This is a genomic window from Diplocloster agilis (assembly GCF_019042275.1).
GTDB classification, from domain to species: domain Bacteria; phylum Bacillota; class Clostridia; order Lachnospirales; family Lachnospiraceae; genus Diplocloster; species Diplocloster agilis.
On the sequence record NZ_JAHQCW010000014.1, the window covers coordinates 1 to 111,624 of the forward strand.

A 111,624-nucleotide genomic window follows, 5' to 3' on the forward strand; every position below is an offset into this window, starting at 1 on the left:
CGTCCGACGGGCAAGAGCCTCTGAACCGGGAACACATCACGTGTTCCTGGTGAATAGGCTCGGTTCCTGAACCCGGCTTTTCGATTTCACTTAGCGGATTCCAGCGCTAGCCCTCCGCACTCCCAGGGAGATACAAAAGAACCCGGCCGCCCGGAGCGTCCCCGGATACCGCCCGCGGTTCCAAGCCCTGAGCAGCTGGCATCCCCAACCCCCAGGAAGAACCACCCGGGTCCTGCGAGGTTTCGTCCTCTTCGGAGTTATCCGTTCTAAGATCCGGCCGATGCGGTTTGGCCCCACGAGATTTGCAGCCGATTCTCCCAAGGCCCTGCCGCTTTCCTCTCCTCCCGGCCCCTCACTACAACTTAAGCCTCAGCCTTTTTCTTGGCCTTGGTATATAGGATAATCATTACGGCGAACAGAGCTACCATTGCGCTCAGCAATCCGAGCCAGCCGTTCTGGGTAAAGCCGGCGATCAGGAAGCCAAGAAGGCAGCAGGCCGCTACTGTGAGCGCGTACGGAATCTGCGTGGATACGTGGTCGATGTGCTTACACTGGGCGCCTGCGGACGCCAGGATTGTCGTATCGGAGATCGGGGAGATATGGTCTCCGCATACTGCTCCGGATAGTACCGCCGCTACGCTGACAACCAGCATGGAACTTTCACTGCCGAAGATCGCCACCGCGATGGGGATCAGGATACCGAAGGTTCCCCAGGAAGTTCCGGTTGCGAAGGCAAGTCCCAATGCGATCAGGAAGAACGCTGCCGGAAGAATCATTCCGATCATTGCGCTGCCGCCTACCACACTGCTGACATAACCGCCGATGTTCAGATAGTCTTCGCTGCACACACCGGATAAGGACCATGCCAGACACAGGATCATAACCGCCGGCGTCATGGCTTTGAAGCCCTGTACAAAACTGTCGCAGAATTCCCGGAAGGTGATGATTTTCCGGGGCAGATATAAAATAAAGGTAAAGATCAATGCAAAGAAGGAACCGATGACAAGGCTCTGGGCGGAGGAACAGTTGGCAAATGCATCGATGATGCCGGCGCCTTCAAAGAAACCGCCCGTATAGATCATCGCTGTGATGCAGGCCACGATCAGGACCGCGATGGGCAGGATCAGGTCAAGGACCTTTCCTTTGCCTACGATCTCCAGATCTTCCTGTGCTCCTTCTTCGGCATCCAGCCTGCCATTTAACGCTTTTTCATAGGAAGCCATCTTGCCGAAATCCATTTTGGTAAAGATAATAAAAAGCATGAATGCGATCGTTAAAAGCGCATACAGGTTAAACGGAATTGTCTTGATAAACAAAGAAAAACCGTCGATGTTGCTGCCCTCGGGGAGGGAAGAGCCCACGGCCGCCGCCCAGCTGGAGATCGGCGCGATGATACAGATCGGCGCCGCCGTCGCATCGATGATATAGGCAAGCTTGGCCCGGGTGATTTTATATTTGTCGGTCACCGGACGCATAACCGTTCCCACGGTCAGGCAGTTAAAATAATCGTCTACGAAGATCAGCGCTCCAAGAACTGTGGTGGCAAGAAGCGCGCCTTTCTTGGTTTTGATTGATTTGATCGCCCAGTTTCCGTAGGATCTGGACGCCCCTGATTTGGTAATCAGAGCTACCAGGATTCCCAGCAGAACCAGGAAGATCAGTATGTAGGCATTTCCTCCGATCTTATCGGACATGATGACAAACGTGGTTTCCACCGCTTTCACCGGATTGCCTCCGGCGAAGAGCAGAGCGCCGGATAAAATACCCAGCATCAAAGACATGTAAACCTCTTTTGTGATTAAAGCCAGAACGATGGCAATAATTGGCGGGAGCAAAGCCCAGAATGTAGCTGACATAACACTATCCCCTATCTCATGTATTTTTTCTCCTTGATTACAGATAAACCCGAAGGCATAGCCGCCTGCGGGCTTATCCGCAATATTCGAGTTTGTTCTTTTATCAGTTTACATGGAAATAGCAGTTTACGCAACTGTATTGTCGTCTTTACTGGAAAATTGTACATTCTGCACAAAATATTTGATTAATTCGTTGGGGCCGTCCAGGACTTCTCTCCCCACATATAGGGTCCGGTCCTGTCTGGTGTTTAAGGACCACTTTACCAGAGAAATTTTGCCTCCGGAAAGCTCCAGCGCCGTGATGCATCGGGGATGCACGCAGCTGCCGTCGTTAAAGTACAGGGGTTCTCCGAATTTTGGCAGCACCGGGCGGTGGGTGTGGCCGGCCACCAGCATGTTCCCGCTTTTCTCCACCCAGTGTTGGAGCCTGCGCTCGGTCTTATTCTTTTTCCTGTAGTTTTTGGCCGCGCTGGTGGGATCGTTGACTCCCGCCGTTTCCACCGGTTTCCAGACGTAGCGGACTAAAAATCTGGCTGTCTTCCACAGGGTGTCATTCAGCCAGTCTCCCTGATGGCCGTGGGCCAGCAGAATTTTATCCTTAGTGGGCTCATATTGAAGTACCAGCCCCTCCAGTACCTGGATACCGGGAAATAACGGCGCCAGACACTGCCGGTCTGTGCAACGGTATTGGGAACAGGTCCGGCCCACATACCGCGGAGACTGTTTGACCCGGTCATGGTTCCCGTACAGCATAAAGAAGCGGTGCTCATAGTAAAATTTGGACAAGAGCCAGAACACGTTGCTGTGAATATCGATGATCTGTGTCAAATCACGGCATTCCCACAACTCATCGCCGTCTCCCAGCTCAATATAAAGATATCCCTGCTCATAATAGTAGCGCAGGGCCGCAAAATAAAGATTCTGATTTTTCAGGAAATTATCTCCCCAGTTCCCCATCCCCCGGTGACAGTCACTCATCAGCACGATTTTTGAATGGTCATCGAAAGGCAGCACCGGGGAATCTTTCCACAGTTTTGTCAGTTTCGCCGCCGTTGACATTTTATTCGCCTCCCGCCTATTCCCCGTTCTGGTAAAACCGGATGTTCGCGTATTCCCGGTACCGCTCTCTGCCCTGTCCCAGACGGATCACCGTTCGGAATACATTCGGCAGGAACGCTTTGAGATAGCACAATTTGTCAGGCGTCCAGCTATAGTTTCTGGTTAGATACCGGTACGCCCTGACATACAGCCGGTTATGGCGCTGGGTGACGCGTGCTCCCTCCACCGTCCTGGTCACAGGCTGGCGGGTATGGGGCTGGCGGAATTTGACGAACATGGTCCGGTATCCGGCCACGATCTCCGACTGGGTATATCCGGCTTCAAAAAGAGCTTCCTGAAACGCCTCGCACATCCCGGCATCGGGAAATGTGATCTTGATATCCATAGTCAGCTCCGAGGGTTCCGAGAACATGCCCAGCTTAAATGCGGACAGCCGCCAGTGAAGCCCTTTTTGGTAGCAGAGCACCTCTCCCCTTCGTTTCAGATAATAAGCGATATACAGCCGGTCCTCATCGGATACGCTTTTATAAAAAGTTCCCTGGAATTCTCCCGGCACAAAGATGTCTTCCTCCTGTGTGCAGAAGATTCCCACCTCCGCTCCGGTGCACATGCCGTACTGCCCCTTCCAGAACTCGATCAGCCACCGTTTCTCCCCATATGTAAACGTTATGGGCTCACAGTCATATTCCATCCCCGCCATGTATGCGGCTTCGTCGTAAATCTTACAGTATCCCGCTTCCCGCTGCCACGCATCCATCCGCCCGTAGAAAATATCCTGATTATAATCGTAGGCGAATCCAGCGCCCAAAAGCTCCCTGTCTATCTCTCTTAGTTTCTCGTCGGATCCCCTCTCTTTGATCCTTTTGAGAAGTTTCCGCCTGCGGATCACACAGATCATACACAGAGCCGCCAGAACCGCAAGCCCTCCCAATACGTACCAAAATTCTCCCGGCATATATGCACCCTTTTCCTACACTCACTTCTTATTATCATATGATAAAAATTGTGTTTTGCTACCGGCTCCTTTCTTCTGCTTCTAATTTCCCCAATCATAAAGATGTCCCAAAAACACAGTCTGATCTTATGGCCTGATCCGGTTTCACAGCAGGGACGGAAGCTGGATAACCGAAATTATAAGAACAGTCTGTGTTTTTGGGACACCTTCACCCTTAACACATATATATCATTATTCCATTGTTTTATTTCCCTCGATCACTTTTTTACGATACTCCTTCGGGCTCATACCGGTTGATGCTTTGAATACTCTGCTGAAATAATGCTGGTCCGTATATCCGACCATATTACAGACGTGATTGACGCTGAGGCCCGGCTTTTCCTCCATGATCTTCTGCGCGGCGCCGATCCGTTTCTCCGTTAAATATTTTATCATCGAAACGCCTTTCATTTCCCGGAAAAGCCTGGAGACATAGGTATAGTTATAGCTGAATTTCTCCGCCACCTCCTCCACACTGTTAATGACCATAAAATTCTTATCCACATATTCAAGGACCTCTTCCCTGGCGTTCTGGGATGTGTTCCTATCCAGTCTGTCCTGAATGTAAAACCGGATGCTCTCTGAAAACGCGTCCTGTATCTCCCGTGTCTCTTTGGCGACGCTTAATATCGTATAAAACTTTTCCTTCGCTTTTGCCGCGGCGGCCTGGTCCTCGACCATCAGACTGCTCTCCAGCATTTTATAAATATCATGTACAATCTTTAGCAGCTGCTTTTGCGTACAGCCGCATTCCAATACATAGGTCATAATATTCATCAGTTCTTCCAGCAGGATGTTATAACGGTCCATCTTAAACAGAACTTTGATATTATTCTGAAGCCGGAGGCTCGCAGCGTCATATAATTCCATCTCCGCCGGCACGGACTCCATATTTTCCAGAACAAAGACCTGTTCCGTTGCAGGCACTACCCAGGTTTCCAGAAGATTTCTGATCCGATGGGTATAATTCCAGATATCTTCCCGTTTTACCTGTTTTTTTCGATAGCAAAGATTAAATTTCATTCCGGGATACCGGCTATGGATTCTCGAGCGCAGAACGGAAGCCGTCTCCTCCAGATCCAATGTCCGGCCATAGGGAACCGTCAGGACAATGTTTTTAAAATTGCAGGGATTCCCGTCTGCCACCATCCACTCCGGCGATTCTGACGGAAGGTTCTCAAGGATCTCTTCCCACTTGATTCCCCCGTCGCAGTCCAGAGACGCCGCGTAAAACTCGCCCAGCGATTCGCTGGCTCCGGAACAATACAGATTATAAAAGCAGATTCCCAGAACATAATACCCGTTTTGGCCGTCCGCCGGTTCCTGCGCTTTCGTCTGCATGGAATTATGTCCCGACATCCGAAGCTGTGGTAAGGATCTTCTTCTGGATTCCTCTAATTTTGTCCTGATCTCCTCCACTACCTCCAAAAGGTCTTCCTCGTCCAGAGGCTTTACCAGGTAATAGGAAACGCCATAGCGCATGGCCTGCTTCGCAAAAGAAAAATCACTGTATCCGCTCAGCAGCACCACATGAATGTCGGGGGCCCTTTTCCGCAGTTCCCGCGCCAACGCGATCCCGTCCATTTTCGGCATCTTAATGTCACTGAATATCACATGGGGGCGGTACTTTTCCACCAGTTCCAGCGCTTGTTCTCCGTCGTTGGCTGTCGCGATGACTTCACAGTCTTCTACCGTTCTCTCAATTTTAGATACGATACTGGATAGGATTCTCTGCTCGTCCTCGGCAACGATAATCCTTAGTTTTGCCATGCCCACATCTCCCTTTGTCTTCCCGTCTTGCTATCTAGCCTTTCCTGTTTATTGCCGTGCTTATCTTCCCCTATCTATTGCCGGACACGCCGCTTATCCGGCCGCCGATCTCAATCCGGCCGCCTTCCTTCCCGTCGGCCCGGTTCCCGATCCAAAACAGCATATCCTCCCCATAAAACATATGGAGCCTGGCATATATATTCGCAAGGCCCATGCCGTCAATCTGCATCGTGGAAAATTCATGATGCTCCACCAGCTCCCGGCAATGCTCCATTATTTCCCGGATCCTTTCCTCCGAAAACCCGATTCCGTTATCCTCAATGGTAATCCGGAACCGGCTGTTCTCGATCTCACCTGAGATCTGTATCGTGCAGTCCAGCCGGTCGCTGTATTTCAGGCTGTTTTCCACCAGAGGCTGCACCACCAGTTTGGGAACGATGATCTGCATCATGGATAATGGGATATCATAATGCACGACCGTCTCGGGGAACCGTTCTTTCATAATGTCCACGTAATCCCGGACATGCCTGAGCTCTTTTGAAAGCGTCACACCATGCGCGTCTTCGCTGGAAATATAGCGCAGCATATGCATCAAATGAGCGCATACCGTCGCCACCTCATCGTCCTGCTTTTCCTCCGCCATAGCCGATATGGTCATCAGGGTATTATACAGAAAATGAGGCTGCATCTGCGCCTGCAGCGCCAGCATGGTAGACTGCAGCTCATAGGACCGCAGACTGATCGTCTCGTCCATCGAGGTTCTCAATTTCTTCTGCATCAGGACAATCGTATCGGACAATATGTTCAGCTCTTTTATATCTGTCTTCACCGGCTCATAGGTAATCCATTGATCCCCGTCGAAATCCACTTTTTCGATTTTCTCGCTCATAATTTTCACCGGATCGGTAATGCGCACGGAAATCCGGTATGTAATCATCAAAGAACCGAACAGCAGCAGCAAAAATCCGATAAATAGGATGATCAGATAGCTTATGACGGGCCGGTAAGCTTTCGCTATGCTGATGCTTCCCACAATATATACACTGGAATTCAATACAGGCTGGATCTGTACCACAATTCCGTTCTTCTGATATTTTTCTTTTACCACCAGCCCGTTTTCCCGCCTGACTTTGATATCGCTTTGATCTTCCCCGTATAAAACGCTTCCGTCTGCTGTGTAAACCGTGATGTTCAGATCCTCGCTGAGCACTATGCCATCCATCATATCCTTAAAACGGCTGTAGGGCACCTCGATGTCCAGGATCGCGTCCGGAGCGTAACTGAGCACGTTACTGTTCATATCCCTTTGCAGGGAGATCACGGGTACCAGGTCGTTTTTATAGTAGGGATTCTGTGTATTGCTCTCTTTTAAGACATCATTTTCATCCATTTTACAGATAATAAGGTTTCCCAGACCGACCGGTGTGAATTCGTAGCCGCCGCGGTCCTGCTCGCTGATAAAATAATCGCTGCCCATCCAGATATATTTATCTTCTTTTAACTGAATCGCCACCCGGTAATCATACACGATCATTTTATAGCCCAGAAAATAGAGCCTGGTAAAATAATCATTCACCTGTTCCCCCGCATCATAAGCGCGGGGCAGCTCTTCTGTTACTATCTTTTTAAATTCTTCCGAATTGCACAGATTGTTGGAGAAACTGCGCATCTGCTCAAAAAAGCTGCCGACTTCCTTTACAACCGTGTCGTAAGCGGTCCTTTGCGACAGTTCCACTTTATCATTGATGTCTTTTCCTATATAAATCATCATGCTGATGATGACCAGCGAGAAAAAAAGGCTGATCATAACCGCAAAGGATCGGAATAATCTTGAAGAAATAGAAGAGCTATTCATAACAATATCTCCTGGTAAACCTGACAGTTTTACTACATATTACATTATTTTGCGATCTTTTACCAGCGGTTGTCTTATCGTTTCTTTGCCGGTTTCCGGACGCACTTAGCCCTTAACGGCTCCCGCGACCATCCCGGATATAATATATTTCTGACCGCATATGTAGACCAACAGTACCGGAACAATGGCATACAGAATCGTCACACTGACCAGATTCCAGCTGGCCGTAAACGTTCCGTAGAAATTATAGACCTGCTGCACCACCACCGCCTTGTCCGGATCCGGCAGCATATATAACGGGATCGTAAATTCATTCCAACAGTTCAGAAAATTGATCATGATTACCGTAACCGTCACCGGCTTTAACATCGGGAAGATCACTTGAAAAAAGATCCTCAGCGCGCCTGCGCCGTCCACGATAGCGGCCTCATCCAACTCTTTCGGGATAGAATTTAAAAATCCGTAAAACAGAAAAACGCTTAGCGGCAATATGAGGGCCGTATATACGAGAACCACGCCCAGCTGTGTGTTATAGATGCTTAACAGCTTTGTTACCTTTACCACCGTCACCATGCTGATCGGAAACATCAGCCCCAGCGCGAAATAGGTATAGATCGCCAGGTTTCCCTTTGTTTTCCTGCGGGCCAGCACATAGGCGCACATGGACGCGCAAAGAACACTGATCAGCACCGGGAAGACACTCACAATCAGGCTGTTGATATAGGAGCGCAGGATATTTCCCACCCGCCACACCTCGCCGAAATTCTCCCAGTGGAGTTTCGACGGCGGCGCTATACTCATATTGATCGCCTCACCGCTTGTTTTCAGGGCGTTAAACAGGATTACTACCATCGGGACCAGTATCAGGAGGGATAAAACCCAAGCGAATATTTCCTTGCAGATATTCCAGACCGTGCGTTTATTTGTCACCATTCGTTTTCCCTCCTTCAGGAATCAAAATCTTTGTTGGTCAGTTTCAGCGCGATCAGGCCGAATACCGCCGTAATGATAAACATCACCACCCCGTAGGCCGATGACATCCCGTACATTCTCTTGCCGAACTCTTTGAACACCATCGTGTTGATCAATTCCGTGGAGCCGTTAGGGCCGCCTCCGGTCAGTACATAGACGATGTCGAAGGCTTTGAGTCCCTGGGAGAGATTCAGCAGCAGATTAATGGAAATGGACGGGAGCATACGCGGAAGGGTAATATAGCGAAGTTTCTGAAAAGCAGTGGCACCGTCGATGGAAGCCGCCTCGTAGAAAGACTGGTCGATCAACTGAAGTCCCGCCAGATAGATGACCATGTTAAAACCGGTCTGCCGCCACACTTCCACGAACATGACGGAACCGAACGCGGAACCGGAGGTCGTCAGCCATGGCTTGACCAGGTTCTCAAGCCCTACCGCACCCAGAAGCTGGTTGAAAAACCCGCTGGTCATTAACAGGGAACCGAAGATCAGTCCGATGATCAGCGGCGATAACATGCTGGGCATAAAATATACCGCTCTCAACGCATGCCGGCTCTTCAGCCCTTCGTTAAACAACAGGGCCAATGTAAAACCGATCACGTTTTTCAGCACCGTGGTGACCAGTCCGAACTCTACGGTCCGGGTGATCACGGAGGTCAGCTCAGGATTGGAAAATATTTTTTTGAAATTATCAAACCCAATAAAATGCGCCACTTCCCCTGTGATCTTAATCGCGTTCCAGTCTGTCAGGGAATAATAAAAGTTCAGCGTAACCGGAAGAATGAACAGCAGGGAATACAGGACGATTGCCGGAAGGCTGAAGCCCCAGTGATATATTTTTTTGTTTATCAAAGTAATCACTCCATAATCAGCAGGGGCGGCAGGTTTTTACGCTTGCCGCCCCAACACTGTCCTTTTTTAGTTTGTTGTGGCCGCGTCAAACATCGTAGCGCGGTATGTATCCATATTCTCCAGGAATTGGTCCGGTGTCATTGTGCCGGCCGCGAAGCCCTGGAAATATTTGTACAGATCGGGATCCCAGTACAGCATATCGTTCATCAATCTGACCGCGGGTTCTTCCTTGCTTCTCTCCAACGCTTCGGTTGTCGCATTGGTGGGTTTTACTGTGTTTACGCCCTTGAAGGCAGCGGTTACGAGATCGGTACGGGCAGCGTAGTAGGTATCCAGATTCTCAGGCTTTGCCAGGAATTCCAGATAAGCTTTGCACGCATCTATGTTCTGGCTGTATTTGTTGACGTATTTGGAAATACCGCCGCCGTTGGCGTTCACCGAATCGGTTCCTGCAACCGGCAGAGGGAACATGCCCCAATCGTCTTTACAGCCATTGGCAGCCAGTTCCGCGGGATACGCGGTATAGGTCACCATCATAACCGTGTCACGGTTCTGCAGCGAGGTGTAGCTTCCGAACCAGTCTTCCGACTGTCCGTCGTTGGTATAATATTTCGGCTTTCCGTTCGCATCCTTGGCGTTTAAAAGCTCCGCGATCTGTGTTAAGCCTTCCTTCGCTGTTTTCAGGGAAGCGATCTTATTGTCCTTGGACTCGTTCAGCCATTCGGCCGCACCTGGCGTAGCTTCGTGGTTAAGCACATTGGTCATGGAATAGAACCAGGACTGGGTATGCCATACGCCGTTGATGGGTTCGTAAAGAGGGGTCTTGCCCAATTCTTTGATCGAATCACACAGCGCTACGAATTCCTCCCAGGTTTCCGCCGGTTTCAGATTATTTTCATCAAAAAACGTCTTATTGTAGAGTACGCCTTCGTAATCCACGCCCCAGGTGCTGAACCCGTACAGTTTGTCTTCATAAGTATTCGCTGTCACAGCCCAGTCTTCCATGTTGGCCGCCCAGGGCTCATTGGAAAGATCCAGCGCCATGTCGGGAACGCCCAAAGATACCATGGGTTTCCCCGCGTCGTACATAAAGATATCCACCACATCGCTGCCATCCGCCAGGGATGTGCCTAACAGGGTACTGTATCCGTTATCGGGAGTTACCAGAAGTTTTACTTGGATGCCGGTTTCCTCCTTGAACTTTTCAATCAGCTCACGGTCAATGTCCTTGATCCAGTTTTGAGACGCCATCATGGTAATGGTACTGCCCGCGGCGGCTCCTTTTGCTTCCTCCTGTCCGTCGGCAGGTTTTGCAGTGGCTTCGGGCGCGGATGTCTCTGCCGGAGCCGCTGCCGGTGTCTCAGCCTCTTGGCCTCCATTGCCGCCGCAGCCGGCGGTCCCCATAATCATGGCGGCGGACAGTGCAGCCGATATTATTTTTACAAATCTTTTTTTCATTCAATTACCTCCTGTATTTTTAGACATTTCTTATAGAAAACTAGCTTTCTTTATCTATAATTATACCGAAATAGCACAAAAACACCATGGATAGATTCTACATACTTTGTGTACTTTTTTTACATTTTCCCAAGCAGATGCAGCGGAACGTCAGAGACGCGGAAGCGGCGCAGCCGAAGCTGCGCCGTCCACTCATACAACCTATACAGTATTTAGGAGCCGCCGTCAAATACGCTTTCCATTTTCCGGCAACGGTTGAGCATTTCAAATGCCGTCATTTTCCCAGATATTTAAAGTGAGCGCTTTCCGAAGTTTTTTCTCCTGCGGTACAGAATCTGGGCCGCAACCGTCCCACCGGCCAGCAGCGCAAACAGAAGCCATACAAAGATATTCGAACTGTCTCCCGTAGAGGCCCCCTTTGCAGTGTTGGCAGAGTCATCGGAACTATGACCGCCGCCCGAGCCGTTGGAATCATCGGAGGGTTTGGACGTCTTATCTTTGAGTCCCCGAACGGCTGTTTCAAGCGCTGTCTTCGCAGCGTCCACCTCCTGCTGCGCAGCCGCCGTCTTATTCAGGACAGCCAGCGCCGCATCGCGGGCGGTTACAAACGCTTTCCAGCTCTCATCCGTATAATTTCCCTGTTTTTTATCCTTATGCTGGTCATAAAGGGCTTTTAACTGTGTTTTGTCCACTACGGTCTGTGCGTTCTCAAGCCTGTCGATGGCTTCCGACAGCTCTTTGTACGCATCGTTCACTTTGTTCTGGGTCGCATTCTTATCATTCAACACCAAGAGTGCCTTATCTAACTTATCCCGGAACAGATTCCAGCTCTCACCGGTATAAGAACCCTGTGTTTTGTCTTTATTTTCATCATAAAGCTTCCGGAGCTTGGATTTGTCTACAACCGCAGGCTCCGCCTTGTCCGTCAGCGCGTCGATCGCAGCCTGCAGCCTGCCCATTTCCGCATTCAGCTCATCGGCTGTGGCAATGCCCTCCACCGCGTCTTGCGCATGCTTGATGGCCTCCTGCAGCGCGTTGTATGTTTCATCCGTATAATTCCCTTTTTGGATGGCTTGCGCCTGAGCGATCAGATCGGTCAGCGGAGATTTGTCGAATCCGGCCGGTTTATTTTTCTCATAGAGTTCCTTCACCTGCTGACCGGACACGGCTGTGCTGTAGAACAGGATCTCATCCATCATACCCTTATAATTGTTCATGGACTCTCCGCCGGCGTTATTTCTGCAGCCGCCGATCCACATCATATAAGGGCTCTGACTCTGGTCGATACCCGCTTTGGTATCGAATGCGGCCACTTCGCCGTTTAAGTACAGAATAAATTTGTCACCCTCTCTGACGACTGCAAAGTGATTCCACTGATTCGCCGTCACTTTTTTGTTTCCGCTTGTTAGTTCAACGGCGATCTCTGTCTCGGAGTCATGTCCCGGATAAGAACCGTCCCCATTGTTGGCGACAAACCTGAGCTCACCTTTTTCAACGGTAAGGTTATAGCGCCAGCCGTCATAGGTATCCCGCATCTGAGAAACCAGTGACTGGATCCGGTTCGTATCCTCCGGTTTAAACCATCCGCTGATGGAATATTCGTTCAGGTTTTTCACGATCTCGCCCACATCCACATAGTTATTCTTACCATCGAAGTAAAGGCCTTTTCCGGATACGCCGGGCTTGCGTTCAACCGTATCCCCGGCAATGGCTCCATCGAATCCATAGGTGGAATCCACAGCAGTCTTCCCGCTCTCTTCCTCGAACTTAAATTCTCTTAAAGGTCCATAGGTTACCTTTGTCTGTACCGGCAACATCGTATTGCCTGTCAGGTCTTTTATATTTTTGACCGTAATGATTGTCTCTACAAACGGTTCCAACGGATTTGCAAGTGTAAGCGTTACCGTTCTGTTATCATTTGCCAGCTCCGCTTTGGTCACCGTATTCACAGAGGCTTTTGCCCGGCCGGAACCACTGGTAACTTCATAGTTGCTGACGTCATTCGCTGTTTCCCTGGTTACGGATTCGTTAAATACCACCCGCACCTGCGTGCCGGATATCGGTACGGAGCTTTCAATGTCCGGTCCTTGAGTGTCGGGAACGGTACTAACCTTCACGGAAGCTTTCTCCCCGCCTACCGTATTGTGAACCGCCGCCACTTCAAAATTATAGTCTTTTTCAGATTCCAGTGTTTTGTCCGTATACTGATTTGTAAAAGTCTTACCAATATATTCGCCGTCCCGGTAGATATGATATTCTTTTACATTCATGCCATCCATCCGTACGGGATCCCAGGTCAGCGTTACCTCACCGGAGGAGATGGCGCTGATCGCCAGATTCTCCGGCGCTAAGATGGAGCCATCCGTCACGTCTGCCGGTATATTCTCAGGATCATAGACCGTAAGCCATGTGTAGGTGCCGGGTTCCATAGTCAGCTCTATCTCGATGTCGCCGTTAGAGTCGATCGTATACTCTTTCCCGTTCATATCTCCTATACACACATAGGCTTTTTTATCGGTCGGAACCGCAACCACCTCAGGAATCTCCGGTACCGGAGGGGTCTTATCCTGATAATTGGCTCCCATATGTCCGATTGGTCCGGATGTCCGCGTAGGAGGTGTCAGCCGGTAGTGGGACCCTTCCATCGGGGCCGGAGCGGTTTTACGGTCGGTAAGACCGGTAAAGTACAGCGGAATCTTGACCTTCTGTGTAACGGTCTCGCCGGTCTGGTTAAAGAAGGCTGCCAGTCCCTTCTGCTCATACTCCGGCGACGCATGGATGAAGCCGTCGATCGCCGTGGTGTTCATGCTCTCGATATCAACCGGTTCAGGCGGCGCAATATGGATAATATCGGCCCCCAGAATATCGCGGTACTTGTTGTAGAATCTCCCCCAGGTTTCAATCACATTCTCAGACGGGCTGAATTTCCCTTGTTCTTCCTGATACAGGCCGTTTCCTCCGCGGTAAGAACCGATAACGCCGCTCATCATGTTCATGCCGACCATAAAATCATAGGATTCGATCCGTTCGTTATAAGGCCAGAAGGAGGAGTCCCCTCCGCCGCCATATGGAGACAGCGGCACTAAGGTCCAGCCCATGGCCGGTGTCTTTTCAAAGGTTCCATAATAGGACATCTGTCTGCCGTAAATCAGCTGCGCCGCATGAGGCACGTTAAATCCGGGCTCCGCATATCCCATAACCGCCATATTGGCGCCCGCCAGGAAGTTCCAGTCGGGGGAATTGATGTATACGTTGCGTGCCCGCAGCTCCCGATAGAAGTCGCGGATCGCATATTCCCACTGTTTGACTACGGAATCTTCCGCGCCCTCATGGCCGGAATGATCCGAATGGGTACAGATCGCGCCGGGGAACGGTCCGTCTACCTCCAGGCAGTCAAAATCCGTAGCATCAATAAATTTCAGTGTGTTTTCCAGTGTAGTATGTGCTTCCGGCCCATTCATACACCGCATAACACCCCAGGTACCGTCCTCGTTGGATTCGCTTTGATCCCCTCTGGCCGCCTGCATGACATAGGCTCCCAGCAGAATGTCCTTTGAGTGGGCGTATTCTGTCAGGGATTTGAATTTATCAATATTTCCCTGTGATATATCTTCCACATTGGCTCCTGATCCAAAGGACATCAGAACCATATTAAATCCTGCCTTAGCCGCCTGGTCAATGCCCCATTTCACCGTATCCGGATTGGAACTGATCAGATGATAGATTAACGGTGCATCCAGTGTCTGCGGAAACAGGACGCGATACATCTTTTTGACCTCCAGGGTCTGCCATTCGAAATAGCTGCTGCTGCGGAACAGTTCATATAACTGATGGGATTCGAATGTCTCCCCGCTTTTCAAACGGTAGTTTGGTCCGAAATTTTCAAAGTCGTATTTGCCCATCTTGGCACCATTGTTCTCGGCATCCACCGCGTAGCTGCTGATAATCAATCCATTGGCTTCGTCTACATCTTCCCACTGCTTAAATATGTATTGTCCGTTGTTTCTGTCATGGTTATCATTGCCCATATTCATGTTAGAATCCATATAGAGAGCGTCCTGCAGGCTTCTGGGCGCGGGCAGTACCTCTGTGGACATGCGGTGAACCACCACGTCGTTTTCTCCGGTGTTGGTCACATTGACTACCTTGCTCATGGCCGGAAGTCCGTCATAGATCTCGTAGCGAACCTGTACCTTGACGCCTGCAAACTTCGCATCCGCACTTTCCGGAGCCTTGAAATTCACAATGAGAGCCTTACCCTTGGCCGGCCACGGTGTATTTTTCATAGACGGCGGCGAAATTCTTTCGTCATATTCCCAATGGAACGGTTCCTTGGTGCTGTCTTCGATCTGATAGCTCTCGTACCGGAAGGTAGGGATGGTTTCATCCGTGCCGCCCACATCGAACAGCGTATCGGAGTCAGTATCCTTATCCACGTACTGATCATTCAGAGCCATTCGGATATCTGCCTGCAGATTCCCTTTGTCCAGCAAACTGATACCGGTATAAAGATTCTGATAATCGATGGTCAGGAAGTTCTGGTTAATGTCAAATACACGTTTTACAAGTCCGTTGGATATTGTGACTTTTCCGTCCTGTTCCTGTATATCGGACGGGGTATTGACTTTGTTTGCCGCCCAGTAATCCATGCCGCTTTCCGGAGCTGTGCCTTCTAGATCCTGCGCTACCGAAAAGGTATATTCCGCTGCCAGGTTGCCAATTCCCTTTTCATTGACTACAGCGCCGGCCGGGATCTTATAGGTGTAGGAGCCGCCGGGAACCAGTTTTTCTGTGGATTTTATCACCAGTGTTTCCGTTCCAGCAACGGTGTCATCCTGTTCCTCCAACGCCACTTCTGTCCCTACGGGATTTCCCTCTCCATCTACAATTTGTATCGGTTCACTTCCCATAGTCAGACCCATATTATAAGAGATCTGTACCCTTCCTTCGGGGCTTAACAGTGAACCTTCCTTCGGGTTGACGATATTTACTTCCGGCGGAAGTTTATCTTTAATACCTACGGTGGACTCTTCCACCTGCTTCGCGGTCAATGCCTTGTCATAAATCCTGACATCGTCCATTCTTCCCTTAAAAGCATGCCCGTTGAATATTCCGGTACCGTCGGCATTATAACCGCATCCGATCAGCAGATTCACCGGATTCGTACTCAGGTCGGTTGTGGTTCCGCCCCCGGTGCTGATTAACTGACCGTTTATGTAGAGACAGGTCTTCTGGCTATTTCCGGTAACGGTGATGTTTGTCCAGTCACCAAAAGTAAATGTGCCTGCCGGAGCGCCTACGCCGGCCCCATCCAGCGAGCAGTCTATGGTTCCCTCTCTGCCGCTGTCTCCTCTTACCGCGATGTAGAACGAATGCTCTCCAACCGTTGTCCGGTCCCGGCCGAATATCTTATTCAGATTATTCGCCGCCCCCTTTTCCAGAAAAGCCCAGGCGGAAAATGTGTACTCTGTGGTGACCGGCGGATTGCCCACATCCGCATAGGCGGTCTGTCCGTCGAAACGGATGGATTTATTAAAAATACCGAAATCATCTACCTGGCAGGCCCCATAGATGGGATATTCCGCTTTATCCATGTCATTAATAATGACTTTTTTCCCGCTGTTACTGCCGGTTCCGTCTTTGATTTCATCCATGGTAAACTTGTACAGAGGATCCGGCAATGGGTCGTCTCCGCCGTCGCCTTCCCCTCCCCCGGCCACACCGGCCAGATCTTTGATCTCATCGCCGGTAAGGGCGCGATTGTAAAGCTTCAGGTCATCCATCAGCCCTTTAAACATATGTTGCTGAAACGGTCCATTTCCTTCACTATTCCAGCAGGTGCCGATAAGCAGGCCCAAATCCCAATTATCCGTGGGTCCGGGAGTCTGCGTGACTGCCGCAGCTTCTCCGTTGATATACAGTGTCTGTGCCGTGCCATCGTTGGTCACCGCCACGTGCTGCCAGGAACCAAGCCGGACTGTCCCCACGCCTGTTTCGGTGTAGCCGGGACATTCTGCTTCCAGCTTCCCATTGTTTCTGATGCGCAGTCCCAGCTCCTTTTCATCCGGTACTGCGGTACGCGCCCGCCCTGTGATACGGCTGAGTCCATTCGGGTTTTCATCCACATTCACCCATGCGGAGATCGTCAGCTGGCCGGTGGTAAACTGATAGTCCTGGCCCAGATTGATATAGTTTGTAGTTCCGTCAAATTTTAGCGCCTGTCCATGTCCTTCTATAGAAGCCTCCAGCGCAGGCGTATTTCCCAATACCTCATATGTCTTACCGTCTGCATTGTTGGTCACTGCGTTTTCGTCCAAAGACTCCATATCCATGTCAATCAAGAGGTCTACGCTTGTGCCGGCCGGAACATCGGCCAGTCCTTTGATCTCATCTTCGGAAAGGGACCGGTTATATAATTTCACATCATCCAACAGTCCCTTGAACATATGTGGCTGAAATCCCGAGACTCCTGTCTCATCCCAACAGGTTCCGACCAGCAGATCCAAGTTCCATTCTTCTGTAGGGCCAGGCACTTCTGATGTGCCGGCAATTTCGCCGTTTATGAACAGAGTCTGTGTCGTACCGTCGTTGGTCACGGCCAGATGCTGCCAGGTATCAAAGGAAACGGCTCCCTCTGCGGTTTCCGTATAGTCGGGACACAAGGCTTCCATCTTGCCGTTGCCCCTGACATAAAGTCCCAGCTCCTTCTCTCCGGAGACAGCGGTTCTGCCACGCCCTGTAATACGGTTCAGGCCGTTAGGAGAAGCGTCCAATTTTACCCATGCCGCGATAGTAAGCTCTCCGGTGGTAAACTGGTAATCCTGTCCCAGGTTAATATAATTCGTACTTCCGTCAAATCGCAGGGCCTGTCCGTGCCCCTCTTTCCCTTCCTCCAGTGCGGTCGGATTACCCAATACCGGATACGCCTGATTATCCGCCTTGTTGATAATAGCCCCGTCATTCATGGAATCCATATCCAGATCAACTAACGGTCCGTCACTCAGACTGGCCGGGACCACTCCTCCCGGATCATCCGGTGTCTCTTCTGCTGCCGCCGATATAGACATGCCACTGCAGGATATACAAACGGCCAGTAGAATTGATAGCAATTTTTTACATTTTTTCAACATAAAATGCCCTCCTCCTTATATTTCCTCCATTATAGCAATTACATTGACCGAAATATTTAGATTATTTTTTCACTTTTTGTGGATTATTTTTACAGCCGGATCATAAAGTTTGGATTTGTTTCGTATTATATTAGAAAAGAGTTTCGCTTGCGAAACTCTCCGCCTGCGTCGGGCCGCGTAATCGGCATCTACCTTTCCGCCGCAGGGCGGTCCCCCGGAGGGCTTTTTTATTCCATAGGCGCACTTTCCTCGTATGGAATAAAAAACAGCAGCGCCGGATATTTTTCCAGCGCCGCTGCCTATTTACTTATATTATTATTTACAGCAATTCATATTGTCAAATGCCGGGTTAATCGCATAGAAATTCTTGGAATCTAAATGCTCCTGCACGATTCTCAGGGATTCGCCGAATCTCTGGAAGTGTACAATTTCCCGTTCCCTAAGGAAACGGATGGGTTCTACGATTTCCGGGTCTTTGATCAGACGAAGAATATTATCATAGGTGGTGCGGGCTTTCTGCTCCGCCGCCATGTCTTCGAACAAATCGGTAACCGGGTCCCCTTTGGACTGGAACACTTCCGCACTGAAGGGTACGCCGCCCGCCGCCTGGGGCCACAGGCCTAACGTGTGATCCACATAATATTTATCAAAACCGGAAGCCTTGATTTCTTCTATGGAAAGATTTCTGGTCAATTGGTAGACGATCGCGCTGATCATCTCCATATGGGCCAGCTCTTCCGTTCCGATATCCGTCAGCACGCCGGCAACCTCTTTATAGGGCATCGTGTACCGCTGGGACAGATAACGCATGGAAGCGGCCAGCTCTCCGTCCGGGCCGCCGAACTGGCTGATAATCACCTGCGCCATCTGAGGATTCGTCTGGGTGATTTTTACAGGGTGCTGTAATCTCTTCTCATATCTCCACATTTAGTAGCATCCTCCTTCCTGCCAGGGCCACGGCTGGTTGATCCATTCCCAGGACCTGCTGCATCCGGTTGCGGTATCCACCGTCAACGGACCGTATAGGCGGGCGTATTCTTCCAGCGCATCATTTCTCATCCTGCTGTAATCATTAAAATAAGCCAGCGCATCCTGATCGCAGGGGTGGGTGTCCAGATAGAGTAGGACATCGTCCACAGCAAAGCTTACCATATCTATATAGTGTAAGAGTTTCTCACGGCTTTGTTCGTTTGGATTCATCCTCTGCCACCTCTCATTCCACACCAAGGTTTGTCTAGCGACGGGAATATGGTCCCGGTCATCAACGCTTTGTGTACATCATAGGTTTCTTCCCATCTGGTCCAGGGCACGTAGGCCATTCCCACAGGATATTTGTCATTTTTGTCCATGCCGCAGTCAGGGCGGTACACCGGCTGCATCGGCATCTGATATCTCGAACGTTCCCGATTATTTGAAGCAGGAACGGCAGCTCGCGCGGTAACGCAATCCGGCTGTCTGCAATCTGCCATTTTATAGCTCCTCTCTGAATATTATTTCCATTATTATGGTATGACAATATTCAGGAATTGACACTTATAAATCGCCGCTTACGATTCGTTTTTTATTTTCAAGCACCCGTACTCCGGCCGAATCCGCCACAATGATCCGGGAGCAGACGGCCGGAAAATATCCCGTCTCCACCACTCCCGGATAGCTGCGCAGCAAACCGGACAGCTTCCGGTAACCGGCCGGGGACGGACTGTGGATATCCAAAATATAATTCCCGTTATCCGTACGATATGCCTGCCCGTTTTCGATACGGAGAATCGGTGTGTAACCAAGGCTTTGGATTTTCTCGGACAATAAGCGCCACCCAAACGGCAGGACTTCCACCGGCAGCGGAAAAGCGCCCAGCTTTAAAACCTGTTTTCTGTGATCCATGATCCAGATCACCTGCTTGGAATGGTAAGCCGTGATCTTTTCGCGGGTCAAAGCCCCGCCGCCTCCTTTGACCGCTTCAAAATCCGGATCGATCTCATCCACTCCGTCAATGGTCAGGTCTATGCGGGGAACCTCATTGATATCCGTCACGGGTATGCCGAATTCTTCCGCCAGCTTCTCAGAAGACCGGGAGGTGGCTACCGCCTTTAAACGCATCCCCTCTTTGACCAGTTCCCCTGCGCGCCTGATCAGATAATACGCGGTTGATCCGGTTCCCAGGCCCAGAATCATATTATCCCTAATGTACTCTGCCGCTTTTAAGGCGGCAGCCTGCTTTTGTTCCTGTTGCATGCGCATCACGGCTCCTCCACGATCCATTGGTGCCCCTCTGCTTCCAGAAGTTCATCCGCGGCTTCCGGGCCATTGGACCCGGACGGATAGACGTATATTGGATTCCCCGCCTGCCGGTACGCGCTGCGCAGCTGGTCGATATAATTCCAGCTGGTCTCGATCTGGTCCCACTGGGAGAACCAGGAACGCTCGCCTCGCAAGCAGGCCCCCAGCAGTCGTTCATAGGCCTCCGGCGTATTGATCCTGTTTTCCAGCGAACAGCTTTGGCAAAAATCCATCTTGGCCTGCGAGATCTCGTCGGTGTCTCCGGGTTTCTTTATATTGAACTGCAGATGCACCCCTTCCTCCGGCTGTATTTTCACCACCAGAATATCCGGTTCAATACCCGGCTCCGGCCGTTTAAATACAATCGTCACTTCCATCTCCCTGCGCCCCAGCTTCTTACCGGTGCGGATGTAGAACGGCGTCCCTTTCCAACGTTCATTGTCAATGAACACTTTTAATGCCGCATAGGTCTCCGTAACCGAATGGGGAGACACCCCGGGCTCCTGCCGATACCCCTCGTATTGAGCCAGCACCAGCTGACTGCCGATCTGTTCCGGGCTGACCGGACGCAGAGCTTTTAATACCCGGATCTGTTCTTCATGCATCCCCTCGGGCGACAAATCCTGCGGCCGCTCCATGGCTACGATGGACAGGATCTGAAACAGATGGTTCTGCACCATATCCTTCATAGCCCCGCTGGTATCATAGTAGCCGGCCCTGGTCTCCACTCCCACATTTTCCATCGCCGAGATCTGGATATAGTCGATGTAGTCCGCATTCCATATATTCTTAAAGATGGGGTTCGTGAACCGGATCGTCTGGATATTCCGGATCATTTCCTTGCCCAGATAATGGTCGATCCGATAGATTGATTCCGGATCAAAGAATGCTTCCAGCTTGTCATTTAACTCTTCCGCCGCTTTCAGGCTTTCCCCGAACGGTTTTTCCAGAATCACCTTTCCTTGTTCCGCACCCGTCACACGTCCTAAGCCCTGGGCGATCACAGGGAAAAACCTGGGCGCCACGGCAAAATAGAAAATATGGGCATCGATCCGGCTTTCCTGATAGAAATCGTCCAACGCGTCATAGGCAGCCTCCTGTGTGAAATCCATCTGATAGTAGCGGATCCCCTGGATAAACTGCCGGTACGCCTCTTCCCGGAATACGATCCTGGAAAAACGGCGGACCCATTCTCTGGCCGCTTCACAGTACGTCTGGGTGGTATAATCCCGGCGGCCGATTATAATTATCCGCTCCGCCGGCAGTTTGCCGGAGGCGCTCATGTTATACAGGGCCGGCAGCAGCTTCCGAAATGTCAGGTCGCCGGTGCCCCCGAAGATAGTCAGCGCTTGTTTCATATTATCCTCCAATCGTACATACATTCTCAATCCTCTTTCTTTTTTCCCCAGTCGTGGTGGAAACTGCCCTCCTGGTCGGTACGCAGATAGGTGTGCGCGCCGAAGCAGTCCCTCTGGGCCTGAATCAGGTTGGCCCCTACGTGCGCCCCGCGAAACGCGTCCAGATACGCCAAAGCATTGGTCATGGCCGGCAGAGGAAGACCGCTTTTGATTCCCTGTGTTACGATTTCTCGCAGGCTGCCTTGATTTTTCTCTATTCCCTGCCGGAAAAATTCATGGAACAAAAGGTTTTCCAGGTTTGGATTCTCCTGAAATGCAGCGGTGATATCATTCAGGAACACAGCCTGGATGATGCAGCCGGCCCGGAAGATGGACGCGATCTTCCCAAGTTCAAGGTTCCACTCATACTGTTTTGAGGCATCCTTAAGCAGAGAAAAGCCCTGGGCATAGGCAAGGATTTTAGCGGCGTAGAGTCCCTCCCGCACCATGCGGATAAAGGAAAGCGGCTCGCCCGCAGCCGTCACATCCGGCCCCTTCAGAAGCCGAAACGCTTTTTCCCGTTCCTGAAGACGGTTGGACATCACTCTGGCGTTGCAGGCAGCCGTAATCATAGATACGTCGATTCCCTGCTTCAGGGATTCGATACTGGTCCAACGGCCGGTTCCTTTCTGGGCGGCGCTGTCCAGGATATAATCCACCAGTTCGCCGGTGGTACAGTCGTCCGGTTCCTTTAATATATCCGCCGTAATGCCGATCAGATAGCTCTTGAGTTCTCCTGACTGCCATTCCCCGAAAATCTCGGAAAGCCTCTGGTTATCAAATCCGCCAATATATTTTAAGAGCAGGTAAGCTTCGGCGATCAGCTGCATATCGGCATATTCAATTCCGTTGTGGACCATTTTCACATAATGTCCGGCCCCGTCCGGTCCGATATAGGTACAGCAGGGTTCTCCCTCTGCCTTTGCCGATATATCCCGCAGAATCGGCCCAATCTCCCCGTACGCATCCGCGTCGCCGCCCGGCATAATGGACGGGCCGAATCTGGCCCCTTCCTCCCCGCCGGAGATGCCGACCCCGTAATAACGGATCCCCTGCTGCTCAAGCAGTTTTGAGCGTCTTCTGGTATCCTCGAAAAAGGAATTCCCGCCGTCCATCAGGATATCCCCCTCCTCCAAAAGAGGGGCCAGGTTCCCGATCACCGCGTCCACCGGAGCTCCCGCTTTGATCATCATGATAATTTTCCGGGGTCTGCGAAGCGCCCCTGTCAATTCTTCCAGGCTGTAATATGGCTGTATCCCCTCGTGAGGATATTCCTTAACCATCGCTTCGGTTACCTCTTTTGACCGGTTATACACGGCCACCCGGTATCCGTGATCCGCCATGTTAAGCGCCAGGCTCCTACCCATTACAGAAAGTCCGATTACCGCAATATCATATTTATCCATCTGATTTCCTCCATGTTATCGTCTATTTTTCTCTTCGAGTGTTCTTTTTTATGGTTTCTATTCGGTCCCGCTTATATGATCCGGATCAAATACCAGGCTGACGGCCTCATTTAGGGTAACCGCATCACAGATTTCCTTAATTCTTCCGGTCTGGACGCCCAGCCTAAAACAGATCAGATTATTGGAAAACCGGTTCGCCACCAGCAGGTATTTTCCGCCCGGTACTATGACAAAATCCCTGGGATGCCTGCCGCCGCAGGACACAAACTGCACCGCTTCCGGAAGTTCTTCCTCCAGGGAAAACACGCTTAAAAGATCCGAACCCCGGGTAGACACATACAGGAACCGTTCATCCGGCGACATACGGACGGCTGCCGTGTCATCCTCATTCGTCCCTCTTTCCGGCAGAACCGAACGGGAATCCAGCTGATGAAATCCCGCATTTTCCTCCACCCGGAAGGTATACAGCTCGTTACTTCGTTCCGTCACCAGATAAAACCTGGTGTGGTCCCGGTTAAAGATCCCGTGCCGCGGACCGCTTCCGGCCGGAAAATTCAGTTCTCCCGCCGGCTCATAATTCCGGGAGCTGTCAAAAATCCGCACCGTATCAAGTTCCAGGCAGGGCACCAGCAGATAGCGCTCATGCAGGATAACCTGGTGGCAGCCGGCAGCCGGGGCAATGCTGATTCTTTTGACCAGACGCAGTCCCTCATCGGGCGCCTCCTGTTCTTCATAGACCATAACCGTTCCCTCATGGTAATTGGCTGTGTATATCCGCGGGCCGTCCTGGGTCACATAACACGAGGTCTGATCCTCACAAAATATCTCCGACGCCTGTTCCTTGGCTGATAAATCTACCAGACAAATCCCGGCCCGCTTATTGCGTTCCACCGGCGCTGCGATTTTCCCATTCTGCAAAGATACATATTTGGCATTCGGCGCAGGATAAAACAGTTTTGGCTCGGTCAATGCTCCCGTATCCGCATCAACCGTGAAGCGGTAAATCCCAAAACTCTGCGCAGATTCATAAGTTCCGGCGTATCCTGTTATTATACTCATATTACTCTTTCCTCCATCGTGCGGTTCCCGCACCTATCTCTATGGTGAACCCCTTAAATGTAATTATATCAATTACAGTTTACTTTTGCAACAAGTATTTCTAATATTTTATTGCATTCCCCTTAAAATATTCACGGATCGCATTTCCGCAGAAAAAAGACAGGACCGCCGGATGATACATCTGCCCCTCACCGGTATACTACCGTCGAAGAAGCCTGTCATCTGACAATCCTGTCTGTTTGGCTGAAAAAGCCCGTTAATTATTCACATTTAAATTTGTAAACCGTGGTGGTATCGTAGCATTCCCCTGCCTTTACCACCGGCGAAGGAAACTCCGGTTTATTCACGGCATCCGGATAATACTGGGTTTCAAAGCAGACACCGGCACGTTTTGCATAAGAGCAGCCGCCTTTTCCGGTCTCTCCCATCAGGTAATTCCCGCTGTAGAACTGGACGCCGGGCAGATCGGTATACATTTCCATCACGATACCGCTGTCCTCCGATTTTAGTACTGCGAACGGCTGTCCGTTTCCGGGATGGGCCAATATCCAGTTATGATCATAACCGCCGGCCATAGTCAGCTGTTCAAAATCGCTGTCGATCTCATCCCCAATCCGCTTAGCCACACGGAAATCCATGGGAGTCTGGTCTACCGGCGCGATCTCCCCGGTGGGTATCGATTCTGCGTCCGTTGGTGTATACGCGTCTGCATCCATCCAAAGAATCTGATCCACGGCATTCCCGGAATCATGACCGTTCAGATTAAAATAGCAGTGATTCGTCATATTAAAAACCGTATCTTTATCCGAAACCGCGTGATAAGAGATCTTCACTTCGTTATCCGCGGTCAGCGTATAGATCACTGTGACATCTGCCGTTCCGGGAAATCCCTGATCCCCGTCCGGGCTGTGCAGACTGAAGATAACAGCCGGTTCCGCCCCGGTTCCGCTCATCTTCGCATCCCACATCCGCTCATAGTAACGGTTGAATCCGCTGTGCAGATTATTTCCATGATCGTTTTGATCTAATTTCCAGACAACCCCGTTCAGCTCAAAGGCCGCTTTTCCGATCCGGTTGGCATTCCTTCCAACGATAGCTCCCAGACCCGTATCATTGTGCCGATACCCTTGTGGGCCTTCAAATCCAAGTGCTACATCCAGCATCTTTCCGTCCCGATCCGGCACCAAAAGTGAATATAAAACCGCGCCATAATCGCATACGGTCAATTTACATCCGTTGCTGTTCTCCATCGTATAAAGCGTCGCTTCCGAATCCTGAAATTTACTAGTCGTTATCCCCATAACTGCATGCTCTCCTTTTGTAAAATTATCTCGTCTTTCATCGTACTATGAAATCTTCTAAAAATCAATGGGCACAACAAAAGGCACACAAAATGGGGTTCCTAATGCAGCTATTTCGCCTGAATATACCCCTGAGCCTTCAGAAGCTCCGCGCATAATACCGCGCCGCCGGCCGCACCGCGGACCGTGTTATGGGAAAGGCCCACGAATTTGTAATCATAGACGGTGTCTTCCCGGAGGCGTCCGACGGAAATTCCCATACCGTTCTCAAAGTTTACATCCATCTTCACCTGAGGGCGGTTATCTTCTTCCAGGTACTGGATGAACTGTTTCGGCGCGCTTGGCAGGTTCAGTTCCTGAGGAAGGCCCTTGAAGTTGACTAAGCGGTCGATCAGTTCTTCTTTGGACGGTTTCTTATCAAAGGATACAAACACGGCCGCGGTGTGTCCGTCCAGCACCGGCACGCGGATACACTGGCAGGTAATTAACGGGCTTTGGGCTTTGACGATAACGCCGTCCTCGATCTTGCCCCACAAACGCAAAGGCTCCTGCTCGCTCTTTTCCTCTTCTCCGCCGATGTAGGGGATGATATTTTCCATCATTTCGGGCCAGTCTTTGAAGGTCTTGCCTGCGCCGGAGATCGCCTGATAGGTCGTGGCTACCACAGTGGTTGGTACGAATTCTTTCCAGGCGGTCAATACGGGAGCGTAGCTTTGGATGGAACAGTTGGGCTTCACCGCCACGAACCCGCTCTTGGTCCCCAGGCGCTGTCTCTGGAATTTGATTACCTCGAAGTGCTCCGGATTGATCTCCGGCACTACCATGGGTACGTCCGGTGTCCAACGGTGCGCGCTGTTATTGGACACGACCGGCGTCTCTGTTTTTGCATAGGCTTCCTCGATGGCTTTTATTTCCTCTTTCGTCATATCGACGGCGCTGAATACAAAATCAACTCCGGCCGCTACTTTTTCAACCTCATTGACATTCATAACCACCAGTTTTTTAACAGCTTCCGGCATCGGCGTCTGCATTTTCCAACGGTCACCCACCGCATCCTCATAGGTCTTTCCCGCGGACCGGGGACTCGCAGCGATCGTAACCACTTCAAACCACGGATGATTTTCCAATAAGGAAATAAAACGCTGTCCTACCATACCGGTACCGCCCAGGATACCCACTCTCAATTTCTGACTCATTTTTTCATTCTCCTCGTTATGACTTTTTATTCATTCTAGCTTTTTATATGTAAGAGTTTCGCGTTTCACTTATAAAACTCTCCACTTGTGTACTGTGCTGTATCTTATTTTGTACTTGTTTTTGTGGGACGTACATTTGTCTTTGTTTTGAATATACTACTCCAATTCCGCTGAAAATGCAACTAAATTCCCTAATTTCAGCATTTTTCCGGGAAAGGATTCCATTCATTCCCAAGGTATTGTTTATTTTGTTCAATCACCTGTTCCATCACGCTTTTTCCCGGCGCTCCCAAAGTGATCCGCTTATCCACGCAGGTCTTAAGGCTGATGGCATCATAAATATCTTCCTCAAACACCGGGCTGATGGACTTGAATTCCTCCAGCGTCATGTCATCCAGAGCTTTGTTCTGTTCGATACAATACAGCACCAGGCGTCCCACGATCCCATGGGCGTCACGGAAGGGCACGCCGTGATTGACCAGATAATCCGCGGCGTCTGTGGCATTGGTGAATCCATTTTTCGCGCTGGTTTCCATCACGTCCCTTCGGAACTTCATGGTGGAGAGCATGCCGGTAAACAGCTGAATACATTTCTTTACCGTATCCAGGGCGTCAAAGGTCCATTCCTTGTCCTCCTGCATATCCTTGTTGTACGCCAACGGAAGGCCTTTCATAGTTGTAAGCAGCGCCATCAGCGAGCCATAGACCCGGCCGGTCTTACCGCGGACCAGTTCCGCGATATCCGGGTTCTTCTTTTGGGGCATGATGCTGCTTCCTGTGCTGAACGCGTCATCTATCTCCACAAACTGGTACTCGTTGGAATTCCAGATTATGATTTCTTCAGAGAACCGGCTCAGATGCATCATGATAATAGAGCAGGCGGACAACAGTTCCAGTACATAATCCCGGTCAGATACGGAGTCCATGCTGTTCAGCGTCGGTCCATAGAATCCCATCAGCTCCGCGGTCCGGTTCCGGTCCAGCGGATAGGTGGTCCCGGCCAGCGCGCCGGCTCCCAGCGGGCAGTAATTCATGCGCTTGAACACATCCTGCAGACGCTCCCGGTCCCTTTTAAACATCTCGAAATACGCTCCCAGATGATGTGCCAGCGTTACCGGCTGTGCCTTTTGCAGATGCGTGAATCCCGGCATATAGGTCTGCGTATTTTCCTCCATTATATGGAGCAGGACCTCCAGCAGCTCCCTGACCAGGGCCTCGATTTCCAACACGCCCACGCGGACATACAGTTTCATGTCCAATGCCACCTGATCGTTACGGCTTCGGCCTGTATGGAGCTTCTTTCCCACCTGTCCGATCCGGTCGATGAGATTCGCTTCCACAAAGCTATGGATGTCCTCATATTCTTTGGTGATTTGGAGCTTTCCGGATTCGACGTCCTCCTGTATGCCTTTCAGTCCCTCCACGATCTGCTTCATTTCTTCCTGCGTCAGCATTCCCTGCTGCGCCATCATGACCACATGGGCGACGCTGCCCTCGATATCCTGTTTATAAAAACGTTGGTCAAAGGTGATGGATGCATTAAAATCATAAACTAACTGGTCCGTCTGCTTCGTGAAACGGCCTCCCCATAACTGTGCCATAATTTTCTCTTTCCTTTCGTATCCTGCTTATTTATTTTATCTATTCTTTCAGAGGATCTCGTTTAAGAACGAAGAACCATCTATTTTCTGAGGTACTCCGAAATACTCCACTACCGTAGCACCGATGTCCGCAAACGTAGCCCTCGTTCCCAGATCCGCCCCGTTTCTGACCTGCCTTCCGGCAATCACAAGCGGCGTATATTCCCTGGAATGATCCGTAGAAGGAGTGGAGGGGTCGCAGCCATGATCCGCCGTAATCATTAAAATATCTTCCTCTTTTAATTTGGCCAGCAGCTCCGGGAGTCTCCGGTCAAAATAGGTAAGCGCCTTCGCATAGCCGTCCACGTCATTTCTGTGACCGTACAGCATATCGTAATCCACCAGATTCGTAAAGCACAACCCCTCAAAGTCCCGATCCATATAGGCCAATGTCTTATCGATTCCATCCTCGTTGCTGACCGTTCTCACGAAATCCGTCACCCCATCCGAGGCGAAAATATCCACGATTTTCCCCACGCTCAGCACAGCAAATCCGGCCTCGGACAACTGGGTAAGCATCGTAGCCTTCGGAGGGGTCAGCGAGAAGTCATGGCGGTTGCTGGTACGTTTAAAATCAGGATATGTCCCAACGAATGGTCTGGCGATCACCCGGCCGACTCCATGCTCCCCAACCAGCAGCTTCCTGGCGATCTCACAATCCCGGTATAACTCTTCTATGGGCACTACTTCCTCATGCGCCGCCACCTGAAACACGCTGTCCGCCGAGGTATAGACAATCAAATCCCCTGTTTTCACATGCTGCTCCCCATAATCCCGGATGACATCCGTGCCGGAATAAGGTTTGTTACAGAGCCATCCCCGCCCTGTCTGACGTGAGAAATCATCCAACAGGTCTTTCGGGAAGCCATCCGGGTAGGTAGGCATCTGTTTGTCCGATATCAGTCCCGCGATCTCCCAATGGCCGATGGTGGTGTCCTTCCCCTTGGAGGCCTCCGCCAGTCTGCCCCAGGCGCCTTGCGGATGCTCTTCCTTCGGGCCGCAGTCCACCTGATCAATATGAAACAAACCCAATTTTGCCATGTTCGGCATATCAAAATACGGGCTTGCGGAGCATGCCCGAAGCGTGTTACTGCCCTCATCACCGTATTCCGCGGCGTCCGGCAGCTCACCGATTCCTACACTATCCAGTACAATCAGAAATACTCTTTTCATATTCATTCTCCATTCTTTTTTCATGATTTGCGCGGTATCTTCTGTATTTATGGGAATTGGGGACATGTCCATTCTGGTTTGGGACATGTCCATTTCAGTTTGGGACATGTCTATTTCAGTTTGGGACATGTCTATTTCAGTTTGGGACATGTCTATCTTGTTATGACCATCGCGTTTCAGTACAGGCTTGGTTTAATTTATACAATAGCTTTCTTGAGCATATACATCCTTTTACGATTACATCCAGCTTGTTAGAACGATCTATCCATAACCCTCACCAAATACCACATAAACAGCCCGGCAGTTATTCCCCTATAAGAAAATCTGCTAAAATAAGAAGTCTATATCTCGCTATATTATTACAATCAGCATCTCCAAAATTGCTGTTATTCATTATAGCACAGATGATTCTCTTGAAAAAGTATAAAAATATTTATACAGCTTTATATAACAAATGATTACGGTTCTTACCATACCTTTCACCTATTACAATCTGTATCTACTTTCCAATTTCTTGTAATCATACTTGATTTAATCGATTCGGACATGTCCCAAACCAGAATGGACATGTCCCTCTTTACCTGAGTAAATCGTAAAAGTCAAACGGGCCCAGGGGCTTTTAGCCCCTCAGGCCCGTAATACCAAGCGATATAATCCTGCTATTCCGTAGCATTCATGGTGGTGATGACAATGTTTTCAGCGGGAACATCCGTCTTTCTCTTCACGATGTCTTCGATCTGCGCTCTCTGGGCATCGGATACCTCAGCGGCATTTACGATGACATCCGCTCCGTTCTCCGTAACGCTGACTACCACATCCGTGAAGCCCTTGGCTTCCAAAAGCATCTCTGCCGAGGTTTCCTTCTCTGCGATGGCGGTCATAGCGATCATGTTATCGATAGCCGTCTGCTTTTGCTCTTCCGTGATATTTGTGTTGTTGATGACTTCCATCAGGGTCTCTTTATTCTTTGCCCGAAGCTGCTCTTTATCCAGCTTGGCCTGAGCTGCGAAGCCTACGTTAGAGGAGTTGGCAAGAACCGCTTCGCCGGGTGTTTCGCCGCCGGTGCTGGCGACCTCGTCGGAGGATACCGCAGCGCCGTTGTTCAGATCCACGTCCAGGCTCTCGATGTCACCGGAAGAGGCCTGCTCTGCGGGCTGAGTCCCGTCTGTGCTGGCCTGGGAGAGAATATCCTCGTCGGAAATGTCCGACAGTTCATTTTTGGCCACATTGGTGCTGTTGGTGGCCTCCGCATCTTCCTTGCCCAGCTTGTTTCCCGAATAATTCAGATAGCCTGCGATCGCGATCATGATCGCCAATGCCGTTATAATCACCGAATTCTTTTTAAATATATTTTTCACTTTTCTGCCTCCATTCTTGTTATTTTTTAAGCTTTCATTTTTATTCATGGCCATCCCGTCATTTCATTTTCATTACTTTAATTTTATGTGCCTCTACATGAAATAATGCCTCAACTGCATCGGTTATGTTCTGAACAACTCTCGCATCTCCCCCGCCTTCCGCTATAATTATGACCCCCTCGATCTCCGGACCCAGTTCTTTTATGACATAAGGTGTCTGGGTACCGCTTCCCTCCTGCGCGTATATTGTCGTCTCCTGCGTGTTCGTCTCCTTGGTTTCCCGGGTTCCCCCTTCGCTGTCGGTCTCCGTCACCACATTGCCGGTGGTGTTCTGGTCTTTCTCGACGATCTTCTCCCCTTTGGACTTGAGGGTGATCATCACATCCACCTTGCCTACGCCTTCTACCTGGCTTAACGCCTTTTTTAGTTTCTGCTCCAGCTCCGTCTCATAGGAATTCGTGGAAACCGCCGCGGCCTGCTGCGCCGCCGGCTGTTCTTTTTCTTCCTGCGTTTTGCTCTTCTTATCCGTGGGAAGTGCGATGATCACCAGAAGCACTCCTACCAGTAAAATGATCAGCAGCTGATCCTTTTTTAAATTTTTGATATTCAGCTTTCCCATTTTCATAGGCTACCTCTGTATACTAATATTTATATTACTAGCGGAAATATTATAGAATCGTTCCAAATCATTTTTTATGTTAATTTCTTCCATACTTTCAGGCTGATACTCTTCCTTTTCTTCTGTTCCGATGCGGACAGGTTCGATATAGATCCCCTCCGCCTGTTTTTGGGAATACGCAGCCGTAATATGGATCTGACGGATACTGCCGTAATCCTCACTGCTCTCATCCTCCTCCATCACGACCTGAATGTCTACCGGATACAAACCGTCCTGCTCCACCACTTCCCCGATTTCTTTTGCCACCTCCTCCTCATATCCGGTAAACAGCCTGCTTTTCTGCGCATTTTCAAAAGATTCCGCCTGATCGTCCAGCTCATTTAGTTCCTGCTCAAAGCTGCTGGTCATAAAGGTAAAATCCATGGTGCGGTTTAATTTCAGCAGGCTGGTGATTGGAGAGAGAACCAGCAGCACCAGTACCATACCGGTAAATAGCTTTACATATTTTTTATAATTATTGTTTGGAAGTACATTCATTACCGCTGTGATCAGGATCAGATAGAACGCGATATTTTTTACCCACTGATAAATCTGTTCGATCAAAATATTCTCCTTTCTCAACCGGTCAGGCTGGAGGCACTCACCACAGCGATCGTAACCATGAACAGAACCGCCGCGGTAAAGATTGCCTTCATGGACAGTTTGGCCCCCTCTCCCACACAGCTGATGCAGCCCAGCATCCGTTTGTCGGATACCGGCTGGACTACCGCCGCCACCATTTTATAGAGAAATGTGTAAATCGCCAGCTTTAACACCGGAATCAGGCAGATCAGCAGGAGAATAATCATGGCCGCCACTCCTATGCTGTTCTTGATCAGTACGGAGGACCCGATGATCACTTCGGTTACCGCGTTGATCGTCCCGCCCACCCCCGGGATAATACCGGCCGTTTTGTTCAGCACCGACACCCGGAAAGCATCCACGGCGGGGGCAATAAGGCTTTGAATGACGGAAAACCCGATCACCAGCGCCAACAGCGATTTTAAGACCCATTCCACGGCGCTGCGGATCAAGGAAGCCAGTCTGGAGAGAAAATCTTCTTTTGAAAGGTTATTGACCAGTACCAGGATGACATAGATGTGGATCATGGGAAGGATGATATTTAACAGGATCCAGTTCACCAGATACACCAGACCCAGAGTGAAGCCATAGAAGGCGGCAGCCGTGGTTCCCCCGCTGGCAACAGCCACGGTCAGAAAATACGCGGGGATCAGCGCCCTCATAAAATCCAGAATTCCTCCGATCGCGCCTGTAGTCAGCTTGGTTATGGTCTCAAAGGATGTGATCAGAATCGCCAGGAGCAGCAGATAGATAATGTAGAAACTGACCTCTGCGATCTGTTGGTTTTCAAATACATTGGCAAAATTCATGAATATGGCGGACGCGGTCACCAGGATCAGGATCTGAACCAGCATCCTGCGGTTATTGCCAAATTCCTGCTCGATTCTGCCAAAGACCAGATCCTTTACCAGATCCAGACTGAATTTTGCGTCTCCGTCCAATACCTTCCGGACGGTTCCCTCAAAATCCACATCGGAGTTCCCCAGCACCTCATCCAGCGTCTGCTGGATATCCCCAAACTCCACCTCGTCCAACAGGGAGGTATCCATCTGGGCGGTACTCGTCTGGGAGGTACTCGTCTGGGAGGTATTCGTCTGGGCAGAAACCATCTGAGACGTAACCGACTGCGCAGAAGCCGTCTGAAAGGTATCCGCCCGCGCAGAAATCGTCTGGGAGGCACAGGCGCAGATTCCTCCAAAGAAAAAGGCCACAATAAAGGCTGTCCAAAAAATAACTCTTCTTTTTTTCACTCTTCCCATCCTTTCAGGCCGCCAGGAAGCCGTTGATGGTTTCCAGAAGCGCCAGAAGGATCGGCATGCTGACTGCCAGGATCGCCAGCTTGCTGAACACCTCGATCTGGCTGGCTATGGTCGCATGACCGGCATCTTTGCAGATGGCGGAAGAAAATTCGGAGATATAGGTAATTCCGATAATTTTCACCAACGTTCCGATATAAGCGCTGTGAACGGAAATAAAACTCTGTATGGTCTGGATTGCCTGGATGATGATTTCCAGGCGTCTGGCCGCGTAGAAAAAAATGACCAGGCTGGTAGCTATACTTATGTAAACGGAATACTCCGGCTTTGTCCCCTTTAACTGAACCGCCAATAAAATCCCCACGATTCCCAGAATGCCGATTCTCAGCATATCCATCCGCTCTCACCGCCTTTACAACATGAATAAGTCCTTAATGGTCTGAAACAAATCAAAAATGTACGGCAGAATCCAGAATAATACCAGGATCAGCCCCGCCAGGCTGGTCAGGAACGCATGCTCCTCCCGCCCGCTGTGTTTTAACACCTGGCTTAATACGGAAACCAGGATTCCCACCGCTGCTATTTTAAATATGAGATTAACGCTCATGTTTACCTCCTGTGGCGCATGTTCGTGCGCCTTTTATTCAGGGATAGCGATACTATCTTTTCGAACTCGCTTACCTTCTCACGCTTTTACAGGATCAGGATCGCAATAAAAATGCCGCCCATCACACCCAGGCAATGATATATTCTGGATTTTGATCCGAAGACTTTCTCCGCCGCATGGATTTCATTTTCCAGCTGTTCGGTATACAAGCCCAGCGTGCCCAGCTGCATCTCATGGTCCAGATACCCGATATTTTCCCCCATATGCCGCAGGCTCTCCAGATCCGTCTTGGTCAGGCGGGTCTCCCGTAAGTCTTCCCGGATGCGTCTGTCCCATATTTCCTGAAATGTCTCTCCCTCGCAGTGATCCATATCCTGCGCCACTCCGGCAAAAAAAGCCTGAAAGGGTTCCCGGATCCGCCTGCCGATGCTGGCAAATGCCTCCGGCAGCGGTGCCTTTACATATTTGATCTCCCCCTGCAGCATCAGCATCAGCTTTCTCAAATAATGCAGCTGGTCGATCCGAAGCTTCAAATCCCGGCTCACGGAAAATCCCAGGCCTGTGGAAGCTGTCACCACCAGCAGAACACCGATCATCTTTAACATCCCTCACACCTCCTTCTTAGAAGGCTCTCGCCCTTTGCGTCGAAGATGTCCTGTACCGTCCCCACCTTTTTCCCATTGCACAGTATGATATAGCGGTCAAAGGTGTGTTCCGCCACCAGTTTTTCTAACAGCGGCTTCTGCAGGATATCCTGAAGGGAACTGCCGTGGACCGTGGCGATCAGCTTGCATCCGCAGTGGATCACGGACTCGATGGCGTGGGCGTCCTGATAATCCCCGATCTCGTCCACCGCGATCACCTGGGGCGCCATGGAACGGATCAGCATCATCATGCCCTCCGCTTTCGGGCAGCAGTCCATTACATCGGTGCGAATCCCCAGATCATTGCCGGGAACGCCCAGATAGGAACCCCCGATCTCCGACCGCTCGTCCACCACACCGACGGTTTGTCCTGCAAAGGAGCCTTGTCCGTCGGAAATCTGCCGGATCATATCCCGCAGCAGGGTAGTCTTGCCGCACCTGGGCGGTGAGATAATCAGGGTGTGGCAGATCTGATCGCCGTTCCTTATATAAGGAAGAACCGGATCGGCGCATCCTTTTATCTGATGGGAGACCCGGATATTGAGAAATGATATGTATTTCAGGCTTTTCACCCTGTCCCCCTCCACAATGGTCTTTCCTGCGATTCCCACCCGGTGGCCGCCCTGGATCGTGATAAACCCCTGCTTTACCTCATCCTCGAAGGCATACAGGGAATAATTTCCCACATATTCCAGGGTCTCCTGCACATCCTGTTTGTCCACGATTACGGCCCGGGCCTTGTCACCGTCAAGCGAGGGGGCCTCGCTCACGAAATATTCGCAGCCCCTGTAGATGATCAAGAGGGGACCGTTGACGCGCAGCCTGATCTCCTGCAGATCCTCGAAATCCAGAGGGAGCTGTTCCAGAAGAATCCGTATTCTCTTTGCCAATACTTTCATCAGTTCGCTTTTCTTGTCCATCTCTTCACCTCTTAGAACAATATATGTGGGATGTCCAAAAAAATGCACGGTATTTTACTTTTTTGTTCCGGGGCTTGTCTGAAAATTGCTGATCCCCCGGCTGCAGACGGATAAAAAAGGAAGGGGCTTATTCCCGGCAGCCAACTCGTACAGAGTCAGTGCCGGGACAAGTCCCTTCCTAATTACAGCGTTTATTGCCCGTCTAACAGAATGGTTCTTAAGCAATCTTTAAAATAGCCGCCTGCTATCTATTATTCCTACTATATTTCCGAGGCAAAATCAACATACCAGCGTTTGCGGTGAAAATGTTCGCCTTCGTATCTGCGCAGTCCGAAACTGAATTTCAGGCTTTCGGTCCTTCGAAGAAGTTTTAACACAATTTCGTTTGTCCCTTTGTTCAGATGTATGATTTCGTAATTATTGTATGGGGTCCAAAGGCGGATTTCATCCCGCTCCATGACGATTTCACCGTTGATCCACAGGCGGTAACCATCGTTATTTCCGATTACTACCCAGATGTCCCGGTCTTCGGGGGATATCAGGGTCTGTTGTAGATAAATTGCCCCCTGCCCCCGAAACGTAAATACTTCGTCTAAGGGGAGCAGATCTTCATAAGCGTTGATCCATATGGTGTCCTCCTGCGTGAAGGCTTCCCGGAAATTCTGCTCATCCAGGTACGCCTTATCCAGATAGGCCGCATTATTTACCATACATTCCAGGGTCGGAAGGTTGCATCCTTCTCCATGGGGAGAGGGAAGGCCGGGACGGTCCTGTTTTTCCAGCGCCTCGAAATATGGACCCGCCGCCTGCCATACAAATGCGCCCGCGATTCCGAAATCCGCGCCGGCATGGGCATAGTTCACGTGCAGCAGGTTTTTGTTATTGAGGTTTTGGACCTGCTCTGTGGTTGTGATGACGATCGGCATGGACTTGCTTTCACCAGGGTTTAAGGTAACCAGCTGCCCGCTGCCAAAGACATCCCAGCCTTCGGGCAGGCCGCTGATGGTTACCAGATCCTCCGTTTTACTCTCCGTCCGGTTATGTACGGTGATCTCGCAGGGACATTGATCCATTCGTCCGATAGCCGGGAAAGCTTTGTATTTGATATCAAATTCTATATCCTCTTTTCTCGGCGCGGGATGGGGAATGTCGATCCCACTTGGAATATCCGTTATGGCGGCTGCGCCGGCCAGTATGCCGATGGCGCAGGTTTCTTTGGATAGCTCGGCTATGGAATTGTTTTGCCGCTCTACGTCAATACCGATCACGAAGCTGTCGTCCACCAGAGCCTTCAGGGATGGATCGATGCCGGAAGCGCCTATGGTGATGCCCAGTAAGGCGGCCGCGGTGGCGCAGGTACAGTCGGTATCGTAGCCGCAGCGAAACGCGATGTTTACGGTCCGGTCCATATCCCCTTCTCCATACAGCAGCGCGATGATCACGATGCCCAGGTTGGTCACCGCATTGGTAAAATCAAAGTGGGCGTATTTGCGCATCATACGGGTCCGGGCGGTTTCCCAGTCTCTGCAGCCCGACTCGTAGTCCTTACAGACGTCCTGCACACAATTTCTGGGCCGTGAGCCCTCCGGCAGATAGCACAGACTGCCGGTTATCAATCGACTGATATCCGTCTCCTCAAATGCCGCGGCCTCCATAGCTGCATAGTACTCTTCGATCCATACGGAGGCTTCCGCGTGATCCAGACAGGCGTCCATCCGGGCGTATTCCGCCGCTTTCTTCGGATTCCCCGGGAAAATCATGCCCCAGATCTCCGAGCGGATCGGACAGCCTTCTCCTTCTTTGAATACGGGATTATTGAAAGACCCGCTATACGGCGGCATGATTCCCCTCTCATAGTTCTTCAGGAAAATACCATACTCACTGAATGGGTACCAACACTGCTCATTCCAGGCATCCGCCAGATCCCTGGATGTGATGGCCGGCCCTTTCTTTTGCAGCACCTCCAGCCATAAGAGCTGAAGATCCAGATCATCGTTGGGCAGATCCGGCCGTATCACTTCCCGGTAGTGTTCGTAGGGGATCACTTTCTTAATCCCCTCCACCGGGGCGCCTGCGGCGCCGCCCAGGCATTTGCCGATCCAGCCGCCGTGAACTTTGTCGAGATATTCCTGATATGTTATCTGCATGGCAGTTCTCCTTTTTCGCTATTTTAATATCGCGCCGGCAGAGAAGGTTTTCTCCACCTGATTGCTGAAAAATACAAACAGCAGCACCGGCAGAATACTGGTGATTACCATAGCCGCGAACATGCCGCCGTAATCCGTCCCGTATTTTCCGGAAGAATAGTTCATCAGCGCGATCGGCAGCGTCCGGTATTTTTCCCCGTTAATCAGCACCAGAGCATAGATGAATTCATTCCAGCTGTTAATAAATGTATTGATACACATAGTGGCCACCGCCGGTTTGATGATGGGCGTGATAATCTTAAACAGAATCGTAAAGATACCGGCTCCGTCCATTACCGCCGCCTCTTCCATCTCCATGGGAATCCCCTTCATAAAACTGCAGGCCATAAGGGTCGCCATGGCAATATTAAAAGCGGATATCGTCAGGATCAAAGACATGGGATTATTGACCAGATGCATTTCCCGCAGCATGACGAAGATCGGCACGATAACGATCTGGGACGGAAGCAGGATGCCAAGGGTTACCACTTTATTTAATTTCCCCGCCCCTTTCCATCTCATTCTGGTCAGCGCGTAAGCCAGCATGGTGGCGGAGACCACCGTCAGCACCAGGGTAGCCCCGGTCACAATCACACTGTTCAAAAAGAATTTCAAGATATCCCGGTTAAACAGCGCATCCGTATAATTCTCAAATTTCCAGAACGAGGGCAGTCCAAAAGAGCTCCCCGTCATAATCTCCGAAGTATCCTTAAAAGAGTTCAGCAGCATCCAGAACAGAGGATATACGGAACAAAACGCACAGATACCGAAGATTACCGTCAGTACCACCCGGATCCATTTATGTTGTATTCTCATTTCTTTCCCTCCTACTCCGCACTTCTGCCTTTTTTAAACAGCCAGTTAATCACAGCCAGCACCACACAGGTTTCCAGGATCACCACCAGGCCCACCGCAGCGGCCAGACCATACCGCTGATTCGAAAAGGCCTGCTTATACATATACATCATCACCGTAGTGGTCAGATCTCCCGGCCCTCCGCCTGTCATAATATAAACCTGCGGAAACGTAAACAGACCGCCGATGGCCGATATGGTCACACACATCTTCGCCACATCCTTAAGCAGCGGCAGCGTGATATGCCTTACTGTCTGCCAAAAGCCCGCCCCATCCAGCTGCGCCGCTTCAAAGTAACTCTCCGGGATCGCCTTGATCCCCGAGTACGACATCAAAAGATCCATACCGAACATCCACCACATACCTACAATCGCGATACAGACCATAGCCGTCTTCGGATTAATGAGCCATTCATTCTGCAAAAATCCCAATCCGATCTTATCCAGCATTGTATTCAAAAGTCCCCAGTCCGCATGGTAAATGGTCAGCCACAACTGGGAGATAACCGATATCGACAGCACCAGCGGGATAATAAATGCCGTACGCAATATTTTCTGAGTCTTAGGTCCCAGCGTACACAGAAGAATCGACACCGCGATCGCCAGGATCGCGTTACAAATCACCGCCAGCAGGCACAGGCCCAGAGACGCCAGATTAGCTCTCATGAATCCATCATCCGTAAACAGCTGTACAAAATTCTTAAATCCGATAAACTTAGCCGGTGTCAGGCCGTCCGTCTTCTGGAGGGACATGACCACTATATTCAAGATGGGATACAACACAAAGGCAATCAGCAGCAGCATGGCCGGAGCACACAGCAAAAAGATATACCATTTGTTCCCTAACACTTTCTTCATATTTTCTTCGTTCCTTTCCTTTATTAATTTTAGTTTTTAAAGGGCCGGGGCGGGATGGGGCCGGGGCGGGATGGCGCAAGGGCAGCCTGGGGGCGGAGGAGCATACGGAACGGGCGCCAAATCGCTTCGGCCGTGCCTAAGAACGGGTAACTCCGAAGAGGACGAAACCTCCGATTAGCAGGGCCCGGGGCAAACTCGCCAAAGAACGCTCAGACAGTGCCCCGGGCCCTGCGAGGTTTCGTCCTCTTCTGCGTAACCCGTTCTAAGGCGCGGCCTCAAGCGATTTGGCGCCCGTTCCGTATGCTCCTCCGCCCCCAGGCTGCCCTTGCGCCATCCCGCCCCTACTTTGGTGATACCTTAGATTCATATTCTGACTACACTATTTGTGAAGTGTTACCGTATGAACATTATGTAAGCTCAAATAATGTGTTTTTACTTCATATGTTTTTACTATGATACGCTTTTACTATGTTGCTCTTTTACTATGTTACGCTTTTACTATGTCGCTCTTTTACTATGTTGCTCTTATATGTTTGTTATATGTTTGTTACAGTTCTGTTTATCTTATAGTTGTGTTTAGTTGTGTTCATTATAGAAACATTTTACGTTCACAAGAATAATATTTTGCACACTTATGTTTTCTATAGTAACATTCATCATGTTTATGTTTACTATAAAAACATCTTGCATAGTTAAATTAGCTATAATAACGTTTTCTATAATTACATTTGCGATTTACATATTTTCACTTAATCTACTCACTTAATCTGGAATTAGAACGGTTGCATTGCGATTTACAACTAAGGACTACATTTTTAATAACTGAATTTATTTAAATTTATTATCCATAACTATATTTCCTATTATCATACTTAACAGCATCCCATTAATACATACCCTTCGGGCGGATTCGCAGCATCCGCTGCTCAATAATGTATACTTTTTCTATAGTTATATTTTCCTTTAGTTACGTTATATCTAATATTTGGGGGTTGTACTTTTTAAACTTTAGTTGAATATTGAAGAAAACTTTACAATATTACTTATCAAAACGGAATTCACTTTTCAGTACAAAAGCTCCCAAATAAAAGCTATCCTCTAACCTTTATACCTCAAAAAGAAAATTTCCATTTCATACTCTTCTATTTCTATTCCGTATTATCTCTGATACAAAGTCAAACAAACCTTAACACCAATCCCTTTAACTAACCAGATCTCAGCACCGCAGAACCCGCCGCTCATCTGAACTATCCCATATCCAGAAGAATTGAACATAGAACTTGGCCTGTTATAGTGTAGGGATGAGCGGGAAGCGGCGGGGCCTTGCGGGGTGGGATGACAAATCCCGCGGGACCAAATCGCTTGAGGCTGGTCTTAGAACGGGTTACGCAGATGATGGGAGAACCTCGCAGGGCCTGGAACACTGTCCGAGCCGCATTTTGGCGAGTTTGTTCCAGGCCCTGCCAATAAGAGGTTCTCCCATCATCGGAGTTACCCGTTCTTAGGCCGGCCGAAGCGATTTGGCCCCGCGGGATTTGTCATCCCACCCCGCAAGGCCCCGCCGCTTCTCACTCATCCCGGCCCTCAAAAAACCATCTCTATTCTTCCAAAGCCGCCTTATCCATGTCAGCCAGATAATCCGCCACTCCGTAATCCGCAGTATTGGTCATAAACTTACTGGTTGACTGCATTACTCCTGAGGATGCGGCCGCCGTCGGCATCACGTCCTGTACCAGACCATATACAAAACCAAAGTTCTGCATGTCGGCTGCCAGCTGTGCTACCGGCTCAGCAAATTCTTTGTCGTATTTCCAGCCCATTACGTCCGCTTTGTATACGGTGAAGGGATTTCCTTTCTCTTCGTATACATATTTGCAGCGGAGCTCGGCAACTGCCTGGCAAAGCGCTACTGCTTCTTCAGGGTGTTCGGTTCCTGCGTATACCATCATACCGGAATTCTGTTTTACACCGCCTGCGCAGTTTTTGCCGTATTTGTCTGCATCTGCATCGTTGACTACCGGATAGTAGAAATATCCGAAATCTTCGCCCATTTTATCGGCACAGGAAGCCACTGCCCAGGAACCGTTGGCCATCATAGCCGCTTTGCCGGTCTCGAATAACGGCAGAGCTTCGTCGATACCGGTCAGCGCCACGTTCTTGGAGAACGCGCCCATGTCCATCAGCTCTTTCATGACTTCCGCACCCTTGGTGTAGGGTTCATCGGAGAATTTTGCCTGTCCGTCCACGATCTTTTTGGTAATTTCCGGATCGATCGAGTATGCGAATCCTTCTACCATCATGGCTGCGCACCAGCCATCTTTGGCTCCTACAGAGATCGGAACGATTTCAGTTTTTGCCAGAGTCTCGACAACTTTCTTTAACTCGGTTACTGTCTTGGGTACTTCCAGATTATTGTCTGCGAAGATTTTCTTGTTGTACAGCATGATTTCGTAGGAAATATCCTCAAAGGGGATTCCGTATGTATGTCCGTCGGCTGCCGGCAGTTTGGCGGAAGGGATTACTTTGTCCCAGTAACCGCTGGCTTCCAGATACTCATCCAGGGGCAGCGCGCTCTTGGATTCCAGGATCGGAGTCGCCCAGCTTCCGCCTCTCTCCCACCATACGTCCAGGCCTTCTCCGCCTGCCGCGATCATGGTTCTGACTTTGGTCTCATAGGTCTGGGCATCCCCAGGGCTCATTTCCAGCTCTACTTCCACATTGGGCAGAACTTCCGGCAGATGTTCCATCACATATTTCATTTCTTCCTGAACATTTTCATCGGTATCGTTAAATAACATATTGAGTTTTACTTTTTCTCCGGAAGCCGCCGTATCCTTGGGCGCTTCCCCCGCATCTGTATCCGCAGGCTTTTCCGTCTGGGTCTGAGCCGGCTCCTGAGCCGCTGTTTCCTTATCCCCACCGGAGCTGCCACAGGCGGTCAGCGTGCCGATCATGGCTGTTGCCAGTACCAGGGACATCCATTTCTTCCATTTACACATTTTATTTCCTCCCTTTTTTCACTGCCTTTGATACTCCTCGCATTTCCCGGCTTGTTTTCAATTCCGTTTCCAGGTTCTTTATGCGGGCTTATCAGGCGCCTTTGATGTCTTTATCCTAAATCATTTTCTTTTCTGAGAGAATGGAATTTTACGACCTCACATGGAAAAAACGAATCGCTTCGCGGAAACCGCTGTCCATTTTCATGTCTCTATTATATAATAAGAACGTTCTATTGAATACTCACTATACATGATTGGGCATTGGACCGGGAATACTATGGATCCGCCCGAAGGGCATGTATGAATGGGTTACTGTTCAGTATAGCTGACGGCTGCATTCAATTAGTATTGCCACTATCCTGCGAGGTAAGGAGATATGGGATGAAAATTTCAACCATCTGGAAACAGTTAAATTTAAAGAAAAAGGTGCTGCTGCTCTTTTTGCCGCTCAATGTGATATCGATCCTGATGATTCTGGTTCTCTCCATTTCCCTGATGGTCCACAATGGCAAGAAGGAAATGATGCAGAATTCCATGGACAAACTGATTCTTGTCTGTGATCAGGCGGACCGGATTGTCTCTAATGTGAAATATAATATTAAGGCGTTTTCCACCAGTTCCGCCCTTCAGACGGCTATCTGTACCTCTTATCCGGATAATACATACGGAAGCTATATGTTTTCTACTGCCATGCATTCTTCTGTCTATAATATTATGGATATCGGCAGCCTGGTGTACGACGGCTATGTGCAGACTTTTGACGGCAGGGTGTTTGATATTAAAACCGATGAGATCAGCGAGCCTACGCCGGAAATGCAGAAGCTTTATGAGGAGATTACCGCGAAAGGCGGACAGATGATTTTTGGGCCTCCCAGGGAAAAAAGCGGGCAGAGCGCTTTTAATATTTCCAAATCCCTGATCGATATTGATACCGGTGTTTGTCTGGGGATTCTGTCGTTTGACGTGAAAGAGGATTTGTTTTATGAGTCTTACCGGAATATTTCTGATGAAAATGATGAGATGTTTTTTATCACAGATGCGGACGGGACGATCGTGTCTTCCCAGAACCGGGCGCTCCTGCAGACTCCCGTGCCGGATGAGGCGTACAGTCTGACCGTGGATCAGACGAAGAATTCCAAGGTTCTTTCCTGGGATCAGCGCCGCAGCCTGATGCTGACCTCACCGACCCAGTCCGGGAATTTTCATGTCTTTTATACAATGAGTTATTACCGGGTGTACCGGGAAGCTCTGAGCCTGACGTTACTGTTGTCTGTGATTGGTTTACTGGTGCTGGCCATAACGATCCTGCTTTCCCAGATATTGGCCAAAAGCCTGGTACGGCCCATCCGCCAGCTAGCGGATTACGCCGACGAAGCCGGCAAAGGTAACTTCGGCGCGCCGGTGCCGGTCAAATCAAGCGATGAGATCGGATTTCTGGCCGACCGATTCCAGCACATGAGCAATAATATCCGGGAATTGACCACCCGTATTTATAATGAGCAGAATCAGCGGCGGGAGTATGAGTTGAAGCTGATGCAGGCGCAGATCAATCCCCATTTTCTCTATAACTGCCTGGATAATATCAGCAGTCTGGTTACCGATGATAAAAAGGAAACCGCCACATCCATGATCTTTCATCTGGGGCGTTATTACCGGGGAATTCTAAGCAAGGGCCGCAACCTGATCACCATTCGGGAGGAACTTCATATGATCCGGGATTATCTGGAAATCCAGTTAATACGGACACCCGGTCTATTTACCTATGAGATCGAAGCGGACGAGGATCTGAAAGAACTGAAAATTCTGAAGATGCTGCTGCAGCCTCTGGTGGAAAATACGGTTCTCCACGGTTTCGCGGGATATCGGGAAGATGGCCACATCCGCATCCGGGTAACCTCCGACAGCGAACAGATCATCTGTATCACAGTCTCAGATGACGGCCGCGGCATTTCCGAAGAAACACTGAACTCCCTGTTCGTCCCCACGGCCATCTCCATGCCGAAGCATTTCGGGATTCAGAATGTCCAGGAACGGATCCGGTTGAAATATGGCAATTCTTACGGACTCACGATCCATTCCGTTCCCGGAGTTGAAACGAACATCACCATGCGTTTTCCTAAAACCTATTAACTGCCTGGAGGAGATGTCATGTATAAAATATTATTTGTAGATGATGACCCGCTGATCCTGCGAAGACTCCATCAGATTCTGGACTGGTCCTCCATGGGCTTTCAGATCCTGCCGGATGCCGCCGACGGCCTGGCCGCTCTTGAAATTATGAAAAATGAAGTTCCGGATGTGATGATCTGTGATATTAACATGCCCAACATGGACGGCCTGCAGCTGGCGGAACAGGTACGGGACACACATCCGAACGTCCAGTGTGTGATGCTGACCGTAAATGACAGCTTCGGCTGCGCCCAGCAGGCTTTGAATATCGGCGTGTACCATTATTTATTGAAACCCATAGAACCAAAAAAGCTGGAAAGTCTGATGCAGAAGGTGCTGGAACAGCTCAATTCCTCCAGACAGCAGGACCAGTATGTCTCTCATCTGTACAACAAGGCCATGGTCAGTGAAAAAATGATCCGGGATAAATTCCTGAACTGGGTCGTATCCGGCCGGCAGCCCTTAAGCGAGCAGCAATTGATCGATAAATTCCGCTTTTACCGGCTTCCCATCGACGCCAGGGAATTCGAAATTATCTCGCTCCACATCAACGCGTTTGAAAAGCACCTGCTGGATGAGACGGATATCGACGATCTGCTGGGTACGGTTACCAAATGTGTGGAGGACACTCTCTGCGATTACCAGAACTGCGTGGTGTTCAGCGACTCCTTCTATCACCTGAACATCCTCCTGGGTTCCAATCCCCGGGACTTAAGCTTTTCTCAAAATGTACGCCTGATCTGCCAGAGTCTCCGGGAAGGACTGCTGTTTAATCTGAACCTGCCGGTTACGATATTCTACAGCAGGCGCTATCAGGGCTATCAGAATATCTACCGTTGTTACTATGACACCAAATTTTTATCCAAATATACCCAGGCGGTCATGGATATGGGGATCATTTCCTTTGATGATTATATGCGTGCGTCTATGAGGAATCCCATTGATTTTGACAGCATCCGCTCCTGTGTGCTCAAACAGCTGCGCACCGGCAATGCCGGGGATCTGGCCGTTTACGTGGAACAGACGTTTATGGGACAGGCGGTTCATGGGAAATCCCCGTCTTCCGGTCCGCTCCAGGCTATTGCCATGGATTTTGAAAGTTTTAACATGCTGCGGATCGATCTTATTATGACCGGCATGATGTTTTTACAGGAAAATAAAACTGCGCTGGCGGATGTCTTTGACAAATACTATGATCCCCTGACCGAGGTCATGGACCGGGACCAGCCGGCGGATTGTATCGAATTTATCTGCGGTTTCTATCGCCAGATCCTTGTATTCGTCCGCTCGGGCAAGGTATCTTCCGGCAGAAGGCTGGCTGAGAAGTGCGTGGAATTGATCGGGCAGAATATTTCCAACCCGGATCTGAATGTCAAATGGCTGGCTTCGCAGCTGTACGTCAATGAAAACTACCTGAGCCGTCAGTTCCACAAGGAGTTCTCGGTCCCTCTGATTAAGTACATGGGTCAGCAAAGGCTGGAGACCGCAAAGAATTATCTGGACAAGGGATATACGAATCTGCAGCAGGTGGCCCAGATGGTCGGATTTACGGATCCTCTGTATTTCAGTAAGTGTTTTAAGAAACAGTTTGGGGTGGCGCCTTCTAAGTATCGGTAGTTTTGTTTGATGAACGCTTCTGTTGTTTCTTGGGGGGACTGGTATTGTTGTGTGGGATGGGGATTGGTTGGTTATTGTGTTTTTTATAATATGAAGCCCCGGGGGTTTTATAGTTACCCGGGGCTGGTTTGGTTGGTTTGATTGGTATTTCTCTTATTGCTTTTGTAATCTGGGGCTTTGGGTTCTTAGCATGGTATTTATAATAATTGAGTTATGTGAAGCTCGAGCGATATTATGCAGATGCGATCGTTGGCTGTGACAAGTACTCCCGGTTCTTAATGGCAAATCATCTACTTAGCCAACGCAGGCTGTGACGCATGAGTATATGACTTTATTAATGAGAGATCAGATTTCTATCCACACAGACACCGCAGGCTGTGACACGATGTTCTGGCTCTTGCAAAAGTGTATATGACATTTCTATCCACACAGCCAACGCAGGCTGTGACAAAATACGAGGCAGTATTGGGAGGACTTTCCATCATTTCTATCCACACAGCCAACGCAGGCTGTGACTAACCACCCGGGGGTCTGCCAGCGGCCGACCAGGTATTTCTATCCACACAGCCAACGCAGGCTGTGACTCAGCCTTATCATAGAGGATCAATACAGTAGAAAATTTCTATCCACACAGCCAACGTAGGCTGTGACGCAATAACAAATGGCAGGTTGGCCGAATCAGTTGATTTCTATCCACACAGCCAACGTAGGCTGTGACGGATAACGGACAGATTTTTGACATCACAGGCGCAATTTCTATCCACACAGCCAACGTAGGCTGTGACCGTCATCCCTTCACGATTAAAACCTAATTCAGTATTTCTATCCACACAGCCAACGTAGGCTGTGACTGGCAGATATTGAGGATATGGAAGGACCGCAAGATTTCTATCCACACAGCCAACGTAGGCTGTGACAGCAAATACACACAAATTCATCGCCATTTCTTAACCGCATTTCATATCAAATGCACAATTTTCTTCCTATACCATACTAATTATCCATTTTATTTCTAATACAACACATCTTATTCTGGTGCGAATCCCCCAGGCATTTTATGTGTACTTATGGCTCGCACCAAACCATCTTCTATAAACTAGTATACCTCATTAAAGATATTTTGAAAATACGGTAGATGATTCATTATCATCTACCGTATTCTTCGATCAAACTATTTTGCCACAACTATTCAACTGATCTGCCGCCGTTACACCGATCATTATTCAGCTGCTTTATTTTTATATCTCTCTACATCTTTCAGGCTGAAGCTGATTCTGCCCATTTTATCTTTTCCAAGGCATGCCACTTCGATTACATCGCCTAAGGTCAGAACATCTTCTACCGTCTTTACTCTTTCTTTTGCAAGCTTGGAGATGTGGACCATGCCTTCTTTTCCGGGCGCAAACTCAAGGAACGCGCCGAAATCTTTGATGCTGACCACTTTACCGGTGTAGATCTTGCCTTCCTCAAAGTCGGTAACAATAGTATGGATCAGAGCCGAAGCTTTGTCCATGCCTTCTTTTTCAACACCGCAGATGGATACCAGGCCATCGTCGTTGATGTCGATGGAGACGCCACACTGGTCGATGATCGCATTGATCGTCTTACCGCGCTGTCCTACCACATCGCCGATCTGGGAAGGATCGATCTGTACGGTGATAATCTTCGGTGCATATTTTCCAACTTCTTTTCTGGGCTCTGCAATAACAGGTGTCATTACCTCATCCAGGATATAGGTTCTCGCTTCTTTCGTCTTCACAAATGCTTCTTCGATAATGGAACGAGTCAAGCCATGGATCTTAATATCCATCTGGATAGCTGTAATTCCTTTGTGGGTGCCGGCCACTTTGAAGTCCATATCACCGAAGAAATCTTCCAGTCCCTGAATATCTGTCAGCACCAGATAATCGTCATCGGTGTCACCTGTCACCAGACCTACGGAAATACCGGCGACGGCTCTCTTGATGGGCACTCCGGCTGCCATCAGGGACAGGGAGGAAGCGCACACGCTGGCCTGTGAGGTGGAACCGTTGGATTCCATAGTCTCAGATACCGTACGGATGGCATAAGGGAACTCTTCTTCGCTGGGAAGTACCGGAACCAAAGCACGTTCCGCCAGAGCGCCGTGTCCGATCTCACGTCTGCCGGGGCCTCTGGAAGGCTTTGTCTCCCCTACCGAGTAGGACGGGAAGTTGTAGTGGTGCATATATCTCTTACCAGTCTCCGCCTCATCCAGTCCGTCTAATCTCTGGGCTTCGGATAAGGGAGCTAAAGTAGTTACATTCAAGATCTGGGTCTGGCCACGGGTGAACATACCGGAGCCATGCACTCTGGGCAGAAGATCGATTTCTGCGGCCAGCGGACGAATCTGGGTGATCGCACGGCCGTCAGGACGCTTGTGGTCTTTTAAGATCATCTTTCTGACGGTCTTTTTCTGATACTGGTATATTGCTTCACCGATCAGAGGCAGCCAGTCCGGATGTTCCTCTTCGAAGGCTTCCGCCAGCTTATTTTCGATCTCTCTGATATTGCCTTCTCTGACCTGTTTTTCATCGCTGAAGACAGCTACTTCCATCTGTTCCGGAGTCACGATCGCTCTGATCGCCTCATTCAGTTCTTCAGGTATTGCGCAGCTCTCATAGCTGTGTTTTTCCTTACCGAACTCTTCTACTATTTTCTCAATAAACGTAATTACCTGAACGTTTACTTCATGGGCTTTGTAGATTGCTTTGATCATGATATCTTCCGACACTTCATTGGCGCCGGCTTCGATCATAATCACTTTTTCCTTTGTGGACGCCACAGTCAGGGCCATGTCAGAAGCGGCCTTTTGCTCCGCGGTGGGATTCACAACCAGTTCTCCATTTACAAGGCCGATCTGCGTACCGGAGATCGGACCGTCGAAGGGAATATCGGAAATCGAGGTCGCTATAGAAGCTCCGATCATTGCGATGATTTCAGGGCTGCAATCCTGATCGACGGACATAACCAGATTGTTCAAGGTCACATCATTTCGGTAATCTTTCGGGAACAGCGGGCGCATGGGACGGTCAATGACACGGGACGTCAGAATCGCATGCTCGCTGGCCTTACCCTCTCTTTTGTTGAAACCTCCCGGGATTTTTCCTACCGCGTATAATTTCTCCTCATACTCTACGCTCAGCGGGAAGAAATCAATACCCTCTCTGGGCTTGTCGGAAGCGGTGGCCGTACACAGCACGGTCGTATCTCCATAGTGCATGAAAGCCGCACCATTTGCCTGAGCCGCTACTCTTCCGATATCCACGGACAGAGGTCTGCCGGCCAGTTCCATTGTAAAAGTCTTGTACATATTTCTTTATCTCCTTTAAACTTGATCTATTCAGAAAGCGGGAGATTCCGAAACTACTGAAAAACCCATCCGCCATAGCACGGATACCCTTTTCAGTGGTCTCGGCTCTTTCTGCCCGCTAACTTTCACTGGTTAACTGCTGCTTCGTACAGGTCAAAGCCAAACAACATAGATCTCAGGCTGTTTTCACAGCCGGCCGCATTCGCATCCGGATATTTTAGGTCTAATCTGTCTGCCGTATAATTCTGTACGATAAAATGGGGCGGTTACGAGAACCGCCCTCAAAGTTTCTTACTTTCTAAGTCCTAAACGCTCAATCAGAGTACGGTATCTCTCAATATCCATGTCTTTCAGATAAGAAAGCAAGCCTCTTCTCTGACCAACCATTTTGAGAAGACCTCTTCTGGAATGATGATCCTTCGGATGCTCCTGTAAATGCTCGGTTAATTCCTGAATCCTTGCGGTCAGGATGGCTACCTGTACTTCCGGTGAACCGGTGTCGCCTGGTGTTCTTGCATAGTCGGCAATAATTGCCTGTTTCTTTTCTTTCGAAATCATTGTTGTTCTTCCTCCTGTTTTTTTAACCGCCTGGTACTAAGAAAAAGGTCGGAGTGTCCAATTTCCGAATACCGGCTGATTTCTCATACTTGGATAGTATATCATATCTTTCGCATATCCGCAAGATAAAATTACAGCTGATTCCCAGCTAAATTCTAGCCCTAAATTCTAGCTGAATCCGAGGCTAATTACGGCCGATTCCGTTGATTGCAGCCAAGCGAGCCGCGTTTGCTACTTTCATATAGTAAATCAGCAAAGGGGGACATGTCCAAATCAGTTTGGGACATGTCCATTTCGTCCTGTCCATTTTGTCCATTTCAAATCTAATTTTCTTGTCTTCATTGCCCAGTAGTTATAAAAAAGCATTTTCATCGAAATGGACATGTCCCCAATCACCTCATCAGCTAAACTTGACAAAGTTGTAAACATTAATCCCAACAATCACAATCATCAACATCACAAACAGGATCTTCTCCGCCCGTTCCGACACGATCCGGTGTGCCTTGCTTCCCAGCAGGCCCCCCAGCACTCCGCCAATCACCATCACGCCCAGGTATACGCCTGACACTTCCGGGATATTTCTCCCGGCCAGTGTGTGCAGAAGGCTTGCGGCCTGCGAAAACATAATCATATACAGGGAATTCACCGCTGCCGTCTTCACGGACATGGAAAAGAAATAGTAGAGCACGACCAGATTAATCGGTCCGCCGCCGATCCCCAGGAATGAGGACAGTACCCCCAATACCAGCCCGATTCCCAGGCAGGCAGCCGCATTCCTGACCTGCAAGGTATGGATCCGGTCACTGCACAATGTATAGACCAACGTACCCACCGTCAGAACGATCAGCACCAGCGCTTGAATCGCCCCGACCCGGTTCTGATCCCCGAAAAAGCCCATTACATATTGAAACCCGCTTTTCCCGACGACTCCTCCGACCGCCGCCCCAACTGCCAGCGGCGTGGAGGTTTTCCAGTCGATCTTCCCGCTTCCCTGCCGCATCTGCCGGAACACGGATACTACGCTCATGGACAGGACGGTGCAGCCTGACAGGAAACTGATGCCGGCGACTCCCATAATGTTTGCCGCGTCCAGCACCGGCTTTATGATTACTCCGCCGCCGATCCCACAGACTGCTCCAACAACCGACGACAGAAAACTGATGAAAAATATAAGTACTTCCATAGAATCTTCCTTCTTTTATCCGGCCGTTATGTGTGATGCGATTTCCATCCGTCCCGGCAGCGCAAGTGCGGTCCATACAGGCCGCTACAGATAATTTCTCATACCTTTTTGTATCAGATCCCGATAGAATCTTTCCCCGATCCTGCCATCCCTGTCATAGACCCCGTAATAGGGCGCCAGATCCCAGGACATCCCGCCGGATACATCCTTTTCCAGACCGGTACAGGGGATCGTCGGGTTGGCCGTCTTGATCCTGGTCGTCCGAACCAGCCAGCAGTAAAGTTTATATCTAAGCTCCTGCACCACATCCTGGTATGCAGGATCAAAATACAGATTTTTCAGTTCATATGGATCTTGCTCCATATCGAAGAGTTCCCCAAAATCTTCCCCCTGGAATTCCGGAAGATACTGGGTCAGTTTATAGCGTTTTGTATGGATCGTTTTTGTATTCGGATTCTCCGTTACCGCTATATCCCGGATACCGGTGTCATCCCGCAATACCGGCACCGCGCTTCTGCCGTCGGCCCAGTCCGGGCGGGCAAGCCCTGCCAGCTCGCACACTGTGGGCAGAATATCGATGGATTCCACCAGAGAATCCCGCGCCTCGCCCGCCTTTAATTTTCCTTTCCAGGAAAAGATCATGGGTATCCTGGTGACACAGCCAAAACCGATCCCGGGCGCTTTCTCGATCATCCCGTGTTCTCCTGCGAACTCCCCGTGATCCGTCGTATAGACTATGATCGTATTTTCCCTGATGCCCAGCTCATCCAGTTTATCTAACACCCGCCCCATAGCGTCATCCATCTGGGACACGCAGGCATAGTATCCACGCAGCACACGTTTTCTGGCCTCCTCGAAATTCCGGGGTTCGAACAGCATCCAGTCTCCGTTCTTCTGGAAATTCTCTTGGGTGGCCTTCGCCGCTGCCGACCGGTCGTGCATGTCATTTTCCGCGTTTGGCGGCAATTCCAGATCCACGCCCTCATACAGATCCCAAAATTCTTTGCACGGCGCATAGGTCTGATGGGGCCTGGGAACGGTCATCCAGTAACAGAAGGGTTTTTCCTCCTTTACGCACTGCTCGATAAAGCGGTTGGTGCATTTGGCCGTCCATGCCTCCATGGAATGCTCCTTGGGAATTCTGGAAAACCGGGAATCCACACACTGGCCTTTCCTGTGTTCGTTTTGCTCGAACCATTCCTGCAGGATCTTGTCATCCCGATCCTCATACAGCCCATGCTCGGCTAAATAGACCGAATAGTCATCCCCCTTTAATCCCTGGCAGCCCTCTTCCATCCGGCGGTTCCAGGGCCTGACCGGATGCTCAAAGCCGTATCCGTCTCCCACATAGTCACAGTGATCCGATACCCATCCGGCCGGCGTATGTAATTTTCCCGCCGCTCCCGTCTGGTAGCCCTGCTCTTTGAAATATTCAAAGATATTCGGCAGGCGCTCCGGTTTTTCTCCCATCAGGCCATAGTAACCGATGTTATGGGCGTACTGTCCGCTGAGCATACACATCCTGGACGGGGTACAGATGGGATTCTGCGTAAATGCATGATCTATTTTGATTCCGTCTCTGGCCAAACGGTCCAGATTCGGCGTGATTACCTGTTTATTGCCGTAACAACCCAAGGCCCTGGCGCTGTGCTGGTCGCTGTGCAGTATCAGGACATTTGGCATACGTTGTTTTTCGTTCTTCACATTTACCTCCTACTGTATTCTCCCGAATACAGATTCTATAGACTTCCCTACCACCATTTGATCAGATCGGTTACCTGATTTCTCAATTTTACAAATTCTTCGCTGGCAATATCCCGGGGCCTGGGCAGCGGGTTATCCAGGAAGGTTTTAACCGTCGTCGGCTTATTGGTCAGAATCAGAATCTTACGGCCCAGGTAGACGGCCTCCTCGATATTATGGGTGATAAACATTACGGTAGTTCCGGTTGCTTCCCAGAGCTTGATCAGCTCATCTTCCAGCTTGTATCTCAATTCGATGTCCAGCTGGGCATAAGGTTCATCCATCAGCAGAAGATTCGGCTTCGTGGCAAACGCCCTGGCGATGGATACCCTCTGCAGCATACTGGCCGACAGCTGTCTGGGGAAAAATTTCCGATACGGGGTCAGGCCTACGATCTCCATAAATTCCTCGACCCGCTCCTTTTTTTCCTTCTCCGCGACCTTTTTGATGTCCAGGCCGAACCGGATGTTTTCTTCCACCGTCAGCCACGGCATAGTGGAGTTTTCCTGAAAAATATAGGATACGTTATGTTTTTTAAGATCTACCGGTTCGTCATCGATCAGAATCTGGCCGGAGGTGATCTGATACAGGTTCGTCAGGCTGTTCAGGAAGGTGGTCTTCCCGCATCCGGTGGGGCCTACCACGCACAACAGCTCGCCTGCCTCCACCTCAAAATTCATATTATCCAATACAAGGAGATCACCGAATTTCTTCGTTAAATTTACCGCCTTTATATTCGCTCCACGACTCATTTGCTCTCCTCCTATTTCGTAATATCCACGATGCTGGTGATTTCCTTGCGCAGCCGCAGGAACTCGGGATCCACATAGCTTCGGGGCCTGGGCAGATCGATCTTATATTCCGCCTTGATGGTCGCCGGGCAGTTGCTGAGCACCACGATCCGGTCCGCCAGATACAGGGCTTCTTCTATATTATTAGTGACAAAGATAACCGTCCGTTTTTCCTTCTGCCAGATCTTCTCGATCTCTTCCTGCATCATATAGCGGGTCTGCGCGTCCAGCGCGCCGAAGGGTTCATCCATCAGCAGCACGTCGGGCTCGTTGCAGTAGGCCCTGGCGATTCCCACACGCTGCTTCATGCCCCCGGATAATTTTACCGGATAGGCTTTTTCAAATCCCTGCAGTCCCACCAGATCGATGTAATACTGTGCCTTCTTCTGCCGTTCTTCTTTTCCGACGCCCCGGATCTTCGGGCCGTATTCCACATTTCCCATGGTGGTCAGCCACGGAAACAGATTGATGGTCTGGTAGACGACCCCTCTGTCGGCGCCGGGCCCCGTGACCGGCTTGCCGTTGACCGTTATCTCGCCGGAAGTGGCCGGCAAAAGTCCGGAGATCAGATTGATCATTGTGGTTTTTCCGCACTGGCCGGGCCCGAACAGAACCAGGAACTCATTCTTTTTCACCTGGAGATCGATATCGCCGATCACCACGTGCTCTTCTCCCGCCAGGTTTAAGAACTTCTTATGGACAGCCTTGCACTCGATGACCGGAGCTTCTATTTTCCTCTCACGTTCCACTGACATAATTTGCCTTCCACTCCTCTCATAATGGTTGCTAACAGGAAGCCGACGATACCGATTGCCAGGATTCCCACAAAGATCTGAGAAATATTATTGATGTCCATTCCGCTGACAATCAGGAACCCCAGGCCCTTAGAAGAACGGACCATTTCCGCCGCCACCACGGCCGCCCAGCTGGAGGAGATACCGATCTGCATCCCCGCGAAGATATAGGGGATCGTAGCCGGAATAACCACGGTGCGGAACACCTGGGCTTCATTGGCTCCCAGCATCTTCGCGCAGCCGACCAGCTCCTGATTGATGGATTTGGTTCCCATGAATACATTAATCGTAATGTTATTAAAGGCGGACAGAAAAATGATAAAATATGCCATTGTCTCGCCCAGGCCAAACCACAGAATCGCCAGGGAAATCCAGGCAATGGGAGGGATCGGACGGATCATTTCATAGAACGGACGGAAAATGGCTTCCGCCAATCTGTATCTCCCCATCAAAAGCCCCAGGCTGATACCCAGGACACAGGCCACGGAATATCCCACCAGCACCCGGCTCAGGCTCCAGAACGTATGTCCGAATATGGTATATCCGGCCGTCTTCTGGGTGAATGCCTCGAAGAAGCTTTTCAAAATGACGATAGGTCCTGGCATGATCTCTCCCAGCCTGGTTCCGTTGGTCCCGAAATGCCAGATCAGGAGGAATCCCAGAATCGCTATGATTCCGCAGATCAGCCGCCAAAAATCATCTCTGTCCTTAAACAGTTTTTTCGTCATTACCATCTGCCTCCCCTCAATACCAGTTTTTCCAGCAGGTTCAGCAGGACGCCCAAGAGCGCTCCCACAATACCGATCATCGCCATACCGGCTATGATGATGTCAACCCGCATAAGCCCCCGGCTCTGCTGGATCATAAAGCCCAAACCTTTCGTGGATGCCAGAAGCTCCGCCGCGATCAATGCGCCCCAGGAGGTTCCAAGCGCCGCTTTCATGCCGGTCATAATCATGGGAAGGGCGGTGGGAATCGCGATCTTGAACAGCTGGGTCGTATTGCTGGCCCCGTAGATCTGTCCGACCCACAGATGGACGCTCTCCGTCTGCTTGATTCCGGAATAGGAGTTGATGACACAGGCGGTAAAGGATGAGATAAAGATAACCATAGATTTTGACAACAATCCAATGCCAAACAGAATGATCATCAGCGGAATCCAGGCGATCCCCGGAACCGGACGGATCAGATCAAACAGAGGTCTTGCGAACCAGTCGAATTTCTTATACCAGGCCATACAGATTCCAAGCGGGATGCCGATCAGCAGGCCGATCAGATAACCCGACAGCGCCACCTTAAGGGAAGCCCCCAGATGCACCAGCATCGTGGCTCCATCCGGGTTTTTATCCGTAAATTTCAGGAAGAAAGCCTTCACTACCGCCACCGGTGTGGGAAGCATCCCGCCCGGATTCATCGCCGCGCAGATCTGCCAGATAATCAGGAAAATGGCCACGGCTGCAATAGAGATCAGCGTATATTTTTTCTCTTTCATGGAGTTCCTCCTTCTTTTGAGGGAGCTGCCGCCTCAGTCTTTCACCGACCGAAGCGCAGCCCCGCAAAAGTATGTCATTATTTTGTTTCCGGTTTAATGTCGATGCCCAGCGCTTTGTTCAAATAACTGGGGTCCAGTGAGGAGTACAGGTTCGGAATCTGATCTTCCGTAATTTTTCCATTTTCCACATAGAATTCACCCTGGTCGGTGAAACATTTTCCGAAGGAGTAAGTGCCGTCTGTAAAGTCATCTTTACCCATGTATTTTCTTACGGCGATCTCATCCGCCATATCCTGCTCCGAGTATTCTCTTCCGTTATCTTTGAAGAACTTCATGGAATATTCGCTGCGAAGAGCGTCGTCCTTTAATTCCTCGTCGGCTCTGATTACGCATTTTACAAACTTCTCAATATCTTCCGGGCGCTCCTTGATTACTTCCGATCTGCCGAACAGGGCGTCGATGATGCTGAATCCGGTAGCTTCTTCAAAAGTCGTGATCTGTACCATGCCTTCGTTCTGAGCATTGAAGGAATAAGGCGGATAAGCGGCCAGCGCGTCTCCCTCACCGGCCACAAAAGCCTGGAAAGCGGGACCTGCATCCATATGTACCATGGTGTAATCGTCACTGGTCAATCCGAATTTGTCCATATATTTGGATACGTTTAACTGTGCCGAGGTCCCGAGCTGACCCAGAACCGTTTTGCCCTTCAGCACTTCCGCGGAACCATATACATCGGGAGTATCCGAAAGTTCTCCCTGGACACTTAAGATATCGGAATCGGGTCTTACATAGATTCCCATTCCGCCGGAGGTACATAACTCAGCCAGCAGCGTACAGTTACCGGATGCAAGCGAGAAGATCGTGGCGGCGCCGGAAGCGGCCAGGTCGATCTGTTTTGCGGCGATGGCTTCATTGATCGGAGCGCCGGTCTGGAAAATCGAAAGTTCCACTTTCAGGCCTTCCTCCTCAAAATAGCCTTTGTCATACGCGTACTGCACCGGAACGCCTACGGATGCCGGCATAATTCCCACTTTCAAAGGTTCTCCCTCTTTTTTACCTCCGCATCCCGCCAAAGAGGCAGCTGCCAATACGGTTATAAGTCCCGCGCAAATAATTTTTTTCATTCTTCCTTTCATTTGTCTCTCTCCTTTTTTGTGTACGTTAACAGTTCTATTTCATTATAAGCAAGCGTGCGAAATATGTCAATTTTTATTTGATTTCACCGACATTTTTGTGATTATTAAACTATTTATTAGTTATAATTTTGTGCATTTATCACATATTTTGTATATTTTTATTTCTTTGACTTTGTTTTTGCAATCCCATTTCCGTTACCGTACACAGTATTTTGTAATTCTCTCCTCTTATTCAGCTATCAGATAATACGAATCGCATACAGCTGTGGTATTTATTCCATAAGAGCGCCTCCTATCGTGCTCAGAGTTGTGAGAAACAGCAGCGCCCGGCAAAGCCCCGCCGACTATTTTTCGTGCATCGCCCATAAACGTTATAAATCCGGGCGCTATGTGTTCTCCGCCATAAAAAAACTGTTATAACGGAACAGCCTGTTTCCTTAGGCCATTCTATTATAACAGCAAACCCAGATCCGTTATCCTGGCATATTTTCCCTGATCACAATCTCCGACTCGATCGTATGGGTAAATTCCGTCAGTTCGCCGGTCAGAAGATAACTAAAGATCATCTTTATCGTCTCATACCCCTGCTCATACGGTTTCTGATTGATCGTCGCGTAGATGTACCCCTCTTCCAGGCCTTCCCTTGTAAAATTCTGAAGATCAATACAGATAATTTTAATTTTATACAGCAGATCCAGTTCCTTTAAAGCCACGATTCCTCCGTTGCTCAGAGAAGTGGCATACCAAAGAGAAGTGATCTCCTGATGTTCCTGAAAAAATTGTTTTACTGTTTTATAGATCTCTATATCATTCGACGGTATTTCACAGACTCCCGCCATCGTAATCTGCGGATACCATTTTTCAAGGGTATCCTGTAGGCCTTCAATCCTTTGCACATGCCCCAGCATTTTCATTCCCGGAGTAACAATCGCCAGTTTCTCCTCGCCTCTGGCTATCATATTGAAAAGCCCGGCCGTAATCCCTCCGGTCCGATAAGCATCGATGCCGATAAAGTAGTGCGGATTCCTGGTCTTAATATCGTTGATAAAACAAAATACAGGGAATTTCTGATCGATCAGCTCATCGATCCGGTCGATCACCGGCTGCTCGTTAATCGGGGTGATCGCCAGGGCCGAAACCCCTTCCTCCAGCAGCCGGTCAATCAGAGCCAGCTGATCATCCACGTCAAAATTCCTGCTGTAATAGCTGATTACCGTAATCCCATAATCCACCAGCTCTTCGGTAGCCGCCTGGACCCCCAGTTTCACCTGCTCTATAAAGAAATTATTCTTTACATGAAATACAACCCCTATTTTAGGAGCTTTCTTTCTAAGAGCCAGCGACTTCGCCATCAGGTTTGGTTTATAATTCAGTTCCTTCGCAATCTGCCGGACTCTGGCCTCAATATCCTTCGACACGTTTCCGCGGTTATTCAACACACGGTCCACCGTCCCCTTAGACACCCCGGCCAGCTCCGCAATCTGATTGATGGTTACCGGCACATCAACACCTCATCCCTTAAACTTTCGATTTTAACACCCTTCCGCTCATATTTTTCAATTATATTGAGTTTCCCAAACTCTGTCAAGTGAAAATAAAGCTCCATCGAAAGCAGGCCCCGGTTACCATTCCAACTCCACCTGCATCACGCCGCTCCCCGACAGCTCGCAGCTTCTTTTATCCGGCTGGTGGAAGCCGGCATAGAACCGGAAGCGTTTCCCGTCCCGGAATCTTCTTCCCTCATCGTCCACCACGGTGAACTCCCTTTCCTCCACACAGAAGTCCAGTTCCGCTTCCTGCCCCGGCTCTGTACATATCCGTTTAAAACCGCACAGATGATAATTTTCGTCTGCATATGCGGAATCCAGATTCCGGATATATATCTGGAGCACTTCATCCGTCTTGACTTTCCCGGTATTTTTTATTTTTACCTTCAAACGGGCCTCTGCATCCTGTTTTTCAGGCGTTATACCCAACACTTCCACCTTTCCATAGGTCAGTCCATACCCGAACGGATACAACGCTTGTGTCTTCATATACCGGTAAGTCCGGTTTTTCATGGAATAGTCCTCATAAGGCGGCAATTCATCCAGATCCTTATAAAATGTAACCGGAAGCTTTCCGGATGGGGAACAGCGGCCGAACAATATATCCGCAGCGCTCTTTCCTCCCCTGGCCCCGGGATACCACAATTGCAGAACCGCGGCGCAATGTTCCTGGGCAAAGCTTAGATCCAGCGCGCTCCCGGATGACACACACAGGATTACCGGCTTTCCGGCGCCCACCACTTCTTCCAAAAGTTCCCTTTGCACCAGTGGGAGCTGAAGATCCTGCTTGTCGCCGGACCCGTATTCATTCCCCGTGTCTCCCTCTTCCCCTTCCAGGAATTCGTTCAGGCCCAGATTCATGATTACCACGTCGCTTTGTTTTGCCACTATCCTGGCTTCCGATAACCGGTCCTGCCTCCAGGCCAGATGTTCACACCGGTCCTTCACGATATGGCATCCAACCGAATACAAGGCCCTGGTCTCCTCCCCCGCCTCGTTTAAAATACCTCGCAGCAATGTTATATACTCCGTAGCGGTTCCGTGATAATTTCCAATCAAAGCGGTTCTGCTGTCCGCGTTTGGCCCGATAACTCCGATTGTTTTAAGCCTCGATTTATCCAGCGGGAGAATCCCGTTATTTTTTAGAAGCACGATTCCCTTCCTTGCCATTTCCTCGGATGTATGTAAATGCTCCCGGCATTCTACTTTATCATACGGGATATTATCATATTCGTTATCCGTGCTGTGCATGCCCAGCAGAATCCTGGTTGTCATCAGCCGTTCCGCGGAACGGCTGATCTCCTCTTCCGTCACAAGCCCTTTTTGATAAGCCTGCAGAATCCGAAGATAAGTGTTTCCGCAGTTTAAATCACAGCCCGTTTTTAAGGCCATAGCTGCCGACTCCTCCGGCGTGCTCGTCACCTTGTGGTGCTGGTGAAAATCACGGATTGCCCAGCAGTCGGAGACAAAGTGTCCCAGAAACCCCCATTTTTTCTTAGGGTCTCCTGGATTAAAGTTTTGCTCGCGCAGCAGGGTTCGCCGTTTGTCCGGTTATAAGCTCCCATCACGGCCTCCACGTGCGCTTCCTTTACCAACGCTTCGAAGGCCGGCAGATAGGTTTCCTCCATATCTTTCGCCGTCGCCCTTGCGTCAAACTCATGCCTCTGGGCCTCCGGCCCGGAATGCACGGCAAAATGTTTGGCGCAGGCTGCGGTTTTCAGATATTTGCCGTTCCCCTGCAGCCCCTTGACAAAGGCAACGCCCAGCTTCTTCGTCAGGTACGGATCCTCACCATAAGTCTCCTGTCCCCGTCCCCACCTTGGATCCCGGAACATGTTAATATTAGGGCTCCATAGGGTCAGTCCTTTGTAGATGTCCCGGTCCCCTTCTTGTGAATAGGCATTGAATTTGGCTCTGCACTCCGTAGCGATCTGATCCGCCACCTGCCGCAGCAGTTCTTCATCAAACACGGCCGCCATCCCGATCGCCTGCGGATAGATGGTGGCGCATCCCGCCCTGGCCACCCCATGAAGCCCTTCATTCCACCAGTTATACGCCGGTATGTTCAGCCGCTTTAACGGCGGCGCGTCATACTTTAACTGGGCGGCTTTTTCTTCCACCGTCATCAATTCTGTCAATTCTTTTGCACGTCTTCTGGCTTCTTCTCTTTCCATCTGCATACTCCTTTTCTTTTCATAACGCATATTATTTTTCCGCATCTTGACTTTGCCTTTTCTGTACAGCGGTAACGCATCCACGCCGATGATGGCAGCCAGCGTAATAATGGTTTTGGCCTTTGCGGTTTTGATTTATGAAGTTTTGATTTATGAGGTTTTTATCTATAAGGTTTGGGTTTGTATAGATTGGGGTTACAAGGTTAAATTATTAGAATTTAATATCAATATAAGACAACAGACTGACTATTTCATCTTAGAAATTGCTATTTACTTATCAAATATTGCTAAGTATTATCCTTAACAGTATCCCATTAATACATGCCCTTTGGGCGGAATTTGACTTTAATGAGGCTTGGCTTTAGAATGTAAATATTGATACCTGTGGCGGAAAAGATGTGCCTGATAAATTCTAATTTGAAGGAGGAGTAGACAATGGAGAACTGGTTTACAATAGATAAAACAGACGGAAATACTTACATTATTAGCGAATATCGGCATTGGGAAGAAACGCACTGTTATTTGCTAAACGGAAGTGAGCGGAGCCTGCTTATAGACACAGGACTTGGTATTTCAAATATATATGATGAAGTGATAAAGCTTACGGATAAACCCATCACGGCGGTTGCAACACACATTCATTGGGACCATATTGGAGGACACAAATATTTTCCGGATTTTTATGCACATGAAAAGGAATTAAATTGGCTGAATGGAGAGTTTCCTTTATCCTTGAAAACAATTAGAGAAATGGTTGTTGACCGCTGCGATTTACCTAATGGTTTTGATGTAGACGATTATGAGTTTTTTCAGGGCATGCCGACAAAAGTATTAGCTGACCAGGATGTAATCGACATTGGCGGACGCCAAATAGAGGCGCTGCATACACCTGGACATGCACCTGGACACTTATGCTTTTGGGAAAAAGATAAAGGATATTTATTCACTGGCGATTTGGTTTATAAAGATATCCTATTTGCCTATTATCCATCTACTGACCCGGAAGCATACCTTATTTCACTGAAAAAGATTTCAGCTTTGCCTGTCAAAAAAGTATTTCCGGCACATCATTCATTGGATATACAGCCGGAAATTTTAATTCGTATGCGAGATGCGTTAGAACGGCTGAAAGCTGACGGAAAACTGCATCATGGCAGTGGTACTTTTAACTATGGAGACTGGGGAATATGGCTATAAAAATCCCCGGTCTGTCGGGTTTATTATAGTACGCCTCATTGGCATAAGGGGGAGCCAGTTCGTGTCCGGATGGGGGGACCCCTGCGGCTTTTACGGGAACTGATTCGCAGCATCCGCTGCTCAATAAGGTATACTTAACAGCATCCCATTAATACATGCCCTTCAGGCGGATTCGCAGCATCCGCTGCTCAATAAAGTATACTTTTTACGGCAGAAATACTATAATACCTTTAAAACCCTTTGTTTATGATAAATACCGCCGTGGAGGTATATATGATTGAAAATATTAATGGAAAACATGAGACGGTTCACTTCAAAGAACACAATGCAATTAAAATGTATCTGAACGACGAATTCGAAGATTATCCGGAGCATTGGCATACACCGGTTGAAATAATATTTCCAATCGAAAATCATTATATGGTCAGCTGCGGCAACGTGGATTACCATTTAAAAGAAGAGGATATACTGCTCATCACACCCGGCACGCTCCACCGAATCTCTGCTCCGAAAAGCGGAATGAGAATTATTTTTCAGGTTGATTTGTCTTTTCTAAATAGGTTTCAGGATATTGATTCGGCTATATCTATGTTAGCACCGGCAAAAATCATTACCCCCGGGACAATGCCCTCCATCTATGAAGACGCGAAAAAGCTTATTCTGGAAATTCAAAGAGAGTGTCTGGAAGCCGCCCCCTTATGTGATGCGCTTGCCTTTGCAAAAATCGCTGAATTCTTCGTATTGCTTGGGCGGGAATGTCTGTGTAACAACCTGCTGTTTGATGTCGCACCAACCAAGCACCAGGAGTATACAGAAAAATTTTTGAACATATGTGATTATATCAGCGCCCACTGTGCGGAGGATCTGACTCTGGACGATATAGCCGGCAGGGCGGGCTTCAGTAAATATCATTTTTCCCGGCTCTTTAAGCAGTTTACCGGTGAAACCTTTTATAAATTTTTGAATACGAAACGAATCGCTTATGCACAGAATCTTTTGATCGATCCCGGTCTTTCGATCACAGAGATCGCGTACCTGTCAGGCTTTAACAGCATTTCCTCTTTTGTCCGGATGTTTAAAGCTCTGACCGCTTATACTCCCACCGCTTACCGCCAGCTTTATCATTCCTGATTGTTCAAAAAGGGGACATGTCCAAATGGACATGTCCCCGATTAACCGATTGCTTATTTCATTACCCGGGTTGCGCATACAGGGGTTCTGTAATACATTCCGGAAATCTTGATGCCGGACTTCGGAGAGCTGGCGTGAACGACCTGTCCTCCCCCGATGTACAGGGCTACGTGATTGATACCGCCGCCGTTGCTGTAGAAAACAAGGTCTCCGGGCTGTACTTCATTTAATCCGACACGGGTTCCGCAGTTAGCCTGTGCTCTGGAGGAATGGGGAAGCCCGATGCCAAACTTGGCATATACGCCCATGGTAAATCCGGAACAGTCCGTACCGTTGGTCAGGCTGGTTCCGCCGTATACGTATCGGTTACCGACAAACTGCTTCGCATAGGATACGACAGAAACGCTCTTTTCGGATACGCCTTCACCTACCTGCAGCTCCTGGATCGTGGAAGCCTTGGGCAGCTTTGCGGATACATCCACATATTCCGCGGATACGTAACCCTCGTCGCCGTCGATATTAACTTTTACCCAGCCATCCAGTTCTTCCAGCACCTCCAGTTCCTCCTCTATCGGAACCAGGGTGACAATGGTGGATTCGGTATTCGGCTCGGCCCGCACATACAATGTGGTGGTGTTGACCTTCGCCATCTTTGACATCGCCTGCTGCGCCGCTTCCGTAGCCGCGTCGCCGGTCAGCAGATATTCGCTCTTTACATATCCGGTCACTTTTCCGGATTCGATTTTTGTCCAGTCTCCCTGAACTTCTAAAACTTCACAGCCGGCATTTTTAGGCATCTTACCGACCAATTTTGCACCTTCATCGGGTTCTTCACGGACATTCAAATGATTGTCCACCTGGGCAATTCCCAGATTCGTATAGCCTTCGACTTGTACAGCCGGAGCCGCCTGCTCCTCTGCCGGAGCCTGTGTTTCCGGAGCCGCCGCCTGATCTGCCGCGGGCTGGTCCGTGTTCGCTGCCGGAGCTGCCGCTGGCGTCGCGTTTGCCGTGGCTACCGCTTTTGCATCCGCCATAATTCCGGCCATGGCCGGCGCATCGGTCTGGGCCGCAGGCTGTGTATTTTGAGCAGTTGTGTTCACGCTGGTGGAAACATTGGCTGTCTTCGTCTCTATCTCAGCAGAAATGCCCGCTCCTGCGAAGCTGTTGGCGGTGGATGCCATTGCTACGGCGTCCCCTCCGAATATCATAGCTCCGGTAAGACTCAGGCACAAAACTGCAAGTACAATCTGTTTTTTCATTCGAACCTCCTGTTGGTCTTATGTAAATTATTGTAAATTATTACGTAATTGTTAAATTTATTACCAATTTATTATAACACAGCACACTTTTTTGTCAACAACGAAGGCTCATAAATCGCACTTTTTACAAATTGTTCATATTTTTGGCAAAATATGTTATTCCGTATTGAATGTCTTTCTCCATCTGTTCTTTGAGCGCGTCCATAGACTCAAATCTGCGCTCTTCCCGTTCGAAGTTCAGAAGTCCCACTTCGATATAGTTACCGTAGAGATCTCCTTCGTAATCAAAGAGAAAGGTCTCCACCCCGACGCTTGTCTCTCCTCCGACCGTGGGCTTATACCCGATATTCGTCATGCCCTGGTATATGACATCATCCACCCGGGTCATGGATACATACACCCCGTTGGGAGGCAGCAGCTTATCTGCCGGCGGCATCAGGTTCACCGTAGGCATTCCAAGCGTCTTGCGCCCGATCTGCCTGCCATGGGCCACGGTCCCCCGGATCATGTAGGGATAGCCAAGCAGCGCTTCCGCCACTTCCATATGTCCCTGCTTTACCTCTTCTCTTACATAGGTGCTGCTGATTTCCCGTCCTTCATATACTTCCTTCTCCACCACGTGCAGACGGTAACCGCAGCTGTCTGCGAACGCCATTAAAGTCCCGCAGTTTCCCGACCGCCGGTATCCGAAATGAAAATCCGTGCCAACCACCAGCTCTTTTACCCGAAGCCGGTTCACAAGGATTTCCCGTATAAACTGCTCCGGCGTCATATGGGAGATCTCAGGGCCGAAGGGGCATTCCACGCAGTAATCGATCCCCTCCCGTTCCAACAGCGCTCTGCGCTCCTCATTGGTCGTCAGAACCGACAGGCCGTTTCCCGACAGGGCTGCCTGCGGAGGGACCGAAAAGGTAAACACCACCGTCTTTTCCCCACCGGTGCACCATTCTTTCATTTTTGTCAACAGCTTTTGATGGCCCCGGTGCAGTCCGTCGAATTTGCCTAAGGAAACGATGGAGGAAGTATCCATTTGAAAGTTTGTCAGGTCTGTAATGTATTCCATGTTCTCAATCTCCTAAAAACATTTTCACCGGCTGAAATCGGCCGCGTTCTGTCTGGCATTCATAGATGCCGTAGAAACCTCCCGCCTCGTCATAGACCCGGACTTGTCCCGGCCCGGCGAAGCCAAAGCCCGGCCCGCCCGCCTCCAGCAGATGTCCCGGCAAAAACGCATTGCCATTTTGAATCAGCTTCCGGAACTCGCTTTTTACGGTCACGGAAGGTATCCCGGCGAACATCTCATCCACCGGAGTCAGTATCTGCTCTATCCGCCCATCCGCCGCCAGCTGCCGGATCTGGTCCAGCTTTAAGCTGTCCTTTAACGTAAAACGCCCTACTTGCGTCCGAAGCAGGGATTCCATACAACCGCCGCAGGCCAGTTTTTCTCCGATGTCCTGGCACAAGGCGCGTATATAAGTGCCTTTTGAACAGCGGACCGTAAAGCGGATCAGGGGCGGCCGGCATTCCAGAATCACGATTTCATAGATTCTGACTCTCCTGGCCTGTCTCTCCACTTCTTTTCCTTCCCGGGCAAGTTCATATAATTTTTTTCCATTGACCTTCCGGGCGGAATACATGGGAGGTATCTGGTCATATTCTCCCACGAAGCTGTTCACCGCTTCCTCCGCCTCTTCCGGCGTCACCTGTACTTCCCGGACTTTTAGCACCTGTCCGGTCATATCCTGCGTGTCTGTGTTGATTCCCAGTCTCAGCACCGCTTCATAGACCTTTTCTTCCCCAGTCAGCATATCGCAAAGCTTCGTGGCTTTTCCAAGGCACACCGGCAGTACGCCCTGCGCATCGGGGTCCAGCGTACCGGTGTGCCCGATCTTCTTCTGCTTTAGAATTCCGCGCAGCTTCGCCACCACATCATGGGAAGTATATCCCCGTTCTTTGTAAACGTTGATCACTCCGTGTATCACTCTTGTTCTACCTTCCTTTTCAGCTGCTTTTCGATGTGAGGGGTCAGGTTATTGATCACGTCGAACATCGTTCCCTGCATGGTGCATCCCGCCGCTCTCACATGGCCGCCGCCGCCGAAATAGACCGCGATTTCGCTCACATCCACCTGACTTTTAGAACGCATACTGACTTTAAATTCCTGGTTTCCGGATTCATAGAGGAATACCGCCACCTCGACGCCTTCCGTCAGCCTTAGCTGGTTCACGATTCCTTCAAAATCCAACGGCCCAACGTGATAAAAATCCATGTCCTTTTTGCGGAAGCCGCTGACGATACATTTTCCATCCAGCAGCAACATGCTTTCCATCAGCGCCCGGCCCAGAATCTGATTCTGAAGATAGGTCTTTTTATAAAAAGTCTCATCCACAATCCAGGAAAAATCAATTCCCTTATCCATCAGAATACCGGCGATTTTCATGGTTCTGGAGGACGTGCAGGAATACTGAAACACTCCCGTATCGCTGGCAATCCCGGTATAGATAGCCTCCGCCATCTCCCGGGTCACGTTCTCCTCCCCGATCACTTCAAACACCAGTTCCGAGGTGGAACTGGCATCCGGCACGATATAATTGACCTGGGCAAACCCCTGGTTACTGACATGATGATCGATGCAGATGGTCTTCTTCGCCGTATCAAACAGCTCGCCCGCTGCTCCTAACCGCTCCTTGTCACTGGAGTCAAGAGAAATGAACACGTCATAGGGTCCCGCTCCATCGATCTCATGGCGGATCTGATCCACGCCCTTAAGGAAACCGTATTCCGGAGCGATTTTTCCCAGGAACACATCTGTCTGAACATCAGGAAAACAAGTAGTCAGATACAGATACATCCCCAGGCAGGACCCGATGCAGTCGCCGTCCGGTTTTACATGGCCGGCGATCGCAACGGTTCTTACATTTTCAAGTTCAGATGTCAGATTGATCATCTACTTCACCCTTTTCATTCAAGTCCCGGTTGACATCGTCAATAAGCTTCGACATGTTGATTCCATATTCGATGGACTGGTCCAGCACGAACCGGATTTCCGGCGTGTTGCGCAGGTTAATGGTGCGCGCCAACTTCGTCCTGATATAGCCTTCCGCGCTCTTTAAGCCTGCCAGTGTATCTTTTTGGGACTCCTCATCCCCCAATACGCTGATGTAGGCTTTGCATGTCTTCAGATCCGGCGCCACCTCAACCGCCACAACACTGGTCATGGGATTGATCCGCGGATCCTTGATACCCGCGCGGATAATTTCGCTTAATTCCTTTTGTACTTCCTGGTTTATTCTGGTGTTTTTAATACTGTTCTTTCTCATGTTTCACACCTCGTTTTCAGGCTTACCGCCCATTTTTTCCATCAGGCACTGCCTGTGGGAAATTATCTGGGGACCTCGACCATGGTATACGCCTCGACCAGGTCCTCCTCTTTGATATCATTGAAGCCTTCCAGCACAAGCCCGCATTCAAAGCCGCTCTTGACTTCTTTCACATCGTCTTTGAAACGCTTCAGAGAGGCCAGCGGTCCTTCATAGATAACCACTCCGTCTCTGGTCAGCCGTACCGTACAGTTTCTCTGGAAGATACCATCCAGTATATAAGCGCCGGCGATCGTTCCGACCCCGGATGCCTTAAATGTCTGACGCACCTGCGCATGGCCCAGAACCTTCTCCTCAAAGACAGGATCCAGCATGCCCTTCATGGCCGCTTCCACATCGGCGATCGCATCGTAAATTACGCGGTACAGCCGCATATCCACGCCCTCGCGTTCCGCCGTATTTTTCGCCGTAGCGTCCGGGCGGACATTAAAGCCGATAATGATTGCGTTGGAGGCGCTGGCCAGGATGACGTCGGATTCGTTGATGGCGCCTACGCCGCCGTGGATGATCTTCACGACCACTTCTTCGTTGGACAGCTTCAGCAGACTTTGTTTGACCGCTTCCACAGAACCCTGGACATCGGCCTTCACCACGATACCCAGCTCTTTGACATTGCCGGCCTTGATCTGTGTGAACAGGTCATCCAGCGACATCTTGGCTTTGGTATCTTCCAAAAGTCTCTCGCGGCCTTCGGAAATAAAGGTCTGCGCAAAATTTCTTGCCTCTTTATCGTTTTCCGGCGACACAAAGATATCACCGGCGTTGGGAACATCGCTTAATCCTAAAATTTCAACAGGCGTGGACGGTCCGGCTTCTTTTACCCTTCTGCCCTTATCATCCATCATCGCACGGACTTTTCCGTAGGAGGAACCGGCGGCGATGGAATCTCCCACATGCAGAGTTCCTTTCTGTACCAGGACGGTGGCCACCGGGCCTTTTCCTTTATCAAGCTCTGCCTCGATTACCAGTCCTCTGGCTCTTCTCTTGGGATTTGCCTTCAGCTCGCATACCTCGGCCGTCAGAAGGATCATTTCCAGAAGATTGTCAATTCCCTCATGGGTATGAGCGGATACCGGCGCAAAGATGGTGCTGCCGCCCCAGTCTTCGGGAATCAGTTCATATTCGGTCAGTTCCTGCTTTACACGCTCGATGTTGGCGCTGGGCTTATCTATTTTATTAATTGCTACGATTATTTCTATTCCTGCCGCTTTGGCATGGTTGATCGCCTCTATGGTCTGGGGCATCACGCCGTCATCGGCGGCCACCACCAGAATTGCGATATCGGTGGAATTCGCTCCACGCATACGCATGGCGGTAAATGCCTCATGGCCAGGCGTATCCAGGAAGGTGATCTTCTGCCCGTCGATGGATACCGTGTAGGCTCCGATATGCTGGGTAATGCCTCCGGCTTCTTTGTCGATCACATGGGTATTCCGGATCGCATCCAGCAGAGATGTTTTACCATGGTCAACGTGACCCATAACACATACAACGGGAGGTCTGGGAATCAGGGTAGCCGGATCTTCCTCTTCTTCCTTCAGCAATTCTTCGATCACATCCACCTTTACTTCCGCTTCCGCGATGCAGTTGAACTCCAGCGCAATCTCCTCGGCCTTTTCAAAGTCGATTTCCTGATTGACGGTCACCACCGATCCCTGTAAGAAGAGTTTCTTTACAACGGCGGCCGCCTGCACCTTCATCTTTTCTGCCAGCTCTTTGATCGTCATGGTTTCCGGCAGGATAATGGTGCGGATCGTCACTTCCTTCGGCTCCTGCTGAACCGGCTTCGGCGCGGGGGCGTTATTTCTGCCCTTGCCGCCCATATTTCTCTGGTTCGGCCTGTTATCCTGATATCCACGGCGGTCATTCCGGCCGTTCCTGTCTTTATCTCTGCTGCGGTCGTTTCTGTCCCCTCTCTCTGCTCTGGAGGTAACATTCTGCTTCTCCGTAGCCTTTGTCTGAGGCGGCTTCGGTATCGTAAGACCATCTCTCATCGACGGAGCGCCTCCCGGCCTGGTTCCCTGGGAACGGTTATTCTGACCCTGAGGCCTGCCGTTCTGTCCCTGATAAGGACGGTTGCCATACTGGCCCTGGCCGCTTCTTTGGCCGCCCTGGCCCTGGGAGTTTCTCTGATACTGGCCGGAACCCTGATTCTGGTATTGGCCGGAACCCTGGTTCGGACGTCCGTTCGGGCGGTCTCCCTGCGCCGGACGGTTATACTGGCCCTGGCCGCTTCTCTGGCCCTGGCCGGCCGCTGTGTTCCTGTTACCGTTATTATTCTGCTGTCCATAGGGTCTGTTTGATCCATAAGACTGCTGATTTCCTGCCGGTCTTTGAGACGAATTCCCCTGCTGGCCGTTCGGTCTGTTATACTGGGATGCTCCTGCGGGTCTGTTCTGGGAACCCTGCTGTCCCTGCGGACGCTGCCCCTGATTCCCCTGATAGGAGCCATTCGGCCTGACACCCTGGTTTCCTGCCTGACCGGCCGGTCTGGTTCCCTGCTGGCTCTGGCTCTGCACCGGTCTGGCGCCCTGCTGGCCCTGACCCTGTACCGGTCTGGTTCCCTGCTGCTGGCCCTGACCCTGTACCGGTCTGGTTCCCTGCTGGCCCTGACCCTGCACCGGTCTGGTTCCCGGCTGGCCCTGGCTCTGTACCGGTCTGGTTCCCGGCTGGCCCTGACCCTGTACCGGCCTCGTTCCCGGCTGGCCCTGACCCTGTACCGGCCTCGTTCCCGGCTGGCCCTGGCCCTGCACCGGTCTGGTTCCTTGCTGGCCCTGGCCCTGCACCGGTCTGGTTCCCGGTTGGCCCTGTACCGGCCTCGTTCCCGGCTGGCCCTGACCCTGCGCCGGTCTTGCTCCCTGCTGGCTTCCCATAGGCCTTTGTCCCTGGGGTCTGGGATTCTGACCGGGCCTGCCTGCCTGCGGACGGCCCGACTGGCGGTTCAGCGAAGCCTGCTGGCTGTTCTGCGGATTATATACCTGAATGATATTGGGCTTTTTCTTCGGTACCTCCTGCTGCGGACGCGCCTCGGGCGCATGCGCCGTCGCTTCCCCGGCGGGTGCGGACGGGCGCTGTACCTGGCTCTGGGGCCTTGCCTGGCTCTGTACCTGTGCTTTTGGGGACAAGCTTTTTCTCACCATATCCACCTGTTCATCAGACAGGCTGCTGGCATGTGATTTTACTTCTATATTTTTCGACGCAAGGACCGTTAACACGTCCTTGCTCTCTTTGCCTAATTCTTTTGCTAACTCATATACTCTCAATTTCGCCATACTTACTACCTCCAGTTTTTGCCGCGTTAGTATTAACAAGTTCCTTTTCCACTGCCTTCGCAAACCCTGCGTCCAGCAACGCTAACGAGGCCCTCATTTCTTTACCCATTGCATGACCCAGTTCCTCTTTACTACCAAAAAAGTATACCGGCACTTTATAGTAAGTACACATATTCCGAAACATTTTTTTGGTATTGTCGGATGCCTCGTCTGCTACGATCACCAGGCTCGCCTTCCCGGATTTTACCGCTTTCTCCGTGGAAAATTCTCCGCTGGCCGTCTTGCCTGCTTTGGTAGCCAGACCTATGAGGGACAGGACTTTATTCTGTTTCAAGAGCATCCAACTCCTCTCTTAATCGCTCGTATACTTCTTTCGGGATACTCATCTTCAGGGAGCGTTCCAGGCCGCGGCTTTTGGCCGCTTTCTCAAAACACTCCCGGGAATAACAAAGATAAGCCCCTCTGCCGTTTTTCTTTCCGGTGGCATCTATCACAATTTCGTTCTCTGCGGTTTTTAAGACGCGGATCATTTCCTTTTTGCTCTTCATCTCACCACAGCCGGTGCATTTACGTAACGGGATCTTTTTATTTGTACTCAATCTACCACTTCCTTTGAAGACTTACTGCTGTTCGTAATCTTCTATATATTCTTCTGTCGCAAAGTCCTCATCCGTATACTCTTCATCTGCATAATCCACATCCGTGTACTGAAGATCCTCCGGATAGTCCTCATAGCCCAGATCTTCCATATAGAAGTCACCGGCCTCCCGCGCCTGGGTTTCACTCTTGATATCTATTTTAAAGCCGGTCAGTCTGGCGGCCAGTCTCGCATTCTGGCCCTCCTTACCGATGGCAAGTGATAACTGATAATCCGGAACCACAACCTTGGCTGTCTTTTCATCCGCGTCCGCGATAACGGACACGACCTTGGCCGGGCTTAATGCATTTTCAATCAGAAGCGCCGGATTCTCGTTCCAATTGATGATATCTATCTTTTCTCCCCGCAGTTCGGAGACGATGGCATTGACTCTGGCGCCGTTCATACCGACACAGGCCCCCACCGGGTCCACATTCGGATTATTGGACCACACGGCAATCTTCGTTCTGGAACCGGCCTCTCTGGCAATACTCTTGATCTCCACCGTTCCGTCCCGCACCTCAGTTACTTCCTCTTCAAACAAACGTTTCACCAGCTCCGGGTGTGTCCTGGAAACGAGAATCTTCGGCCCCTTGGTCGTATCCTTTACCTCCAGCACATACAGCTTGATCCGCTCCGTGGGACGGAACACTTCGCCTTTGACCTGCTCATTCTCGGTCAGCAGCGCGTCCGCCTTGCCCAGATTAATACTGACATTCTTCCCAACATAGCGCTGTACAATACCGGTAACCACATCTCTTTCCTTCTCATAATACTGATTGTACAGGACTTTCCGCTCTTCCTCCCGGATCTTCTGAAGAATTACGTTTTTGGCGTTCTGGGTGGCGATCCGGCCGAATTCCTTGGATTTGATCTCTACATTGACGATATCGCCCAGGTCGTATTTGGAATCCATCAGCTTGGCGTCTGACAGGCTGATCTCCAGCACCGGGTCCTCCACCTTTTCCACAACGGTCTTTTCGGCAAATACCGCAAATTCCCCTGTCTCATGATTGATATTGACCTTTACATTATCCGCTTTTCCAAAATGGTTCTTACAGGCTGTCAGCAGGGAGTTCTCAATCGCTTCCATCAGGGTTTCCTTGCTGATATCCTTCTCTTTTTCCAAAATGTTCAAAGCTTCCATTAATTCCGTATTCATTTTCTCACTTTCCTCCTAATATGATTAAAAATCAAAGGCCAGGCGGATCAATGCGATATCCGCTCTCGCGATTTTCATGGTCTGTTCATCTTCAAACGCAAGGGTCACGCTGTCTTTATCATATTCTTTTAAAATTCCGGTGAACTCTTTGGACCGGTTGATGGGCCGATAGGTTCTCACTTCTACCTCTTCCCCGATACTTCTTAAGAAGTCTTTTTCTTTCTTAAGCGGACGCCCCAGCCCCGGAGAACTAACCTCCAGAATGTACGCTTCGTCAATCAAATCTTTCTCATCCAGCAGATCGCTTAACTGCCTGCTGACCAGTTCACAGTCGTCGACAGTGATTCCGCCTTCTTTATCAATATAGGCCCGCAGGTACCAGTTGCTGCCTTCTTTTACATACTCTACATCCACCAGTTCGAACTGATGCGCTTCTATAATTGGTATCAGCAGCTTTTCCGTCTCTCGTTCGTATTGCTCTCTCTTTGTCATTCCTACACCTTCCTTCTACTTATACCAACAAATAAGAGTGGGCATTCACCCACTCTAGTCATTCTACCTTGTAATTATCTTATTTAGTATATCACTTGGATAACCAGATTGCAAGCACTTTTTCCCCATGCTGCAAAATACCTTTTTAAGGGAGTCTACTCTTCGAATCTTGACATGGAAAAACATATTAACTATAATGGAAACAAAAAAAGGAGATTTCGTTTCCAATGAAAGAAAAAATTATCCAAGCATCCATTGAAAGCCTGCGGCAGGAAGGCTTAAAATTTTCAATAGATACATTGGCAGACAAATTAAGCATTTCCAAAAAAACTATTTACAAATATTTTCCTGACAAAGAAACGCTTGCCTTGGCTTTATACGAAACATATTATGCCGATGTAAAAGAACAGGCAAAAATGCTGGTAATCAGCAATCCGGCATCCTCCCGTTTTGAGCTGCTTCATCTTTACTTTGATTCAAAAACAATGATCCGCAAAGATATTTTTAATAAGTATAAGTTGAATAAGACGATCTGTTCCTATGCCACAGAACAAAATGATGCTCTGTGGGAAATAGTCACCGCATCATTTGACGGCCAAACCTCAGAAGCCGACAGGAAGACTCTCCGAATCATCGTAGACGGCTCATTTGAAAAGCTTTGTAATGCCCGGCTCGATCCCAACGCTGTCATAGAAAGGCTGGTGCAATTGTTATGATCATAGGATTGCTTCATATTTTCGCAATCATTTGTATTGCTTCTGTCTGCGGTAAACTGATATCAAAGCTTAAACTGCCTGCTATCCTTGGCTGGCTGATCGCAGGTATTGTTTTCGGACCCTATCTTGCCGAGGTGGTAACTTTGGATATTACAAACGCCTTATGGTACAAAGTTCTCATAAAATTCTTTGAATGTTTCGCCGGTGTAATGATTGGACGTGAAATCATCTTCAAAAAAATTGCAAAATCAGGCAAGCAAATTATCGGTATTACCTTTGTGCAGTCGATTGGAACATTTATATTTGTTACCGCAGCTTTTTCTGTTGTGTTTGTAATATCGGATATTCCTGTTTATTTAGCGTTTATTTTCGGAGGCATCGCACTGGCGACCGCTCCCGCGCCCGCCCTGTCCATTGTAAATGAATATCACACAAACGGTCCTGTCACAAAAACATTGCTTCCTCTTGCCGCAATAGATGATATCATCGGTGTTATCGTTTTCTTTACCGTAATTTCTATTGTAAGCGGAGTGAACGGAAGCTCCTCTGCCTCGCCTTTTGCAATCGCCGGTATGGTTTTACTACCATTTGCCATTGGCATTTTCGCAGGACTTTGCGCCTCACTTTTCATGAAGAAGACAAATAGCATTCGGCTTCGCCTGGTTATTCTGCTGTTTTTCCTCTGTGTATCAGCGCTTTGTGGTCTGTTGATTGACCATTATCTATTCCATTCATTCAGTCTGAATTATTTACTGATCGGCATGGCCTTCAGCGCTGCGGTCGTCAATGTTATACCCGAAGAGGAACTCACAGACACCTTAAAGCTATATAATCCTCTGTTGAATCTGTCACTTGTCATAGTCATTGTGAACCTCGGCATGCCTTTGGACTATCGCCTGATCGCCGGCGCCGGACTCTTTACAGTCATCTACATTCTGTCGAGAGCTGTCGGAAAAATCGGCGGTGCTTACCTGGGCGGCAAATTGACAAAAGCCGAGCCTGTCGTTACAAAATATCTTGGCTTTACACTGCTCCCGCATTCAGGGGTATCCCTGGTATTTACGGGAATCGCCGCTACCACCTTAACTGCGTTTGATGCTTCTCTTGCTGCCATTGTGTCTGGAACAATTGTTGCAGCTGCGATAATCAATGAAATTATTGCAGTTATTGTAGCAAAATTTGCTTTTAACTGGGCTGGAGAAATCGAAGAATAGCGGAGTAACCGAAGAACGGCAAAACAGCGGAGCTTATCTGAAGCGCTCCGCTGTTTTACTGTTTTTCTTTATTATTTCTTGTTTTTCTACACTATTTTTTTGTTCTGTTAAGCTCGGTCTATTCTGCTTTGTGTTCCCCGCTGCCCTGTCTCTTCCGGTACAGGATGAAGATCACTGCGCCGATGGCTGCCAACGCGACCAAAACCAATACCGCGATCGGTGCGCCATCCCCAGTCTGGGGCGCGCTCGTCGTCTGTTGTGATTGCTCTGACTGTTGCTGATCAGAATTATTGTCCTTATCCTGATTCTGTTTCTTAATCTTCAATTCCTTCACCGCGTTCTCAAGTTTCGTGACCGCTTCATTGATCTGCTGTTGGGTCGCTTTATCATCCTTTAGAACCTTCAGCGCGTAATCTCTCGCATCGGTAAAGGCTTTGAAGCTTTCATCCGTGTAATCTCCCTGCTTTAGCTCTGCACATTTATCATAAATCTTCTGCAGTCCGGATTTATCTGTCTTCACTGGCTCGTTATCATCCGCTGTAAATACTGCAAAGGGAGAAAGGCTGCTTACGGTAACCTGTACCCGGCCATCGTTCACCGTGGTTTCAAATCGTTCCAGCCCGGCCGGTACAGCGTGAAGCACCAGCACTTTTGAGCCGTTATATTTGGGATCTGCCGGAATGGTAACGGTGATCTGTCCCTTAAAGTCTTCACTCAGCGTCAGGTTTCCGCTCCAGACAAGGGAACTCTCATGTGTATCCAGATACTCCCTAAATTCTTTGCACGCATTACAGTCATCCAGCTTCAATTCTTCTACCGACAGTTTTGCGTTTTTATGGACCTGCTGTCCGTGGATTAAGAATCCTTTGTGATCCGGATCATCTACGGACCGTTCCAGGTAGTTACTTTCTTCTATATCCTCGAAGACTGCCTCCACCGTGACGTCTTTACCCGGCATGGTGAAACTGGTTTTGCCGGATGCGGCATCAGCAAACTCCACGTCATCTGAGATCCATTTGACAAAACGCTTTCCTTCTATATCGTCGGCAGCGATCTGCACTGTTGTTCCTTCCTCAAAATTACCGGATCCGGTTCCGCCTTTCACGGTGACTTTATGAGACTTGTCGATTACAGGAACGTCTTTGTATGTGGCGGTTACCGTTACATCCTGAGCTATCATCAGGAATGTGGTTGTTTCCTCTTCCGGCAGTTCGACCTCCACATCATCGCTGATCCAACGGTCGAATTCCTTTCCTTCCGGAGCCGGATTTGCGGTAATACTAACCTGCTCGCCTTCTGCGTATTCACCGCTGCCCGTTCCGTCCGTCACAGTCACCGTATATTTGGGAGCCGGCTCAAAGCTTCCGGAGATGTTGACATCACTCTCCGGCATCACGAAACTATAGCTGTCTCCGGATACTTCCACCGGAACCTGCGTTTCCCCGAACAGAACCGTTAAACTGTCCTGCGTCAGGCGGTAACCGCTCTCCGGCGTTACACTTATGTACACTCTTGTATCCTTGGCCGCCGTCTCCTTATCTGCCTGGATCTCGCCATGCTCGGTCTGAGATACGGTTATATGATAGAGGATCTCTTCAAACTGTGCGTAAACTATCTTGGACGTCGTAAAATCTTCTACTTTCTCACCGCCCGTAGCCTGGGTAAACCACCCGGTGAAACGTAAGCCCTCCTTGACCGGATCTTCCGGCATCACAATATCCTGTCCCTTTTCTGCGGAAACTCTGGCATATTCGCCATCGTCCATCATGAAGACGACCTCATAAGTCTCGGCCTCCCCTACGGTCACGGTCGCTTTCGCTTTCAGCGCGGTCCCTTCCACACTTCCCTCTACCGTAAATTCCTGCATTATTTCGACCTGATCCTGGGACACCTCATCCCATGTCACAGCCACATCCATCACCTGTCCGTCTCCGTAAGTAGCTTTCACAGTCTCCGGCAATACCGGCAGCACGTGCAAAGGCGTCTCTACAGTGACATCCTCTAAGGATACCAGATGTTTGCTCTCATCGGCATAGACGCGGAAGGCATCTACTGTGATGTTCCCGCCTTTATTTTCCAGACGAATGGTGTGTTCGCCGTATGGCAGATCCGTTTTACTGAATACGCACATCTGGTTTGCCCGTTTGAAATATGTATCATTCGGAGTCTTTGTATTTACATCCGGCTGTGCTTCCCCGTCAATGCTGACTCCCAGGAGGCAGCCGTCCACATTGACCGTCGTAACTATGTCGATTCCGCTTCCCATAAATGTATATTCTGCAGTTGCGTCTTCCGTATTTCCATAGTGGATATCTCTGTTGTATTCCGTCACTCCGTCCGGATCTCCGCCTCGCCCGCTATAGTAGGAAAAGCCTCCGTTATAGACAATCGCCGGATCATTATCATTAATTACCGCTGTTGGTTCCAGCCCTTCCACTGTTACATGGACCGTCTTTGTCAGACTGCTGTCCTTGGGATGCGTCAGTGTGATATCCGTTTTTCCACCGCTTACCGCGTTGATCTGCAGACCATCCGCAGCGCTCCAGTTTGCGGTTGCGATACCCTGGTCGCCGGATGTGACAGTCAGATCCGTAAGATTCGTATCTGCATCTACCGTAACTGCAACAAATTCTCTGTCTCCGACTACCTTCAGATCGATATCTCCTGCGGAGACATCTAATTCCGGTTCGGCAGGCGCCTTTGTGCCATATACTTCCAGCTCGGATACATTCACATAGCCCGAGTAATTTCCGGACAGATTATAAAAACCGCTGTTTTTTAATCTTACATACCGTCCGGGTACCGGCTGATCCAGGATAAAGTCATTGCCTAATACAAAGCTGTAGAAGGTCTGGTCGCTGCCTGCTCCGCATCCCATCCGGTTTTCCGTATCCGTATTCAGGACTGTCACGGTATTTTCCGCTGCGAAGTCGGCCGTCGTCGATATCTGGATCACAACATCCCGGAATCTTCTTAACTCTTCATTTTTATAATTTCGGAAGAATTGTGTAAGGGATACTGCATCAATATCATAAACCGCACCCAGATCGATCTCATACTTCAGTCCCTGATTCCCTACCGTACCGTTGGAACGGGCCGTCCACGGCGTATCTCTTTCTATACCGGCATAATCCAACACTTTGCCGTCGTTCAGCCGCTGCGCATCGGACATACCGTCACTATTCAGCTTCTTGCCCAAAGCGATGTTTTCCCTCTCTGATTTGCGGAAAGGAATGGCCTGTGACGCCGCCGTAATATCCGCGTCCTCAAGCGCTGCCCCGTAGAAGGAGAATTCATCTACCAAACCATTATATTGGAGTTCTCTTTCTTTTTGCGCATTCAGCTTCGCACCGATCGTCAGGGAATCCCCGACGGTCACATTTGCAAGTGATATCTGTCCCATCTGCGTCCCATTCTGGAAAAGGGTAAAGGTATCCCCGCTGCGAACGACTGAAAAATGATTCCATGCCTGGCGAGTCTCGCCTCCGGTCACTTCCTCCATAGCAAATTCTTCCGGCGCTGTCAGCACCTCGGTTTTATCCCCGCCGGTAACTTCCAGTACCAATTTCCGCTTCTGAAGGGACAGTACGAAGTTTCCTTCCTGATCTGCCAGGAGTACCTGTTTGGGCGTACCCTGCACCTGGTTGTCCGGATCGACCGTATCCGTAACCTCCGTGTCCAGATACAACTGCGTTTTAAACCAGCCGTTCACCGTGAACTGTTCCATCCCACCGATCGGTGAATCCGGGATTGAGATATAATTCTGTATATTTTCGTACAGGTATGCTCCCCGGCGGAACGGAGTACCGATTCTCATATATTCTCCGTTTATAAACTTGGCGTTATGCCCCGGAATCGCGTTTGCGATTGTCTCGCCTTTTTCTTCATCCATATGGTAAAGGGCTGTCAGCGCTTTGCTGCCATCCACCAGCTCAAGCTTGTCCTGTGCTTCCTGAAGCCGTTCTATCAAATCGGCAATCTCCGCGGGCATCATGCCGGCCGGATCCTTGCTGTCCACTTCATCCATAACAGCTTTCAATGCCTGATAGGTCTCGTCGGTAAAGAGGCTTCCGTCCACAGCTTTAGCCTCGTCCATCACCTTGCTCAGGGCCGCCAGTCCGGACCGGGCAAGTAATTTTACATGTTCTGCATTCAGCGGTACATTATAAATGGATATCTCGCTTAAGTCTCCGCTGTAGAAGTACACACGGTCACCGCCTGCATTGTTGGTCATTGCTCCGGCTAACAGGGCGTTCTGTGTATGATTCACCCCTACCTGGGCGCTCTGAGTGCTTATCGCTTCCCCGTTCAGATAAAGGGTAAAGGTGTCCCCGTCCCGTACAACCGCGGCCAGGTTCCACTGATCCGAAACGATAGTCCCTCCCTGGAGTGTGACATCATTTCCGTCCCCGTCACTGATGTGGAAATTCAGACTTCCATTCTCTGTCCAGAGAGTCAGGTCATCTTCTGGAATTCTATCCTGTCCCTGACTTAACAGAACCTGTTTTTCCAACTGGTCCGTCTTGAACCAGACACTCATGGAATACTGTTCCATTCCCTTCAGCAGTCCGCTTCCCAGATTGCCGTAAGATTTTTTATCCGCATTCAGTCTTACGGAAGATCCGTAGGTCTGTTCCAGTTCATCCATATAATAAGCTTTGCCGGTATAATTATGAAAAGCATCTGTAATCAGACCTTCGTCTGCCTGTTCAAAGCCAAACTTAGCGATGTAGCCGTAGATCACTCTCTGTTCATACGGTTCCATCTCATTTTTGTTTTTGGATGCGTCACACACCTTCTCTACCTTCAGCGTGTAAGGCTGCAGCAGCGAAAGTTTATCTGTGGTCAGCGTAACTTTTTCGTCCTTTGCGGCAGCGCTTTTTACCGCGATCCCGTCTGAAATGCTGTAATTCGCGGTATCCTCCGCCGTTGCAGCATCTACGTTCTCGTTAAAGCTGATCTCGACGGTGGTATCGTTGATTGCCTTGATTCCAGCCACCAGCGGAGCCGCAAGGTCGGTCTGGGTGTCCACTTCTGCCGGATCGCTCAATGCGCCTTCCACACCGTTCGCTACCGCCTTCACTGTGTAGGTGTATTTCTGCTGCTCTTTCAGTCCGGAATCCGTATACGTGTTATCCATCGTCTGGGCGATCAGTTCGCCGTCCCGATAGATCATATAACCGTCAATCGTAACTGCCGGATTCGGGATTACCACGCCGTTTTCTGTCATAGTGAAGCTGACATCCTTGTCCCAGTGAAGTTCTGCGGAATTCTCAGTGACCTCCCTGGCCTCAAGTCCGCTTACTTTTCCAACATCCAGAGTTACTTCCGGCGCCTCTGCCGTATCATAGATGCTGTAGTAGGTAAAGCTCATGGGCGGCAGCGTTACTTTCAGCTGTGCGTTTCCATTGGAGTCAATGGATAATACCTCCGACTGAACGCCCTGCTTCATGAATGTCGCTTCCCCGTAATCTCCGGCCTTTGTATCCGGCTGGCGGTAATTCGCCTCGGTCTGCGGTATCCATTTGTAGTTCGGAGGATATGCCCCGTACCTGTGGACATCCTTGCCCAGTGACCCATTTAACGGTACCGGCGGATAATTCAGTCCCTCCGACAGGCCGGTATAATACATGGGTACGTTAATAATCTCCGTTCTCTCTTCATCCGTCTGATTATATACCCAGAGGAGGCCTTTTTCACCCTCGTTCAATGCGTTGACATGGTAAAGCGTATCCATCTTCGTACCGCGCTGTCTGTTGGTTCCCGCCGCGTCGTAGGTTGCCTGGGAAATATGTACCATATCGGAATTCACGATGCCGCGGTAACGCTTGTAGAATTCCACCCATTTATTCAGAATATCCTGTGTTCCATCGTCGTATAAATGAGGTCCCCGGAAGTCAGAATTGACTCCGTTACCCACATTCTGAGCGATCACCCAGTTATAATCCTCTTTTTTGTCCTTAAACGGCTGGAACGCCGCGTCTCCGCCGCCGCCATGATACTCGGCAAACGGTACATGTGACCAGCTCATGGACATGGTCCTACCATAGGAAGCGTTATACATGATCTGGCGTCCATACATCAGCTGTTCATGCCGGGGCTGGCTCCAGGCCGCTTCCTCATAACCGATACCGCATTTATTGGCGCCGTTTAAGTAATACCACGCAGGCACTTTGATATATACGCCCATGTCGCGGAAATCCTTGCACATCATGCGGACACTGTTCTCCCATTGTTTCACCACAGAGTCGAAGACGCCGTTGTGGAAACTATATTTGGAAGCTTTTCCGGTCGTCGTATCCGTGGGGTCCGCCGGATCGGTCTCTTTATCCTCGTTTACATGCTTTTCTCCGCTGTTGCAATAGGTCCCGGGATACGTACCGTCGATTTCCACACAGTCAAGTCCCGTATATTGGACAAAATTTTTGAAATTATCCCAATAATCATCAAAGGCTGCCGTGGCTACACACCATCCGTCCCAATGTCCGGTCGCGTTCGTGCCGTATGCCTCGCCCTTCTTATATTGCCCTAACTGATACTGCGCCTGATAGATCCCGATCGCGATTCCCTTGCTATGCGCATAATCTACCAGTTCCTTATAATGATCCAGCGTCGCCTGGTCACGGGTTAACATCTGACCGGAAGAATCCGGCGCGCTGTAGGATTGGATGATCATCTCGAATTCGGCCGCCGCCGCTTCATCGATCACTTCCTTCGTCAATGCTCCCGTATTATGGTGGGTCAGCGGATTATCCGTAATCCACGGGAACAGGGTGCGGTAGATCCCCAGCCTTTCCCGCATCTTCAGTTCAAACCAGTAGGTGCTGTGGGTAAATTCGTAGGTATTAAATCCGATCATCGATTGATCTTTTACCAGCTCGTAAGCCGGCCCTACTTCATAACAGGTATGAGCGATATCCTTAAGCTCCAGGAACGGGCTGTTATCTTTTTCCAACCCGCATTTACACGGAAGCGCCCTGTTGATCGGAAGGGTACTCTGATCGCCGCAGGTAAAGTCTGTCTCTAATGCCAGCAGGTCCTCCATATCCTGGTTGCCGTTTAATACCTCCGGCGCCAGGCGGCCGATCATCACCTGCTGATCTCCGGTATTGGTAATTTCCACCCTCTTTTTCATGGCCGGGACATTATCATACATCTCATAAATGACTTTGACCTTGATTCCCTGGTACGCCTGGGGGAAATCAGTCGGCGCAGAAAAGTTGAATTCCAGATGTTTTCCCTTCGGCGGCCATTCCTTCGCCGCCGGATCCCCAAAGAATTCGTTAGGGGCCCACTCAAAGGGTTTTTCACAGGTTTCCTGAATCTCATAACCGTCAAAAACAAAGGTATTGCCGGCTTGCTTTCCTCCGATAAAATAATAATCCGGGTCCACCTTGATACAGCTTTCCGGTATTTCAATCGTATTATCAGCGGATGAGATCGGATCATGTGTGATCTTTATCCCCTCATCGCTGTAAACCTCACGATACGGCTTATCATAGAGTCCAAGATACACATCCGGCTTGACGTCGCCCGTGTCCATCATCTCTTTGTCAATATACAGATTTTTGTAGCTTGCCGTATAGAATTCGCTGCCTCCTATTTCCGGTACTTTAAACTTCCGTTCGACAATACCGTTGCCGATCGTCAGGCTGCCTTTTTCCTCTTTCACTTCGACCGGTAGCGGTTCTGATGTCTCGAGCCAGTGACGTTTGCCGGATACGGCATTCTCAAGCCCCTCCACAACTTCGCCCTTTTCGTTCGTATAAGGCGTAGCGATAAAGGTGGTATCCTCAGCGCTCAGCTTTACAAACCCCGCTTTCGCCGCATCACTCAGAATTCCCGCAAATGCCTCAATGCCTGTCAGCGATGTAAATATCACCGTACAGGCCAGTAACATTGCAAGGCGTCTTTTGAATCCACGATACCTTTTCTGCATTTTCTCCCTCCTCAGGTTGTATTTTATTCCTAGCACTTTGTGTTAGTTAATCAAATTATATCGGATAATCTAAGGAAACATAATGTACAAACCTGACCAGAGATAGTGGAGTTTTTTTACACTAGTGCATTTACCAATGGAATGGAAAAGAGTTTCGCTTGCGAAACGCTACGCTGGAACAAAAAAGAACCCTGATCGTTCGACCCAGCCCTCTTCTGCTGCGTCTTGCTATCAGGGTACTTTTTACTTATTGTTTCTTACTTTTTACTTATTGCTCATTTATGAGGCATTTATTTTATCGTGCGGATGTATCCTCGTATTTTCTTCTGAACAGCAGGACTATCACTGCCCCGCCGGCCGCCAGCATGAACAGAATCCACGCCGTGATGGGAGCCTCGTCTCCGGTCTCCGGAGAATCTGCGGTCTGCTGCTGTGACTGGTCTGACTGCTGTGACTGATCCGAATGGTCATCGGAATCCTGCTTCTTCTCCTGCAGTCCCTTTACCGCATTTTCTAACGTTTCTTTCGCTTCGTTTACCTGCTGCTGTACCGCTTTATCATCTCTCAGAACAGTCAGCGCGTGATCCCTGGCCTCAACAAACGTCTTCCAACTGGCATCCGTATAATTATCCTGTTTCAGGCTTACGTATTTGTCATAAATATTCTGCAGACCGGATTTATCCACCGCAATCGGTTTTTCCGTAGGCTGCGGTTCATCCTTGATCTGTTCAAACTCTGCGCTCACGTTGACATTTTTACCAGGCATACGGAAACTGGTTGATTGGGCCCCCGCATTTTCCAGAGATACATCGGCTGATGTCCATTTTATAAAACGCATGCCTTCCGGAACAGCCGCTGTAATCTTCACTGTCTCGCCTTTTTTGTATTCTCCGCTTCCGGATCCTCCTGTTACCGTAACCTTATATTTTACGGTTACTGCAGGTGCTTTTTTCAGTCCAGCTGCCGCATCTGAGAGGTTCTTCGCCGTTTTGTCAATCTGCGGCTGGGAAAAGCTGTCATCGTTCAGAGCGCGCGCGGCTTCTGCCAACGCTTCCGCAAACGGTGTCCAGGTCGCTTCCGTGTATTCCTCCTCTGCCCGGTCTTTATTTTCCTCGTACAGTTTCTTGAGGTCAGTCCGATCCGTCACATTCACCTGAAAACTTGCCGTTTCCTCATTTAAACCATCCGTGAAGGTGACCTGGTAAGTATGAGTCCTGTTCTCAAGCGTGTCCAGATATTCTGGTTTCAAAATAATCCCTGTGCCGTCCGGGGCGATTGTATAGCTTCCTGCATCCAGATCAGAACCGCAGGATACCTTACTTACTTTGTAACCGTTGGCATCCATATGCACAATGACTTCATTCCTGGCATTGGCCTTGTCAAAGGCATGATCTTCGTCATAGATTACCGGCTTATATTCCGTCATGTCCGCCTGCGCTTTGATTTCTTCCGGAGTCAAAGCTGCTGCATAGATTTTGTACTCATCCAGAAGGCCGTTGAATCCGTGGAGGTAAGTGCTGCCATTGGTATTGACGCCCAGACAGAGATTCTTTTTCCATTTGCTGGCGTCGAATCCTGTGATTCCTTCTTTCGATCCGATCTCCTCTCCGTTCAAATACAGTTTCATCGTGCCGTTTTCATAGGTAAGCGCCAGATGATTCCATGCGTTAAAGTCTATGGCTTTGCTTCCGCTAAGCGTACCGCCGCCTGACGCAGCTTCCACTTCCACACCGGGTTTACGGGTATCTCTGTGAATATAAAACCATATGCCATTATTGCCCGCAGTCCCGCTGGTGACACTGGAGAACAGGGTCTGTGATTGGCCTGTGCTCCCCAGGCTGTTGCACCATGCCGAGATGGTAAAGCTGTCAGTACCTGCAAACGCGGAGGATGTGATCTGCACCCCATCATTCTTTTTGCCGTCAAGCTTGGCCGCGCCGGCGTTTTTACCGTCTCCGGCTTCTAAAGTACCGATCTTTGTTCCATCTTCATCACCGGAAAAATCCTTGATGCTATCGCTGGAGACATCATCGAATTTGTAATAGTGCGTCCGTAGTGTTAAGCCTGCGCTGTCTTTGATACAGATATTCCCCGCTTCGGAAGTATCCGTCACATTCCGGGCGGTGACAACCAGCAGATCTTCCGAATCCATACCGGAGATCGTCAACGTCACAGTTTTTCCGTCTGCTCCCAGCTCAGCTTTTGTTACTATTACACCGGAAGATATCGTATAGTTCTTTACATTTTCCGCTGTCAGTTTTGTGACCGGTTCATCAAATATTACATTTATGGATGTTCTGGATACAGCGGTCACCTTTTTAATCTGCGGTGCCTCCGTATCTTTTCCTGCAGTGACTTTTGCTTCATTGGAACTGTCGCTTATCAGATTAGCTCCATTTACCCCTTTTACCGTATAGGTATATTCCGTGTTCTCCTTGGTATCCGCATCCACATAGCTCGTATCTTGCGTAAAGGCCAGGAACTCACCGTCGCGGTAGATGTTATATCCTTTCATCACCCCGTCATTTTCCTCGGAAGGCTGCCATTCCAGACGGATATGATTACTTTCTGCCGGAACTGCTGTCAGCGCGGAAGGCGCGGTGGGGGGCGTAGTATCTATCCGTTCGTTCACCTGCTTTAGCTGATCGAATGCGGTGGGATCCAGCTCACCCCGCGCGTTTACTTTCAGATCAAAGCAGAGTACAAAATTGTTATCCATAGCGCCGGTCCGCGCCTCATACATCTCATCCACACTGCGTGAAGATCCCTTGCAGCCCCAGCGGTTCTGCCATGTGCCGGTGGCCCCAAGAGGGGCGAAGTGGAAGAGCTGACAGTCGCCGCTTGCCCAGCGTGTGTCGGACAACCCGGGATTAAGCCCGCCTGCCTCTCCGGCCGTATAGTCCGTATAATCCGTAATTTTACTGTGATTGACAGAGGCGGAGGTACCCTTGTTAAATGTAACAATGCTGTAAGGGTTGCCTGCTTTTGCGGCGTTCGCCAAGGAAGAGACATTATACTCCAGGCTCATATCCAGCTGGCTGCCTGCACCGCTGTGATAGAAGCCGTCAAACCACCATCCCGATACCATGTCGCCATAGTGTTCGGACCACCAGGCTACCATCTCAGAGAGCACCTTTCTGGCTTTTTGAGACGGCACGCCATCCTGGCCGGGTGTATAGTCAAACACTTTTTTCGTCACCAGATAATCGCTGAAATATCCATATCCGTTTGGAGTACCTGATTCATCCCAGCAGGCGGAATGAGGAGGGTTGGAAGGTAAGTACAGCATCAGACGGATCCCGTATGGTTCAAGCGCCTTGGCAATCTTCATCGGAAGATCATTCTCCATAGAGGTAGTCTTGGGATTCTGCTCTCCCTCTTTTAACAGCCCTGCCTCACGCATATACTGATCATAGACCGCATTGGGGGCGCAGTAGCTTCCTGAGTTCTGTCCCAGGGTGAGCAGCACATATTTCGCGCCTGTCTCATTTACCTGCTTCGCGTACTCTTCCGCGTCGAACTGACCCACGTACTCATCCCACGTTGTGGTCGTCCGGTCCCACTTTTCACTGTCATCGGCGTAGGTGCCGGGAAGATTAAAGTAGTTGGACAGGAAATGATGAGAAATTCCGAATTCTGCATCATAGAACCAGTCCGTGAGCGGATTGCCGTCGGTGTGCTTGACAGGTGCAGAGGTGGACGGTGTGAAATATTCCGTACCTCTGTTGCCAAATTCATCCGCTGGCGTAACCTTACAGCGCAGATACTTACCCTCGTACTTATCCAGCAGGATAACCGTCTCTGCGCAGATGCCGGAGAGATCCTCGAATGGCCCGTCCTGTGCGTCTGCTATCTGCCACTGAAACTTAGTATCGCCCTCAGCGTCGCCGTCCTCATCCGAAAACGTATATTCGGCTTTCAGCATCCCCTTTACACTGGGATCTTCCCCCAACATAGATACGGACAGGTTCGTCACTTTAAGATCCGCCGCCGCAGGCGCTTTGTTAGTTCCTCCCGGCAGTACTACAGAAGTTTCCAATGTTTCCCAGGCGTAGGTAACCTCCAGGGTAACGGTCAGATCGGCTGCCGACATGTTCGTAAACGGCTCATATGTAATGACAGCCTGACCGGTTGACGACTCATAAGAAAAACCGGTCACATTGACTGCCTTCTCCGCCCCATCTGCAGTGGCTTTCAGTGTAACTTCGCTGTCCTGAACATCCGCCGGCATCTTGGGAAATGTAAGAGTCAGCTTTCCGTTTTCGGATTCTTCCTCCACAATCGTAAAGGAACTCTGTGCTTCCGCGTCATAGATCGCCGCGATTTCTTCTGCGGATACGGCGGTATCATACAGACGCAGATCATCCATCGCTCCGTTGAATGCATTTTTGGCATATACATTTCCGTCTTTATCACAGTTAATCCCTATGTACAGCGGATAATCAGTGGCTGCAAAATCATCTGCGGGCACTGCCAATGTACCCGCCGGCGCTCCGTCGATATAAAAGGATACCGCAGCGCCTTCTCTGGCAACGGCAATATGGTGCCACTGACCTACCGTCGCTTTGGCCTCCGAAAAGCCTTCCTTAAAGGAAGAGTTGGAACCGCCCACACTCATCGCGTGATACACCTGCGCGTTCTTAATGTTGACCCCCAGCTGATTCTCGGCTTTTCCTGTGTTTCCGCGATAAAACACCGCCTGTCCATCGGCCGGATCCGGCGCCTGCCTGATCCACCCCATCATCGTATACGCGCCGGTTGGCTGAAAAGCAGTGCCAAGATCGATGTATGTATCGGTTCCGTTGAATTCCAGCGCATACTCTCCCTGACGGCCCTGCGTAAGCGCGGTACTGCCGTTTACGGCATAACTTGTCCCGCTGATCGTCTCTTCCACCATGCCATCTGTCAGATTTTCCATCTCAAAACGCAGTTTTGGCTCCGTCATCTGATCCGTCTCCGCCGCATATGCAGGCAGCGCAGGCGTCTGGATAATCATGGTCACACAGCCGCAAATCGCAACTATTTTTTTCCATAAAACAGTTTTCCTCATTTTGCAATCTCCTCTTTCTCATATTAGTGAACGCAACACCCATATAACAACACCCATATAATATGATTATAAGGAAATCTGTTCCAAACGAAAGGGTCAGACCTGACCACTTTGTGTGGACTTTTTTTACTCCCGGTACTCGCCCGGTGTCATTCCTGTCTCAGCCCGAAATACCCGGCTGAAATACCGATAGTCATTATAGCCGCACAGATCGCTGATCTTTGTCAGGTTCATATTCGGATTTTCCTTCAGAAGCTGCTTTGCCAGTCCGATCTTTTTTTCCGTAATATACCGGTTCATGGACACTCCGGCTTTTTTCTTGAATAGCCGTGAAAGATATGCGTAATTATAACCGAACTCGTCCGCGATCTGTTCCACACTTTCGATTGTCAGGTAATTCTCGCTGACATAGTCCAGCAACCGATTCTCTATCTTGTCCTCATAAATGCTTTCCATAAAATGATTTACCTTCCTAAACTCGCGCATGAGGTTTTCAAACAGCTCTTTTTCCGATACGGATATACTGATACTTCTGATCATACGCATCTGCATCTCATCCAGAAAATTCTGTCCATATTCCTGGCTCGAAAACTCCAGCAGCTTCAACACATAGAGGCAGAGCTTTTCAATACTTTCCTGGGAGGCATGCTTACTCTCCATATATTCGAATACCGTTTGGATTTCATTCATAAAATTTTCCAGATTCGTACTGATAAAATATTGGCGTATATAGGTATTCATTTTCATCTTGACGATTTCCAGCAGATCATGCCGAAACGTTCCGTCCTCATCCGGAAAGAATATATTGTTCCTGCCGATTACCAGACGCTGTTTGATGACATTGCGAAGCTGCTTGGAACCGTCCCAGACATCCTTCTGCAAAACAGCATGGCGTACCCCGCACATGGTCACCGGAAGTTCCGTATACTCCTGTATCAGCGCGGTCAATGCTTTCATGTGTTCCTCCATTGCGACATCGTCAGACTGCTTCGCTTTTATGGCGATCATTTTCTGATTCGGCGCATGCTCATCCGCTACGAACCATTCCTGCTCTTCCTCGCAAAGCTCCGTCATGATCACCTTCCACGGTACTGTTCCCGCCTGCTCCTCATAGAAACGCCATACCTCCTCATCCTGCAGGTTATAGATCACATTACCCATACACAGTTCAATCAGCAAAAAGCATTCTCCCTGTTCCGGCACAATCCGGTACTCAGGGGAATAAATAACATGCCGCTGTCTGTGGACCGTAAAATGGGACAGGCTTTTTTTGATATCGAATAACGTTTCCTGCAGCGCTTCTTCTTCCAATGGCTTGAGAAGATAGTTAAACACCCCATACCTGATCGCCTTCTGGGCATAACCGAAGTTGGAATACCCGGATATAATCACAATAATGATATCGGGACTGCTGTTTTTGATCTCTTTGGCCAGCTCCATTCCATCCATCACAGGCATGGCGATATCCGTAAAAACCACATGGGGCTTTAGTTCGGCTATTTTATCCAGCGCTTCCTTTCCGTTTGACGCACAACCGACGATTTCAAACATAACATCCACCGACTGGATTTTATGACAAATACCGGCAGCAATTTTCTCCTCGTCTTCCACTACCAGTGTCCTGATTTTAAACTGTTCCTGCATCCCCATTTATGCAACCTCCGATCACGATTTTCCCTTCCAGGGCTTCTATATGATAGGTCATGTTCTCACCAAAGAAAAGCTTCAGTCTGACGAACACATTTACCAGTCCCATTCCATCTATCTGGCTGGACAATGCTTTCTCATCCTTCATCCCTTCCCGGCATTTTTCCATGATCTCCTCTTTCTTCTCTATCGGGAAGCCGTCTCCGTTGTCCTTCACCTCCACGGTCCATCTGCCATCCTCCAGAAGATAGCCGCGAACGGTAATCTCAGGCTTCTGCCGCTTACAATATTTAAACGCATTTTCCACCAGGGGCTGGACGATCAGCTTCGGAATCCGGCAGTTCATAAGCTCCAGAGGAATATCAATCTGCACCTTAGATGTGGGAAAGCGTTCTTTCATGATCTCGACATATTGCTCTACATGGCGGATTTCCTCAAACATCCGGACTCCGTCCTGTCCGCTGTCTGCAATATACCGGAACATCTTCGTGAGGTTCAGGCATATTCGCGTAATTTTATCATTTCCGGTCTCCTCCGCCAGCGTCCCGATCATAGTCAGCGTGTTGAACAGAAAATGCGGCTGCATCTGCGCCTGAAGCGCCAGCATCCGAGCCTGCGTCTCATAATCCTTCAGCGTGATTATGTTTTGCAGGGATTCACCCAGATCCACGCTCATCTCCCTTAAGGAATCGGATAAAAATTCCAGTTCATCGATGTGGGTTTCCACTTTTTCAAAATGGATACCCCGTTTCAGATCCATCCCCCGCACCCGCCCGCACATATTGTGAATCGGCTTGGATATCTGCTCCGAGATCTTATAGGTAATCACCGTAATCGCGCCAAAGATCAGGATGCTTAAAAACAGGGTCATGATAAGAAAAGAAAACAGCTTATTATAATAAGTAGCGCTATCGATCGTATAAATAACAGTCAGTCTGCCGTTAAAAATCTTATGGACATCTATCATATTCCCCTTTTGGCGAGAGACGCCGGTTACGCCCTTCTCCACATATGAGGTCAGATTCAGATCCGATTCTATGTAGATTGGTTGTCCGTATGTATCGTATATATTGACCTGGAGACCCTGGCCGTCGGTATTTCCCGACAAGCCGGAAATCATGTTTTGAAACTCATCCACATCCGTCATGATCTCCAGAACCGCCCGCCCATTCAAATACCGATTACCCGGGTCCATACTTCTGGACAATGTGATATAGCTCTGCTCCTTTTCCTTTGCAAAGCGTTCCCCACCGGTTTGTTCCAGATATTCGTTTTTACTCAGATATTGGATAACCGGGGTTTCATCCCTCACCAGGTCGTCGTACGTATGTATCTGCGCCGTGTCCACCGGACTGATATAATAACTATGCCCCATCCATATATAATATTGATTATCCACCAGAATCCCGATCCGGTACTTCTCCTGTATCATTTTATAAGACTCCAGATACATGGTGGAGAAGGCTTCCGATGCCCCCTGCATTCCGGTATCACATAATTTCGGAAGACGGCTGACCGCCGCCTTTTTAAATTCACCGGAATTCAAAAGTTCAATGGAAAAAGAATTCATATTTTTAAAATAATTTTCAATATTCTCATCGATATTCTGGCTGAGCTGTTCCCTCGTATCTGCAATATTCTGGCTAATCACCGTAGCCACATACCAGATCGCAAGACACAGGATAATAAACAGGCACAACAAAAACCAGCCTGCGTAAGTTCGGAACAGCTTCTGAGACAGGGAACACGTTTTTCTGTCCATAGGACACCTCATCCTTCATAGTAATCATTTACGCTCAATAGCGCCGGTTGGCAAACTTGACAATTTGCCCCAACCCGACGCTATCACTGATTATGTAATCATTTGTACCTGGAAAAGAATCCGGTACATAGGTACAGTTATTTCACAATATTATACCATGTTTGCCTGTATCACCGCACCCATTTTATGACAGCTCTGCCTTTTTTCTGAAATCCTCCATATGGATCGTCTTTCCGGTAATTCTCGACTCCTCGGCAGCCAATGCCATCAGGTGACTGTTGACAGAAACCTGGGCCCCTGACAGAGTAAAAGCTCCGTCTGTTTCCACGGTTTTGATAAAACCTTTCATAAACTTCTCATCACTCCCGCTATGTCCTGAATTTCCCACTTTTACGGTCGTCTTCGTCTTATCTCCTGTCAGGAAGTCCTTCACTTCGATTATATTTTTCTCCATATCACATAAGATCTGGCCTTTTGTCCCCATGATATTCATTGTACGGCTTCCCTCATAGGTGAATGCGCACATGGTGAAGCTGACGGTCACCCCATCCTCAAACTCAAGATTGACAACCTGATGATCCACCACGTTGTTATCGCACCGATAGACACATCTCCCGTATGGTCCTGTTTGAAGCGCCTGCGTCACTGCCTCCTGCGTCCCCTTAAGGGCCACCACTTTCCGGATCGTGTCAGAATACCATTCCTCATCCCGGCAATAGATCTTAGCTGCGCTGTACGGACAGCTGTCCTCGATCTTACAGTCGCTCAGGCACCGGGTTCCCGCTCCTTTCGGCGCATTCTCCGCCTTAAAATGTTTCAAAGAACCAAAAGAGGATATGCTAATACATGGCTTTCCGATCAGCCAATTCAAAATATCCATATCGTGACAGGATTTCTGAAGAATCATTGGACTTGTCGTATCCGAATTTCTCCAATTCCCGCGCACAAAGCTGTGGGCCTGGTGCCAATAGCCGACACACTCTATATGCTGGATCGAAACGATCTCCCCGATTACTTCCGTATCCAGAATTTCTTTTAATTTTGTAAAAAACGGGGAATAGCGAAGCACATGACAGATGGTCAGCGTCTTGTGGTATTCCTCTGCGTATTTTCCCATCTCGATACAATCTTTGGCATCCGGCGACATGGGTTTTTCACACATCACATGATAGCCTAATTTCAGCGCCTCCTTCACCGGCTCCGTGTGAAACCGGTCCTGTGTACAGATCATGGCGCAATCCGCAAGCTTACCGGCTGCGAACAGATCTTTCCAATCCGCAAAAATCTGATCCTCATGAAGCCGGTGTCTTGCCGCAAATTCCCTGCGTCTTTCTTCATCCGGTTCCGCCACCGCCACGATCTTCATCTCGTTGGGATGGGAGACCGCATATTCCGCATAGACCTGTGCGCCGCGCTGTCCGGCTCCTGCTAATACAGCTGTTATCATAATCTCACCCCTTCACCGATCCGGCCACCATACCGCTGATAATGTATCTTTGTCCGAAGATATAGACGATCAGGATCGGCAGGATCGCAAATAGTATTGTTACGCTTACCAGGTTCCAGCTGGCTGTATAAGTTCCATAGAAATTATAGACCTTCTGCACGATGACTGCCTTATCCGGGTCCGGCAGGGTATACAGCGGAATCTGAAAATCATTCCACACATTCAGGAAATTAATCATAATGACCGTGACGGTAGCCGGTTTTAGCAGCGGGAAGACGACCTGGGTAAAGATCCGCAGCGCCCCGGCGCCGTCGATCACCGCAGCCTCATCCAGTTCTTTTGGAATCCCTGTGATAAAACCGTAATACAGGAATACGCTCAGCGGCAGAATCAAAGCCACAAACACCAGGATACTTCCGAGCAATGTGTTGTACAGATGAATCACCCGAAGCACCTTCACGATAGAAACCATGCTGACCGGAACCATCAGTCCCATGGCAAAATACAAATAAATGAACCGATTCTCTTTTGTCCGGTTCCGGCTGATTACATAGGCGCACATGGCGGATGCGACCACCGTTACAACTACGGAGGTAATGCTGATGATCAAGCTGTTGACCAAAGAATTCAGGATACTTCCCTGGTCCCATACCTGTTTAAAGTTTTCAAAATGCCAGACCTCCGGTAGTGTCAGCTGCATGTTGATGGCTTCCGGCTTAGTCTTGAACGCATTAAAGATTACGATCAGAAACGGAACGATTACAATCAGGGACAGCAGCCAGAACAGGACTTCCTTCACCGCGAGCCTTATTTTTTCATGTTTTGTTTTCATGGCCCTTCCCTCCTATTCGTCATTATTATCTTTGATACGCAGTACCAGAAGCCCGGCAGCTGCCGTGATCAGGAACAGAATCACTCCATACGCCGAGGACATTCCATATAGTTTCTTCCCGAATTCCTTAAATACAAGGGTGTTAATCAATTCCGTAGCTCCGCTGGGGCCGCCGCCCGTCAGCACGAATACGATGTCAAATGCTTTCAGCCCCTGGGAGAGGGCAAGCAGCAGGTTGATGATCAGGGACGGAATCATTCTCGGCAGCGTGATAGAAAAAAGCTGTTGGCGTTTATTCGCTCCGTCCACCGAAGCCGCCTCATAATAACTCTTATCGATCAGCTGCAGACCGGCCAGATAGATGACCATATTAAAGCCTACCTGTCTCCAGATCTCCACGAACATGGCCGTACCAAGCGCCGTATCCTTGGAAGTCAGCCAGGCGCGGGTCAGGTTTTGAAGGCCAAGGGAAGTAAGCAGCTGATTCGCGAATCCGGCCTTCATAAAAATAGAACCGAAGATCAGACCGATGATCAGCGGGGACAGCATAGCCGGGAGAAAGAATATCGCCCGCAGGATATTCTTTGTCTTGAGTCCCTCATTGAACGCCAGAGCCAGCAGGAATCCGATCACATTTTTAAAAATGGTGGTAACTCCCGCGAAAACCAGGGTTCTTAAAATGACGGAAGCCAGTTCCTTGTTCTGGAAGATCTTTATGTAATTATCCAGTCCGATGAATCTCGCAGTTTCATGAGTCATCTTGATCGCATTCCAGTTCGTGAATGAATAGACAAAATTCAGGATAACAGGAACCATAAACAGCAAAGTATAAAGAAAGACGGCGGGAAGAGTAAAATAACGTTTATAGATCTTTTTATTATACACTTGTTACTCCTTTCATTAAATTGGAGTGGAACAATGTGTTCCACTCCAATCATTTTTACTCAGCCGTGTCAAACATCGTCGCTCTGTAATTATCGGCATTTTCAATAAACTGATCCGCTGTAACACTACCGTCCGCAAATCCCTGTAAATATTTATACATATCGGGATCCCAGTACAATATAGTCTTCATACCCATGACAACCGGTTCCCCTTTGGATCTCTCCATGATTTCGGTCGTAGCGGTGGTAGGTTTTACGCTTTCCACATCCTTAAATGAGGAAGTAACCAAATCCGTACGCGCGGCATAGTAGGTTTCCAGATTCTCTTTCTTAGCCAGGAAATTTAACAATTCTTTGCACTCATCGATTGCTTTACTGTTTTTATTGATAAATTTGGAGACTCCTCCTCCATTGCTGACTGCTGTCTGGTTGTCCAGAAGCGGTACCGGGAACATACCAAACTCATCGGTTGCTCCATTGGCTGCCAATTCAGCCGCATAGGAAGAATATGTAAACATCATAACCGTTTCCTGTTCCTGAAGGGAAGTATAGCTGCCGAACCAGTCTTCCGCCTGTCCATCGTTGGTATAATACTTCGGATTGTTGCCATCCTTTGCCGACAGAAGCTGCGCGAGCTGTTCCAGACCCGTTTTCAGGCAGGTGATATCCGCAAGTTTATTATCTTTGCTCTGATTCAGGTATTCCACAAAGTCCGGTTTCTCAGCAGCCATACACGGAGTCATTCCGTATACCCAGGACTGTGTATGCCATGTCCCGTTGATTCCTTCGTACAGCGGCGTTTTGCCCAGTCCCTTGATCTGATCGCACAGCGCTATAAATTCATCCCATGTAGCCGGAACTTCCAGGTTATTCTCTTCAAAATAGGTCTTATTGTAGAGAACGCCTTCATAGTCAATTCCCCAGGTACTAAATCCGATGACTTTGCCATCATAGCTGTTGGCATCCACCGCCCATTTTTCCAGGTCGGCCACCCACTGTTCGCCGCTCAAATCAACCGCCACATCCGGTATGCCGCCGGATTCCATCTCCGAGCCTGCAGGATACATGAACATGTCAACCGCGTCACTTCCACCGGAAAGCGTGGTTCCAAGAAGGGTTTTGTATTCATTGTCCGGTGTCAGGGATACCTTTACTTTGATTCCGGTCTCTTTTTCAAACGCATCGAACAGTTCGTTGTCCACATCCTTAATCCAGTTCTGGGAAGCCATCAGCGTGATCTCTTTTTTCTCTTTCGAGTCGGAATCACCTGCTTCCTGATCAGCGGCACTGTCCGCCGCCGGAGTCGCGCTTGCGTCTGCAGTACCGCCGCCGGCTTCTCCTGCTGTGCTTTCTGCCGCTTTGTCTCCGCATCCTGCCAGCATAGACATGGTCATTCCCGCTACTAAGATTGCGGACAGGACTTTCGTTGTTGATTTTCTCATATAACTGCCTCCTTATTATCTTTCTGAATCATCATTTTTCTGATGCTCTTAATTTACCACAACGCTTATCCTTTTAAAACTAACAGACCTGACTTCCCGGTGTGCACTTTTTTTACCATATGCGGACCGGAACGTTTAAAGCGGGTACAAAAAAGGGGCTGTTTTTCACAGCCCCTAAAGATAACCTATTAATTTTTATAACTGAGGTCCTGCAGAAACCAAAGCTTTACCTGCTTCATTTCCTTCATATTTCGCAAAGTTCTTCACAAAACGCTGTGCCAGATCTTTGGCCTTAGCCTCCCATTCGGAAGAATCCGCATATGTGTCGCGGGGATCCAGAATCTTAGGATCTACGCCCGGAAGCTCGGTGGGAACTTCAAAGTTGAAATACGGCATCTGCTTGGTCGGCGCTTTTGCGATAGATCCATCGAGGATTGCATCGATGATTCCACGGGTGTCACGGATAGAGATACGTTTTCCGGTACCATTCCATCCTGTATTCACAAGATATGCCTTCGCGCCGCTCTCCTGCATTTTCTTAACAAGTTCCTCTGCATATTTGGTAGGATGCAGCTCCAGGAATGCCTGGCCGAAACAAGCAGAGAAGGTAGGGGTAGGCTCTGTGATACCACGCTCTGTTCCGGCAAGTTTTGCTGTAAATCCGGACAGGAAATAATACTGTGTCTGTTCCGGAGTCAGGATCGATACGGGAGGAAGAACTCCAAACGCATCTGCCGACAGGAAGATAACATCCTTAGCCGCGGGAGCGGAGGAAACCGGACGAACGATTTTCTCAATGTGATCCAGAGGGTAAGATACACGGGTATTTTCCGTTACACTCTTGTCGTCGAAATCGATCTTGCCGTCAGCGTCCAGCGTAACATTCTCCAGAAGAGCGTTGCGTTTGATCGCATTGTAGATATCCGGCTCAGATTCTTTATCCAGGTTGATTACTTTGGCATAACATCCGCCTTCGAAGTTGAATACGCCATTGTCATCCCAGCCATGCTCGTCGTCTCCGATCAGCAGACGCTTCGGATCGGTTGACAGCGTAGTCTTGCCGGTTCCGGAAAGGCCGAAGAAAATAGCGGTGTTTTCACCATTCATATCTGTATTTGCGGAACAATGCATGGAAGCAATATTCTTTAACGGCAGATAGTAGTTCATCATAGAGAACATACCCTTCTTCATCTCTCCGCCGTACCATGTATTCACAATAACCTGCTCGCGGCTGGTAATATTGAACATAGCCGCTGTCTCTGAATTCAGGCCTAATTCTTTGTAATTTTCCACTTTTGCTTTAGAAGCATTGTATACAACGAAATCCGGTTTGAAATTCTCAAGTTCCTCATCTGTAGGCTGGATGAACATATTCTTTACAAAATGTGCCTGCCATGCTACTTCAACGATGAAACGGATCGCCATACGGGTATCTTTATTGGCTCCGCAGAACGCATCCACAACGAAAAGTCTCTTGTTGGAAAGCTCATCCAGAGCAATTTTCTTTACGGTGTCCCATGCTTCCTGGCTGGCCGGATGATTATCGTTCTTATATTCATCGGATGTCCACCAAACCGTATCCTTTGAATTCTCATCCATGACAATGAACTTATCTTTGGGAGAACGGCCTGTATAGATACCAGTCATAACATTCACCGCGCCGAGTTCACTAACCTGTCCTTTTTCATAGCCTTCCAGATCCGGCCTTGTCTCTTCTTCGAACAATGTGTCATAAGAAGGATTGTACACAATTTCTTTTGTTCCTGTAATGCCATACTGGCTCAAATCAATGTTTGCCATAACACTCAACCTCTCTTTTCTGTAATATATTGTTTAATAGTAACCATTTTAACACTGAACCCGCCGGCTACAAGCCGCAACTTATAACCAAACTCTATTATACAATATTGATCCAAAATGTCTATACATATTTTTTATCCTGCGGCTATTTTTTTATTGCTATGAGCACTTCGTGCCTGTTTTTTATTGCTCAATTGTGGCATATAGAAATCTGACACTTCCAATTTCCGCAACATTTTTCATAAATTCTACATTAAGCCATAAAATAAGAGAATACATCGTTTGCCCTTCGAATGGCCATTTACACATTTTTTCTGAATTTAATTCTTCATCACTTAGCGCTTCAACAAACTCAATCCACTCTTTGTGGCATTTTCTAATCTCATCAATTGCTAATTCCACACTTCCAGGCCAAATAACATCTTCTTTCGCCATTGTTTTTTTATTTTTTGACGCCCTTAAGACATTTTTCCACCAATATATGATATGCCACATAATCCATGCTATGCTCGCAGGACCTATTGCGTAGTTTTCCGTATCAGGCCAGTCTGCTTCCCACTTATCATCTGATTTTCGTATTTGCAGACCTTGAAAAGTTTTACACCACATTGCTTCTTTTTCACTTAAGTCATGACAGTGATATTCAAACAACTGCCACACAATATCTAACTGAAATAAAATTTCCTTTTTCATAGTTCCTCCACAAACTCAAACTTTAAGCTTTACCATCTGGGATTTTTAACAAACTCTTTTTACAAGATTTCGGAAGCTTCCTGCTTTTTTATAAACTCGTATGCGAAAGATACCGCTTCACACGTAAGACTTTCGCACATATGCGGCGGATCGTTATCTGTAAAACCATTAGGGCGTAACTGAGAACAGCTTAACGAACCAAACCGCTGCGTAAACGCTTCGGCAAAATTGTAGCAAACAGACACAATGGTTTCCTCATTTTTTCCAAGCTGACTATAATAAATCCCTATAAACATTAAGCCGCCTTCAACCAACCCGCATTGTGCTCTGAATCCGCCTGCCCCATGTAAACCAATAGCTGAATGGAGTGTTTGCGCATTATATTCAATATGAAAGAGTTTCCCCAAACAAATTAAAATGGTTCTTGCACAATTGATATCCTTATTCCAATATAGCTCATGCACTTTTTCTTTTATATTCATTCTGCACGCCTCTCGCAAATATGAATGCTTCGTATTCAGACTGTTTTTCACAGCCCCGCTACTTGAAGTTATCAAATTACATTTATCATCCATTTATCCAAAAATGAGAGTTGTTCGTCGGTATGGAACCAATGCTCGCCATTTTCCATTATGGTAAGATTTGCATTATGGTGCTCAATAAACAGATCCACTGTTTGACGAGATGTAAGATTATCCTTTTCGGCATAGAGAATTTCCGTTGGAACATTCCATTTTATCGGATTATCTCTAACAAAACACAAATATTCCCACGATAGCGTTTCACCAAAATCAGTGTGGATTTCTCCCTTTTTACATAGGTCTTTTTCCGACACATTTGCCCATCTCATCATATCCAGAATAAGTCTTTCCATATCTAATATGGGCGATATAAATAATGCTTTTTCAATCTCACAATTTTGTAATGTGTGCATTGTAAAATAAGCCCCGATGCTATTTGCGATTATATAGATGGAGTCGTATTCTCTGCGAACTTTGTCGTACGCTGCTTTTATTTGATCTTGTACAATCCACGGGAAATCGTCTTTATAATCTATTCCAATAATATCAAAGCCCAAACAATTTTTCTTGTATCGTTCCGCTTCCAGATAACTCCCGCCTTTTCCGTGAATATATAAAATTACTTTTTTCAAAATATGCCTCCGCAATTCCCGATTGTTAATCCTTAATTTTAATAATACTTAAATTGTAATTTTATTGAATACCAAAGAATCTGCAATCCCATGGCTTTACTACACTTTGGACAAGTGAACTTCCTCCATGCCAAAGATATAATGTAATATGCCAGATTTTCCTATCGTCAATTAACCTCCAGCACACGAATCCATCATCTGTATCACAGCATCACAAACCTCGCCAAAACCGATATCACTAGCATACTCAAAATCTTTCTGATAGTTCTGCCACTGTCTTAGCATTACATCACTGTTTCTAACAACATCTATGATATGCTTATAATCCTTCAAAACTTCTGTTGATCCCCGTTTCTTAGAAGTTGCTTTAAGTGCTGCTTTCAAGGATTCAATCTCAATATTTTTATACTGCAGTTTAGCCAAGATATATACATCATAATAATCCCTTGGTCTGGTATTTTGATCGCCTCTCGAGACAACTGTCTCCAACTTTTCCGCCATAACTGTTTCCAGGTTATAAGCAAGCACGGATATTTCTCTATCTTCCAATAACAGTTTGAATCGATACTCGATTTCTCTAGGCGTAATCTTATCGCCGGCAGTAATATCTACCTTCAATGGAACAGCCATTGGCAGATAATTAGCTGAAAGTGATACTCGATATCCACTGTATTCATCCCCTTCTCGGATTACGCCTATCTTCTTAAATTCAAAGTTCACATCATCCTGTAATTCAATTTCACAGATGTCAAGGAACATCTTTTTTACGCTTTCCTCACCGACAGCCCACCCCTTAATGGTGGCATCCATATCCATTGTTGCACGTGTATCCAAACCCACCATTGCCGCAATTAGAAATCCACCTTTTAGGATAAAGCTCTGCTGGTACTTAGAAACGGAAATTCTTTCCAGCAAACGTTCCAACATAAAATTCTGCATCACGAGCTGTGCTGAAATGTGTTTATCTTTTGCTATATTTTTTATTACAGCTTTAAGCTGCATTGCGTTTTTCATATCAGCACCTCCAGATACCTTCTTACTCTTTCTTCTACCCGAAACTTCTTAGCATACTCTGATAATAGAGGGATGTTCTTATCCACTCTAGACATATAACACTTAAACGCCTCTGTAATAACACCGGTGTCTACTCCATTTCTCTTACGCAATATATCGCATAGTGTCCTTTCCATGCTGTATACAGTGATGATATTTCCGCCAGGAGATTTTACTTGAACTGCGCCTTCGTTATACCATCCTTTCTTTACTGTCAAGCAGACAATTCCCTCTTTCTTTGCATTCGTAAGGTTATATGATCCAGGAAATGTCATATCATATCTATTAGGAGTTCTATCTGTTAAATCCCATAAAAACAGTGCCGTCTCATTCGAAAAAATACCTTTTTTAAAGCGAGCCTGTAAATTCACAAATTCATCTTCCCATATTTCAGGAAGGATATATACACCTCTAACTGTTCTTTCTAACCTTCCAGAATCTACAAGATTTTTTAAATTTCCTCGCAATATTCCTTTTTCCGAAATAACCGCAGAAGTTATCACTCCGTTGTTTTCCTTTGCAAGTTGTATGATTTGATCTGATATATTCATCGCTATCACCCTTTTGACTTTTACGCTTTATATTTTACTATTTATAAGCATAAAAGTCAAATACTTCTGTTATCATTACTACTAATCAAACAATCTCTATTATTTTTCCCAAAGTCTGTACCTGCGGATTTCCACATACACATTTTGATATCACTCTATTTGCTTGACATTTGTCATGCAATATGATACGGTACAGAAAAGAACGACTTCTGTCGTGCAATGGAGGTAACGAATGGCTAACGAAACCAATACCCTTGGAAAAAGCGAATGGCACATTATGGAAAAGCTTTGGGAAAGCGCACCCCGCACCTATGTACAGCTCTGCCACGAATTAAAAGAAAATCCCGGATGGAGCCGCAGCACCGTGCAGACCATGCTGGAGCGCATGACAGAGAAAGGCATCCTGCGCTATGAAGTGGTCGGGCGGGCAAAGCAATACTACCCAAATGTTGCGCGGGATGATGTGGCGGTAGCAGAAACACGCTCTTTGCTGGACCGCGCCTTCGAAGGTTCCGCCAGCCTGATGATGAGCACCCTGGTACGCAAAAACCAGCTCACCAAAGAGGATATCGATGAGCTGTATGCTATTTTAGAGCAGGCGGAGGTGGATTCATGACGGAAACCATCATCACCTCATCCTTGCTGGTACTGATTATCCTGGCGCTTCGGTATCTGCTTCGGGGACGGATATCCTCACAGCTGCAATATGCCCTGTGGCTGCTGGTGGCGATCCGCCTGCTGCTGCCGTTTCCCCTGTTTGAAAATCCTGTCAGCGTGATGAATGTCATACCGGTTACGCAGATGTCTGAACAGGCAGCTATACCGCAGGCGGCAGGCTCCACCCTGCCGGAAGGGGATTTGACCGGAATTACTCTCCCCACTGTCCATAACAGCATAGCCGCATCAGGTCCTGCCGCCGGAGCAGAGCCGGTGGCAAAAATCGCGCGATATATTTGGCTTTGCGGCCTTTTTTTGACCGGTTCATTTTTTGCAATATCCAACATTCGCCTGAATCGGAATCTTAAAAAGAACAGGAAAAGGCTTGATATCCCCGGTTCTCCTTTGCCGGTTTATCTGGCAGATCATCTGTCCTCACCCTGCCTGTATGGAATCATAAGACCTGCCGTCTACCTGACACCGGACAGCCTAACCGGTCAAAAGCGGACTTCATTTGTGCTGGCTCATGAGCTGACCCATTACCGGCACAGGGATTATCTGTGGGCTCTTATCCGTATTATCTGTCTGAGTATCTACTGGTTCCATCCGCTGGTATGGGCTGCCGCCGTGTTATCACGCAGAGACAGCGAGCTGGCCTGTGACGAGGGAACTCTTAGGAAGCTGGGTCATGAAAACCGGGCGGAGTATGGCAGAATGATCATCGAAATGTCCTCTGCACCTTCAAAACCATCAGAGCTTTTCTGCTGCGCCACCACAATGACCGGAGGAAAGAAAGAAATGACCGAACGGATCCGGCGCATCGCCAGGCAGCCAAAAACTCTGCTGATCACCCTGGCCGCCGTAGTGATCGCGGCTGCCGCTGCGGTAGCACTGACCTTCGGAAGCGCAGCAAACAAAAGTGACTCCAAACAGGCTGATGCGCAGGTGTCGGATGAACAGGCGCCTGATGAACAGGTGCCTGATGTGCAAGTGCCTGATATGCAGGAACTATGGGATGCCCGGACCCCCTATGTGGGCGACAATGCCGCCGTAGGTAAGCTGCTGGGCCTTCTCCCCCTCCCGGATGGCCTGCAGCATGACCACTTCGAACTGCACACCGGCGGAAATGAGCGTGGAATTACATGGATACTGAAAGAGGTGTCGGATTATACCTCCGTAACCCCCGGGCAGTTCCAGCAGGATGCGCTGCTGCTTTTTGCCCTGGTCGATAATCTGGAAGACTTTTATGCGGCGCTTGATACCTCCCCTGCCGACGAACCTCTCTGTCATTATACCCGGCGGCAGGCGGAAGAACTGGTCGGCGGTGACCTGCGGGACTACGCGAAAAGCCCGGAGACGCTTCAGGAGCTCATCCTCTTTTCAGCGGAAGAAACGCCGAAGTACCGTATCGCAAAGCTGGAAAACGGAAAGATGACATCTGAATTTCCAATGGAAGACAACGGGCTGGCGGACGACATACTCATGAATGTTCTGGTAAAATCCGCTGCCTGGGAGGGTAGTGATATTTCCACGCTAGACGAATGCTATCAGATAAGCCAGATATTTCCGAATGCAAATGAAGTTCATGACTATTATGCCTATCTGCTGGAGGACGGCAGAGCGGTCCTTCAGTCCGGTACGGACGGTTATTATTCCATTCTGTCTCAGGAGCTTTATTCCGAGCTGCTGGAATTTTGGCGTAATCTTACCGCGGACCCCTGGCTTGAGAACAGCTATACCGAAGGCATCCCGCGGCCTGATTTTGACAACCTGCTGTGGATGACAACGGATGATGAGAAAGGGTACTGTGCGGTCTGCTATCAGGATGTCAGCCGGGAACAGACAGAAGCCTACCTGCAGGTGCTGGCGGCTGACGGCTGGCGGACCATCCAGGATTTTTATGAGGATACCACTGTCGGCGGCCTGTATGAAAAAGACGGCCGCTCGATCAGTATCCAATTTGCCGGCAGGCAGACGGTCTTGTATTTTTCTCTAAAGCAGGATTAAATCACGGTATCGTATTCTAATTCTATAACGTTACAGCACCCCGAAATCAGGCATTGGCGTTTGGCAGCCATTCCGCCAATATCCGATTTCGGGGTGTTTATTCATTCTATATAATACTATAATGCGTCTACCGGTCCAGAACCACCGAAGGTATTTGAAGCATCACCGCGATCTTCTCAAAGAGGGAAGCGTTATGCCCCACGCTCATGGCGAAGTGATGGGTCGGCGCCTGCGCAAACCATTCGTCCATGTAGGCATTCGGATCTTTGCGGAATTTCACAGGTGTCTGTGTATTGCCAATGGTCATAATGGTGCCGTTGGTCGCTTCTGCTTCCGTGATGATAAACTTGAGTTTTCCGTCTATATTCTGGGTGCAGCCCAGGTTGGTGATATCCCCGGCTTTTACTTTCGCCTCTACGGATACCCCGGTCCCCTGTTTTCCGTGATACAGCCCCATGCCTCTTAGGATGGGCTTGCCGTTTGCGATCGCCAGATGGAACGGTCCGTCATGGCCCAGAAGGATCGTGCCGTCCTCGTAGTCGGTGACGACGATCTCGCAGTAACTGCCGCCTTTGTTTACGATATCGCAGATTTTCATAGCGAGGCAGGTCTTTAAGTCCCCTTCCCCGGCGCAGGGAATTCCTTTTGCGGTAAGCAGGGAATGACCTACGATGAAGCCGCCCTGTATTTTTTCATAATATCCGCCGGGAGCCCCGTGGTAGTAATAGGTCAAAGCGTCCAGATCGTATTCTTTTACCAGCTTTTCCTGGGCAACTGCCACTTTTGCAGACCATTCCAGCTGTTCCGGCGTGGGTTTTTTGGCCAGCGGATCGGAGGGGGAATCTTCGCTGATGATGAAAAATTCGGTAATTTCCTCTTTCTTTGCCTCCACTTCCTCCTCTGTCACGGTTTCCAGCATACGGTTCAGATCACACATCTCCAGCACTTCCAGATGTGCTCCTGTCTGTCCCTGGAACATCGTGAAGTCGCTGTACATATCCAGCATCCCGTTGAAGGTATTGCCAAGGAAACCGAATCTGGCGTTGGACAGCCCGCTTTTCACGCTGGCCGCCAAAACCCACTCTTCGATCTGTTTCCAGGCCCGGACCGCTTCCGGGCGGGAGGCTGTGTTTTCATCCGTCATAGAGATCTCCGGTGTATAATCAAGGCCCAACAGGCCGTTGATGATGTGGCAATCGATGCCGGAACGGTTGAAAGCGTTAGTCATCTCAGGTACCGGGCAGGCTCCGCAGTGTGCCAGCCACTCGCCGGTAGTTGTCCTGGCATAGTTAATTTTGGCTGTGGGCTGCAGATTCAGGATGACAACCGGGGCTTTGCAGACCTGATGCACCGGCAGAATCGAGGCGCTGTTTACGTAGGTACCGGCATGAGCGAAGATCAGATCCACATTGTGGGCGTTAAAATATTCGCCCGCCTCCTCTCCCCGTTCGGGGCAGTCCACCAATCCGTATAAGAAGACCTGTGCGCCGCCTATTTGCCGGATTTTTCCGGCGATAAATTCCGCATATTCAATCACTCGTTCACGCAATCCGGGAAACTGATCCCAGTAAGGTTTTAATCCCATTGTATAAATACCGATCCTGGCCGGTTTCGTTTGTTTTAATTTTTCCATGTTTACCTCCAGTTGCGCATGAAATGCGCATAAAATTAGATATGAATGAACATTTTTGTCCAGCCGTTCCTCCAGTGCGCATGAAATGCGCATAAATTCTCATTAACAGATTATTTCCAGTTCAAGCCCCAGAACTACCGCCGTTTTCCGAATCATATCCATCCAGCTGCCCACAGCCATCGAACTATGGTGCGAGGGGCCCGCCATACACCAGCGGTTCATAAACTCCCTCACGGGAATCGGGAAGCGCACCCGGGTATTCGTATCCCCCAGCATCAGGATATCTCCCGCTACACTCTCGCCTTTTGCCGCGATCAGCCGGTAGCTGCCTTCCCCATCCTCACTCAGCGCCAGCAGGGTCACCGGGCCTTTTTTTACCATGAACTGGGTCAGATAACCTTTTCCTGATTTTCCGTGGAATACTTCGGACTCTTTTAAGACCGGCTTTTCATCCGACAGTGCAAAATCGCTGGAACCGCTGTGGCCGATCAGGCAGGTATCGTTCTCAAGATCCATGGAATACAGCTCGGCGGTGGCGCAGCAGCCGCTCAGCACTTTGGTAATCAGCATCGCGATGGTGGTCTTAATATCCCCCTCCACGCAGCACGGAATACCCAGGGCGATAAGGGCGGAAAATACAATATTCATCGGTCCGATGATATCCTTATATTCCCCTTTCGTCTCACCCGCATAGTGAAATGCTACCGCGTCCAGATCCTGTTCCCTGATTAGCTGAATCATGGCGGCGGTCACCTTGCAGAGTTCTTCGAATTCCCTGGCACTCTGGGACACAGAGAGCGCGAAATGATCCCTGATAAATTGGCGGCACTCCTCCAACAGTTCATCGGACACTTCACTCATGGCATTTTTGATCTGATGCAGTTCCAGGAATTCGGTATAAATCCCAAACTGATTGTATATTTTTGTCTCATCTACATACAGGTCCATCATCCCGTTAAACGGATGACCGATCATACCGATCCGGCCTCTTTTAAACCTTGCCGCCACGGAAGCAGCCTTACACCAGGAGTGAAGCTCACTCACCACCTGAGGATCCTCCGCGATCGCACCCGTGACGACCCCGTACGATGCATTTTTCTTTTTCAGTACCGCGGTGACTTCCGGGGCACCCGCACAGGAGAGGGTCCCAAGCCAGGCGCCGATGGTGTCGGTCTGTCTACAGTCCACAGAGCTTTCCGGCTGAAGATTTAATACAACAACGGGAGCAGACAGACCGCGGATGACCGGCAGTACATTGGATGAGGGGGAGTAGGTGGCGCAATAGCAGAAAATCAGATCCGCTCCCGCCTCCTCAAATGCCCGGTTGGCTTTATCCGCCGCGGCATAGTCATCCACCAGACCGCCGTCGATAACGCGTATGTCCTCCGATAACAGCTCCTTAATTTTTCCGTAGTGATCCAGTACCGCTTCCTTCAATCCCTCAAACTGTGCCCAATAGGTGTTCAGTCCTATACAGAAAATTCCGATCACCGCATTTGGTTTCCTGATATACAGCCCCATATAAACATCTCCTTACCCGTTCGGGTTATTTTAATTTTTTCTTGATCAGACTGTCCAATAATACGGCTCCCACCAGGATCACTCCCTTGAATACGGTCTGATAGAAAGTCCCTACCCCCAGCAGGTTCAGCCCGTTTGATAAAAAGCCTACAATCAGGGCGCCGATAGCCATACCGATCACCGATCCGGAGCCGCCGGCTACGCTGGTTCCTCCCAGCACGATAGCCACGATACAGTCAAATTCAAAGCCGTTCCCCACGTTCGGGTCGCCGGCCCCAAGTCTGGAGGCCATGATCACACCGGAGAGACCCGCCATGGTACCGACCAGGGTATAGATGGAGAGAACCAGCCGGTTGCTCTTAATTCCGGATAAGGTGGCGGCATTTTTATTTCCGCCAATCGCAAATGCGTATTTACCGAATACCGTCTTGCTCTCCAGGAAGAAAAAGATCAGGAGCACCAGCACCGCGATGATGACGGCGATCGGAATAGTGCCGATCATTTTCCGGCCGATGGAGTCAAAGCCTCTGGGCAGTCCGGCATTGATGGACTTTCCATCGGTAACGATATAGCTTAATCCTCTTGCCACATACATGCTGCCCAGGGTGGCGATTACATGAGTCACCTTCAGTTTGGTCACCAGAATGCCGTTTAGGACGCCGAAGGCGAAGCCCACCCCGACACCCAGAAGCCCGGCCAGGAACAAAGGAATGTCATTCATAGCACACACTGCGAACACCACGCCTGAGAGCGCCAGCAGGCTTCCGACGGAAAGGTCCATATGCCCCGTAATCATCAGCATGGTGGCCGCCGAACCGGTAATGATGACGAAGGTAACCTGACGCAGCACATTCATCATATTGTTATAGGTCAAAAACTCCGGCGCCAATATGGATAACACCACGACCAGTACGATCAGTATGGACAGGGTGATCAATTGGGTCAGCGTGGATTTACTTATACTTTTACTCATATTTATCTAGCCCTCCTGTTGAGATCTGCATTATTTTTTCGGAATCCGGCTGTTTTTCCGCATTGTTTTGGATTACGGCGCGGATCTTTCCCTCATACAAAAGGATGATTTTATCGCAGAGAGCCAGTATCTCGGGCAGTTCCGAGGAAAATACGATGCAGGCGCTCCCTTTTGCCGCCAGTTCCCGAATAATATGGAATATCTCGTCCTTTGCTCCCACATCCACGCCCCGGGAGGGTTCATCCAGCAGCAGGACCTTCGCATCCGCGTTCAGGCATTTGGCCAGCACCACCTTCTGCTGGTTTCCGCCGCTTAGCAAAGATACGTTTTTTTCTTCGCTGTTGGTAGCGATCCGCAGATCTTTTATATATTGAACCGCCATTTCCCTTTGTTTTCTCTTATTGTAAACATTCCATCTGGATATCTTTTTGTAATTCATAACCGGGATATTATCTTTTATGGAAAGCTCCAAAAAGAGTCCCTGGGTTCTCCGCTCTTCGGGAACCATCGTGATTCCCTGGCGGATCGCATCCCTGGGATCCCGGACATGCACTTCCTTTCCGTCGATCCGTATGGTACCCTCGCAGGGATCGGCTCCAAACAGCGCTCTGGCCACTTCCGTCTTACCGGCTCCCACCAGGCCGTAGAATCCCACGATCTCCCCCTTGAGCGCTTCAAAGCTTATATCATGCAGCTTATCATTGGTCAGATGCTCTACCTCCAGCACTTTTTGGTCCGTGTCTATGACGCTTGGCACATAAGTCTGGATTACGATTTTGCCCAGCATGAGCTGGATCAGCTCTTCCTGTCCCTGAATCCCGGACGCCTGTTTGGTGGCAATCGTTCTTCCGTCCCGCAGCACCGTGACGTAATCGCCGATTTCCATGATCTCATCCAGCCTGTGGGAGATATAGATTACGGTCACTTCCTGTTCTCTTAATTTATGTATAATGGTAAATAATTTCCGCACCTCTTCTTCTGATAATGCGGCCGTCGGCTCATCCATAATCAGAATGCTGGCATTGGCAGCCACGGCTTTGGCGATCTCCACAATCTGTTTTTTCGCCATACTGAGTTTTTCCACTTTTTCCTTCAGCTGGATGCTGGGGTCAATCTCGTGTAATACCTCATAGACCCGCTGGGTCTTGCCGGAATGCCTGATCACACCGAAGCGGGTGTCTTCCGCTCCCAGCGTCAGATTTTCTTCTACCGTCAGTTCATCCACCACATTCAGTTCCTGATACAGAACGCTGATGCCTGCCCGCATCGCCTCTTTGATGCTCTTTGGATAATACTCCTGACCATTGAGGAGCATGGAGCCCCTGGTCTTCTCGATGGCCCCGGTCAGAATCTTGATGAGCGTCGATTTCCCGGCTCCGTTTTCTCCCACAATGCAATGCACCACATTAGCCGGGATATCAAAGCTGACATCATCCAGCGCTTTTACTCCCGGATATTCTTTGGAAATGTTCCGGATCGACAATATCGGCTGTTCCATTTCAAAGCTCCACCTTTCTTCCGAAATAGAAAGGCAGGGAATGCCGTATGTATGCCCGTATATGGCATTCCCTGCCTCTTCCTGTTATTCCAGTCCCAGCTCCTGTTTCAGATCCATTTCAGAGAAGTATTCATCTACCAGGAATTTCTGGAATTCATCGATCGGAGTGTTCCAGTAATCCAGGACAACGTCCGTCACTTCCACTTCATAATCCGATTTTGCATCAATCTCGCCGTTCATCAGCTGAATCGCAGTATCGATCTGGGTTTTCGCGTTATTCTTCGGAGACAATGCCATGGTAAGCTTCAGCGAAGAATTCGGATCATAGATTTTAATGGCTTCCTGCTCGCTTCCGTCTGTTCCCACGAATAGCTCGGTCTTTGGAATACCGTCCTCTGCCTGTCCTCTTCCCGCCGCCTCAAACGCAGCCAAAGCTCCCAGCACGGAATTCGCATTGATCCCGTAGACCATATTTACCTCGGGATGGGACTGTAGGATATCTTCCCCGCAGGCCATCGACTTATCTCTTGAGGATTCTCCGTCCAGCATAACAGCCACTTCCGCGTCCGCGGCCACACTCTGTACACCCTCCACAAAAGCCAGAGCCCGCTCTTCATGCACCTGCTGGGAGGAAGGGATATCAATAATCGCCATCACGATCTTTTTATCCGGATACCATTCCATCCATTTCTTCGCGGCCGCCGCTCCCAATTCCTTGGTAGCCGGCGCTTCATACAGACGGATGTGGGGATTTGCCGTAGTCTCCGCCTTATTGACGAAGGTGGCCAGCGGTACGTCGGCGTTCTGTGCTTCCTGAACCAGCGCCTCCGCGTTCGCCACATCGGCCGGCTGGCAGATGATCGCCTTCGTGTTTTTAGAGATCAGATCCTGTACGGAATTCAGCATGATCGATGAATCCACTTTCCCGTCGATGATGATCGTATCATAACCGGCTTCCTCGGCATATTTTTCAAACCATGCGCATTCCGCCTGATGATATGCCTCGTTCATATTGTAGGATACTTTTCCAATGATTGCCTTCCCGTCCTTGCCGCCGGACGCCGTATCCGTCTTATCCGCCGCATCCGCTGCGTCTGAAGCCTGCGGGCTCTCAGACTGCGCTGCGCTGGCACCGCCGTCTGCCGGCGCCTCTTCTTTGCCCTGACACCCGGCCGTCATCACCATAATGGCCGTTGCAGCCAAACATACGGATAACCATCTTTTTAGACTTTTACTTTTCATTTTTCCCTCCTGATACCACAAGTTTTTTTACACACCCAACGTTGTTTTGTGTGATTTAAATATATCATCTGCCGCTAGGCGCAACAATGCGGTAAAATTTAGAAAAAGTATGATATCTTAATTTCTGCCCGATATGGATCGGTCTTTTTTGCTATTCAGGATTTTCGTCATATGGATAAAATATCTGTATATCATATTTTCTGTAGAGAAAAGTTCAGAAAACAGATTAAAAAGAATAGAGAAGTGCTAAAGAAAGGAGATGAAGAAAAACAGGCTAAATCCGAAGAGAGCTTACCATCTCAGCAAGGTTCTTCCTCGGGTTTGGGTATGCCCGCTGCTCAGGGTCAGTGTGTGTGTCGGTGTCCCGGAATGCTCCGGGCAGCCGGTTTCTTTTGTGTCTCCCCAGGAACGCATAGGGCGGCTGAGCTCCCGCTTAGTGAAATCGGAAAGCCGGGTTCAGGATGCACGGCGGACTTCACGTCCGACGGGCAAGAGCCTCTGAACCGGGAACACATCACGTGTTCCTGGT

General features: G+C 49.2%; 81 protein-coding genes, 2 pseudogenes and 1 CRISPR repeat array. Of the genes and pseudogenes, 10 read left to right on the forward strand and 73 right to left on the reverse strand.

All coding sequences use genetic code 11. The features are described 5' to 3' along the window. Positions 1-362 precede the first annotated feature (362 nt). The 32 genes from KTH89_RS09900 to KTH89_RS10055 all read right to left on the reverse strand — a co-directional run bounded on the left by KTH89_RS09900 (position 363) and on the right by KTH89_RS10055 (position 42,316). Positions 363-1,856: a Na+/H+ antiporter NhaC family protein gene (locus tag KTH89_RS09900; RefSeq protein WP_158344142.1), complete on the reverse strand. Its 1,494-nt coding sequence runs from the start codon at positions 1,854-1,856 to the stop codon at positions 363-365. A 126-nt stretch (positions 1,857-1,982) separates the two neighbouring features. Beyond that, a complete protein-coding gene (locus KTH89_RS09905; RefSeq protein ID WP_158344141.1) occupies positions 1,983-2,915 on the reverse strand; it encodes a metallophosphoesterase in 933 nt (310 codons plus the stop codon). 16 nt (positions 2,916-2,931) lie between these two features. Then, positions 2,932-3,870: a DUF4474 domain-containing protein gene (locus KTH89_RS09910; protein ID WP_158344140.1), complete on the reverse strand. Its 939-nt coding sequence runs from the start codon at positions 3,868-3,870 to the stop codon at positions 2,932-2,934. A 231-nt stretch (positions 3,871-4,101) separates the two neighbouring features. Beyond that, entirely contained in the window at positions 4,102-5,679 is a 1,578-nt protein-coding gene (locus KTH89_RS09915; RefSeq protein WP_238721487.1) for a response regulator transcription factor, read from the reverse strand. A gap of 70 nt (positions 5,680-5,749) precedes the next feature. Further along, entirely contained in the window at positions 5,750-7,534 is a 1,785-nt protein-coding gene (locus tag KTH89_RS09920) for a sensor histidine kinase (protein ID WP_158344138.1), read from the reverse strand. A gap of 105 nt (positions 7,535-7,639) precedes the next feature. After that, positions 7,640-8,467: a carbohydrate ABC transporter permease gene (locus tag KTH89_RS09925; RefSeq protein WP_158344137.1), complete on the reverse strand. Its 828-nt coding sequence runs from the start codon at positions 8,465-8,467 to the stop codon at positions 7,640-7,642. A 14-nt stretch (positions 8,468-8,481) separates the two neighbouring features. After that, the gene (locus tag KTH89_RS09930) at positions 8,482-9,357 is read right to left on the reverse strand and encodes a carbohydrate ABC transporter permease (RefSeq protein WP_158344136.1); all 876 of its coding nucleotides are present in this window, start codon (positions 9,355-9,357) and stop codon (positions 8,482-8,484) included. Positions 9,358-9,423: 66 nt separating this feature from the next. Beyond that, entirely contained in the window at positions 9,424-10,815 is a 1,392-nt protein-coding gene (locus KTH89_RS09935; protein WP_158344135.1) for an ABC transporter substrate-binding protein, read from the reverse strand. Between the two features lie 290 nt (positions 10,816-11,105). Continuing rightward, positions 11,106-17,945 (reverse strand): LamG-like jellyroll fold domain-containing protein, encoded by a 6,840-nt coding sequence (locus tag KTH89_RS09940; protein ID WP_238721489.1) that lies wholly within the window; start codon positions 17,943-17,945, stop codon positions 11,106-11,108. A 315-nt stretch (positions 17,946-18,260) separates the two neighbouring features. Continuing rightward, positions 18,261-18,872 carry a manganese catalase family protein gene (locus KTH89_RS09945; protein WP_158344133.1) on the reverse strand — a complete coding sequence of 204 codons (612 nt, stop codon included), beginning with the start codon at positions 18,870-18,872 and terminating at the stop codon, positions 18,261-18,263. Continuing rightward, positions 18,873-19,145: a spore coat protein CotJB gene (locus tag KTH89_RS09950; RefSeq protein ID WP_158344132.1), complete on the reverse strand. Its 273-nt coding sequence runs from the start codon at positions 19,143-19,145 to the stop codon at positions 18,873-18,875. Next, complete coding sequence (locus KTH89_RS09955) at positions 19,142-19,414, reverse strand: spore coat associated protein CotJA (protein ID WP_238721491.1); 273 nt, start codon at positions 19,412-19,414, stop codon at positions 19,142-19,144. Before KTH89_RS09955 ends, KTH89_RS09950 begins: the two co-directional genes overlap by 4 nt. A 64-nt stretch (positions 19,415-19,478) precedes the next feature. Beyond that, positions 19,479-20,183 carry a ribose-5-phosphate isomerase RpiA gene (gene rpiA, locus KTH89_RS09960; RefSeq protein ID WP_238721493.1) on the reverse strand — a complete coding sequence of 235 codons (705 nt, stop codon included), beginning with the start codon at positions 20,181-20,183 and terminating at the stop codon, positions 19,479-19,481. Beyond that, positions 20,183-21,604 carry a glucose-6-phosphate dehydrogenase gene (gene zwf / locus KTH89_RS09965; RefSeq protein WP_158344131.1) on the reverse strand — a complete coding sequence of 474 codons (1,422 nt, stop codon included), beginning with the start codon at positions 21,602-21,604 and terminating at the stop codon, positions 20,183-20,185. The genes rpiA and zwf overlap by 1 nt, the downstream gene beginning before the upstream one ends. Positions 21,605-21,606: 2 nt before the next feature. Next, positions 21,607-23,025 (reverse strand): NADP-dependent phosphogluconate dehydrogenase, encoded by a 1,419-nt coding sequence (gndA, locus tag KTH89_RS09970; RefSeq protein WP_158344130.1) that lies wholly within the window; start codon positions 23,023-23,025, stop codon positions 21,607-21,609. Between the two features lie 57 nt (positions 23,026-23,082). Beyond that, positions 23,083-24,084, reverse strand: a complete 1,002-nt coding sequence (locus tag KTH89_RS09975; protein WP_158344129.1) for a lactonase family protein — start codon at positions 24,082-24,084, stop codon at positions 23,083-23,085. 260 nt (positions 24,085-24,344) lie between these two features. Next, a complete protein-coding gene (locus KTH89_RS09980) occupies positions 24,345-25,385 on the reverse strand; it encodes an aldose epimerase family protein (protein WP_158344128.1) in 1,041 nt (346 codons plus the stop codon). 110 nt (positions 25,386-25,495) lie between these two features. Continuing rightward, on the reverse strand, positions 25,496-26,581 hold the full coding sequence (asd, locus tag KTH89_RS09985) for an aspartate-semialdehyde dehydrogenase (RefSeq protein WP_158344127.1): 1,086 nt from the start codon (positions 26,579-26,581) through the stop codon (positions 25,496-25,498). 197 nt (positions 26,582-26,778) lie between these two features. Continuing rightward, positions 26,779-28,182: an argininosuccinate lyase gene (argH, locus tag KTH89_RS09990; RefSeq protein ID WP_158344126.1), complete on the reverse strand. Its 1,404-nt coding sequence runs from the start codon at positions 28,180-28,182 to the stop codon at positions 26,779-26,781. Between the two features lie 48 nt (positions 28,183-28,230). Continuing rightward, positions 28,231-29,394, reverse strand: a complete 1,164-nt coding sequence (locus KTH89_RS09995; protein ID WP_158344125.1) for a phosphopentomutase — start codon at positions 29,392-29,394, stop codon at positions 28,231-28,233. Between the two features lie 659 nt (positions 29,395-30,053). Further along, the gene (locus KTH89_RS10000) at positions 30,054-30,752 is read right to left on the reverse strand and encodes a SpoIIIAH-like family protein (RefSeq protein WP_158344124.1); all 699 of its coding nucleotides are present in this window, start codon (positions 30,750-30,752) and stop codon (positions 30,054-30,056) included. A 58-nt stretch (positions 30,753-30,810) separates the two neighbouring features. Next, a complete protein-coding gene (locus tag KTH89_RS10005) occupies positions 30,811-31,377 on the reverse strand; it encodes a stage III sporulation protein AG (RefSeq protein ID WP_238721495.1) in 567 nt (188 codons plus the stop codon). Between the two features lie 3 nt (positions 31,378-31,380). Continuing rightward, positions 31,381-31,974, reverse strand: coding sequence for a stage III sporulation protein AF (gene spoIIIAF, locus KTH89_RS10010; protein WP_238721497.1), 594 nt, complete (start codon positions 31,972-31,974; stop codon positions 31,381-31,383). A 14-nt stretch (positions 31,975-31,988) separates the two neighbouring features. After that, on the reverse strand, positions 31,989-33,242 hold the full coding sequence (locus KTH89_RS10015; protein WP_158344122.1) for a stage III sporulation protein AE: 1,254 nt from the start codon (positions 33,240-33,242) through the stop codon (positions 31,989-31,991). 13 nt (positions 33,243-33,255) lie between these two features. Continuing rightward, positions 33,256-33,645: a SpoIIIAC/SpoIIIAD family protein gene (locus KTH89_RS10020; RefSeq protein ID WP_158344121.1), complete on the reverse strand. Its 390-nt coding sequence runs from the start codon at positions 33,643-33,645 to the stop codon at positions 33,256-33,258. A 15-nt stretch (positions 33,646-33,660) separates the two neighbouring features. Further along, positions 33,661-33,855 carry a stage III sporulation protein AC gene (gene spoIIIAC / locus KTH89_RS10025; RefSeq protein ID WP_158344120.1) on the reverse strand — a complete coding sequence of 65 codons (195 nt, stop codon included), beginning with the start codon at positions 33,853-33,855 and terminating at the stop codon, positions 33,661-33,663. Positions 33,856-33,941: 86 nt separating this feature from the next. Beyond that, on the reverse strand, positions 33,942-34,460 hold the full coding sequence (locus KTH89_RS10030; RefSeq protein ID WP_158344119.1) for a stage III sporulation protein AB: 519 nt from the start codon (positions 34,458-34,460) through the stop codon (positions 33,942-33,944). Next, positions 34,454-35,419: a stage III sporulation protein AA gene (gene spoIIIAA / locus KTH89_RS10035; protein ID WP_158344118.1), complete on the reverse strand. Its 966-nt coding sequence runs from the start codon at positions 35,417-35,419 to the stop codon at positions 34,454-34,456. Before spoIIIAA ends, KTH89_RS10030 begins: the two co-directional genes overlap by 7 nt. Positions 35,420-35,679: 260 nt before the next feature. After that, positions 35,680-37,566, reverse strand: coding sequence for an ADP-ribosylglycohydrolase family protein (locus KTH89_RS10040; RefSeq protein ID WP_158344117.1), 1,887 nt, complete (start codon positions 37,564-37,566; stop codon positions 35,680-35,682). A gap of 18 nt (positions 37,567-37,584) precedes the next feature. Further along, positions 37,585-38,421, reverse strand: coding sequence for a carbohydrate ABC transporter permease (locus KTH89_RS10045; RefSeq protein ID WP_158344116.1), 837 nt, complete (start codon positions 38,419-38,421; stop codon positions 37,585-37,587). Positions 38,422-38,432: 11 nt separating this feature from the next. Further along, the gene (locus KTH89_RS10050; protein WP_158344115.1) at positions 38,433-39,317 is read right to left on the reverse strand and encodes a carbohydrate ABC transporter permease; all 885 of its coding nucleotides are present in this window, start codon (positions 39,315-39,317) and stop codon (positions 38,433-38,435) included. Between the two features lie 1,598 nt (positions 39,318-40,915). Further along, the gene (locus tag KTH89_RS10055; RefSeq protein ID WP_158344114.1) at positions 40,916-42,316 is read right to left on the reverse strand and encodes an ABC transporter substrate-binding protein; all 1,401 of its coding nucleotides are present in this window, start codon (positions 42,314-42,316) and stop codon (positions 40,916-40,918) included. Between the two features lie 381 nt (positions 42,317-42,697). Between KTH89_RS10055 and KTH89_RS10060 the strand changes: the two genes are divergently transcribed. The 3 genes and pseudogenes from KTH89_RS10060 (at position 42,698) to KTH89_RS25215 (ending at position 46,102) form a co-directional block, all read left to right on the forward strand. After that, positions 42,698-44,446: a cache domain-containing sensor histidine kinase gene (locus KTH89_RS10060; RefSeq protein ID WP_158344113.1), complete on the forward strand. Its 1,749-nt coding sequence runs from the start codon at positions 42,698-42,700 to the stop codon at positions 44,444-44,446. 18 nt (positions 44,447-44,464) lie between these two features. After that, positions 44,465-44,794: pseudogene (locus KTH89_RS25210) on the forward strand (response regulator); the annotation flags it as partial. A gap of 903 nt (positions 44,795-45,697) precedes the next feature. Beyond that, on the forward strand, positions 45,698-46,102 hold the full coding sequence (locus tag KTH89_RS25215; RefSeq protein WP_408639961.1) for a helix-turn-helix transcriptional regulator: 405 nt from the start codon (positions 45,698-45,700) through the stop codon (positions 46,100-46,102). Positions 46,103-46,451: 349 nt separating this feature from the next. Further along, a CRISPR array of direct repeats spans positions 46,452-47,019; the repeat unit is 33 nt; unit sequence ATTTCTATCCACACAGCCAACGTAGGCTGTGAC. Between the two features lie 302 nt (positions 47,020-47,321). On the opposite strand, the gene KTH89_RS10070 is transcribed toward KTH89_RS25215, so the two are convergent. The 12 genes and pseudogenes from KTH89_RS10070 to KTH89_RS24965 all read right to left on the reverse strand — a co-directional run. After that, positions 47,322-49,433 carry a polyribonucleotide nucleotidyltransferase gene (locus KTH89_RS10070; protein WP_158344111.1) on the reverse strand — a complete coding sequence of 704 codons (2,112 nt, stop codon included), beginning with the start codon at positions 49,431-49,433 and terminating at the stop codon, positions 47,322-47,324. Positions 49,434-49,724: 291 nt separating this feature from the next. Further along, positions 49,725-49,991 carry a 30S ribosomal protein S15 gene (gene rpsO, locus KTH89_RS10075; protein ID WP_158344110.1) on the reverse strand — a complete coding sequence of 89 codons (267 nt, stop codon included), beginning with the start codon at positions 49,989-49,991 and terminating at the stop codon, positions 49,725-49,727. Positions 49,992-50,391: 400 nt separating this feature from the next. Then, positions 50,392-51,174 (reverse strand): sulfite exporter TauE/SafE family protein, encoded by a 783-nt coding sequence (locus KTH89_RS10080; protein ID WP_238721499.1) that lies wholly within the window; start codon positions 51,172-51,174, stop codon positions 50,392-50,394. Between the two features lie 84 nt (positions 51,175-51,258). Further along, positions 51,259-52,878: a sulfatase family protein gene (locus KTH89_RS10085; protein ID WP_158344108.1), complete on the reverse strand. Its 1,620-nt coding sequence runs from the start codon at positions 52,876-52,878 to the stop codon at positions 51,259-51,261. 47 nt (positions 52,879-52,925) lie between these two features. Further along, entirely contained in the window at positions 52,926-53,669 is a 744-nt protein-coding gene (locus KTH89_RS10090) for an ABC transporter ATP-binding protein (protein WP_158344107.1), read from the reverse strand. 11 nt (positions 53,670-53,680) lie between these two features. Beyond that, positions 53,681-54,457 (reverse strand): ABC transporter ATP-binding protein, encoded by a 777-nt coding sequence (locus KTH89_RS10095; RefSeq protein WP_238721553.1) that lies wholly within the window; start codon positions 54,455-54,457, stop codon positions 53,681-53,683. Further along, on the reverse strand, positions 54,436-55,230 hold the full coding sequence (locus KTH89_RS10100) for an ABC transporter permease (protein ID WP_238721501.1): 795 nt from the start codon (positions 55,228-55,230) through the stop codon (positions 54,436-54,438). Before KTH89_RS10100 ends, KTH89_RS10095 begins: the two co-directional genes overlap by 22 nt. Further along, the gene (locus tag KTH89_RS10105) at positions 55,230-55,994 is read right to left on the reverse strand and encodes an ABC transporter permease (RefSeq protein ID WP_238721502.1); all 765 of its coding nucleotides are present in this window, start codon (positions 55,992-55,994) and stop codon (positions 55,230-55,232) included. The genes KTH89_RS10100 and KTH89_RS10105 overlap by 1 nt, the downstream gene beginning before the upstream one ends. A gap of 77 nt (positions 55,995-56,071) precedes the next feature. Then, the gene (locus tag KTH89_RS10110; RefSeq protein WP_238721503.1) at positions 56,072-57,130 is read right to left on the reverse strand and encodes an ABC transporter substrate-binding protein; all 1,059 of its coding nucleotides are present in this window, start codon (positions 57,128-57,130) and stop codon (positions 56,072-56,074) included. Between the two features lie 473 nt (positions 57,131-57,603). Beyond that, positions 57,604-58,632: a LacI family DNA-binding transcriptional regulator gene (locus tag KTH89_RS10115; RefSeq protein ID WP_158344103.1), complete on the reverse strand. Its 1,029-nt coding sequence runs from the start codon at positions 58,630-58,632 to the stop codon at positions 57,604-57,606. A gap of 120 nt (positions 58,633-58,752) precedes the next feature. Beyond that, positions 58,753-59,952, reverse strand: a complete 1,200-nt coding sequence (locus KTH89_RS10120) for a glycoside hydrolase family 3 C-terminal domain-containing protein (protein ID WP_408639962.1) — start codon at positions 59,950-59,952, stop codon at positions 58,753-58,755. 54 nt (positions 59,953-60,006) lie between these two features. Further along, positions 60,007-60,896, reverse strand: a pseudogene (locus KTH89_RS24965) (glycoside hydrolase family 3 protein); the annotation flags it as partial. Between the two features lie 390 nt (positions 60,897-61,286). On the opposite strand from KTH89_RS24965, the gene KTH89_RS10125 reads away from it, so the two are divergent. Continuing rightward, positions 61,287-62,048, forward strand: a complete 762-nt coding sequence (locus tag KTH89_RS10125; RefSeq protein WP_238721505.1) for an MBL fold metallo-hydrolase — start codon at positions 61,287-61,289, stop codon at positions 62,046-62,048. 273 nt (positions 62,049-62,321) lie between these two features. Beyond that, positions 62,322-63,179, forward strand: a complete 858-nt coding sequence (locus tag KTH89_RS10130; RefSeq protein WP_238721507.1) for an AraC family transcriptional regulator — start codon at positions 62,322-62,324, stop codon at positions 63,177-63,179. Between the two features lie 53 nt (positions 63,180-63,232). Here KTH89_RS10130 and KTH89_RS10135 read toward each other — a convergent pair whose 3' ends face one another. From KTH89_RS10135 to rimP, 10 genes are all read right to left on the reverse strand, one after another. Beyond that, positions 63,233-64,438, reverse strand: a complete 1,206-nt coding sequence (locus KTH89_RS10135) for a C40 family peptidase (protein WP_238721509.1) — start codon at positions 64,436-64,438, stop codon at positions 63,233-63,235. Between the two features lie 124 nt (positions 64,439-64,562). Next, positions 64,563-65,501 (reverse strand): bifunctional riboflavin kinase/FAD synthetase, encoded by a 939-nt coding sequence (locus KTH89_RS10140; RefSeq protein ID WP_238721510.1) that lies wholly within the window; start codon positions 65,499-65,501, stop codon positions 64,563-64,565. A 4-nt stretch (positions 65,502-65,505) separates the two neighbouring features. After that, entirely contained in the window at positions 65,506-66,420 is a 915-nt protein-coding gene (gene truB, locus KTH89_RS10145; protein WP_238721512.1) for a tRNA pseudouridine(55) synthase TruB, read from the reverse strand. Further along, positions 66,417-67,385 (reverse strand): DHH family phosphoesterase, encoded by a 969-nt coding sequence (locus KTH89_RS10150; protein WP_158344097.1) that lies wholly within the window; start codon positions 67,383-67,385, stop codon positions 66,417-66,419. The genes truB and KTH89_RS10150 overlap by 4 nt, the downstream gene beginning before the upstream one ends. After that, positions 67,366-67,758: a 30S ribosome-binding factor RbfA gene (gene rbfA, locus KTH89_RS10155; RefSeq protein WP_158344095.1), complete on the reverse strand. Its 393-nt coding sequence runs from the start codon at positions 67,756-67,758 to the stop codon at positions 67,366-67,368. The genes KTH89_RS10150 and rbfA overlap by 20 nt, the downstream gene beginning before the upstream one ends. Before the next feature lie 62 nt (positions 67,759-67,820). Further along, entirely contained in the window at positions 67,821-71,090 is a 3,270-nt protein-coding gene (infB, locus tag KTH89_RS10160; protein ID WP_238721514.1) for a translation initiation factor IF-2, read from the reverse strand. After that, the gene (locus tag KTH89_RS10165; protein WP_330654953.1) at positions 71,068-71,424 is read right to left on the reverse strand and encodes a L7Ae/L30e/S12e/Gadd45 family ribosomal protein; all 357 of its coding nucleotides are present in this window, start codon (positions 71,422-71,424) and stop codon (positions 71,068-71,070) included. The genes infB and KTH89_RS10165 overlap by 23 nt, the downstream gene beginning before the upstream one ends. After that, positions 71,411-71,689: an RNase P modulator RnpM gene (gene rnpM, locus KTH89_RS10170; RefSeq protein ID WP_238721515.1), complete on the reverse strand. Its 279-nt coding sequence runs from the start codon at positions 71,687-71,689 to the stop codon at positions 71,411-71,413. Before rnpM ends, KTH89_RS10165 begins: the two co-directional genes overlap by 14 nt. 21 nt (positions 71,690-71,710) lie before the next feature. After that, entirely contained in the window at positions 71,711-72,889 is a 1,179-nt protein-coding gene (gene nusA, locus KTH89_RS10175) for a transcription termination factor NusA (protein WP_158344087.1), read from the reverse strand. A gap of 24 nt (positions 72,890-72,913) precedes the next feature. Next, positions 72,914-73,381 (reverse strand): ribosome maturation factor RimP, encoded by a 468-nt coding sequence (gene rimP, locus KTH89_RS10180; protein WP_238721517.1) that lies wholly within the window; start codon positions 73,379-73,381, stop codon positions 72,914-72,916. Between the two features lie 227 nt (positions 73,382-73,608). On the opposite strand from rimP, the gene KTH89_RS10185 reads away from it, so the two are divergent. After that, positions 73,609-74,097 (forward strand): TetR/AcrR family transcriptional regulator, encoded by a 489-nt coding sequence (locus KTH89_RS10185; protein ID WP_238721519.1) that lies wholly within the window; start codon positions 73,609-73,611, stop codon positions 74,095-74,097. Beyond that, positions 74,094-75,311 carry a cation:proton antiporter gene (locus tag KTH89_RS10190; protein WP_238721520.1) on the forward strand — a complete coding sequence of 406 codons (1,218 nt, stop codon included), beginning with the start codon at positions 74,094-74,096 and terminating at the stop codon, positions 75,309-75,311. Before KTH89_RS10185 ends, KTH89_RS10190 begins: the two co-directional genes overlap by 4 nt. 118 nt (positions 75,312-75,429) lie before the next feature. Here the strand turns inward: KTH89_RS10190 and KTH89_RS10195 are convergent, their stop codons facing one another. The 14 genes from KTH89_RS10195 to KTH89_RS10260 form a co-directional block, all read right to left on the reverse strand. Beyond that, complete coding sequence (locus KTH89_RS10195) at positions 75,430-83,250, reverse strand: InlB B-repeat-containing protein (protein ID WP_238721522.1); 7,821 nt, start codon at positions 83,248-83,250, stop codon at positions 75,430-75,432. A gap of 295 nt (positions 83,251-83,545) precedes the next feature. Then, positions 83,546-88,300, reverse strand: a complete 4,755-nt coding sequence (locus tag KTH89_RS10200; protein WP_238721523.1) for a LamG-like jellyroll fold domain-containing protein — start codon at positions 88,298-88,300, stop codon at positions 83,546-83,548. A gap of 126 nt (positions 88,301-88,426) precedes the next feature. Beyond that, on the reverse strand, positions 88,427-89,950 hold the full coding sequence (locus KTH89_RS10205; protein ID WP_238721525.1) for a response regulator: 1,524 nt from the start codon (positions 89,948-89,950) through the stop codon (positions 88,427-88,429). Further along, positions 89,928-91,709, reverse strand: a complete 1,782-nt coding sequence (locus tag KTH89_RS10210; protein ID WP_238721527.1) for a sensor histidine kinase — start codon at positions 91,707-91,709, stop codon at positions 89,928-89,930. Before KTH89_RS10210 ends, KTH89_RS10205 begins: the two co-directional genes overlap by 23 nt. Before the next feature lie 184 nt (positions 91,710-91,893). After that, the gene (locus KTH89_RS10215) at positions 91,894-93,156 is read right to left on the reverse strand and encodes a Gfo/Idh/MocA family protein (RefSeq protein ID WP_238721529.1); all 1,263 of its coding nucleotides are present in this window, start codon (positions 93,154-93,156) and stop codon (positions 91,894-91,896) included. A 4-nt stretch (positions 93,157-93,160) separates the two neighbouring features. Next, positions 93,161-93,988, reverse strand: a complete 828-nt coding sequence (locus tag KTH89_RS10220; RefSeq protein ID WP_238721530.1) for a carbohydrate ABC transporter permease — start codon at positions 93,986-93,988, stop codon at positions 93,161-93,163. 12 nt (positions 93,989-94,000) lie between these two features. Further along, entirely contained in the window at positions 94,001-94,873 is an 873-nt protein-coding gene (locus KTH89_RS10225) for a carbohydrate ABC transporter permease (protein WP_238721532.1), read from the reverse strand. A 55-nt stretch (positions 94,874-94,928) separates the two neighbouring features. After that, positions 94,929-96,314 (reverse strand): ABC transporter substrate-binding protein, encoded by a 1,386-nt coding sequence (locus tag KTH89_RS10230; protein WP_238721534.1) that lies wholly within the window; start codon positions 96,312-96,314, stop codon positions 94,929-94,931. A gap of 195 nt (positions 96,315-96,509) precedes the next feature. Continuing rightward, positions 96,510-98,114 (reverse strand): phosphoenolpyruvate carboxykinase (ATP), encoded by a 1,605-nt coding sequence (gene pckA / locus KTH89_RS10235; RefSeq protein ID WP_238721536.1) that lies wholly within the window; start codon positions 98,112-98,114, stop codon positions 96,510-96,512. Between the two features lie 183 nt (positions 98,115-98,297). Further along, complete coding sequence (locus tag KTH89_RS10240) at positions 98,298-98,807, reverse strand: DinB family protein (RefSeq protein ID WP_238721537.1); 510 nt, start codon at positions 98,805-98,807, stop codon at positions 98,298-98,300. Between the two features lie 59 nt (positions 98,808-98,866). Further along, on the reverse strand, positions 98,867-99,289 hold the full coding sequence (locus KTH89_RS10245; RefSeq protein WP_238721538.1) for a C-GCAxxG-C-C family protein: 423 nt from the start codon (positions 99,287-99,289) through the stop codon (positions 98,867-98,869). A 71-nt stretch (positions 99,290-99,360) separates the two neighbouring features. Continuing rightward, complete coding sequence (locus tag KTH89_RS10250; RefSeq protein WP_238721540.1) at positions 99,361-99,960, reverse strand: alpha/beta hydrolase; 600 nt, start codon at positions 99,958-99,960, stop codon at positions 99,361-99,363. Between the two features lie 171 nt (positions 99,961-100,131). Next, positions 100,132-100,974 carry a nucleotidyl transferase AbiEii/AbiGii toxin family protein gene (locus KTH89_RS10255; protein ID WP_238721542.1) on the reverse strand — a complete coding sequence of 281 codons (843 nt, stop codon included), beginning with the start codon at positions 100,972-100,974 and terminating at the stop codon, positions 100,132-100,134. Then, the gene (locus KTH89_RS10260; RefSeq protein WP_158344074.1) at positions 100,971-101,564 is read right to left on the reverse strand and encodes a type IV toxin-antitoxin system AbiEi family antitoxin domain-containing protein; all 594 of its coding nucleotides are present in this window, start codon (positions 101,562-101,564) and stop codon (positions 100,971-100,973) included. The genes KTH89_RS10255 and KTH89_RS10260 overlap by 4 nt, the downstream gene beginning before the upstream one ends. Positions 101,565-101,796: 232 nt before the next feature. Between KTH89_RS10260 and KTH89_RS10265 the strand changes: the two genes are divergently transcribed. Continuing rightward, on the forward strand, positions 101,797-102,180 hold the full coding sequence (locus KTH89_RS10265) for a BlaI/MecI/CopY family transcriptional regulator (RefSeq protein ID WP_158344072.1): 384 nt from the start codon (positions 101,797-101,799) through the stop codon (positions 102,178-102,180). Then, positions 102,177-104,228, forward strand: a complete 2,052-nt coding sequence (locus KTH89_RS10270) for a M56 family metallopeptidase (RefSeq protein ID WP_238721544.1) — start codon at positions 102,177-102,179, stop codon at positions 104,226-104,228. The genes KTH89_RS10265 and KTH89_RS10270 overlap by 4 nt, the downstream gene beginning before the upstream one ends. 127 nt (positions 104,229-104,355) lie before the next feature. On the opposite strand, the gene KTH89_RS10275 is transcribed toward KTH89_RS10270, so the two are convergent. The 5 genes from KTH89_RS10275 to KTH89_RS10295 form a co-directional block, all read right to left on the reverse strand. Then, the gene (locus tag KTH89_RS10275; RefSeq protein WP_238721546.1) at positions 104,356-105,861 is read right to left on the reverse strand and encodes an L-fucose/L-arabinose isomerase family protein; all 1,506 of its coding nucleotides are present in this window, start codon (positions 105,859-105,861) and stop codon (positions 104,356-104,358) included. A gap of 102 nt (positions 105,862-105,963) precedes the next feature. Continuing rightward, complete coding sequence (locus KTH89_RS10280; RefSeq protein WP_238721547.1) at positions 105,964-107,382, reverse strand: L-fucose/L-arabinose isomerase family protein; 1,419 nt, start codon at positions 107,380-107,382, stop codon at positions 105,964-105,966. Positions 107,383-107,407: 25 nt separating this feature from the next. After that, positions 107,408-108,355, reverse strand: coding sequence for an ABC transporter permease (locus tag KTH89_RS10285; RefSeq protein WP_158344064.1), 948 nt, complete (start codon positions 108,353-108,355; stop codon positions 107,408-107,410). Then, positions 108,348-109,853 carry a sugar ABC transporter ATP-binding protein gene (locus tag KTH89_RS10290; protein WP_238721548.1) on the reverse strand — a complete coding sequence of 502 codons (1,506 nt, stop codon included), beginning with the start codon at positions 109,851-109,853 and terminating at the stop codon, positions 108,348-108,350. The genes KTH89_RS10285 and KTH89_RS10290 overlap by 8 nt, the downstream gene beginning before the upstream one ends. An 84-nt stretch (positions 109,854-109,937) precedes the next feature. Beyond that, positions 109,938-111,095 carry a sugar ABC transporter substrate-binding protein gene (locus tag KTH89_RS10295; RefSeq protein ID WP_238721550.1) on the reverse strand — a complete coding sequence of 386 codons (1,158 nt, stop codon included), beginning with the start codon at positions 111,093-111,095 and terminating at the stop codon, positions 109,938-109,940. Positions 111,096-111,266: 171 nt separating this feature from the next. Here KTH89_RS10295 and KTH89_RS10300 point away from each other — a divergent pair. Next, the coding region (locus tag KTH89_RS10300) for a hypothetical protein (RefSeq protein WP_238721551.1) at positions 111,267-111,624 on the forward strand (358 nt) is incomplete at its 3' end.

Excerpts from the sequence above, each read along its gene's own strand:
- KTH89_RS09900 (WP_158344142.1), bottom strand. The coding sequence starts at position 1,856 with ATGTCAGCTACATTCTGGGCTTTGCTCCCGCCAATTATTGCCATCGTT.
- KTH89_RS09905 (WP_158344141.1), bottom strand. The coding sequence starts at position 2,915 with ATGTCAACGGCGGCGAAACTGACAAAACTGTGGAAAGATTCCCCGGTG.
- KTH89_RS09910 (WP_158344140.1), bottom strand. The coding sequence starts at position 3,870 with ATGCCGGGAGAATTTTGGTACGTATTGGGAGGGCTTGCGGTTCTGGCG.
- KTH89_RS09915 (WP_238721487.1), bottom strand. The coding sequence starts at position 5,679 with ATGGCAAAACTAAGGATTATCGTTGCCGAGGACGAGCAGAGAATCCTA.
- KTH89_RS09920 (WP_158344138.1), bottom strand. The coding sequence starts at position 7,534 with ATGAATAGCTCTTCTATTTCTTCAAGATTATTCCGATCCTTTGCGGTT.
- KTH89_RS09925 (WP_158344137.1), bottom strand. The coding sequence starts at position 8,467 with ATGGTGACAAATAAACGCACGGTCTGGAATATCTGCAAGGAAATATTC.
- KTH89_RS09935 (WP_158344135.1), bottom strand. The coding sequence starts at position 10,815 with ATGAAAAAAAGATTTGTAAAAATAATATCGGCTGCACTGTCCGCCGCC.
- KTH89_RS09940 (WP_238721489.1), bottom strand. The coding sequence starts at position 17,945 with ATGTTGAAAAAATGTAAAAAATTGCTATCAATTCTACTGGCCGTTTGT.
- KTH89_RS09945 (WP_158344133.1), bottom strand. The coding sequence starts at position 18,872 with ATGTGGAGATATGAGAAGAGATTACAGCACCCTGTAAAAATCACCCAG.
- KTH89_RS09950 (WP_158344132.1), bottom strand. The coding sequence starts at position 19,145 with ATGAATCCAAACGAACAAAGCCGTGAGAAACTCTTACACTATATAGAT.
- KTH89_RS09955 (WP_238721491.1), bottom strand. The coding sequence starts at position 19,414 with ATGGCAGATTGCAGACAGCCGGATTGCGTTACCGCGCGAGCTGCCGTT.
- rpiA (WP_238721493.1), bottom strand. The coding sequence starts at position 20,183 with ATGCGCATGCAACAGGAACAAAAGCAGGCTGCCGCCTTAAAAGCGGCA.
- zwf (WP_158344131.1), bottom strand. The coding sequence starts at position 21,604 with ATGTATGTACGATTGGAGGATAATATGAAACAAGCGCTGACTATCTTC.
- gndA (WP_158344130.1), bottom strand. The coding sequence starts at position 23,025 with ATGGATAAATATGATATTGCGGTAATCGGACTTTCTGTAATGGGTAGG.
- KTH89_RS09975 (WP_158344129.1), bottom strand. The coding sequence starts at position 24,084 with ATGAGTATAATAACAGGATACGCCGGAACTTATGAATCTGCGCAGAGT.
- KTH89_RS09980 (WP_158344128.1), bottom strand. The coding sequence starts at position 25,385 with ATGGGGATAACGACTAGTAAATTTCAGGATTCGGAAGCGACGCTTTAT.
- asd (WP_158344127.1), bottom strand. The coding sequence starts at position 26,581 with ATGAGTCAGAAATTGAGAGTGGGTATCCTGGGCGGTACCGGTATGGTA.
- argH (WP_158344126.1), bottom strand. The coding sequence starts at position 28,182 with ATGGCACAGTTATGGGGAGGCCGTTTCACGAAGCAGACGGACCAGTTA.
- KTH89_RS09995 (WP_158344125.1), bottom strand. The coding sequence starts at position 29,394 with ATGAAAAGAGTATTTCTGATTGTACTGGATAGTGTAGGAATCGGTGAG.
- KTH89_RS10005 (WP_238721495.1), bottom strand. The coding sequence starts at position 31,377 with ATGAAAATGGGAAAGCTGAATATCAAAAATTTAAAAAAGGATCAGCTG.
- KTH89_RS10020 (WP_158344121.1), bottom strand. The coding sequence starts at position 33,645 with ATGGATATGCTGAGAATCGGCATTCTGGGAATCGTGGGGATTTTATTG.
- spoIIIAC (WP_158344120.1), bottom strand. The coding sequence starts at position 33,855 with ATGAGCGTTAATCTCATATTTAAAATAGCAGCGGTGGGAATCCTGGTT.
- KTH89_RS10030 (WP_158344119.1), bottom strand. The coding sequence starts at position 34,460 with ATGTTAAAGATGATCGGTGTTCTGCTGGTGGTGACAGCTTCCACAGGC.
- spoIIIAA (WP_158344118.1), bottom strand. The coding sequence starts at position 35,419 with ATGGACAAGAAAAGCGAACTGATGAAAGTATTGGCAAAGAGAATACGG.
- KTH89_RS10040 (WP_158344117.1), bottom strand. The coding sequence starts at position 37,566 with ATGCAGATAACATATCAGGAATATCTCGACAAAGTTCACGGCGGCTGG.
- KTH89_RS10045 (WP_158344116.1), bottom strand. The coding sequence starts at position 38,421 with ATGAGAATACAACATAAATGGATCCGGGTGGTACTGACGGTAATCTTC.
- KTH89_RS10050 (WP_158344115.1), bottom strand. The coding sequence starts at position 39,317 with ATGAAGAAAGTGTTAGGGAACAAATGGTATATCTTTTTGCTGTGTGCT.
- KTH89_RS10055 (WP_158344114.1), bottom strand. The coding sequence starts at position 42,316 with ATGTGTAAATGGAAGAAATGGATGTCCCTGGTACTGGCAACAGCCATG.
- KTH89_RS10060 (WP_158344113.1), top strand. The coding sequence starts at position 42,698 with ATGAAAATTTCAACCATCTGGAAACAGTTAAATTTAAAGAAAAAGGTG.
- KTH89_RS25215 (WP_408639961.1), top strand. The coding sequence starts at position 45,698 with ATGGACCGGGACCAGCCGGCGGATTGTATCGAATTTATCTGCGGTTTC.
- KTH89_RS10070 (WP_158344111.1), bottom strand. The coding sequence starts at position 49,433 with ATGTACAAGACTTTTACAATGGAACTGGCCGGCAGACCTCTGTCCGTG.
- rpsO (WP_158344110.1), bottom strand. The coding sequence starts at position 49,991 with ATGATTTCGAAAGAAAAGAAACAGGCAATTATTGCCGACTATGCAAGA.
- KTH89_RS10080 (WP_238721499.1), bottom strand. The coding sequence starts at position 51,174 with ATGGAAGTACTTATATTTTTCATCAGTTTTCTGTCGTCGGTTGTTGGA.
- KTH89_RS10090 (WP_158344107.1), bottom strand. The coding sequence starts at position 53,669 with ATGAGTCGTGGAGCGAATATAAAGGCGGTAAATTTAACGAAGAAATTC.
- KTH89_RS10100 (WP_238721501.1), bottom strand. The coding sequence starts at position 55,230 with ATGACGAAAAAACTGTTTAAGGACAGAGATGATTTTTGGCGGCTGATC.
- KTH89_RS10105 (WP_238721502.1), bottom strand. The coding sequence starts at position 55,994 with ATGAAAGAGAAAAAATATACGCTGATCTCTATTGCAGCCGTGGCCATT.
- KTH89_RS10110 (WP_238721503.1), bottom strand. The coding sequence starts at position 57,130 with ATGAAAGGAAGAATGAAAAAAATTATTTGCGCGGGACTTATAACCGTA.
- KTH89_RS10120 (WP_408639962.1), bottom strand. The coding sequence starts at position 59,952 with ATGACAACCAGGATTCTGCTGGGCATGCACAGCACGGATAACGAATAT.
- KTH89_RS10125 (WP_238721505.1), top strand. The coding sequence starts at position 61,287 with ATGGAGAACTGGTTTACAATAGATAAAACAGACGGAAATACTTACATT.
- KTH89_RS10130 (WP_238721507.1), top strand. The coding sequence starts at position 62,322 with ATGATTGAAAATATTAATGGAAAACATGAGACGGTTCACTTCAAAGAA.
- KTH89_RS10135 (WP_238721509.1), bottom strand. The coding sequence starts at position 64,438 with ATGAAAAAACAGATTGTACTTGCAGTTTTGTGCCTGAGTCTTACCGGA.
- KTH89_RS10140 (WP_238721510.1), bottom strand. The coding sequence starts at position 65,501 with ATGGAATACATTACAGACCTGACAAACTTTCAAATGGATACTTCCTCC.
- KTH89_RS10150 (WP_158344097.1), bottom strand. The coding sequence starts at position 67,385 with ATGATCAATCTGACATCTGAACTTGAAAATGTAAGAACCGTTGCGATC.
- rbfA (WP_158344095.1), bottom strand. The coding sequence starts at position 67,758 with ATGAGAAAGAACAGTATTAAAAACACCAGAATAAACCAGGAAGTACAA.
- infB (WP_238721514.1), bottom strand. The coding sequence starts at position 71,090 with ATGGCGAAATTGAGAGTATATGAGTTAGCAAAAGAATTAGGCAAAGAG.
- nusA (WP_158344087.1), bottom strand. The coding sequence starts at position 72,889 with ATGAATACGGAATTAATGGAAGCTTTGAACATTTTGGAAAAAGAGAAG.
- rimP (WP_238721517.1), bottom strand. The coding sequence starts at position 73,381 with ATGACAAAGAGAGAGCAATACGAACGAGAGACGGAAAAGCTGCTGATA.
- KTH89_RS10185 (WP_238721519.1), top strand. The coding sequence starts at position 73,609 with ATGAAAGAAAAAATTATCCAAGCATCCATTGAAAGCCTGCGGCAGGAA.
- KTH89_RS10190 (WP_238721520.1), top strand. The coding sequence starts at position 74,094 with ATGATCATAGGATTGCTTCATATTTTCGCAATCATTTGTATTGCTTCT.
- KTH89_RS10195 (WP_238721522.1), bottom strand. The coding sequence starts at position 83,250 with ATGCAGAAAAGGTATCGTGGATTCAAAAGACGCCTTGCAATGTTACTG.
- KTH89_RS10200 (WP_238721523.1), bottom strand. The coding sequence starts at position 88,300 with ATGAGGAAAACTGTTTTATGGAAAAAAATAGTTGCGATTTGCGGCTGT.
- KTH89_RS10205 (WP_238721525.1), bottom strand. The coding sequence starts at position 89,950 with ATGGGGATGCAGGAACAGTTTAAAATCAGGACACTGGTAGTGGAAGAC.
- KTH89_RS10210 (WP_238721527.1), bottom strand. The coding sequence starts at position 91,709 with ATGGACAGAAAAACGTGTTCCCTGTCTCAGAAGCTGTTCCGAACTTAC.
- KTH89_RS10215 (WP_238721529.1), bottom strand. The coding sequence starts at position 93,156 with ATGATAACAGCTGTATTAGCAGGAGCCGGACAGCGCGGCGCACAGGTC.
- KTH89_RS10220 (WP_238721530.1), bottom strand. The coding sequence starts at position 93,988 with ATGAAAACAAAACATGAAAAAATAAGGCTCGCGGTGAAGGAAGTCCTG.
- KTH89_RS10230 (WP_238721534.1), bottom strand. The coding sequence starts at position 96,314 with ATGAGAAAATCAACAACGAAAGTCCTGTCCGCAATCTTAGTAGCGGGA.
- pckA (WP_238721536.1), bottom strand. The coding sequence starts at position 98,114 with ATGGCAAACATTGATTTGAGCCAGTATGGCATTACAGGAACAAAAGAA.
- KTH89_RS10240 (WP_238721537.1), bottom strand. The coding sequence starts at position 98,807 with ATGAAAAAGGAAATTTTATTTCAGTTAGATATTGTGTGGCAGTTGTTT.
- KTH89_RS10245 (WP_238721538.1), bottom strand. The coding sequence starts at position 99,289 with ATGAATATAAAAGAAAAAGTGCATGAGCTATATTGGAATAAGGATATC.
- KTH89_RS10255 (WP_238721542.1), bottom strand. The coding sequence starts at position 100,974 with ATGAAAAACGCAATGCAGCTTAAAGCTGTAATAAAAAATATAGCAAAA.
- KTH89_RS10260 (WP_158344074.1), bottom strand. The coding sequence starts at position 101,564 with ATGAATATATCAGATCAAATCATACAACTTGCAAAGGAAAACAACGGA.
- KTH89_RS10265 (WP_158344072.1), top strand. The coding sequence starts at position 101,797 with ATGGCTAACGAAACCAATACCCTTGGAAAAAGCGAATGGCACATTATG.
- KTH89_RS10270 (WP_238721544.1), top strand. The coding sequence starts at position 102,177 with ATGACGGAAACCATCATCACCTCATCCTTGCTGGTACTGATTATCCTG.
- KTH89_RS10275 (WP_238721546.1), bottom strand. The coding sequence starts at position 105,861 with ATGGAAAAATTAAAACAAACGAAACCGGCCAGGATCGGTATTTATACA.
- KTH89_RS10280 (WP_238721547.1), bottom strand. The coding sequence starts at position 107,382 with ATGGGGCTGTATATCAGGAAACCAAATGCGGTGATCGGAATTTTCTGT.
- KTH89_RS10285 (WP_158344064.1), bottom strand. The coding sequence starts at position 108,355 with ATGAGTAAAAGTATAAGTAAATCCACGCTGACCCAATTGATCACCCTG.
- KTH89_RS10290 (WP_238721548.1), bottom strand. The coding sequence starts at position 109,853 with ATGGAACAGCCGATATTGTCGATCCGGAACATTTCCAAAGAATATCCG.
- KTH89_RS10295 (WP_238721550.1), bottom strand. The coding sequence starts at position 111,095 with ATGAAAAGTAAAAGTCTAAAAAGATGGTTATCCGTATGTTTGGCTGCA.